Below are 115,343 nucleotides of genomic sequence, written 5' to 3'. Positions count from 1 at the left end.
TTTAGAAGAGAGCCCTTTGTTTTTAATTGTTCGTTTATTGATGTTTTTTGTCTCTAACCGCTTGTTTTTTACCTTCAATCGATTCCACCGTGTCGCGGCGGTCATCGATACGTATATTGGTAGCCACGCGGTTAGCTCCATTTGAAAAAGGAACATGATGAAGTTCTTCAATGATCTGGAATAAATCATGCAGGTCCCCTTCAATAATGGTACTCATTGAGGTTAATTCATATTTCACTTTATCGTCGTATTGGTCTAACACTTCATGGACCCGGGCTACTTCATCGCTCATACTTTCTTGTCCCACCGGAACAATTGTGACATCTGCAATAGCCATGAGTAATCCTCCTAAACATATGATGATGTGTTTTCATTTATGGTGTTCCCGTCCCTTGTCCTCCTGAAACCTCCCCTGCTTCAACAAACCGTTCAATCACCCAGGAAACATTTTCTTCATCCTGCCCTGCAAAGGATGGGGAGAAAAAGCGAGCATCCTCGCTTTCCAGGCCGTCATGCTCCACCCACGTATGCAAATAACTCACACTGGCCGACTCAGCAGATCCTGTAATGGTCATATTTATGTGTCCTTCGTTTCCGTATGTTACGTTTTCTTCAAGTTCATTAGGGAATGAAAAGATAATCCCATTTTCTACTTCTTCTCCTTCGGTTTCATAGATCACGTCTTCCCCATCAAATAATTGTAAGGAAGCCTCTTCAATCTCTTCAGACAAGAGCGGTTGTTCATCCTCATCTATTACAGAAATGCCAATGTAATCCTCGCCTACTAATCCTTCTTCAGGCGTCTCCCTCCACTCCCAGGATACGTCTAGTTGCTGGGTCGAGTTTTCCTCTAACTGAGCTTCTAACTCTACATGTTCATAAAGGTCTTCATTACTTATTACGTCTGACTGCTGCAAATAAAACCATCCACCAAAAAACATAAAAGCCATTAAGAAGATCGGCAAAATAACGACCAGTTTATTTCCATTAAACAACCCTTTCACCTCGCCTATAGTATCACTCACTTCTAACAATTCAAACGCTGGATTATACCGCCGTTTAAATCATCTTAAATTTTTCCCGGTATGTAAAGCAAAGTGAATGAAAAACCTTTTTGAAAACGTTTCAAACGTGGCTGTTCACATCAACCTAGAAAAAACTAAAGGGGACGACTCCAGCCGCTGACTTCTCCACGAAGATCGAGCTTGCGCAAGCTCATCAACCCCTTTATACAGATTATAGTATAAAGATAAACCATTTCTTAAACGATAAACAGTTTTTCAGCAACCCCGAATACAACGACTAAAGACCCCGCAGGACGGGGGTTCCGAGGAGATGCAAGCGTTGTCCGCGAAAAAGAAGACATGGCGAGGTCAAACGAAGTGAAGACCAAGCCGCTGGCGTCCTTGGGCCTATGGTGAAAACGTCCACCTGTAGCTGTAAAGGGTTTGTGGATGTTGGCTAAAATGAAAAACTCTGTTAAAGGGGCTGCTGAGACTTATGGATCCCGGGGCTGACAAGATAATTACCTTATTTTCCTTCAGCACCACACAATAAGCTTACTCAACAACTTCGTTTAACAGAGTTTATAACGTCAACATTAATCCTGATATAACCGATACGCAGCATGGTCCGTAGGCCCGATGCCTGTACCGATATTTAACGAATGGACGATCGCTTTCGTAATATAAGCTTTGGCAGTAGCAACAGCCTCTTCTGTTGTATTACCTTTTGCCAATTCTGCAGCCAGACAAGCTGCAAAAGTACAGCCAGTGCCATGAGTATGTGTAGTCTCTACACGGCCAACACGAAATTCTTTCACTGTTTCCCCATCGCACCACATATCAGTAGACTCTTCCCCTTCTAAGTGTCCACCTTTAAGCACAATATGTTCTGGCCCGAGCTCCCTAAGGGCAAATGCTGCTTCTTTCATATCTTTTTTATCCCGTATTTCTGCTCCTTCTAAAAGCTTTGATGCCTCCGGAACATTCGGTGTCAGCATATACGCGTGAGGCAGGAGCTTTTGCTTTAAAGCTTCCACGGCTTCACTTTGCAATAACTCAGACCCGCCTTTAGCAATCATAACCGGGTCAACCACCACATGTTCAAGCTCATATCGATGAAAGTATGAAGCAATTAATTCAATGAGCTCAGCTGAAAAGAGCATCCCCGTTTTAATTGCCTCAGGGCGTAAATCATCCAACACAGCTTGGAGCTGAGCTTCAACACAATTTGTCGTTTGAGGAAAAACCCCATGCACACCTTGTGTGTTCTGAGCCGTTAAAGCAGTGATTACACTCATGCCAAACACTTCTCGTTCTTGAAACGTTTTTAAATCTGCCTGAATACCAGCGCCACCACCACTGTCCGAACCTGCGATCGTTAATGCTTTTTTTATCGCCACAATTCATGCTCCCTTCGACTATTTTCCACTTCCCTATTTTTAAAAGCTTATATACCTGTCAAATCTATTCCCCGTGGAACGGCCCTATCTTGTAAAGCGTTCAGGTTGAAAAGCGTCCAAGGCTAGCCGATCTTCTTTTTGTTCAATCCGGTCCGCTATAATCTGTGCCGTAATTGGACTGAGTAAAATCCCATTACGATAATGACCAGTGGCAAACAAAATATGAGGATAATCCCTTAGACTGCCTAAGAACGGAAACCCATCTTGTGTTGCTGGTCGCAGGCCGGCCCATTCATGAAAAGGAGTTTCTGCTTCAAGAAATGGGAAAACATTTGGATTCCAATTCGTTAAACGATCAATTCCTTCTTGCGTTACGTCGGTATTAAATCCGGCCAAGTCTTCAGATGCTCCGTTTACAAGCGTTCCATTATCTTTGGGAACGAAGTAACCCTGCGGAGAAAACACGATATGAGATACAGGGTGTGTTGGCGTTTCATAAGCACAAATTTGACCACGTACTGGAAATACCGGCAAGCGAAGACCAAACACCTCTTCCATTTCTTTCGCCCAGGCTCCAGAACAAATAACTAATTGATCTGCTTCCACCTGCTCGCCACTCTCAGTGAGTAAACGGACCGTATTCTGCCACTCGTTTACTGTTACAGAACCTAACTTGTCTTTCAGTACAACCCCTGTATTTTTACAAGCATCTTCTAACGCTGCCACATAATCTGGGGTATAGACATGGCTCTCTTCCGGATAATACATCGCCGCCTGCACGTTTTTAGAAAGCGCTGGCTCAAGTTTGGCCAACTCTTCTCCTTCTACAATACGAGCATCGACGTTAAAGTCTCCTTGCCAGCGTTTCCGGCTTTCCAGCGACAATCGGTCTGCTTCATGATATACAATATGAAGACTTCCACTGTTGCTGTATTCAAATTCAAGCTTCGTATGAGCCCGCACCGTTTCAACCCAACTTGGATAAAAGCGTAAACTTTCCATTGCGAGCACAAAAAAATCATCCGGATCTTCTTCAATTTCTGAAAAAGGGGCTAGCATGCCGGCCGCCGCTCCTGTTGCTGCTCCGCCAAAAGCGCTTTTTTCCAACACTGTTACCTCAAATCCTCTTACCCTGCACTCTAAAGCAGTGGACAGGCCGACGATGCCCCCGCCAATAATTACAATTTGCTTTGTCATTTCCTACTCCTTATGAGATCAGCTATTATTTGGCTTTGAAACGAGCGAATCATATCCGCTTGAAGCTGTGGCATAGCGTTTTTTAGGAATTCGTCCGGCCAAAAACGAGTTGCGCCCTGCTTCCAACGCCTGTTTCATAGCAAGGGCCATCAGCTCAGGATCTTTAGCTTTTGCAATCGGTGTATTCATTAAGACGCCATCTACTCCTAATTCCATTACTTCCGTTACATCTTTTGCAGAGCCAAGACCTGCATCCACAATGATCGGCACAGTTGCTTCTTCGACGATGAGCGAGAGATTATAAGGGTTTAATACTCCAAGTCCAGTTCCGATTGGGGCAGCTCCCGGCATAACCGCATGTGCACCTGCTTCTTCCAGGCGTTTGCACAATATAGGGTCATCGGACGTATATGGGAGTACTGTGAACCCTTCGTTAGCCAGTGTTTCGGTCGCTTTTAACGTTTCAATCGGGTCCGGAAGCAACGTTCTTTCGTTTACACTTACTTCAATTTTAATCCAATCACTTAAACCAGAAGCTTTCGACAAACGAGCAATTCGAATAGCTTCTTCCGCCGAATTAGCACCGGACGTATTGGGGAGGTACTGAAAACTCTTTTGTTTCACATGCTGTAGAATTGCATCTTCATCAGGCGCTTCTAGGTTCACGCGGCGAATAGCAAACGTAAGAACATCTGCTGCACTGGCATCAATGGCCGCTTGTTGGACAAACGGATTTGGGTACCGGCCCGTTCCAAGGAATAAGCGGGAAGTTAATGTTTTATCGCCAATCTTTAGTACATCTTTATTTGTCATCTCATCAACCTCCCCCAACAAAGTGAACGAGTTCAATTTGTGTCCCTTCTGACAGCTTCTGGTCTGCCCACTCGCTTCTGTCAATGATGACACCATCTACTTCAGTAGCCACCATGCGATTTTCAAGGCCATAATGCTTCACTACGTCGTATAACGTGCTAACATTATGAAGTTGTTCTTGTTCTCCGTTAATCCAAAGCTGCATCTAGGCCCCTCCTTTTTCAGTTAACTTTTGCACGAAATGCTGGCAGACACCTTTCACATCGTTGCTGCCTACAATTTCACTAACTACACAAACACGTGTCGCTCCCGCTTCAAGAACCTCGTCGACGTTTTGGAGCTTAATGCCTCCAATGGCCACGAACGGGATGGACACGGAATTAGCGATTTCTTGAATATAACCAGTTGTGACCGGGTCAACAACATCTGATTTTGTGTTTGTCGGAAAAACAGGCCCCGCGCCAATATAATCCGCTCCATGCGCTTCTGCTTCCTTTGCTTCTTCGACTGCATGGGTAGAAATGCCGATTAATTTATTCGGTCCGACAATACGCCGGGCTTCTTGTAGCGGCAGGTCGTCCTGACCTAAATGGATCCCATCCGCATCAACTGCTAAAGCTACATCGATGTGGTCATTCACAATAAATGTGACACCATGCGCTTCTGTCAGCTCGCGCAGCATATATGCTTTTTCAAGTACCTCTTTTTTGGAGCTTGTCTTATCACGAAGTTGGATAATATCAGCTCCTCCTTCACATACCTCTGTCATCACTTCTTTTAAAGATCGGTTAGGATGAAATTCTTCTCCGGTAATAGCATATAAGCTAAACTCTTTCATGTGTACCTGCTCCTTTTTATATTCTTAATGCATTCAGGATCCGCATGTAACCCTACTATATTAAAGGCGCGCCACCTTAGAAGATTTTTAATAAATGGCTTTGTTAAATGTTGCTGTGGATTTTCACTAAAGACGCTCGCTTGCCTCAGGCATTGCTTGTGCTTCCTCGGGAAAACCACCCTGAGGGATCATTGGCTAATGCTCTTCCCGAAAGCGTCTCGCGCTTTGAACTACAAACAACATCATTCTAAACTATCAACATTTGCCTTTAAGAGAGTCAAAAATAAAAACGCCACCTCAGGAGAGATGACGGAGCATACGTAAGCAACTGATCCGACTTCCCTCCGCTGGTTTTAACCAGTTCAGGTTCTTGGGGTAAAAGGACACACACCTTTTTCTCAGCTCGCTCCAAGGCAAGCACCCCCAGTCGTTTCCCTTATCCAGTTAACTCTATTATGACATAATTTTGTCCTGCGAAAAAGGTTTCAGCTTGCTTCTCTATTACAAAAAGGTGTTCATCCATAAGGAACTCTCCTTACTAGCAAATGTTCAGCCACCCTATCATCCACTTATGGTTTGTCATGTAGAGTTCAAATTTAATTTTCTCAGCCGATACTGCAAACTTTGCCTGCTTAATCCCAGGGCTTCGGCCGTTTTGGAAACATTCCCGTTATATTGGTTTAACGCATGTTTTACATAGTTTCTTTCTTGTTCATACAAAACGGTTTTTAATGGCAGAATTTCTTCTTCATAATTTACTGGGCTCACGATTGCTTCTTCATTTTCATTTTCTATCTCTTCTTTTTCAAGTTCAGGAAGAATTCTTATTTTAAAGTGACCAGGTAAATGCTCAACCTTTAAAACCTTTTCTCCAGCATCCATAAAATTCAGTCCGCCTTCAATGATATGTTCAAGCTCACGCACATTACCCGGCCAGTCATAGGCCTTCAAGTATGTTAAAACCCCGGTAGAGACGTCTGTTACGCCCAAACGAAACAACTGATTGTATTTTGTAATAAAAAATGAAATAAGTTCATCAATATCTTCTTTTCGTTCCCGCAATGGAGGAACAAACAAAGAAACAACACTCAAACGGTAAAATAAGTCTTTTCTAAGTCTCCCTTCATTAACAGCTTCTACAGGATCCTGGTTCATGGTAGCAATGATGCGGACATCTACTTCTTTTTCTTTCGTATCTCCGACTCGGCGAACTCTTTTTTCTTGAATCGCCCGCAATAACTTGGCTTGTAAAGGTGTATTTAAAGAGTTAATTTCATCTAGCAGCAGTGTCCCTCCATTAGCCTGTTCAAATAAACCAGCCTGTTCTTTCGCTCCGGTAAACGCTCCGCTTTTGGTTCCAAATAAAAGACTTTCTAGCAATTGATCGGGAATAGCAGCACAATTTTGAGCTACAAACGGCGCAGCTGAACGTTCACTGCCGGTATGAATACTTTGAGCAAATATTTCTTTTCCCGTTCCCGTCTCGCCGACAATTAACACCGACGAACTTGTGCGCGTCGCTCGTTTGGCGTCTTGAATAACTTCCTGAAGCGCTTTAGATTCGCCAATCAAATGATCAAACGTAAATGAGGTACGAGCACGCTTTTGCATATGTTCTTGAATTAAATTCTCTAATTGAGTGACATCCCGGGCCAACTCAATAGCGCCTACTATATTCCCCTGCTCGCTGCGTACAGGAAACGTATCATTAATAGTTGCAATCTTGTCACCATATTGATTCTTATATGTCTGGCGGCGTCCGACCGTCTGCTTCCCTTTGGTCAACGCTTCATATAAGGTACTTTCTTCACTTTCCATGAAAGAGAAAAGCTCATAAATTGGTTTTTCCAACACATCTTCTGGCTTCATCCCTTCAATCTCAGCCATTTTCGTATTGTAATAAATGGTTTGTGCTCGGTCATCAATGATATGAACACCAGTATCGATATGTTGAATAAGGGCATCTGTCATATGTTTTAACAAGTTTTCGTCTTTTGAGGATACCACTTGCAGTCACCTCCTGGCTGCATATCTAGTATACCTTGCTCTCTTCAATTTGAAAAATAAATTTGCATATACGGAGCAAATTTATTTTGCTCCGCTTAACTTTTTTTACAAATAATAAAAGGAGGAAATGGCAATGCTGACTCACGAGGATGATGGATTGGCACATTTTTTGCATAATTACATAGCGGAGCCAATAGTGAAAGGGGTAAAAAGAGATGGTGAATACGAGTACTCATATCACACTTCATGATGAATATGGAGCGAAGAATTATCACCCACTGCCTGTAGTTCTCGCTAAAGGCGAAGGTGCGTGGGTCGAAGACGTCGACGGAAAGCAATATTTAGATATGCTTAGCAGCTATTCTGCTGTGAACCAGGGCCACCGCCACCCTAAGTTAATAGACGCATTGAAACAGCAAGCAGATCGGATCACGTTAACCTCCAGAGCCTTTCATAACGACCAGCTAGGACCATTTTACGAAAAGCTCTCAAATCTTACTGGCAAAGAAAAGATACTTCCTATGAATACAGGAGCCGAGGCCGTTGAAACAGCTGTCAAAGCAGCCAGGCGTTGGGCTTATCGGGAAAAAGGAGTGCAGCAAGAACAAGCTGAAATTATTGTGTGTGAAGATAACTTTCACGGAAGGACGCTGACCGCTGTTTCCATGTCTTCGAATGAGAAATACCAGGACGGGTTTGGCCCGCTCCTGCCTGGTATTGTTGTCATTCCGTACGGAGACATAGACGCTCTAAAACAAGCGATTACCAAAAACACGGCCGCCTTCCTCTTTGAACCTATTCAAGGTGAAGCAGGTATAAACGTTCCTCCAGAAGGCTTTTTGAAAACAGCGAAACAAGTATGTGAAAAGGAGAATGTACTCTATATAGCCGATGAAATTCAGTGCGGGCTCGGCCGGTCAGGCAAACCTTTTGCCTGTGATTGGGAAAACGTCTCTCCAGATATGTATATTTTAGGCAAAGCTTTGGGCGGCGGAGTTTTCCCAATCTCCGCAATTGCAAGTGATGCTAAAATTATGGATGTGTTTGAGCCAGGTTCGCATGGGTCTACCTTTGGTGGGAATCCACTTGCTTGTGCAGTCGCCTCAACAGCCCTGGACGTCCTGGAGAAAGAAGATCTATGGACACGGTCGCAAAAGCTTGGGAATTGGGTACAATCAGAACTACAAACTATAAACAGTTCCATTATCAAAGAAATTCGCGGCAAAGGGCTGTTTATTGGAATTGAACTTACTAAGGCAGCCCGCCCCTACTGTGAACAATTAAAAAACCGTGGGCTTTTGTGTAAAGAAACACACGAAAATGTGCTTCGCCTGGCACCCCCTCTTATTATTTCGGAAAGCGACTTAGAGTGGGCACTGTCCGAAATCAAAGATGTTTTGGCTGATTGAAACATCAAAAGGATGGTCTTGTTTAAGCAAATGAAAAAAGACAGCTGCTAAATTAGGCAGCTGTCTTTTCTATCCTACATAGTCGGACACTACTTATTGATACATAAAATGAGCCCCAGCAATGCCTGGGTTTGTCATTTCTTTTGCATCCAAGATTTCATTTAGTTCCTTTTTGGAAAGAATGCCGCGCTCTAAGCAAATCTCGCGCACTGAGCGTCCCGTCTGCAGAGCCTCTTTCGCAATGCGAGAAGCCGTTTCATAACCAACATGAGGATTAATAGCGGTTATGATGCCGACACTGCCTTCCACTAGTTCGCGACACCTTTCTACATTTGCAGTAAGACCTTCAACCGCATAAGATTTGAAGACCTCTAACCCATTTTGCAGTACAGATAAAGATTGAAGCAGGTTAAAGACAAGCACGGGCTCCATTACATTCAATTCCAGCTGTCCTGCTTCTGATGCCATGGAAATTGTGTGGTCATTACCGATAACCTGAAAAGAAATTTGGTTAATTACTTCACACATTACGGGATTTACTTTCCCTGGCATAATCGAAGACCCTGGCTGTCTAGCCGGCAGATTGATCTCATTGAATCCAGTTCGCGGTCCCGAACTCATTAAGCGCAGGTCATTTGAGATTTTGGAAAGGTTAATCGCAAGCACCTTCAATGAAGCTGATAATTCTGTATATGAATCCGTGTTTTGCGTTGCATCAACAAGATGATTGGAATGATAAAATGGAAAACCTGTTAAATCAGCCAAATGATTGGTCACTGTTTCAATATATTGCGGATGAGCATTTAACCCAGTACCAACGGCTGTTGCTCCCATATTGATTTCATATAAATGTTCCAATGACTGCTCGACCCGTTTTAAATCCCGTGTTAAGACGCGCTTATACGCCCCCATCTCCTGGCCAAGCCGAATGGGGACCGCGTCCTGCAAATGCGTGCGCCCCATTTTTAGTACATCGTCAAACTCTCGCTCTTTTTCTTCAAACGCCTTAACCGTTTCTCCTAATGCTTTTTTTAGACCTTGAGCCAGGTGCAAACAGGCAATATGGATAGCAGTCGGAAATGTATCATTCGTAGATTGCGCCATATTCACATGGCTGTTTGGACTTAACCTCTTGTAATCTCCTTTAGCCCCACCCAACTTTTCAATCGCGCGATTAGCGATGACTTCATTCGCATTCATATTAAAGGAAGTACCTGCTCCGCCTTGAATAGAATCCACGATAAATTCATCGTCAAAATCACCATTTGTCACTTCTTCAGCTGCTTCTATGATCGCTTCGGCCAAATCAGGCTGAAGCCCTCCAACATCGCGGTTGGATAAAGCAGCAGCATGCTTCACATATCCAAACGCTCGAATCAGCTCTTTATGTGGCGGATAGCCGGTTATCGGAAAATTTTCTTGTGCACGAACCGTTTGAATGCCGTAGTAAGCATCCTTTGGTACCTCTTTTTCTCCGATATAGTCACGTTCTGTGCGATAAGCGCTCATTAATGCTTTCCCTTCCTTCTCTCAAACATTCATTATTTTAATTTTTCCCCGAAAAGGGAGCCTATAAGGGCCACCGCCGCTTCAGCCGTTTTATTCTTTTCATCGAGTATAGGATTTACTTCCACAAACTCAGCCGAAGTCAATATGTCCGCTTCTGCAAGCATTTCCATAGCCAAATGACTTTCACGGTAGCTAAGACCTCCTACGACCGGTGTCCCCACCCCTGGGGCATCGATTGGGTCCAATCCATCCAGGTCAAGGCTAAGATGAACCCCGTCACAAGTTGTACTTAATGTATCAATGGCTTCCTGCATAACACTTGCCATCCCGCGCCGGTCAACTTCATGCATTGTAAGTACTTTCATACCTGTTTTTTCAATGTATTCTTTCTCACCCTCGTCCAAGGCGCGGGCGCCAATGATTACCACATGTTCTGGATTGATTTTTGGCTCATCGCCTCCGATCGAAGTGAGCTTAGGGTGGCCATGGCCAAGACCCACCGCGAGCGGCATGCCATGAATATTGCCTGACGGCGATGTTTCTGCTGTATTTAAATCTCCATGTGCATCATACCAAATAACACCCATATTTTTAAATTGCGAAGAGGCCCCAGCAAGCGTACCAATGGATATACTGTGATCGCCTCCTAAGATAAGCGGAAAATGTGAACGAGACAATATGTCTTTCACATATTCGGCAAGCGATTGGCTGATAGCTGCCACCTCAGGCAGATGTTTAAGGTTGCTGGTCGATTCTGTTTTTATCCTATCCTTTTCCACTCTTAACTCGCCCAGGTCTTCCACATTATAGCCTATCGCTTCGAGACGCTCCACTGCGCCTGCATATCTCATTGCACTAGGGCCCATATCCACGCCTCTGCGATTTTGGCCTAGATCCATTGGCACACCAAGTAAAGAAAGATTTTGCTTCATTCGTTTTCCCCTTCCTCTAGCTTGTTATTAGAGCTGTTCGCCTATCTTTTATGCAAGAAAAGTGCCAACTATTTATTCTATTTGATCTGCAGGAAGCCTATCGAGTCGTTTAACTGCTAGCCAAGAACCTCCATTCACCCCGGCCTCATTGCCTAACTCAGCAAATGCAATCTCTGCACTGGCACCGGCCTCTGGAAGTACAAACTGTTCGAACGCCTTCCTAACTGGTTGCAGCAATGTATCACCAGCAGCTGACATCCCGCCGCCAATAATTATCTTTTCTGGATTTAACACGGTCGCCATATTCGCAATGGCATATCCAAGATAATACCCGGCATCATCTATTAACTTCTGAGCAAATTGGTCACCATGGTCTGCTGCATGATATATATCTGCGGCTGATATAGTATCAATTTGATGTAAGGAAGATTCTTTATGCTCATGCAGCTGTTCGGTTGCTACCCCTACTAGACCAGTAGCTGACGCATAAGACTCTAAACAGCCGTATCCACCACATTCACACTTTCTTCCTCCCGGTACCACATTGACATGGCCAAATTCCCCAGCCGTTCCAGCTTTCCCGCTTAAAATATCCCCGTGCACAACTAAGCCGGCTCCTACGCCGGTTCCCAAGGTTATACATACCGCATTCTCTGCACCTTTCCCAGCTCCGCGCCAAACTTCTCCCGCAGTAGCTAAATTAGCATCATTGTTAACAAAAACCGGGCGGTCCAGTGCTTGATTAAACGCTGTGGCAGCCGGGTAATCTCTCCATTTGATGTTTACTGCAAATTTCACCACACCATCGGCAGGTCGAACAAAGCCTGGGACTCCCACTCCGGCCCCGATAAATTTTTCTTTATCCAGTTCTAGTGTGTCTATTTTTTCATATATGGATTCTGCTACTTGCTGAGGGATGTGTACCCCGGTGTCACTCAAGTCTGTCGGTATATTCCAAACCTCGATCCGTTCTCCGAGAATAGTAAATAACCCGAGTTTAACGCTTGTCCCTCCCACATCTATTCCTGCAACGTATGTAGTCACTAAACCCAACTCCCTCTTAAGTATTCGATTAAAACAAAGGCTTTTCTTTACGAGCTTTTTGTATAATAACACGAGCTTTAAGGTAAGTCTCCTGGTCCAAAAGCCCGTAGTTCTTTAATTCTTCTAATTCTAGTTCCATGAGGTCTGAATCAACGTTTTTATCCTTTGTATACACAAATGTTCCATATGTTTTTAATAATTCTCGTACATCTCGCATGGTTTCCATTTACAACACCCGTTTTTATTATATCAATTTTAAGACTATCGTCACAACGAGAATTCCAAACGGAATCAACGGTGCGGTCCGAAAAGAAAATCCACTGACAAGCAGACGGTTCATGCCCAGCATGCCAAGAATAAAAAATAAAGTCATATAACCGCTTACTAATAAATAGCCAAAACCTTCCCCAAAGATATGCAGTGATTTTGCTCCCAAGAAAAAGGAGGCCACAAACAATAATACCCACATTGGCTGCGTTTCTCTTCTAAACAACCCTTGAATTGGCTGATATGTCATCAAACCCAGGACTACCATTAATAAAACAGCTAAACTCCAACCAATTTCGAGAACAATAGGAACATACAGCACTTCCCACGTGTGAACAATCACCCGTCCTACATAAGCACCAACAAGCGTTATAAACCAGATCATGAAAGCCAGCCGGTTAGGAGACCATGTTTTCTGCAAGATGATAAAACATCCCAAAACAAAAGCAAAGCTTGCGGGGTCAAGCATGTTCACACCTCCTTAATCGTTACTATATGCTTGACCAGATAAAAAACATGCTCAAAAGGTATAGTAGAACCGGTTTTTCCACAATTTAAATAGAAACGACAGGTTGATGGAGGTAAAAGCATGAGATGGATATGTTTCACTCTAGCCATTATAGTTTTCATATGTATGGACCAAGAACAAGCGTTCAGCAAAAGTTCAAATGATCCGTTAAGCCTTAAAATAGACACCGAACTTGAATTAGCAAAAGTAGAAAATGAATATGAATATCAGCTTGTCACCCAAGCTTCCACCGAGACAAAAGCAAAGATGTATGAACAATCCAGCCTAACGCTTGTGTTCGAGAATAGTCATTTATCTTTTTTTCTTGAAGCTTGGGAACCGGACACAGATAAGCTTAAAAAATTAAAAACAACAACACATGAAGGAAGCCGACGCTTCGATGCGTGGACAAAACACCAGCTTAAAACAAAGAATTTAGAACGGGCAACCGCAATCTCTTCTGCCCAATTGTATACAACGAATTCCCCTCATACGAACATACATGCTTTTACTCAACCCAAAAATGACCGTGAGCGGAAAGGGCGGTATGTGCTCGACCACGTGTTTCAGCAGCAGCTTCTTCATGAAGCCAAACAGTTGCGGCTTGCCTTTGACATTCCTAAAGACATACCTGCTATTAGTTGGAACCATCTTAACGAATGGATGGAGAGCGGACCAAAACAGTTATCTGACAGAGAAGCTAAGCAAGTAGTTACGACAAGCTGGCACATGTACCGAGACCATATTCTCGAAGGGGTGAAGCGCGAGGATGGAACTCTTACAACGCCAATCGGCAGCTCAATGCCTATTATTGTCTTAGATGAAGAAGACTTGCATTTATTATTAATGCTAGAAGACGGCACCCCATACAAACTTACTCATCCATGGAGTTTTGAAGGTGCTGCTTAAGCCTTTCATACTCTTCTTGTTCTTGAATGGCTATTGCTTCATTAACATAAGTTGAGGCTTCTTCTTTATCACCCAATTCAACATACACCAGTGCTAAATTATAATATGCTTCATGAAAATCAGCTCGTTGTTCCAAGGCGTCAAAGTAACTTTCTCGAGCTTCTTCGAACATGGCGAGCTGAGCTTCTGCGTTTCCCTGGAGAAAATAAGCTTCGGCACTATCTTCCCCTTCCTCTATTGCAGAGGTAATTAATTCGTAAGCCTCTTCGTACTGTCCCTCCTCTAATAGCTCCTGACTGATTTGCAGTTGAATCATCCCAGCCATTTCACCGTCTTCGGTCTGTAGCCCAAATATAAACAAGCCAATAGCCCCCACTCCTGTTAAAAGCAGGATCACCGGCTGACGCCATTTCAATCCATGTTTTGGCAAATGCACGGCCGCTGAAGCAAGAAACCCTCCTACTAAACCGCCAATATGCGCCCCGTTATCTACCATAGGCACCATAAAGCCAAAAGCAAGGTTTATAACCAGGATCACGATTACACTTAGCCCCATTGTACGAAAAAATAGCTTTCGATGAATGCTTCCAAAATATAAAAGCGCTCCAAAACAACCAAATATAGCACCTGAAGCTCCAGCTGAAATTTGATCATTAAACGCAAAGCTTGCTATTGAACCTATAAGGCCAGCTAAAATGTAGATCAAAATAAAACGAGTAGTGCCAAAAATTCGCTCCACAGCTCCACCTAAGTAGAATAAGGCAAGCGAATTCATAAAAAAATGAAGAAACCCGATATGCAAAAACATAGCCGATCCTAACCGCCACCATTCTCCCTCTATAATTGCTGGGTTGTATTTCGCGCCAAATTCAATCAGCGTTAACACACTGGTCGTATCATCAACCGTTTCCATATACATAAAAATTAAGGCAATTATAATTAGGAGCGTTGTCGTAAATAAAGGCTTTCCGAACAAAAAAAACTCTCGGTCTTTTTCAGTTGCCTGTTTGTGTTTATCTTTCACCTCTTGGCGCAGGCGGGCTGTGTCCTCTTCGTGCCATGTAAACCCCTCCGGATAAAACCTCTTTTCGCACTTAGCTGAAGCTACAAAGTCTTTTACTTCATCGAGCGTGTGCCAGCGGTTTGGAATTGCCGGGAGCAGGTAACTTTTAATAGGCGTTTGACCTGCTGTTCTATCTTGCTCCAACAGAGGACCCGCCTCGTCTACAGGCGGGTAGCTCGTGACATAAACATTATACAAATCTGGTTTTCGCAGCGGCATTTGTTTACGGATTTGCCGAAATTTAACCGGCATGCTATCCAAGTCTTTCTGTAGCTCCCTGCTCCAAATGACATCCATTTTCACAATCCGAAAAAGAGCAGGGTCATCTTTATCTTCCCGTTCAAGCCACACCTGCTTATTATCTTTACTAATATTAACAATTCTCATATCACATGTTATAGCAAGATGGTAAACAAGCTGCCAATACATATGGTTTTGGCGCATGATTTCTTCATCCATCTTCTCACCTCGCTTTTGAATCCAGAGTCACAATTAGCTCGATCGCTTCTTTAAACGACGATGCCTGGCCGACCGGTTGGTGTTCAGTAGTGGGCAGTTGAGCACTCGTATTGAGATAAAGGGCGTCCCAGCCTGCTTCTATGGCCCCGACAATATCCAATTCCCAGGCATCTCCCACAAATAATGCTTCATTTGCTTCCACCCTTAAGTGCTCTGCTACTTGTTGAAAAATGGTTCTCTCCGGCTTGGCCGTTCCCATTTCCCCAGAAATAAATAAAGATTTTTGGGAGATATAGGAAGACAGATTGAGCGCTTCAAATTTTTTAAGCTGCGTAGTCGAACGACCATTTGTTATTATTCCTAATTGAAATCCATGCTTTTCCAACTGTTCCAAACCTTCATACAAACCTTCGTAAGGCACACCATAAAAGGGAACGTTTTTTTCATATTCTTCATGAAACCTATCAGCTGAATGAAGGTCGTTCGGTAACTCATATGTTTCCATTGTTTGTTTATATCTCTCTCTTCGGTAAGTTTCCCGGCTCCATTCGCCACTTTCTTTTTTGTCCCATAACTCATCACTGAAATATTTAAACGTGCCTACTACAGAGTCAAGCTTAATATGAGAGACATTCAATCCTTTATTACGCCATTCATGCAGTTTTTTATCAAAAAGCATTCGTACAGTACGAATAAAAGCTGTATCATGTGAATGCAGCGTATTGTCTAAATCGAAGCAAATCGTTTTCCAGCGCATGCATCTACCTCCTGAAGCTAGTATAGCAAGCTTTAAGCAAAGTGGCGATTGCTTCGCATATATGCCATTCTTAAATTCTGATGTACTTTTCCCGCTATAAGGCAATTTTATGTTAAAGATAGTAGCAGTCAACTTTTTTATACATTAAAAGAGCGAACCGAGACTACTCGGTTCGCAACTCAAACCTTTGCTGAATGCGTCGCAAAATCAAAGTGCGCAGCCATGGAATTTGAAGCATCGGTTTTAGCAAGAAACGCATGAAAAACCTATAGAGACTTTTTCGGTCTGTTAGGTACCACACTAATGCGAGCAAGACAATAATTAAGGAAGTACCTGTTGTGTACCATAATTGATTATTCATATCCATCACCATTACGTAGTGTGAGCCAGTCTGTGGCTATTTATGCGCAACGATTGAAAGTGGCACTAAAGCGCCTGAGTTATATTTTTCATTACATTAACGGAATGTTTAAATTTTGTTTCTTCTTGAGAGGATAAAGGAAGTTCAACCACTTCGCGGACACCGTCACCATTAACTATGGCAGGAACACCAATATACACATTGTCTTCACCATATTCCTGCTGTAAAAGTACAGAAACGGTAAGCACTGCATTCTCGTCCTGGAGTATAGCTTGCGTTAAGCGAACGAGCCCCATAGCAATTCCATAATACGTAGCTTGTTTACGTTCAATAATATCGTAAGCTGCTTCACGTGCCTGGACAAATAATTGCTCAAGGTCCTCCCAATTGGCATAATGGTTCTCATCCTTCACATAATCCGAAATAAATCGGCCGCCTATGGCTGCATGACTCCAAACGGGTAGAGCCGTATCTCCGTGTTCTCCCACGATTGAAGCATGAACGTTTCGAGCATCCACTTGAAAGTAGTCACTTAACAAATAGCGCAATCTGGCGGTGTCTAGAATTGTACCAGAGCCAATTACACGTCCGGGTTCCAGACCAGACATGCGCCAAGTAGCAAAAGATAACACATCGACAGGGTTTGTAGCTACAAGAATGATGCCGTCAAACCCAACATTCATTACGTCTTGCACTATAGATTCAAAAATGGCAACATTTTTTTCCACTAAATCTAAACGTGTTTCTCCAGGTCCTTGATTGGCGCCAGCTGTAATGATGACAATATCGGCCTGCTCCGTATCCGCATAAGTCCCGGCCCAAATAGTCATTGGCCTCGTAAAAGGCACGCCATGATTTAAGTCCATCGCTTCTCCCTCAGCTTTTTGCTGATTGAGGTCAATTAACACAAGTTCATCTGCTACTCCCTGATTAAGAGCCGCATAGGCAAAGCTAGAACCTACAAAACCAGCGCCGATTACCGCTACACGGGTTGTCTTTTTCCACGACATAATCCATTCTCCTCTACAGCCAAACTTTGTGAAATCCTTCACTTATATTGTACATTATTTCACAAGTTGTTAGGGACGGAAAAATCATTAGATTTCAACAAAATTGTTAAGAACCAATATAGCGAGCAACCAATGTTTTAGCTCTCGAAATATCGTCTGTACCCTGGACCAGCACACGCCCGTCAGAAAATACGACCAATCGTTCATCCGAACTGATCTCAACGCGAAGCAAAAATGGGGTGACCTCAACGTTAAGTACCGCCTGTAATTGTTCAGCCAGTTGATTTAAATCAAAGGAAGTACGGCTGTGGATTTGGACACTGTCTCTTCCACACATTGAAACCGCTTCGTCTGCTCTTGCCTGCTGCAAATCCGGATACTCCTTTGTTCCACACGTCAGGCAGTCTGGCCGTGGACTCTTAAACGTGATTTCCTGTGTTTGAAAGGACCACACGTCCATTTGTAAAAGTGACCGTCTCATTTTATCTTTACGACCCGTCAACCATTTCAACGCCTCAGCAGTTTCAATTGAAGCAATAATATCAACAATTGGACTAATAACCCCAATCGTGTCACATGTATCACCACTTGAATCATAACCGCTCCCAAGTAAGCAGCGTAAGCATGGCGTCTCACCTGGAATAAAGGAGGCACTCATTCCTCTCGAGCTGACCGCTCCCCCGTACATATACGGCAGGCCATGTTTATAACATGCGTCATTAAGTAAAAAACGCGTTGAAAAATTATCCGTACCATCAACAACCAAATCCATATTCTCCAACAAGTTTTCAATCGAGCCCGCATTTACATCGGTCACAATCCCTTCGATTTCTACCCCGGAATTCATTTCTTCCAAGCGAGATTTAGCAGCAATTGCTTTTGGCATCATATGAGCTGCATCTTCTTCTGTAAAAAGCATTTGTCGTTGTAAATTGCTTGTTTCTACAAAATCACGATCGACAATACGCACATGGCCGACCCCAGCACGAACCAACTGATTTGCCGCAACCGTTCCTAATGCGCCGCAGCCAACAATAAGTACAGCCGAATTTTTTAATTTCTCCTGGCCTTCTTCCCCAATCGGAGCAAACAACATTTGCCGTGAATAGCGTTCCCGGTCCATCTCTGTTTCGCCTCCCTTTATTTTCTTTTAACAATAAGCCTTTGTGAAATGGTGTTGATGTTCGCTTCAGCCTGTTCGCGGGACACGTGTTAATATTGCAACAAGTGATTTGGCCTCCTCTTTCACACAGTGTCCCATTGTTGCTTTTCTAACTCACTCTCAGCAACCCTTTTTTAAAATCAACACTGGCCTTTAATAGCACTTATAATAAAAATAAAATGGCAAAGGCAGCACCACTTAATGTACAGCATGTATTAACTACTTCATTATTTATAAATGACCACCCAGAAGCAACAGCGCCTGCAGTCTGGCAATGCATTTTGTCCTCGCTCACAATTCCGCATACAGAACACTCATATTCCACTTCAAGCAGTGCTCCCATTAACGTGTCGACCCACTGACCTAAAAACCCGCTTAACGTTAATATCACTAAGCTTGTTAATGAAAATGAATTCTCTCCTCCAACAATTAAATAAGCCGTACCCGTTACAAATAGTGCTCCGCCTAAAGCTGCTACAGTCCCTGGCCATGAAATAGCTCCTGACGTTCCTTTAGGCTGCAGCTTAAAGGTGAGAAGATGTCTCGGCTTACCACCAAATATCCGGCCAAACTCCGAAGCCCACGTATCACTTGTTGCCGCTGCTAACGATGCAATAAATGCAGCAAACCAAATAAAATCGGGGAACACGATATAGACTAAAGCCGCACTCGCTGCTACTCCGCCATTTGCAAATACTTGCCTGGCCGTGCGGGTACTATCATCTTTTACTGTTTCCTCTTCCCCCTTTTTCTTCAATTTACTTACCAATGAAGAGGAAACAAAAAAAGCACCTAATATGATAAGGCCTGGCCATGAAAAAGCGAGGGCGATAACTAAGCCAACAATAAATGCTGCTGCTGCACCGGTTGGACTGAGCCACTTTTTATAACTTGCAATTCCGATAATACACACGATAAATAGAAGTAACATTAACATTTTCGGAGTCCATCTTCACAAACAAGATACTGAACCGGTATGTCGTGTTCTTCTACTGGGAATGCAATATTGGTTTGAAAGGGAAAAACAAACGAACAGGTTATACCATTCCAGTTTGCTAAAAACCGATCATAATAACCGCCGCCATACCCAATACGGTAGCCGTCATTCGTAAAAGCAAAACCTGGCACAATTAATAAATCAATGTCATCCGAATTCACTTGTTTTTCGTTTGCTCTTCTTGGTTCTTTTATGCCTGCAAAGCCGGTTTGAATATCAGTTAGATCATCAATAAAATAAAAATGAAGCATATGTCCGCCTTTATCAACAGCCGGCAAGGCTACACGCTTACCTTCTTGTAAAGCAGATAAGATCAGCGGCATCGTTGCAACCTCCTGATTCGTAGCAACTGTAATACCAATAACTTGAGCACGCTCCCAAAGCTCAGAGCTTTTTAAATGCTTATGAAGTGCTGCGCTCGAACGTAAGTATACGGCCTCATCCATATTTTTAAAGCTTTGACTCACGCGTCTTCTAATTTCACTCTTTTCAACCACTGCATTTCCCACCTTTTTGCTTTCAGTGCTGCAATCATTTTACTCACTCTATCATGTTCTGCAATTGATTAAGAAGAAAAGGGCTACACTCTAAAATCTAAGGATAACATGGAAACACCTTCTCCGCACCGTGAAATCCCGCACTGAAGATTTAAACCGTGTACTCAATTCTCACAAGCTCACTGTTTGATTTAGTCCCCTTCCTTTTATCGGCCCAACAACTTTGCCAAAAAAAAGAAGCAGCGGAATAAATCCGTCTGCTTACTTCGTCTCACGATGCACAGTATGGCGATTCAAACGAGGACTGAATTTTTTCATTTCAATACGTTCCGGGTTTGTTCGCTTATTTTTTGTAGAAATGTAATTACGGTCACCAGATTCAGTGCACGCAAGTGTAACTTGTACACGCATAATGGATTCCCTCCAATCATCGTTCTCATTCATACTAACTCATAATAGCAAACCGATGGACTTGAATCAAGAAAGAGTTATAAAATCTTTTAGAAAAACTCGATTCTCTACTATTTTCTTATGTAAGAGCGCGGTATTCATAACTTGTATCCTCTAGAAGGCAAGACAGTTTTGAAGCATGAAGCCCTCAACTAAAAGCTCGCTTAACCACTATACGGAATAATTTGGTTTCGTTCTTTTACATGAACATTGTATAATGAGTTCGTAAGTGAGGAGGGATTGGTAAATTGGAATGGTTGATTTTATCATTTCTAATAATAAGCACATGTTTATTTGCTCTTTCTTTTTTGGTGACCAAAAAAGAAACAAGTGCCAAGGAAGATGTTGAACAACTTTCAATGACTATGATGGCAGAAGTGTATCAACTGAAAAAAAAGCTGAACGTGTTAGAGGAAGAATTGCTGCATGAAACCACTTTACAAGTTGGCTCAACTCAGTTTACAAGTGATCAATTACAAGAAGAAGTGATCAGTTGGTTCCGCGCCGGATATTCAGTGGAAGAAATTGCAACAGAAATGGAGCTTACCCCTGATGAGGTCAGACATTTTCTAGCAAGGTTACCCTAACATAGTACCCCATTACATAAGGATGTGACACTATATGCAAGGCTGGCTGCGCGGTGTGGCTTCAGGTTTATTAGTGGCTGCCATCTTCCTTATTCTATATTCACTTATCTGGATAGAGGATGTAGATGAGACGGTGAGTGACTCAGGCGACCAACCCTCATTATCGTTGAAAGAAATGAGAGATCGGTTGGAAAATGAAGGGTATGCTGTTATAGAGCACGAGGAACTAAACAACTTACAAGAAGCAAAGACCGCCGAGAAAGAAGAAACTTCGGAACAAGAAGAAGCAATCTATAGGTATCATTTAATAGTTGAAAGTGGAATGAGCTCTTCTGACATCACCCAACGTCTCCATCAAGCAGATATTGTTGACGACCAAAACGCTCTGCAATCATTAATTGCTGAGAAAGAGGCTGATGGAGCTATCCAGACAGGCACTTATGAATTTGAGAGTACCATGGAAAAAGATGAAATTGTCGAGCACTTACTTGGCCACGAGTAAGTAAAAAAGAGGAGCTGGCCCCAGTTGGGACAGCTCCTCTTTTTCGCTTGCTAATTTTCGTCTGTGTTAAAGAGTGTTGAGAAAATTATTCTTCAAGCTCTTCAGCCCCGTCTTGATATTCATCTTGTGTCGTACCCTCACTCGCTTCTTCTGGGTCAGGACGCTCTTCCTGCACTTCAAAAAATCCATCGAGAATCCGACGAGCAATTGAATTTGCAATACCTGATCTTCCACCTTGGTCTTGGATACGAGCATTTGGCACTACAACAGCGAAAGCCACCTCTGGGTCTTCATATGGAGCGTAACCTACAAGCGTCTGATTGTTCCCGTTTTGGCCGTTAACCGAAACTTGGGCTGTTCCAGTTTTAGCGGCCAGTGTATATTGCGTACCTTCAAAATCTGCAACTGCTGTACCTTCTGAACCTTCCACCACGTGGCGAAGTCCTTCCTGAACCCGGTTTATATCAGCATCGCTTGCACTAATTCGATTCATCACCTGAGGTGTATTTTGTGTAATCACTGCCCCCAAATCATCATCTCCAATACTTGGCTCACGAATTTGCTTAACTAATTGCGGCTGCATTCGGTAACCGTCGTTAGCAATCGTTGCAATATATTGCGCCAATTGCAGCGGCGTATAGGTATCAAACTGACCAAAGCTCATAAAGAGTAAATTTCCTGGGTCGGCAACCCCACCGTCAATCCCAGTTGTTTCAGATGGCAGATCTATACCTGTATCAATCCCTAATCCAAATTCATGGTAGTAGTTTCGTAATGTTTGGTAAGCACTGGGATAATCTCCCCAGTTTGTGCCTCCTTGGAACCCGGAAAGACGCATCGCGATTTCTGCCATATAAATATTTGATGAAACTTCAAGGGCCTTTATATCATTAATTGGTCCGAAGCTGCGCCAGGAACTAATAGGAGGAGTGCCTGGCAAATCGATCGGCGTATCATTGATAATGGTTCCGTGATCAATTACACCTGATGAAAAGCCTGCTAACATTGTAGCCGCTTTGATGGAAGAACCCATTTCAAATGAACTGGAGACTGTCCCTAAATGCTCATCGTATCCAGCCATGCTTAATATTTCTCCTGTGGATGGGTCCATTAATACGACATATGCTTCTTCTTCAGCCAAGAACGCCCCCGGCGATGCTTCCACTTCTTCACGAATAATACTTTCTACTTCTTGTTGCAAAGCCATATCGATACTTAATACCAAATCATTTCCTCTGCTTCCAGGCGTTTCATTCACGGTAGGCCCCGTGTCTCCAAGCACTGTCTCTCGCAGGCCTTTTTCTCCCCTTAATACATTTTCATATTGGCTTTCAAGGAAAGTAGTCCCAATGATATCTGAACGTTCATAGCCTCTCGCCATGTATTCATTAATACTTTCACGTGGAATTGATCCTGTGCCGCCAAAAAAGGTCGGAAATGTATCACCATAAGGGTACGACCGTTCTGCATCACGTAACAGATCTACATTAGGGAGGTTTTCAAGATCTTCACTAATAGCATGAGCCTCCTCTGTCTCAACACTCGTGACCCGGTGTGGGGCATGGTTATATCCTCCCAGCGTTTGCCGCCATAGAGCCACAGTTTCCATTTCTTCATCATCAATATCAGCTAAATGTTCTTCGGTAACACGGTCAAGCTGCCGTTCATAAATGAGATCGTCCTCTTCCTCCAACTCTTCGATATCTTCTTGGTCTATGAGAGAAGCCGCTTCATCTTCACGAGTTTGCAGCCAGTAATCTTTCAATTCTCTTTCAGTAATGTTATCTATATCATCTTCAGTGACTTCTATATACTTTGTTAACTGTTCACTTACTTTTAAACGCTCTTTCTCGTTATTCGGTGTATTTGTATACGTTAAAGAAAGAACAAGATCATTATTAACAACTACATTGCCATGCCGGTCATACATTAGTCCACGAGGGGCGTCAATTTGGGCTGAAGCCTGTTGTGTAGCTTGCAGTTCTTCTTGATACTCCTCTCCTTCAACAATTTGAATATATCCGAGTCTAAGTATCAATGTTAAAAAAAGTAAAAATACTACGAAAAATAATACATTCAGTCGCATAGCAGGCAGTGCTTTTTTTGTTTGTTTCCCCATAATGCTTTCCTCATCCCCATTATTTCCTATATCCATTTCTTGAGCAACGTTATTTTAGCACAACTTTTACCAACTTTAAATATGCCAGTTGACCTGTTCTTCCATCCTTATTTCATTTTGTCATCACGCAACTATTTAAGCTTTCAAACCTGCGAGCGTGACTAGTTTGTCTATAAGCATAAAAAAGAGCTGACGCCAAAAGCATCAGCTCTACAAAATGGTGTTTACCCATTCAAGTTTATTTTGCTTCGTTAAAACGACGGTTCACTTCTTCCCAGTTTACTACGTTCCAGAATGCGTCTACATATTCTGGACGACGGTTTTGGTATTTAAGGTAATACGCGTGCTCCCACACATCAACACCAAGAATTGGCGTTTTCCCTTCAGAAAGTGGAGAGTCTTGATTGAGGGTGTCCTGAATCTCAAGGTTGCCGTTATTTACAACGAGCCAAGCCCAGCCTGAACCAAAACGGGCAAGAGCAGTGTTTTTAAATTCTTCCTGAAACTTTTCAAAGCTTCCAAATTTACTATTAATTGCATCGGCTACCTCACCAGTTGGCTCACCGCCGCCTTCTGGGCTTAAAATAGTCCAGAACAACTTGTGGTTAGCATGACCGCCACCGTTGTTGCGCACAGCTGTACGGATATTTTCAGGAACTTTATCCAAATCACTGATCAACTCTTCAACAGATTTTGAAGCTAGCTCATCGTGGCCTTCAAGCGCTGCATTCAGCTTAGTCACGTAAGTATTATGGTGCTTCCCATGATGAATATTCATCGTTTCTTCATCAATGTGTGGTTCTAATGCGTTTGCTGCGTAAGGAAGTTCTGGTAGTTCATAATTAGCCATAAAAAACGCCTCCTTGTTTAATGTAAAATAGTGTCTTGTTGTGCATTCATGGAGTGCTACGAACAATGAAACGGACTTTTATACTCATAACCATTTCATTGAATAACTTACCAAAGTTATGAATACTTTTCAACAATAATGAATCAGCCATTGTTACGCTACCATTATGTCTTTTCCCTCTCCTCATTTTTTCAAACCTGTAAATAAAAATAACTCTTTTTTCACGTTGGCTCTGTTAAACGTTGTGGTTGCTGTTCGCTACAGGCGTCTCGTCCCTTCCGCCTCACTGCTCACTACTTTAAAAATCAACCCTGGCCGTTAACAGAGCCTTCACATCAACAAACACTAAACACAGGTTCCAACTTATTCTTCTATATTTTGAATAGCAATTCCTTCTGCTTTATCAGGTTCATAAGCGATTAAAACAACGCCAATCTCATGTTCTAGCTCTTTAATCTGCTCATATTGCTCTTCTGTTAGTTCGGCCACACTGTAAATCACGCTTCAACCTCCTTTCTTCTCCCTATACTTTTCCCACCCAGAGACTTATCATCCATCGATCTGAAGAGCAGCCAATCGATCCACCTGCCAAACAAAAAGCCCCCTCTAGCTACCTAGAGAGGACTAAAACGAGTTATGTATGTTACCTATTACAAAAGTGATATATAAAATCTTTGCTAGTATATGTCAATGGCGGAGGAAGAGGGATTCGAACCCTCGCGAGCCGCGAAGCTCCTAACGGTTTTCGAGACCGTCCCCTTCAGCCGGACTTGGGTATTCCTCCAGCTCATTCAGGTGTATAAATGGTGGACCCTGCAGGACTCGAACCTGCGACCAGACGGTTATGAGCCGTCTGCTCTGACCAACTGAGCTAAGGGTCCAATGTATGGGGCGGTTGATGGGGCTCGAACCCACGAATGCCGGAGCCACAATCCGGTGCGTTAACCACTTCGCCACAACCGCCAGATGAAATGGTAGCGGCGGAGAGAATCGAACTCCCGACCTTACGGGTATGAACCGTACGCTCTAGCCAGCTGAGCTACGCCGCCATTTTCAAGTCAATCGCCTGTGTTTTAAGCAACGAAAATTATAATAGCACCAGTTGCTTATTCTGTCAATCACTTGACCAAAATTAATTTCAAAAAATATGATTCAAACTCTTCCTATGGTTTCAGGGCTGAATTAAAGCACAATAAAAAAGTAAATCAAACCACCTAATAAAGCCATTCCTTTTACGACTACACCAGCTAAAAACCCAAGTAATGAAGCAGAACCAATCGATAATAAATGACGAAACGTTCTAGCACCGCCAATAATCTCTCCTAGTATAGCTCCAATCACTACCCCAATTACAATGCCGAAGACGGGAAGAACAAAAGGACCTATGATTAAGCCAAGTAAGCTTCCCCACACTGCCCATTTTGAACCGCCACTTCTTTCAATGCCAAGCATACTTGTTAAATAATCAACAATAAGAAGCAATAAAAGAATAACGAATTGAATCAGCCAAAATCCTATACCTACTTCGCCCCAGCCCAAATACGTCACCCCAAATATGAGCGCGCCGACGTAGAAGAGAACACTAGGGAATAAAGGGTAGATTAATCCTACCCAAGCTAAACCGTAACATATCAAAGCTAATATAAGTAGTAGCATAGCTCCCCCACCAATTACAAATTCTAAAAATACGGCTATGAGCCATAAAGCCATCGGCCGTTGTTTTTAAAAACGACCGACGGCTCTGCTTTTCCCTTACTCTGTTTCTTGTAAAACTGCTTCTGCAATATTTACGGCGTGGTCACCTACACGTTCCAAGTTACTTACAATATCTACAAATATAATTCCTGCCGAACCGGAACAACGGCTTTCATTAATACGAAGAATATGCTTTTTACGAAGCTTTCTTTCCAAGCGGTCAATTTCTTCTTCTTGACGCACCACTTCTTTAGCTGCTTCGATGTCACTGTTTTCAAAGGAGCTGACTGCATCTTTCATCGTTTGCAAGGTTAATTCAAACATTTCTTCCAAATCAGCCACAGCTTCTTCAGAAAGTGTAACTTTATTAGTCAGCTGGTAATCGACAAGTTCGATTACGTTTTCCATATGATCCCCGATCCGTTCAACATCACGCACCGTATTCATGAGCATCGAATGAAGCTGTGAATTTTCATCAGAAAGTGAGCGCTCAGAGATCATCATCAAGTATTCGGTAATCTTTCGGTCTAAGTTATTAATGGCTTCTTCAAACTGTATCGTTAATTCTGCATGTCGTTTTTGGTTTGTTTTTAAATATTGCTGAGCTTCGATTAAGCCTTTTTCTGCGAACTCCGTCATCCGGAGTGTTTCTGAGCGTGCCTGCCCAAGCGCAATCGCCGGCGAGCGTTGAATAAACGAAGGATCAAGATGTCTAGGTTTATACTCAATCTCCACTTCTTTACCTGGTATAAGCGTCGTAACGACAATCGCAAGCAAAGCTACAAATGGCAATTGAATAATTGTATTGGACACGTTAAATATCCCATGGGCAAACGCAATAGTCATCTCTGGGTTCAAGTTCAAAGTCTCCTGAAAATAAGCCATCAGGTTCGTATAAGGCACAAGGACTATTAAAATAATCGTGGCACCGACCAGGTTAAAAATAACATGGCTTAATGCTGCTCGTTTAGCTGCAATTGAAGCACCGATAGAGGCGAGCACTGCGGTAATAGTTGTACCGATATTATCACCAAATAAAACCGGCAAAGCTGCTGCTAAATCCATCGCACCTTGCCCGTATAATTGCTGTAACAACCCAATAGCTGCCGTCGAACTTTGCACACTGACAGTAAATACGGCTCCGATTATAACGCCGAGAATTGGATTTTCGCTCATACTAACTGTTAAATCTTCAAAGGCCTGCACTTCTCGTAAAGGGCTTACCCCTTCACCCATCAAAGTTAAGCCATAAAATAAAGCACCGAAGCCAAACAGTACTTGTCCATAGTTATTTGTTTTCTTATGTCTAAAGAAAAAAATCAAGGTTGTTCCAAGGAAAATAATAGGAAGGGCATACTCTGCTATATCAATCCCGATAATAAATGCTGTGACAGTAGTTCCAACATTTGCCCCCATAATAACACCGATGGCCTGTGCTAATGACATAAATCCGGCATTAACTAAGCCGATGGTCAACACGGTTGTTCCGGTACTTGTCTGTAAAAGCACCGTTACAAAAATACCAGCTAGAACCCCCATTACTGGGTTGCTAGTAAACTTGTCCAAAATCTCCCGCAGGCGGTCGCCAGCAACTTTTTGTAAACCATCACCCATAAATTTAATCCCAAATAAAAAGATGCCCAGGCCCCCGAGAAATGTAAATAGAATCTCCTGTGTCTCCATGGATGCTCCTCCCCCAAGATGTACAGTATCTTTATAAACCTATTTCAGCTTACGCGCACAATATTGAGCCACCTTTAATGAATTGTAAAGATTTTATTAAGATTTTTTATAAACCCTCGATAAAATATGCTGAGGCTCTAATTGCTCCCTTCTCCTACTATGTGAAGATTTTATGACTATAAGGCGAGAATTTAGTATGACGATATAAGGACAGCTTGTAGTTAGAAGGTTCTTCCCCTTACAATAAAAACATGTTTTTTATCAAGTTTTGGTTTCAGTATCAGGGATAATAAAGGATGTGCGTTTATTGAGCGTATTTAAACAGTTTGTAAAAAGCATGTACAACCCGGCATTTATTTCTCAATTAAGGTTTCAAGGGATTGGTAAAACTATACGCTACGTTTTCGTTCTTATGTTAATAACTAGTATTCCAGCAGGTTGGATGTTAGCATCTTCTACGTTGTCTACTTTAAGCCAAGCTGAGGAAGTGGTGAATCACGACCTGCCTGCTTTTACTATTGAAAACGGCGAACTCCATTCCGATCAGGAAGTACCAATTGAACTAGAAACATCAGAAGGCACTTTTTATTTTGACCCGTCAGGAGAAATTGATCGTGAAACGTTAATCGATAAAGGTTCCGCCCTGGCCTCACTGGAAAACGAAGCTCTGCTAGTAGAAGGCAGTGAAGTGCAAAGCTATACATATGACCAGTTCGGTGAAGTAACACTCTCCGATGATGATTTGACTATGTTTGTAGAAACGTTTAATGACCTGCTGCCGATCTTCTTGCCATTAGTATTGATCTTAATGTATGTATTTACTACGGCGATGAAGTTTATAGGTATAACGGCCCTGTCCCTATTCGGTTTAATCCTGAAAAAAAGAATACAGATCAAGTTAACGTATAAACATATCTGGGTCATGAGCGCTTATGCTGTTACATTGCCAACCACCTTCATAGCACTCTTAGATGCTATCTTTCCAGCAGTGCCATTTGGGTTTACTATTTATTGGTCTGTGGCTATAGTTATGCTGGCCCTCGTATTTAAAAAACTGCCACGCCCGAAATCCTCAAAATCTGCATAAACAGTTGCCGTTGCATCTTGCCTATTATAATTAAGAGGCTGCCACAAAATGAGTCTTTGTGGCAGCCTCTTTTACTATTCATTAGATTCTGTTTCTCCCGCTTTTTGGCGCACTACAATTCGCGTCCCGTCTACATTATCCACCGTAACTTTTGTACCGCTTTTCAACCACTGACCACCGCTGGTTGCACTGTATGCTTCTCCTTCGATTTCAATAGTGCCGGTAGGACGAAAATCGGTAATCGCCTTTCCTTCTTTGCCTACTAATTCATGATACTTTTCATTGATCGAGTTGTAGCCTTCTTCACCACTTAAACGATCACGCAACGTGATTTTCGTCCAAAGCTCACGACGCGGAAACACTTTTAAAAACAAAGCGGCCGAAAAACCACCAAGAATGATGCCCATAGTGACAAGCAGACCATAAACCATATCTGGTGTGGGAACAGCAACACCAATAATCATCAAAACGATACCAAAAATAGCTACTGTTCCATCACTTATTACTTTTCCATCAAATATAATTAAAGCAAGTCCGGCCACATATAAAATAATGACCCATAACCCTGATACTCCATCAATGTGATGTCCAAAATAAAACGCCATCAAGAGAATTCCAATTGCTCCAAATATCCCTTTGGATTTCACAAGCAGTTCGCCAATCAAAAAAGTTGTCGCCAAAAATATAACCAGAAAGCCGAAGCTACTTATATCAAGCCAAGCCATCACCTTTCTCTCCTTTCATTACGTCTTCCTTATCCCCCATCTTACCACGAGAACCCCACTTGGTCACGAAGGAGAAGATGGTGACTAGTTAGTGTACGCCCTGGGCGTTGAACAGGTTTCACTAGTTGGAGTAGTCACAAGAAACTTGATAAAAAAAAACATTTATCTTTAAAAAAGAGCTGCCCCCAAGATGGGCAACTCTTTTTTACTGTTTCTTGAACGATAGCCTGATTCCGCCAAAGCCTTTGTGCATTTGTTAGGAAAAACATTCATAACGCGGCTGATGTGTTAGCTGTTATGATTGTTCCGTGGTGAACCAGCCCTGTACCGTGTCAATTAATTCATTTAAGAAATCCATAAGATTTGAAAAGAAGTTCTCAGCTTCACCAGAATCAACCCAATCATCAAAATTATCGCGTAATTGGTTTAGTTGGTTTTGGACTTGGTTCCAGTCAATGTCTAAGTCTTTCATCCGGTCAAACAAAGAAACGAGCTGCTCCCGGTTTTCTTCACTTAGCTCAATACCCAGCTCTGCAGCTATTTGATCAATCAGGTCGCGAAGGTCTTCTTCTGTTTCAATGGACTCATCATCCAGGTGTTCTTTGATACGGGTGATCAGTTCAGTAGCATCCTCTTCTCCCACTTCATCCGCAAGCTCTGCGGTCCGTACCATCTCTTCGTTGGCCACCTGTTTTTGTTCTTCCGTAATTTCCATATCCGCTTCTGCTTCATACGCTTTCAACAAACCTGTAAGAGCCCCTGTCCCCGAGACTTCGAATGGCGCGGTTACATATACTTCAGCATCTTGAACTCCGGCGGTTATTAACGCATTGGCATACATGCCTTCAGAGACCCAATTGATATTGTGTGTCTCTACGTTTATGCCTTCACCTTCTTCTTCAATTGTGATTCTTGAAGAAGAAATAGCATTTGAACCGATCTGCTCCGCACTGACATAAGCACCTAGCGCTTCATGCTCCTCTTCATTGCTCACTTCCACAATGTGAGATTCTTCATCTCCACCCATTTCATTAAGTAAATTAGAACGCTGAGTAGAGTCAAGATCCTCCCCTAATGTATAGATAACATCTCCTGGCTCAGCAACACCTTGAGCAGGCTGAGTTAGTCCCAGTGAAAATACCATGGCAAAAGACAAGGTAACAAACCAACTTTTTCGTAATTTCATATCGATTCTCCTTTGTTAACCACTTTCTCTTTTATTATGTATCATATTTAACCATTTATTAGAAGAGAAATAAATGAAACGTTCTATGAATTATTGTAAAAAATTACGGATAAAATGCATAACTCTTGCTTTTCATGCATACACATGGCTGAGAGGAGGGGTTGTCCTTGAAAAAATGGTGGTTTCTTTTATTTTGCATAACAATCGTCGCTGCTGTCGCGTATGACATAACCTTGGGGACACTTCCCACTCATTCGGAAGAACCAGTAGAGCATGAAGAAGAAGAGCTGGATGACCCAAGCGAACCCGAGGTACATAGAGACAGTGAAGAAGAACAGACACCGCCCTATAAAGAGGTGCTCGTTGAACCCGGCGATACAGTGCTTACGGTCGTAGAATCCATACACGACCAACCAGTAGACAAATCGATTGAAGATGTAAAAGAAGACTTTATGTCCTTAAACGAAGGGACATCCGTACATGAAGTTATAAGTGGTCGTACGTATCTCTTTCCACACTATCAAAGTTCGGATGAAGGAACAAACTAACCCAAAGCGCTTGCTTATTGATGTCGAACGTTGCTACAATGTACTAGACTAAGTGTTTTAACAATGCAGAAATTGTGGAGAGCTCTCCACATCAAGAGAATAAAGGGGCGGATGAACAGATGACTGAATTGACTCACCGGACCAACACTCGACCGGTACGAGTCGGTAATCTCGTTATCGGGGGAAATGACGAGGTTGTCGTTCAGAGTATGACGACCACAAAAACGCATGACATAGAAGAAACGGTTAAAGAAATCCACCGGCTAGAAGAAGCTGGCTGTCAAATCGTGCGGGTTGCATGCCCAGAAATGAAAGACGCCGAAGCCATTCCTCATATTAAAAGCCAAATTAACATCCCTCTCGTAGTGGATATTCATTTTGATTACAAAATGGCATTGAAAGCCATTGAAGGCGGCGCAGATAAGATTCGGATCAACCCAGGGAACATTGGAAAACGCTGGAAAGTAGAAGCAGTAGTAGAAGCTGCCAAAGAAAAAAATATCCCGATTCGCATAGGTGTAAATGCTGGCTCATTAGAAAAACGTATTTTAGATAAATATGGGTATCCAACAGCTGATGGCATGGTTGAAAGTGCGTTACATCATATTAGCATTCTTGAGGAGCTGGACTTTCATGACATTATCGTCTCCATGAAAGCTTCGGACGTTCACTTAGCCATTGAAGCATATGAAAAAGCCGCCCAGGCCTTTGATTACCCTCTTCATTTAGGAATTACTGAATCAGGAACAAAATTTGCCGGCACCGTTAAAAGTTCTGCTGGTTTAGGTACGATTCTCCATAAGGGAATTGGAAATACGTTACGTATTTCGTTAAGTACCGATCCTGTAGAAGAAGTTAAAGTAGGACGTGAACTGCTTAAATCCTTTGGCCTTGCTTCTAATGCAGCCACGCTAATAGCGTGCCCAACCTGCGGGCGAATTGAAATCGACCTTATTAGTATCGCCAATGATGTCGAAGAATATATTGCTAACATAAAAGCACCAATCAAAGTGGCAGTTCTGGGATGTGCAGTAAATGGACCGGGAGAAGCAAGAGAAGCTGATATTGGAATTGCCGGAGCCCGAGGCGAAGGTCTCTTATTCAGGCATGGTGAAATTATAAGAAAAGTCCCTGAAGAGACGATGGTCGAAGAATTGAAAAAAGAAGTCGACAAAATAGCCGAAGAGCATTATAAAAAACAAGCTGAAGAAGAATCTGCTTCCACTCCAACTTCCTAAGCAAACGTATAAAAACCCCCTTGTATTGAACACAAGGGGGTTTCCTCATGTGGTTAGAGGAATCTTGTTACATGAACGGACCGAAAAACAAGGCAACAATGATAGAGAAGGCACCGATACCCATCGCCCAATAACCAGAAGTTGAAGCTCCTTGAGCTCTTGCAAAGAAACCACCTAAAATGGCTAGACCACCTAATACGACCGGCAAGAAGAATAAAGAACAAATCGCGAGAACTATAGAGGTAATCCCGATTCCTTTCCCTAAGCTGTCGTTATTAACGTTGCTTTCCATAGTTGTTCGCTGTTCAGTTTCTTCTCGTTCCGGTTCACTAATGTTTTCTCTGCTCCCAACCCCTGGCGAAGCTACTTCTGCAGCCGTTTCCTGCGTATAATCCGGCCATTTTTCTTCTATCGGCTCACGTTCGTTAAATTCTTCCTCGAACTTCTCTTCATCTCTCATCAAAATTCCACCTCCTGCCCTCCAATAGTGAAGAGCATTTTTATCTTGTGCAGTGCAGCGATACCTTAGCCGTGTAATGATTGGCAATTCGTTTAAGGCAAAGAGGATTTATGCTATGATAATTATGGTGAGGAGGATGATTATGACAAAAGAGCAAAAGCAGCTTCATTTTGGTTTTGATATAGATGGGACAGTAACAGACCCTGCCACATTTGTCCCATATTTAAATCATCATTTTCAAACGAATATCACTCTTGAGGATATTACCACGTATGATTTAACCAAAGTACTAGGCATATCAGAGGCCATGTTTTGGGAATGGATGGTGGCTCATGAAGACACTATTTATAAAGAAGCAGCGATGGCTCAAGGTGCTTATGAGGCGATAAAAGCATGGAGTCACCAACACCGGATGACCTATATAAGCGCCCGCGGCAACCATTTGCAGCCAACAACCACCAAATGGTTTGACCATAACGCCATCCCTTATGAACACATTGAACTGATTGGACAACACGATAAATTAACTACGATTGATAACCACTGCCTTGATATTTATTTTGAAGACAAATATGATAATGCCATTAATATATCAAACCACTGTCAAATTCCAGTGATATTATTGGATACACCTTATAACCGAGGCGATCTTCCAGAAAAGGTTATCAGGGTGAATAACTGGAATGAAGCTAAAGAATGGGTCGATGAGTGGGTCGAAAGCCATCCGGTCTATACAACCGAGAAAGCTTAGGAAGTCATGGTGATTTCCTAAGTTTTTTTATGCTTATGTAGTAGCTCTATTCTCTTTCAACCCCGTTTTTTGAAGCTGTCGAAAACAAACGAGAAAAACTCTTAAGGCTCCGACATCATTCGAACCGCTCTGAAGGAAATGCTCCGTATAATAAAACGCATAGTAAATAACAGTTGTCCAAATAAGAAAATAAAAAAGGGGCGGATCCACCGTGCAAAAGTCAGAAGAGCAAGTGCTCCGGCACATCCAAATGTTTGAAATGATGATATACTGCCTGCCAGATAATCCTCGCTATCAGGAGCAATACTATACTTATTTTCAAGAATTGCTCAGGTTAGAGGACCCATCCTATATTCCTCTTCAAGAAATCACGTCTTTGCTCCGTGCTACAAAACCATATGTTTATGAAGAATTAATTTCAGACTGGAAAAAAGATCCTACACTGACGTTTTTGTTAAAAAGCTTTATTCCTCAGGAGGAAGCAGAAGAACGGTTAAAGCAAATAAAAGCGGATATCCTCACAACTATGACAGGATAACGATTTTGTCACCTTCCTAGTGTATGCAAGCCATTAAAAATCATACCTAAACGCAAAAAAAGCTAAAATAAGCGGGGGCAATGACGTTTATGCCACCCTCGCTTATTTTAGCTTTCTGACGTTAATTAACAGGTGTTGTTTTACATTCTTGGCAATACCCATAAATTTCAAATTTATGATCGGTAATCTCAAACTCCTCTTTTACCGGGTCAAGGGTATCCATCGGACAAGCATGGACATGCTTTGTCCGCCCACATGACATACAAATCATATGGTGATGGTGGTGAGGGGTTGCACAGCTAAGCCGAAAGCGCTTCTCCCCTTCAAGTTCAGTCATCTCGAGAATATCAATGTCGCTAAATATAGATAAATTACGATACACTGTGTCAAAACTCAATCCGGAATAACGACTCTGCATATAATCGAGCACTTCTTTGGCGGAAATATACCGTGAATCACGCGCAAATAATTCCAAGATTTCTTGGCGCTTCGTTGTGTGTTTATAGCCTTTCTCTTTCATCCGCTCAAGAGCTTCCTCTACATTCATATACTGTCACCTCATTATGCTGCCGTAGTCCACTGCCAAAGACGCTTGCCTAAAGACACTACAAACAATATGGTTATGGCTGTCATGACGATCGTGCCGCCTGTTGCTATATTTAAATGGTAAGAGAAATAAACGCCAAGCAATACGGCAAGCTCACCAAAAATTATCGAATAAATGATAATTGACCGGAAACTGGCTCCAATTCGAATAGCTGCTGCCACTGGCAGTGTTATTAACGCACCAACAAGCAAAATCCCTACTACTTGCATCGACAGGGCAATAACTAAGGCGACTAGCACGGAAAAAAGAAAATTAATACTCCGAACAGATATTCCGGTCACTTTGGCAAATTCCTGGTCAAAGGAAACAGCAAGCAGCTCTTTATACATTAGTATGACAATGGTCAAAACCACACCGCTAGTAATTAAGATAAAATACAAATCCGACAGGGTCACCGAAACAATACTCCCAAACAAATACGAAAACCATTCGTTATAACCACTTTCAGCCATACTAATAAACACTGCACTTAAACCGATGCCGGCTGAAAGGATAATTGGGATGGCCAGCTCTTGAAAGTGATGATACTCTTGCCGTAATTTCTCAATTAACAATGATCCGACTAACGCAAACAGCGCACCAAAATATAAGGGGTTCAAACCTTCCACCCACATTAGTGTTTGTGATAAAAGCACAGCTGCAGAAATGCCGGTTAAGGTTACGTGTGATAACGATTCAGATATAACGGAAACACGGCGCACCACAAGAAATGAACCAATTAAAGGAGCAATAATGCCAATTAAAACACCAGCTACAACTCCTCTTTCAATGAACGTTAATGCTTCTAAAAACTCCATTACAGGCGCTCTCCATTCATTACATAACCTATTTTACTAGAAATGTACCAATTAATAAAAGCTTTTCCATTAAGCCGGCCGCCGAATAGAACGCAAGCTTACGACCGTTCCGTCCCTTAACTTCCTAACAGATATAGATAAAATTAAAATACCCACTGCGAGCATAACTATGGTTCCCCCAGGAGCCAAATCCAGATGATAAGCTGAAATTAAGCCAAAAACAACCGCGCCTTCTCCAATTAAAATGGCGAAAATAAACATTTGCTTAAAGCTTTTCGCCCATTGCATAGCTGCTGCCACAGGTAACGACATTAAGGCAGAGACGAGCAGAATACCGACTATTCGCATCGACGCTGCAATCACAAGAGCTACCATTACAATAAACATAAGGTGAAGCCACCGTCTGGGCAGTCCAGCTACAGCTGCTTGTTCTTCATCAAATGACAAAAAGAACAATTCTTTATAAAAAATAATAATAAAGGTAGTAACAATAACAGTAATCCCAAGGATCGTCCAAAGATCAACACGAGTTACAGCAATAACACTGCCAAACAAATAATTAAATAAATCGGTATTAAAGCCATCTGCTAGAGAAATAAACACCACACCCAGGCCAATACCGCCTGACAGTATAATGGGAATAGCCAATTCTTTATAATACGTATATACATGACGTAATTGCTCGATTAAAAGGGCGCCTCCCACTGAAAAAGCAATCCCCATATATAGAGGGTTTACCAGCACAAACGCCGTTACATACTTACTCATAAGCAAGCTGAATGCAATACCAGTTAAGGTTACATGCGATAACGCATCAGCGATCAGCGACATTCGTTTCACCACAAGAAAGACCCCTAACAACGGGGCGAGAAATCCAATCATGATGCCTGTAAAAAAAGCATTTTGTAAAAACTCAAATCGAAAAAATACCTCTATCATGAACCATGGCCTCCGTGCTCGTGCGTCAGTAAATGAACATCATGGCCATAGAAAGCGGACAAATCTTGATTCGCTTCAAATTCTTTCGAAGAACCGTGGAAGTGAAGAAATTTATTCAAACAAGCGACATCTGTTACATGTCTTGTCATAGCTCCCACATCATGAGTCACTAGCAGAAGCGTCAGCCCATGTTCTTTGTTTAGCCCCTCAAGCATCGTGTAAAAGTTCTGCACAGACTTTGCGTCAACCCCCACGGTAGGTTCATCTAAAATTAAAAGTTCTGGGTCACTAACAAGGGCTCGTGCAATAAATACGCGTTGCTGTTGTCCACCCGAGAGCTCGCCAATATTACGCTTTTCATACGGTGTCATCCCCACCCATTCGATGGCTTCTCTCACCTTTTGTTTATCCTTTCGGTTTAAAAAGCGGAACAAGCCCTTTTTTCCGAAGAGGCCCATGGATACTACCTCAAAAACGGTAGCTGGAAAACCAGCATTAAAGCTATTCGCTTTTTGGGAAACGTAGCCAATCCGGTCCCATCCTTTATACTTCTCAACTTTTTCTCCGAATAGGCGGATTTCCCCTTTTTGCGGCTGCTGTAAGCCAAGCAGGCTTTTAAGTAACGTCGATTTACCTGAACCATTCGGGCCCACTAAGCCTAAAAAAGCACCAGGAGCGAGACGCATGGAGACATCCTCTAACACATATTGGTTTCCGTATCGGAAAGAAAGGTTTTTTATATCTACTACGGGAATCTTATTATCCGTAAACATGGTATCCTCCACTTATAAGAATCATTACGATTTAGCCTTTATTTATTATAACGGACCTCCCCTTCCGTGTAAATGTATTAATCCTTGTAGTGATTAAGCATCTTTAAGTATGATAAAAGTAGCGTTATTTTTCCGACAAAACCTAGTTCTTTTTAGCAGCTATTTTTAAAGCGTGGCAGTTGACTAAAATGGAAAGCATTACAGTAAAAGGTAGAGGAATTAAAATAAGGTAAAAAAACGAGGTGTTCGTACAATGAATCGCCATAGCAAAGAAAAAGTTGCTGTCATTGACATGGGATCCAACTCCATTCGACTTGTCATTCATCAAGTTGATGAAAAACGGGGGTACAGGCAAATACATAACGTTAAAGATGTCGCCAGATTAAGCAATTTTATTGACCAAGACCGCAAATTAACTGAAGAAGGGTTCCGCGCTCTTGAACAAACAATTGTCCGTTTTAATGAAATTATTGAAGACCATCAAGTAACCAACATTCGCGGCATAGCCACTGCAGCTGTGCGCCATGCCTCCAATCAGCAGCAAATATTATCATTTATTAAAGAAAAAAGCGGCATGGACTTTGAAGTTCTCTCTGGACATCAAGAAGCCTACTATGGCTATGTAGCTGTCATCAACTCCACCCCGCTTACAGATGGTATCACTGTTGATATTGGCGGCGGCAGCACAGAGGTTACATTGTTTAAAAACCGCAAACTCCTTCACACCTATAGTTTTGACTTTGGAGCCCTTACGCTAGAACGGTTATTCTTTCAAGGGGCTGAACCAAACGATAAACGCCTAGCCGAGCTTAGTTCGTTTGTACAGAACCAGTTTGCTAAACTCCCTTGGTTAAAAAACGCCCAAGTTCCTATAGCCGGCATTGGCGGCAGTGCACGAAACATGGCTTTAATTCATCAACGCCAGCAAGGATACCCTTTATCTAATTTGCATCAATACCCAATGGAAGCAGAAAGTGTCAATCAAACCTTAAAGTACCTGGCTGCTCTCCCTTATGTTAAACGTTTAGAAGTTGATGGGCTTTCAAAAGACAGAGCAGATATTATCGTTCCTGCAGTCGCTCTGTTGAATGAACTCGTTCAATATACAGCCGCTCCCCAATTTGTATTAAGCAATAAAGGATTAAGAGACGGTCTGCTCTTTGACACACTGTTAAAACCTTTAGAGATGGATTGTTTTCCGAGTGTTTCCGAAGAAAGTTTTTATCAACTTGAACGAGAGTATGATTTACCAGCTGGCCTGACAAATAGTGTATTGATTACCAGTTTGATGTTATATGATGAACTTGCAGAGCATGCAGGTAATAACCCTTTGCCAGCAAACAACCGAGAAATACTGCGAATGAGTGCAAAGGTAGTTTATCTTGGTGAATATATTGATGAATCCTCTAGCAGCGACCATACCTTTTACTTATTACTTCATCGCTCAATTGACGGAGTCTCCCACCGCGAGCGGGCAGCTATGGCCTTGATCGCTTCATTTAAGTCCCGGAAACTCTTTAAAAAGCGCGCTCAAGAATTTAATGGCTTCTTTACATCACAAGAATTAAACCAATACGAACAACTTGGGGCTATTTTAAAATTAAGTTATAGCCTTCATTTAACACGAAGAAGTATCATTTCGAATGTAAATATTATAAATAAACAAGGGGCACTGCATTTTCAAATTGAATACGACCCTGACCGTGACCCCCACTTTGAAATTCAAGCGTGTGACAAACACAAGAAACATCTAGAAAAAGCCCTGGGCACGGCTTGTATGTTTGAATTTATTAAAGGTTAGACGCATCAATCAGCCAATCCATAACATAAAATGGATGATAAAGTTGGTTATGTACGGTAAAGCTGGATTCAGAGCAGGTAGAGGGGGCGCAACATTTGAAAAAAGATGAGATTAAGAAACTTCCAGATCTGCATCACCCTAAATATTATAACAACCGCGAGCTTAGTTGGTTATTTTTCAATGAACGAGTTCTTGAAGAAGCATTAGATGAATCAAACCCACTCTTAGAACGGATTAAATTTTTAGCGATTTTTAGTTCCAACCTCGATGAATTCTTTATGGTTCGTGTAGCAGGTTTAAAAGACCAGGTAGAAGCTGGATTCAACAAACCAGAAAACAAATCTGGGTTAACCCCAAAGCAGCAATTGCGAGCTATTAGCGAAATCAACCGCAAATTGGTTAAACGCCAGGATACTGTTTATACGGAAACGATGCTGCCACTTCTTAAGCAAGAATATATTACGTTTAATTCAATTGAAGAGCTGACCTCCGAAGAACAGGCCATCGTAAAAAAACATTTCAGGCAATATATTTTTCCCGTCTTAACCCCGATGGCCGTTGATGCATACCGTCCATTTCCAATGCTGTTAAGTAAAAGCATTAATCTTGCTGTTATGTTACAGGACCTTACCACCAAAGGAGAACCTACTCTCGCTATTGTTCAAGTACCAAGTGTTCTTTCCCGCTTCATTGAGATCAAAGAGGACGACCCAATACAAAGAACCTATGTATTGCTCGAAGATGTCATTTCGCATTGCATCGATTTATTGTTTCCAGGTTATAAAGTGCTTTCAGTTTCTCCTTTTCGTATTACAAGAAATGCAGATCTTTCTCTTCATGAAGAAGGAGCCCGTGACTTGTTGCGTGAAATTGAAAAAGAACTCAAGAAAAGAAAATGGGGAGCAGCTGTAAGACTAGAAATTCAGCAAGGTCTCATGGACCATCGGGTGGAACGATTTTTAATGAAAGAGCTCGAAATTCATGAAAACGATATTTACACACTAAAAGGTCCGTTGGATTTAACATTTTTGTTTGAATTCTATAAAGAACTTGGTCCAGAATATGAACACCTTACCAACCAAGCACTTATTCCTCAGCCGCCTGCTGACCTTCTCTGGGTGGACGACATTTTTGATGCGATTGACCACCAGGATATTCTTTTGCATCATCCTTATGAGTCATTTCAACCAGTAGTGGATTTCATTCAGCAAGCCGCAGAAGATCCCAAAGTGTTAGCAATCAAACAAACATTGTACCGAGTTGGCGGTGATTCCCCTATCATAGCCGCTCTGTTAAAAGCAGCAGAGAACGGCAAACAGGTTACAGTTTTGGTCGAATTAAAAGCACGCTTTGATGAAGAAAATAACATTCAATGGGCAAGGATGCTTGAAAAATCTGGGGTTCATGTTATTTATGGCTTCACCGGCTTAAAAACCCACAGTAAAATTACACTCGTTGTTCGACTAGAAGGTGAACGCATTCAACGCTACGTTCACCTTGGCACCGGAAATTATAATGAAACCACAGCTAAACAATACACAGACATCGGACTATTAACCTCTAGAAGCAGCTTCGGCGAAGATGCTACTCATTTTTTCAATTACTTGAGCGGCTACAGTGAAAAACCTCAATGGAATGAAATAGCGGCTACTCCCTTTGAGACACGCGACTATTTCCTGCAATTAATTGATGAAGAAATCACTTCTCATCACCAACATGGAAATGGATACATTCAAGCAAAAATGAACTCATTAACAGATAAGCCAATTATTCTCAAATTATATGAAGCTAGTCGGGCAGGAGTGAAAATTGATCTATTAATCAGGGGAATCTGTTGCTTACGGCCCGGTATACCAGAGATTAGTGAAAACATTCGGGTCCGCAGTATTATTGACCGCTTTTTGGAACATAGTAGGATCTTTTATTTTTATCAAGGAGGAATGGAGCGATACTTCCTCTCCTCTGCCGACTGGATGACCAGAAACATGGAAAAAAGAGTCGAAATCCTCTTTCCCGTGTATGATGCTAGAGCAAAGAAAAAATTACAAGACGTCTTTACCTTTGCCTTTTCAGATAATGTAAAAGCGAGAGAACAATTGCCGGATGGAACTTATGCTTACGTTCAGCCCCAACTTGGCGAACCACTCATTCGTAGCCAACTTGAATTGTACAATCAAGCCACCCCATTTGAAGACGAAGTCGACGACTAAAAAGGACTCCGAAAAAATCGGAGTCCTTCTTTTAGTTATTCGATAATAACTCTTGTTGTTCTTTTGCATTCTCTTGTATATCTTCGGCATACCAGCTTCTAGCGGTGCCATTTTCCTGCACGTATTGTTCCATCCCGCCAACTCCCCGATGATATGCAGTTAATGCTTCGTCCCAATTGCCGAATTCTTCATAAAGGTAATCGAGATAAGTGACAGTTAACTTCATTGAATAATATGGATCAAATAAAAAGTCGTCTTCATAAGGAAGTCCAGCTTTATCTGCAATCCAAGGCCCGGTATTTTTCATAAACTGTCCTAATCCATATGCATGTCCATGGACAGTTTCAGGTCCAACAAGGTCCGGGTCAAACTTATCACCTGTTTCTATGCGAAGCAGTTCGAAAGCCAGGTAAGGATCGATTCCTTCTTCATATGAATGATAAGATAAATAAAGACCCCACTCTTCGGAAAACGCTCCTTCTGACGCCTCATACAGATGCTCCGCTGTTTGCGCAGCCTCCTTAAGCTGGTGATAATCGATATCTTCATCAGCCAAACCGGACGTTAGATGGTCAGCTCCATCTTCTGCTAATTCTTCGACAGCAGCCAATTCTTCTTGCTGTTCTTCAAACGTATTTAACCGTTCTTCAATTTGGACGCTGTCAAATGCTGTTAATAAAAACACTAATGATAAAATGACGATAGCCAAACTTTTCAAGGTGCTCACCTCCATTAATTTCTGTTAGCATGTGAACTAAAAACAAACTTGTCCACCCTGGCTAGTTAGTAAAAAATCTCTATAGAAAAGACCGATTGACGCTGGTTCCCGCGCTTAGAAATCATGAAAAAAGACGCCCGACAATCGACGCCCTTCCATCATATCTTCTATTTATACCAAACAGGATCTCTTGAGTCAAACAAAACCTATTACGCTGTACAAAGTATCACTGCCTAAATCCGTACATATATGGTGAAAATACCCAGATTACAAACTGTACCAATCCATAGTAACGGTACTCACAAGGGAAGGATGGAGGAAGCAATGGTTACGGATTCCTTTCACTACACGAAAAAAAGCTCCGGTATACTTGTGCGCGGAGCCTTGCCACCCTGTTGAAGCAGGGGCTTGACTTGTTCTAGGGATAGTAAAAACCTCCCTCTTGGTAGTAACTGGAACCAACTCTGGCTGTGAGTTCTACCAAAAAGAGATGAGGTCAACCATCTGTTGAATGTCACTGCTAACCTAAATGGCCCTGTTCGGAATTTGCACCGGCTGGTACTCGCTGGGCACCAGTATTTATAGGTACAACACTGTGTTATTATTGTCGCTAACCACTTCTGTTTTAGCGGCGCTGTACTTGTACTCACTTTACTCTTCCAGCAATGGAATATTCATTTCAATAATTGTCCCATGGCCGAGCTGGCTTTGAATTTTAAATGAACCTCCATGGTCTTCAATAATCTTTTTAGACAATGGGATTCCTACCCCTGTACCTTCCTTTTTAGTTGTTACAAACGGGCGGCCCATTTTCTGCAATGTCTCTTCTGACATTCCTGTACCATTATCTTTTACGCGAATGTGGTAATAAGCGGATTCCACCCATGTTTCGAGCGTAAAACTCTTTACGTTTCGAGCTGATTCTTGTAATGCCTCAGACGAATTTCGCAATAGGTTTAACACTACCTGTTTTATCATTGTGCTATTCATTTTTGACTGTTCGTCGCCCCGGTGTAATTCAGAGGTATACGTAATATCCTGCAGCATACACTCGGATCGAATTATATCATCTAATTCATCGAACACCACTGTTGGCTTCTGAATTTCGTGCTTCCACCTTCGTTTAGCCATGGATAAGAAATTTTCAATAATATTGTTCATACGGTTCACTTCAGAAAGAATCGTTTTTTCATATTTTTCAAATGAATCTGTGAGTTTAGAAAGTTGGAGAAACCCTTTAATAACCGATAATGGATTTCTAAGTTCATGAGCTACACCTGCTGCTAGATGTGAGACAGATTCCATTTGCTGCTGATATGTGAGCAGCTGTTCATATTTGAATTGGGAAGAGACATCCAGCACCATTGCAACCGCTTTCTTCTCAGTGGGTAAGTATATCGAAACAATTTCCAATTGTTGCCATTCACCATCATCATACATATTGTACGCCGTCTTTTGTTTTGATAAAGAAGCCACGATAGTCTCAAATACAATTTCTCCTGCCCCACTTGCTGCTGAAAGATCATGCAAGGAAGAATAAGCTTCGACTTTATCGTCTGCACCAACAATCTCTTCCATTGTCTCATTCATCATTTCAACATTTAACTGGTTGTCCACCAACAAGGCCGGGTATTTCAATTTTTTTAATATTGTAAATATTCCAGCAATCTGTGTTGAGGCTTCTTCGGGTATTTTCCCAACCAAAACTACGTGTCCCCGGTCCTCCATACCTTCATAACTAAACGTCTTTTTTCCTTTCTCCGTGAAGTGAGTTAGCCTGATTCTACGCGCACCCTGGCTTTTGTGTAAATTTGCAAAAAAATCTTGTGCTTTCTCTCTATCTTCTGGTTGAAGTATATCAAACCAATTATCCACATCATTAAAAAAACGCTTAGCCACTTTATTCATGGTTACGATTGAACCTTCGTGACTTACCACCAATTGAACCTCCCGACTAAGAGCCGCAAAGGATGAGGCGTACTCCGTCAAGTTTGGTTTTATCGTGGAATAAGCCATAGACACGACACCCTCCTTAAATACTTCCCTACACCCTATTTATGAATAATTTTCCATCATCTTTATGTTAAGTATACTAAATATGTAATATAAGTACCACTATAAATCCCAATATTTTTTATAAACTTTTACATTCACATTGATATTCCCTCTATGACAGAGGTTTTAAATTACAATTTTTTGCTTGGCTATTTCGCTTAGGAAAACTCACTTCATATTGCCATTTGTGAAAGCTCCCCTAAAAATATCTACGCATAAAAAAATAAATTATGCAAGAAAACTTTCCAGGGGAGCACTTCTTTAAAGTAAATTCTTCTTTAATATGTCTTATTGTGCTATTAATTGGTCTTTCATTTTAGGGTCATGTTCCTTTTCAGTCAACATGCTGATTTCATGTTTGTATGGAGGCTTTTTATTTTTCTTGTCCGTGCCTACATATGGCGTTTCAAGGATTTTTGGCAAGTGGGTAAATTTCTCATGATGCACGATATTAGCAAGAGCTTCGAAACCAATATGGCCAAATCCGATATTCTCATGACGGTCTTTTTGAGCTCCACACTCATTTTTACTGTCGTTTATGTGAAGGACTTTCAATCGATCCAGTCCAATGATTTGGTCAAAGCTTTTAATAACTCCTTCAAAGTCATTTACTATGTCATAGCCCGCATCATGAACGTGACACGTATCAAAACAAACCGAAAGTTTTTCATTCAAAGTTACCCCATCAATGATGGCCGCGATCTCTTCAAAGGTGCGTCCAATTTCCGAGCCCTTTCCAGCCATAGTTTCAAGGGCAATGTCTACGTTCTGATTTTTATGAAGGACTTCGTTTATCCCTTCAATAATTTTCTTTATACCTTCTTCTGAGCCAGCTCCGACGTGAGCTCCGGGATGCAGGACAATTTGCTTGGCACCAAGCGCTTCAGTTCGTTCAATTTCGGAACGAAGAAAATCAACCCCAAGCTGGAATGTCTCCGGCTTTTGAGTATTGGCGATATTAATAATATATGGGGCGTGCACAACCAATTCTTCTACTCCATTTTTTTCCATGTGTGTTTTTCCGGCTTCGATATTTAAATCTTCAATTGCCTTACGCCTCGTGTTTTGCGGAGCTCCTGTATAGATCATCATAGCTGTGGCGCCGTAAGAAGCGGCCTCTTCGCTAGAGCCTTGCAGCATCTTTTTTCCGCTCATCGATACGTGTGATCCTAATAACATTTTACCTCTCACCTTTCACATCTAAGCAATCAATTATTTGCCTCTTTGTTTTTTATTTTTAGCATGCTTCTTCTTATATCCTGGCTTTACTTGTTTTGGTTTTTTGGTCGGACGTTTTGGTGCTCCTCTTCCGTCAGCACTTGGTTTTTGTCGTTTCTTTTCTCCTGGCTTAAATCCCGTACCCAACGAAGAGAGGGGACGCCACTCGTTCTTTTTTAGATCGGTATATCGAAACGTAATTCCTTCTTTCATCAACTTTTCAATAGCCGGTTCATCCTGCTTGTCTACAATTGTAAATACTTCACCAGTAGCTCCCGCACGTCCTGTTCTGCCGGACCGATGAACATAGTAGGTTAATTCTTTAGGAAGACCGGTATTAATGACATGGCTCACCCCTTCAATATCCATGCCTCTTGCTGCTAAATCTGTTGCAACCACATATTGAACGCTTGCCTCATTCAAGCGACGCATTACCTGCTTACGCTGCCGGGGCTTAAGACCGCCATGTAAGACGTCTACATTTAAACCAGCGCTGTGAAGCAGTTCAAATAATTCATCCGCTTCTTGCTTGGTATTAGCAAATACTAACGCAAGATAAGGGCGTAGACTTTTGGCAATTTCGGTTGTGAACTCTAAGCGTTCTCTACTTTTTAATGGTAGTAAGAAATGATCAATTTCAAGCGGAGAAGCATGCTCGGGTTCAACTTGAACGTGCCGGGGTTGATTCATATATTTTTTCAGGAAAGGTTGCAGCATTTCTGGGACTGTCGCCGAGAAAACAAGCATTTGCAAATCATCCGGCATCCGGCCAGCCACTTGGTCAATCAGTTCAATAAAGCCCATGTCAAGCATTTGATCAGCTTCATCTACTACTAACACCGGCGTCTCATGAACATCTAGGACCTGTTCCTTTATGACCATATCATTAAGCCGGCCAGGAGTCGCAATTACAATGTGAGGAGGGTTTTTTAACTGTTCCACTCCTCTTCCGCGGTCAGTTCCTCCAATTACACGTTTTGCTTTGATATTATCATTAGGAGCAAACTGTAAGAGCTTTTCAAGTTCTGTGAACAATTGATTAGCAAGTTCTCTCGTTGGAGCTGTAATCACAGCTTGGACTTGTTTTTTCTCTGGATTAATTTGGTTTACGATCGGCAACAGAAATGAAAGGGTTTTTCCTGTTCCAGTCTGGGATTGGCCGATAACATCTTTTCCTCTTTGAATGGGAAGAATTAATCTTTCTTGTATGGAGGTCGGCTTTTGAATACCTTCACTTTCTAATGCTTGTATGAGGCCTTCATTTAACTCAAATTGCTGAAATGCTTTCATATATTCCACTCCTGAACTGTTAAGAGACATAAGCTCTTAACTAGGTCTATTCATTATGCTTAAACATTTTATCATAAATACTTTCTCCAAGCAGTGATAAGCTTTAACTTACATACTTGCACATGTCTTTCGTTTCTAAAAGTCTCGTAGTATAATGGGCTTGAGCCAGATAGCAATTTACGCTTTAAGGAGGCTACTATGGACGTTGTAAAAATTTCACCACGCGGTTATTGCTACGGCGTGGTTGATGCGATGGTACTCGCACGCCAGGCTGCCAGCAATCTTGACCTGCCTCGCCCGATCTACATTTTAGGTATGATTGTTCATAATAAACACGTTACAGATGCGTTTGAAGATGAAGGCATCATTTCTCTTGATGGGGAGAACCGGCTTGAGATTTTACGAGAAGTTGAAAAAGGTACTGTAATTTTTACCGCTCACGGAGTTTCTCCCGAAGTGCGGGAATTAGCCAAAGAAAAAGGGCTGACTACCGTAGATGCTACGTGCCCTGACGTGACCCGTACACATGATTTGATTCGCGAAAAGCGTGATGAAGGGTATGCCATTGTTTATGTCGGAAAACGAGGCCACCCTGAACCTGAAGGAGCAATGGGTGTAGCTCCAGACGCTGTTCATCTTGTTGAAACACTGGATGATGTTGAAGAATTAGATCTGTCAGCTGAGAAGATTATTATTACGAACCAAACGACGATGAGTCAATGGGACGTTTCAGATATTATGAATCGTACGATGGAGAAGTATCCACAAGCAGAAATTCATAATGAAATCTGCATGGCCACGCAGGTGCGCCAAGAAGCTGTCGCAGAACAAGCAAAGGATACTGACGTTGTCATTGTAGTAGGAGACCCGATCAGCAACAACTCCAATCGATTAGCTCAAGTATCTCAATCAATTGCTGGCACACCGGCTTACCGTATCGGTGACATTACTGAGCTCGATCTTTCATGGCTTGAAGGTGTTAACACAGTAGGGGTAACTTCTGGTGCTTCTACCCCAACACCGATTGCAAAAGAAGTAATCCGCTTTCTTGAACAATACGACCCCAAGAACCCTGAAACCTGGGAACTAGAGAAAAAGGTAAAAGGTTCTAAAATCCTACCTAAAGTAAAATCAAAATAAACTTGTCAGAAAAGAACTCTGGAGCCATTATGTGGTCCAGAGTTCTTTTTATATCGGTCTGACAATTTGTTGGCTAGCTGCCTTCTTCATTATACTGATGCAGAACGGGCATACCTGCTATCTACATCGCTTTGCAGTTAAATAATAATGTCATTTATATAATCTTGAAAGGGTCGGTAGAGCGTTCAGAGATAAAAACTTCCGTATCATAGTTTAGCTCACTCAAGCTCGTTTGCAGCTGCTTTTTTACCCCTTCTTTCATGACATGTTCGATGTAATGACCGGCATCAATTATATACAATCCAGCCATGAGCGCATCCTGAGCTGTGTGAAACTTTATATCACCGCTTATTAACACGTCAGCTCCACTTTTAAGCGCATCTTCCCAATATTTATTGCCATCTCCACCCAAAACAGCAATCCGTTGAACCGTCCCGTGTTCTGGTCCAATCATACGGAGTTGAGATACACCGAGCGGCTCTTTAATACGTGCAGCAAAATCGGCCAACGTTTCTTGAGTGCTTAAGTTTCCTACCCGGCCTAATCCAAATGTTTCCCCTTTTATATCCAATGGATAAACATCGTATGCTGGTTCTTCGTATGGATGAGCATCCGCTAATGCGCGGAGAACTTCTTTTTCCAAATGAGCTGGAACAATTGTTTCCATCCGTTTTTCCGAAACAAATTCCATTTCTCCTTGTTTTCCGATGTAGGGGTTCGTTTCATCTCCTGGAATAAATGTACCGGTCCCATCTGTTGAAAACGTACAATGGCTGTAATCACCAATGTGCCCTGCTCCAGCATCTCCTAGAGCTTGACGTACTTCTTCTACGTGGTCCTGCGGCACAAAAGCCACTACTTTCTTTAAGTCTTCCTCATAGGTGGGGATAAGCACCTCAGTGTTTTCAAGACCAATTGCTGCTGATAATAAGTCATTGACTCCACCATGTGTAATATCTAAATTCGTATGAGCCGCGTAAACACTGATCTCATGTTTGATGCATTTTTCTATGACAGGCCCTTGTCCTTTTTCCACATCGATGCTTGAAACCGGGCTGAAAATCAATGGATGGTGGGCTATAATCAAATCGACACCTTTTTCAATGGCTTCATCTACCACTGTTTCTAATACATCAAGAGTGATCATTACTTTTTGGACAGGACGATTTAAAGAACCAATCATTAAGCCGCCAGGATCTCCTTCTAGTGCTAAGTGCCGTGGTGAGAAACGCTCAAATTGATCAATAATCATTTGACCGGACGCAATTTTGCTCATTAAAGTACCTCCTTCACGATTTTCATTTTTTCTAGCAGTCGTGCCCGTTTTTCTTGTAACTGCGTTGTTTTCTCTGCAGCATGCTCCATTTCGCCCAGCACGCGTTGCCAATTTTTATATTCCCTTTCCCATTTAGCTTTAAAAGCAGCATTTTTTTCTTTCATTAAGTATGGGCCAAGTAATAAAGCTGCCTCTTTATTAATGGACTGATAAGGGCGGTCGGGCTGACCAGGTGATGCCACCAGAATTTCATAAAAATAAGGTGCGTCTTGTATGATTTCTTCCGTTTGCAATTCCCACCCATTCTCTATCAACCAGCTCCGTACTGAGTCAGCACTCACATTAGGCTGTAAGACAAGCCTCTTCACATCTTGCAGTGAAGAGTTTCCCTCACTTAGGATCGTGCGAATTAACTCTCCACCCATTCCAGCGATAATAACAGCATCCACCTCTTCCGTTGAACTCAGCACTTCCAAGCCATTTCCTTTTCGTACTGAAATCTGCTGTTCCCCTTCAAAGCGTTGTACATTCTGAATAGCCGATGCGTAGGGCCCTTGTTTATACTCACCAGCAATAGCTCGAGAAATAATTTCACTTCTCCACAACGCCAGGGGCAGGTGGGCATGATCACTTCCTATGTCAGCTATGAAGGCTCCTGAAGGAATATGTTTCGCAATAGCTTGTAGCCTAGGGGACAGGTTCTCTACGTACATGAATACCTCCTTTCGAATATGGTTTTTACCCTTATAGGCATTAATCCGTCTATTTTATAAAAAACCATACTCAGTTTTTGGCATAACCTATTAACATACTGGTTATTAGCGATTGGCATAAGAAAAAGGAGGGAAATCCCCTCCTTTTTCCCTCTTATTATACGTTTCTACTATTCATAATTCTCTACGTATTCTGCTACAGCTTCAGCTTCTTCGCCATCTACCAGGCCATCAGGCATTGAACCTGGACCTTCTTCAATGGCTTCAATAGTTCCGTCATGGTCATAGCCTTCAATTCCTGGGCCGCTAGCACCTTCTAAGTTATCTCCATGACAACTTAAACAGTTTTCTTCATAGACTTGTTCGCCAAGTTCAATTGGGTCATCAATCTCTTCTGTATCTTCGCCATTTTCTTCACCATTCTCTTCTTCATCTGGGTCTACTTGTTGGTTTAAACCAACAAAAGATAGAGATAGCATGAGAACTAAACCGATTACGGCAATTAAGAAAAATGGGATAAGTGGCTTTGCTTGCATGGTCTTCCCTCCTTTATGCTCCCGTGTATTAAGTAAGTAATCGGATGGATTGATTCCGTCTTCATTTTACTTTAAATTCAAAGCGCAGAAAAGCATTAACTATAGTTTTTACGCTTTTTGTCACGATTAGTCGTCTGATTATAAAAGAACTACAAAACCAATAAGTAATAATACTCCCAATATGCCGGCAATCAGGAAGTAGTTTAACCTCCAATACCACCCTGCCGCAAGCCAAGACATACAATTCAGCGCTACGATTATAAGTACTGGTGCGTGTGTATGAGGGAAGAATTCAGAAGCGAGGTGGCTCGATATCAAAAATACTAGTAGAGCAAACGTAAATATAAAAAAATGGCTAAGTAAAAAATATCGCTCTTTCAGGAACAGCGCAAGTAGTAGAACAGCACTAGCAAAAATTATTGACAAAAGAATTTGCACTAACATGGAAAATTCAGTAAAATAGATGATACCAACCGTTACGACTACCGCACTTATTACAAAAAAGATTGAACAGGTAAGCCAAAGCAGATGAAACCAACTATAAACTTTCTTATCTCTTGCTTCATCGCTAGAATCAATAGCAGAGGTTTCTTCTCCTTCAGAGTAGAGCATCAATAAAAAATCACAGTATTCTGAAGGCAATAGATGATTTTGTTTCCAGTATTTGATTTCATCGATCACGATTTGTTTACGTTCATCCATTACATTTTAAGCCTCCTCACCTGAAACAATCAGCCGCGGCTGACCAACTACTTCCTATGTTTAGCTGACTTGTTTACAGTATAGCTGCTTGTACAATCTTATTTATAGCAAGGGTAGATATTTAATAGCTATACTTTGAGTCCCTTGCCATCTGATATGGTTATCACTTTTTAAGATAAACATGAAATGAAAAAGGCCCCTCCATGTTAAAGGAGGGACCTGTACGATGGAGTTATTCCATAAAATCTTTTAAACGTTTGCTGCGGCTTGGATGACGTAACTTGCGTAAAGCTTTAGCTTCAATTTGACGAATCCGTTCGCGAGTGACTCCAAAGACTTTACCTACCTCTTCCAGCGTTCTAGTCCTGCCATCATCTAGACCAAAGCGAAGTCGCAGAACATTTTCTTCACGGTCAGTGAGGGTATCTAGTACATCTTCTAGTTGTTCTTTTAATAACTCATACGCAGCTGCATCAGATGGAGCAAGTGCTTCTTGGTCTTCAATAAAGTCACCTAAATGAGAATCGTCTTCTTCACCTATCGGCGTTTCCAAGGAAACAGGTTCCTGGGCAATTTTGAGGATTTCCCGTACCTTATCAGGAGTTAAGTCCATCTCTTCAGAAACTTCCTCCGGTGTTGGTTCACGACCTAAGTCTTGAAGAAGCTGGCGCTGAACACGGATTAACTTATTAATCGTTTCGACCATATGCACAGGAATTCGAATGGTACGCGCCTGATCGGCAATTGCACGGGTAATAGCCTGGCGTATCCACCAGGTGGCATACGTACTGAATTTATAACCTTTGTTATAGTCGAATTTCTCAACTGCTTTAATAAGGCCCATGTTCCCTTCCTGAATTAAATCCAAAAACAACATGCCGCGTCCAACATAACGCTTTGCAATACTTACTACAAGACGAAGGTTTGCTTCTGCCAGCCTGCGTTTGGCCTCTTCGTCTCCTTCTTCGATTCGCTGGGCAAGCTCAATCTCCTCTTTCGCCGAAAGGAGGTGAACCCGGCCAATCTCTTTTAAATACATACGAACGGGATCATTGATTTTAATTCCGGGCGGCACGCTTAAATCATTCAAGTCGAGCTCGTCCTCTTCTTTCGCAACCTGTTCCATGCTTGGAACTTCTTCGCCTTCGTTTAATATATCCACGCCTTGCTCACCAAGAAACTCAAAAAATTCATCCATTTGTTCTGAGTCTTGATCGTACGGAGCTAGTTTCTCTGTGATTTCAGCGTAGGTGAGCACACCCCGCTTTTTACCCATTTCCACAAGCTGCTCTTTCACTTGATCAATTGACATTTCGCCTTCCGCCAAAGGGCGCATTGGTTTCTCTGCCAAAGGATCCCCTCCTTCCATTCTTCACACGACTTACTTCTCTATATCACTACAAGCTAAATAAAGAGGCTCTCTATTCATACACTAATCCTCAGCGTGTCACTTTACAGCATTTATCATTCAATACGTGAGTTCTTTGCGCAAACTTATTACTTCATTTGCTATATATAACGCTGTGGTTACATCATTTTTTCGTTCCGCTTCGCGCATTTCTTTTTCTTTTTGTTCTATTTCTACCCATTTTGGGTAATTCTTAATCTTCTTCATATAGTCCATAAGTTCGTCATCGGTTATATGATCTGGGATTTCAATCATGGCTAGTTCAGTTGCCAACCTGGTTAATTCCTCATCATTAATTGAGTGGATAAAGTGAGCAGGGTCCGGCTCTAATCCCCGGCCATAATAGCCATATAGATATACAGCCAGCGCTGCGTATTCTTCCACATTAAACTCAGCCCCGACTTCCTTTTCAACAGTTTTTGTTATCGAATAGGAATTCATCATATGCGCCAATAAATATCGTTCTGCGTTTTCAAAGGCTGACCGAAGCTTTGTTTCTTTAAAAGAAAAAGAACGCTTCTCAGCTGATTCATATGCAACATTTTCATTTTGTTGCCTTTTCTTTTTACGATACAAGCGGGATTGTTCATGTTTAAGTGCTTCAAGCGAGAGAGAAAATTCCTCAGCAAGCTGCCGCATATAATGTTCCCGTTCCACAGCTCCTTGAATGTTGGTCAGCTCTCCGAGGACTTCTTCGATATAAGCTAAGCGTTCCCCTTCATTTTTTAAATTTTTATTCCGTCTCAGCACGTTCATTTTAAACGTCATTACCGGAACAGCTGCTTCAATAATTTCTTGCTTGAATCGTTCCGGTCCAGCTTTTTGAATGAAATCATCAGGGTCTTCGCCATCTTCTAGCAAAGCAACTCGAACTTTACAGCCTTCTGCTTCGAGAAGAGTTGCTGCCTTGATTGCAGCTGTTATCCCAGCCTCATCTCCGTCGTAACACACTGTCACTTCTTCACTGTTCCGCCGTATAGTTCTTGCCTGCTGTTCTGTTAAAGAAGTTCCTAAAGTCGCAATCCCCGTGTTAATACCCGCACTAGAAGCTGCTATCACATCCATGTACCCTTCAAATAAAACGGCCAGGTTGTGCTTTCGGATAAAGGGACGAGCAGCTGCGAGGCCATACAAGGTTTCATTTTTTTTAAAAATCGCTGACTCAGAACTGTTTAAATACTTGGGCCCATCATTCGTTAAGGTCCTTCCGCCAAAAGCAATAACTTTCCCTTTTCCATTTTGTATAGGAAATATAATTCTCCCTATAAACCGGTCAAAGTACTCGCCGGAAGACTCGGATTGCATCACAAGCCCAGCTTCTTTCATCTCAGCTAATTTATACTCTCTTTTTTCCAGAAGGGCAGTTAAAGCTTGATGCTGGGCAGGAGCATATCCAATTTGAAAATGCTTCATCATATCCTCGGACACACCTCGACTTAATAAGTAGTCATAGGCTTCTTGTCCTTGGTTGGTGTTCATCAAAATATGATGATAAAACCTTGCCGCAAGTTCATGTCCATCAAGCATTGCTTGATGACCAGAATCATTTCCTTCTTTAGCAGCAGCTATCGTTTCAGGCAGTGATACACCGGTCTTCTCCGCTAACAGCTGAATGGCCTCGATAAATGAAATTCCTTCACTTTCCATTATAAAGTTAATAACATTCCCACCAGCTCCACAGCCAAAACAATGATAAAGCTGGCGGTCCGATGAAACAGAAAAAGAAGGCGTATTTTCCCCGTGAAAAGGGCAGAGTCCTGTATAATTCCGACCTTGTTTGGTTAACTGCACATACTCATTGACCACTTCGACAATATCAGCACTTGTCCGTATTTCTTCGATTGTTTCTTCTGGTATACGCTGTGCCAAGGGTCATCACCCTCTTCCCCCGTGTTCGCTAAAGCATAGCAACTAATATATAAAGACGGATAAAGATCATAGTGGTTGTATTCACCAACCATTGGCTGCTCCCTTGAACAAAAGGGGCTAAACTGAACGTTCTACAAAAACAGACAATCTCCTTTTTTATTTTCAAATTCTCAAAATATAAAAGTTTTCACGTAATAAATATCTTGCTTGCTAAAATCTCAGCACAATACTCTATTATATAAGATGAAAAGGAGTTTGACTATAAAAATCTATTAAAAATTAATTCTGCTTACTCTTTACTATCATATTCGAAATTAAATTCGCTGTCTCCTCGACTGCTTTATGAGAAACATCTACCACTGTGCAGCCAATCCGTTCCATCACTTTCTCCGAATAATCCAGTTCAGTTTTGATCCGTTCCATGCTCGCATAGTTTGCTTCTTGTTTTAACCCTAACGAACGAAGGCGTTCGGTCCGGATATCATTTAACTTTTCAGGGCTGATCCGCAAGCCAATACATTTTTCCGGTGCAATCTTAAACAATTCCTCAGGCGGGTCCAGTTCTGGCACAAGTGGTACATTGGCTACTTTTAGCCGTTTATGAGCCAGGTACTGAGAAAGAGGAGTTTTTGAAGTTCTAGAAACACCGATTAGTACAATATCAGCACGCAAAATACCGCGGGGGTCCCTGCCGTCATCATACTTCACCGCAAATTCAATGGCTTCCACTTTCCTAAAGTAATCTTCATCTAATTTATACACTAATCCTGGTTCATTTTGAGAATCCACACCAGTAAGTTTAACCATTGGCTCTAGAACTGGGCCCAAAATATCAACCACTTCAATTCCTTCAGCACCAGCTCGATTCATTAGATACTCACGGCGTTCAGGAATAACAAGTGTGAAAGCAATCATAGCCTTTGTTTCTTTAGCCAGCTTCACTACTTCTTCTAGCGTCGCTTCATCCTCTACATATGGAATCCTTCTAATATCCATTTTCCCGTTTCCAAACTGGCTGGCAGCTGCTTTTACCACTAGTTCAGCGGTTTCTCCAACCGAATCTGAAACGACATAAACGATTACTTGTTCACCTAATTCATCCATTCACTTCTCACCCCCGTTAATATTGATCAGTCTGGCCCCATTCATCATTAGCGATATCTACCAACAATTTGGTAACATTCGTTTTTGTTACTCGGCCAATAACTTCATATCCTTTGTCCTCACGTTCACGGACAACGGGTAGAGCATCTATCTGCTTTTCAATCAACTTATTCGCAATTTCTAACATCAGATCGTCTTTTTTGCATACTGTTAAATTTGGAGAGCGTGTCATGATAATTGAAACAGGAACACTTTCTAAATCCTGTTTTCCGATGCTTGCCCGCAGCAAATCTTTCCGGGACAAAACACCTACAAGAAGTGATTCCTTATCAACTACAAATAATGTGCCCACATCTTCTAAAAACATCGTACAAATCGCATCATAAACTGAGGCAGATTCGTTGACGACAACAGGTATCGATTGATATTCGTTGACATGAATCTGCTTGACACGTTCAGTTAATAATTCCGATCCCTTTTTGCCGGTAAAATAATAACCTACCCTAGGTCTGGCATCTAAAAATCCTGCCATTGTTAAAATAGCTAAATCCGGACGCAGGGTGGCCCGGGTAAGAGATAACTTCTCAGCAATGTGTTCTCCGGTAATAGGTCCTTCAGCTTTAACAATTTCTAATATATATTCTTGCCGGTCTGTCAGTTCGATGAGTCTCACCGCCTTGCTAACACACCTAATGTGTTATGCTATTTCCAATATATTATATACGAATGAACCCTAAAGGGAAACAAGAAAAGCGGAGGGCGTTTGAGCAGCGGCGCTGCACGCCTCTTAACCGCCGAGGCGGCTGGCGCCGCCGCAGCGCGGTACAGAAGCGATTGCAAGCCGCTAACGCCCGTAGCTGGACAACGAAAAGCGGAGGCGCCTTGACCACATGCACTAAGTTTTCTACACCTGCGCAGCACAGCCGAAGTGCGTTTGCAAACTACTCACTTCTGCAGTTGGCAAAAATGCGAAGCGTTATACTCTATTGGCACATGCTTATAACTACTACAACCAATGTCCATTAATCAATACTCTGTTGTTGCTATTTTTCCCCGCTAAATCTTTAGACCACCTAATGGTTTTCTTATTTGTAGATCGGCTCTGGCCTAAACTATTGGCGATAGCCTCAAGCTATACCACATGAGTGGGAGAGCAGACACATCTAAGCTCTCCACACTTTGCTTCAGGATTCAAATTACGACGCCTTCAACATCACCAGTTTACAAAAGGCGACACATTAAGTTGAAGTCAACACTAGCTTTCTAAAGTCAGCGAAAGACTGAATTAAAACGGATAAATGAGCCATGAGAGCAAGGCGGTTGTTTTTCAATGCTTCATTGTCACTCATTACCATAATTTCTTCAAAGTAGTTATCAATAACTGGTACCAACTGTTCAAGTGTTAAGTAAGCACTAGCAATGTCTGATCGTTTCATAGCTGCTGGGAGTTCAGCTTGCACTTGCAAGTAACTTTCATACAATACTATTTCTTCGTTCTGTTCAAAAAGATCTCTAGAAATCACAGCTTCTTCAAGCGCAGTGTTTTTCGCGATATTTGTAACGCGGCTTAACGCTTCAACCGTCCGCTTAAACGCTGGATCATTTGCTTTTTCATTTAAAAATTGAGCGGCAGCCTGAAGAACATCGACTCTTTTTATTTTTTTGGCAAGAATCGAATCGATTACATCATAACGAATGCCCGTATCTAACAATTGATTTTTGATGCGCATCCGGAAAAATTCCTCGATTTCCTCCTGCAAGTTGGCAGCGTCTGCAATTTCAATTCCATTAGTTTTCGCTATTTGGATCGCTTCGCTTACCAAATCACCTAAATCAGCTGGCACTTCATGAAACAGTAGCGTTTGCACTATCCCAGCTGCTTGGCGCCTGAGCGCATACGGATCTTGAGAACCGGTCGGTTTTAAGCCGATGGAGAAACTCGTTACAATCGTATCCATTTTGTCAGCTACACTTACAATCGCTCCCGCTCTCGACTGAGCTGGTGTATCTCCGGCAGAACGAGGCATGTAATGTTCATTAATAGCTATGGCTACTTCTTCTGCTTCCCCTGCTTTTAAAGCATAGACTTCGCCCATTCTACCCTGCAGTTCGGAAAACTCGTCCACCATATAGGTAACAAGGTCAAATTTAGCAATCGCAGCTGTGCGTTGGGCAACTTCTTGTTCTTTTTCATCTGCCTGAAAGGCATCAGCATAACTTTTTGCTAACGTTTGGATGCGCCGTACTTTGTCCCCTACTGAGCCCAACTCTTCATGGTAGACAATGTGATCAAGCTTGTTCGTGGTCTCATCAATGTTTAGCTTCAAGTCCTCTTGATAGAAAAACATGGCATCTTGCAGCCTTGCTGTAAGTACTTTTTCATTGCCTTTTTGGACATTTTCCAAATGTTCATGGTCTCCGTTTCGTACGGTAACAAAATAAGGAAGAAGGGTGCCATTCTTGTCTTCTACTGGAAAATAGCGTTGATGTTCCTTCATCGAAGTAATCAAGACGTCTTTTGGTAGTTCCAAAAACGATTCCTCATATTGTCCAAACAAAGCGGTGGGGTATTCAACCAGGTTGTTCACTTCTTCTAATAACTCATCATCCATTGGAACCTGCCAGCCTTGTTCCTCTTCAATCATATTAATTTGCTGAACAATCGCTTTTTTACGTTCTTCAGGATGAGCCAGCACATGCTCTTGCAACAGGGTTTCCCGGTATGCTTCCACATCCGTAATTTCAACAGCTGTGCCGAGAAAACGATGACCGTACGATTGACGGCTTGTCTTTACATCCGTGATTTCAAATGGAATTACGCTGTCAGCAAAGATAGCTGCAATCCAGTGAATCGGCCGCACAAATCGGAGCGAGTAATGGCCCCAGCGCATATTTTTAGGAAAGGTCATGCTTGTAATCACGTCTTGCATCTGTTGAAGAAGTACGGCCGTATCTTTTCCTTTCTTTTCGACACGGACAAAAACGTACTCCCCATTTTCTGTTTCTTTAATCTCTAGGTCATCAAGGGAAGCGCCTTTACCTTTCGAAAAACCGATGGCTGCTTTTGACCATTCACCGTCCTCATCAAGTGCAATTTCTTTCGAAGGTCCTCTTGCTTCTTCAACCACATCAGCTTGTTTCGTATCCAACCCTTTAACAATTACCGCTAAACGGCGCGGAGTTGAATAGGCTTCAATCGATTCATACCCAAGTTGCTCTTGTTGTAAAAACTCTTCTACTCGTTCTTGTAACTGCTGCATTGCGCCAGTTACAAACCGAGCAGGCATTTCTTCTAAACCAATTTCAAGTAAAAACGGTGCTTTACTCATCACAAGCTGCCTCCTTGTCTTTCAACATCGGGAAATCCAATCGCTTTCGTTCTTCATAATAAGCTTTGGCACACGCTCTTGCTAAATTACGAACACGCGTAATATAACCTGTGCGCTCAGTAACAGAAATTGCTCCACCAGCATCGAGCAAGTTAAAGATATGCGAACACTTCAAAACATAATCATAGGCTGGAAATACGAGGTTTTCTTCCAAGGCCCGTTTTGCTTCTTTTTCGGAAGCTTCAAAGGAATGGAAGAGCATATCATGGTCTGCAAGTTCGAACGTATACTTAGAATGTTCATATTCCGGTTGATAGAACACGTCACCGTACGTGAATCCATCTACCCACTCGAGGTCAAAGACATTCTCAGTGTCTTGAATATAAGAAGCAAGACGTTCTATCCCGTATGTGATTTCTGCTGAGACTGGCTCTGCTTCCAATCCGCCAACCTGTTGAAAATAAGTAAACTGAGTGATTTCCATTCCATCAAGCCAGACTTCCCAGCCAAGTCCCCATGCGCTTAAAGCAGGGTGCTCCCAATTATCTTCCACAAAGCGAATATCGTGTTCTTTTGGGTTAATGCCAAGCTCTTCAAGGCTTTGTAAGTATAGCTCCTGAATGTTTTTCGGAGAAGGTTTCATAATAACTTGAAACTGGTGATGTTGATAAAGACGATTTGGATTATCGCCGTATCTGCCGTCAGCAGGACGGCGGGACGGTTCAACATATGCTACATTCCACGGCTCCGGACCAATACTTTTTAAAAAAGTCATCGGATTTAAGGTTCCCGCTCCTTTTTCTACATCATAGGCCTGCATGATCAAGCAGTTTTGCTTAGCCCAAAAGTTTTGTAACGTTAAAATCATATCTTGTACGTTCATATCTTCGCTCCTCCTGTTTTCTTTGCCATTTACTTGCTTAAAAAGGCTGTTTTCTATAGGCTTTGGAAAGTGTTATTGCAGATTTTCTCTTCAGACTGCTCGTTTGCCAGAGGTTGAGCAAGACCCTGCTGGTGCTTGGAGCTGTAGGGGGCACTTGTCCTACTTTCCCGCAGGCCTCCCACATCTTCTGCTGCACTCAACTTCTAAAATCAACAGTATCCTTTAACAGAGCCTTTGTTTTTTGAATGAGGGTGGCTCCTTGACATTCGTTCCCTTGCAGGCAGGCGCTTTCCTAGGTTTTGTGTAAACTGCAACGAATATGAAAACAGCCAAAATAAAAACCGCCCCTACGTCTCATGATAAGACGTAGGGACGGATGATCCGCGGTTCCACCCTACTTGTTCAGCCTACTATAATCAATAGACTAAACCTCTTTTTTCATCGTGTGCTCAAGAACGCCTTCCTTATTGTCAAACACACGGCTTCCACCATCCCGTGCTCGCTAACGATTGAGAGAATAAGTACTACTTTCTTTCATTGCACGTATTTGTTAATCAGTTAACAGCCAAAAATTGTAAGTCGGTCCGTGCAGCTCATCACTTTAATATGTAGCAGCACAATTTCAACGTATGTAGAATCATACGAAAAGAAAAGCTATCTGTCAAGAATCTCTATTAATCGAAGTTCAGCCGCTCCATTTGCTCCAAGAAACGTTTTGATTTTAAAAACACGCCGGAATACGTATCATAATAACTTTCTAGCACCCACTTTAGTTCTTGCTTTGTTTCTTGTTTTAATTCAATAGAACCTAAACGCCGAAGGTCTACGTAATACAGTGTTCTAAGGAGCTGTACCGTTTTCTTCGAGATGCGGAGACGGTACGGATCCTTATGAAAACATTGGTCGCATAAAAATCCTGCACCCGAGACGGAAAAATGAAATGTTCCTTCCGTCCGGCCGCAGGAAGTACAAGCATCTAGCTCAGGGCGTATCCCGGCTACGTCAGTCATTTTTAAATCAAACATGCGCACCAATACTTCAGGGTCCTTTCCTTCTTCCATTCGAAGTAACATTTCATGCAAAAGGCGAAATAAGGCAGGGTTAGAACTATTCTCATCAATTAATTTTTCCATTAATTCCATCATGTAGGTCGCATATGCTGTCTTTAAAATATCACTGCGGATTGATCGAAAAGATTGTTCAACCTCAGCTTGAATGAGGGTTTTGATCCCTTTGCCACCGCTGCCTTTATAAAGATAAGTGCCATGAATGAACAGTTGAGCAGAAGATGCTAACTGGCTTTTTGGTTTTTTTGCCCCTCTAGCCATAAACGCCATTCTTCCTGCTTCTTTTGTCAGTAGATGCACAATAATATGTGACTCTCCATAATCAACTGTTCGTAGGACAATACCTTCTACCTTATTCATCATAAGCCTACACGTCCATCTTTATTAATGATCCATTTCTTCTAGTTCTAACTCCTTAAACGGTTCATCCATTTCTTTATCTTCGCGTTCCATTTCTTTATGCAATAAATACGCATCAATATTCCCTGTTTCTGTGAATACTTTCCAAGAGAATTCTAACATAAGCTGAACACTCCTTATGAATGTGATTCTAGGTTTTAGATTTCTCATTTGATGATGGTTTGATGTGATGGAATATTTGACAGTTGTTTTTAACTTATTTAACTCTTCCCACCCTCATCCGTTGTCAAACATCTTCTTTGTAACCCACGGAGGCTCAACAAAGCAACTAATTATTCTTCTCGGTATCCGTATTCATTTAAATGTCGCTGGCTGTTCCGCCAGTTTTCTGTAACGCGTACAAATAACTCAATATACACTTTTGTGCCAAATAATGCTTCAATATCTTCTCTGGCATGCTTGCCGATCTCTTTTAGCATGCTGCCTTGCTTACCGATAATTATTCCTTTTTGAGACTTTCTTTCTACATGGATGGTCGCTCCTATATATACAGCGCCTTCCTCTCGCTTCGTTAATTCATCGATATAAACAGCAACAGAGTGTGGAATTTCTTCTCTTGTAAAATGAAGCACCTTTTCTCGAATAAACTCAGCCACAATAAACCGCTCAGGCTGGTCGGTTATGTGGTCGTCCGGGTAAAATTGTGGACCTTCTTCCATGTAAGACTGAATTTGTGTCATTAGTGTATCCACATTATTTCCGTTAAGGGCAGAGACTGGAACGACTTCAGTAAAATTAAACCGTTTGCGATAATCATCAATTTTCAGCAGCAAATCGTCGGGATGGACGAGGTCAATTTTATTAATAACTAAGAACACAGGGGTTTTGCTTTTTTCAAGCAAAGACAAAATATATTCTTCTCCCGGCCCAAACTTTTCTGTGGCATCTGCCAGAAATAATACGACATCCACTTCACTGAAGGTTTGGACGGCAGTTTGCACCATAAAATCTCCAAGTTTATGTTTTGGTTTATGGATCCCTGGCGTGTCCAGAAATATAATCTGAGCTTCCTCACTTGTATAAACACCTTGTATTCTGTTTCTCGTGGTCTGTGCTTTATCACTCATGATTGCCAATTTATACCCTAATACTTCGTTTAACAACGTTGACTTACCTACATTTGGTCTTCCAACCAAGGCAGCAAATCCTGAAACAAACGAGCGATCACTCATGAAAATCCCCCGCTTCAAAAGCCCCCGGCAACAGTTCACCTACAGTAGTAGTTAACGTAGCTCCATGAAGGTTACTTAAAATGACAGGTGCATCACTGTTCAAGAATTCAGTTAGTACTTGGCGGCAAGCACCACACGGAGATACAGGTTCTTCAGTATCGGCTACTACCGCGATGCTTTCAAAGGCCGAAGCACCTTCAGATACTGCTTTAAAAATAGCAGTGCGTTCTGCGCAGTTTGATAACCCGTATGAAGCGTTTTCTACGTTACTTCCAGTATAAACCGTACCCTCTTTAGTAAGGAGAGCCGCTCCTACTTGAAATTTGGAATACGGGACATAGGCAAAGCTTCTTGCTTGCTTGGCTTGTTCGATTATTTGTTCATTCGTCAATATTCTCAGCTCCTCTATTGTTACCTGCTCGAGAACCATTGCAGGATGGGTTCGTAAAAAATGATATAGCCTACAATCAGCGCCGTGATACTATAAATAAGCACAGCCGCTGCGGCAATATCTTTGGCAAGCTTAGCGATCGGGTGATATTCACTAGTCACCAGGTCCACCGTTCGTTCAATGGCTGTATTCATCGTCTCAAGAGCAATCATTCCGCCAATTAATAGAATCAGAACGGGGTAATGGGCTTCGTTCACGTCAAGAAAAAAAGCAGCTAAAATTACAATACAAGAGAGTAGCAAATGTATTTGCATATTTTGCTCTTTTTTAACCACGTGAGTAAAACCTCGGCCAGCGAATACAAAGGAGGCCAGCAGGCGCCTCCACCCCCTTCTTCCTTTATCGTCCAAGGTTATACGCTTCTAAAATATCTTTCTGGCGGGCAAACATCTCCTTTTCCTCTGCTTCGGTTTCATGGTCATACCCTAACAGATGCAAAAAACCGTGAACGGCTAGAAAACCGAGTTCTCGTTCAAAGGAGTGCCCGTATTCTTCGGCCTGCTGTTTTGCTCTAGGGACAGAAATCACAATGTCACCCAATAAATCTGGTATATCCTGATCTACATTTAATGCTTCCTCTTCACCTTCATTTAAAGCAAAAGAAAGTACATCTGTAGGTGCGTCTTTCTCGCGGTACGTCCAGTTCAATTCCTGAATGCTTTCATCTGAAACAAACGTAACAGAAAGCTCTGAGCCCGATGGAACCTTTTCATAAGCACAGCAATGTTTTAATAAGTCTGCCACCAAGGTTGTAATTTGTTCTTCCAATGTGTTTGTTTCATCATGTAAATCGATCGTATACATGGTCATTTCTCTCCTTTTGCTTCATCTGGATATTCTATACGTGAGTGAAATGTTCCTAAAAGCGTTTCATATATTGTTGTAGCGACAATATTTAACTCGCTCATCGTAAGGTCACATTCATTAAATTGACCATCTTCCAACCTGGCTGAAATGATGTTTTTAATTAGTTTTTGTACTTCCTCTGCGCTAGGCTGCTTTAATGAACGCACCGCAGCTTCCACGCCATCTGCAACCCCGACGATTGCGGCTTCTTTGGATTTTGCTTTTGGCCCAGGATAACGGAAAGCTTCCTCACTAGCCTCTCCATTTTTTTCATGTTGTTTATGGTAAAAATATTTTACAAGTGTAGTACCATGGTGCTGTTCAGCTATATCAATAATTTCTTTTGGCATTTTTGCTTTTCGTAACATATCAGCCCCATCATAAGGGTGCGCAATAATAAGAGTCCGGCTTAACGTCGGAGATATATAGTCATGAGGGTTCCGACCTCCCATTTGGTTCTCAATGAAAAAACGAGGCCGTTTGGTTTTGCCAATATCATGATAATAGGCACCGACTCTTGTTACCAGTCCATTAGCTCCGATGGCTTCAGCTGCTGCTTCTGCCAAATTGGCCACCATTACACTATGATGATAGGTTCCTGGTGCTTCCAATAAAATTTTGCGTAACTCGGGCTGGTTTGGGTTGGAAAGCTCGAGCAGACGATTGGTTGAAAGAATGCCAAAACCCGTTTCAAAAAAAGGCATTAACCCGAGCGTCAAGACAGCTGCTAAAAAACCAGATAAAAAGGCAAAGCCAAGCTCTGGTCCATATGCTATCCAAGACTGCTGTCCGCCTTTTATCATTTCCAGAGCAAGCAAACTGACAATATTAACAAGAGAGACAAAAAGCCCTGCTTTCAGCACCTTCATCACACGGGGCGTTTTGCCAAGAAAGAAAATGCCAGCAAAACAGCTGAACAATACATACACCCCTACAGTGAAATGAAATGTCCCCACAGCTTCTCCGTTAAAAATGATAGTGGCACACAAGGCTAAAAATATACTAGAAAACAAAGCTATTCGATAAGACAATAGATGCGTCATTAACATCGAACCTAGAGCAGCTGGCACCACCCAGTGCGTGGAAGCTGCCTCCAACCCTTCAAACCGGCTTGTCAATTTCATAAGCATAAGCGTTACAGTAAAAATAAGTATAAACATCAATAAGTGACTATTAGTTGAGCGGAGCGTCGTGTTGGCTTGAGTAATATAAAAACTATACATTCCCAATACTAAAAAAACAAACAACGCTAGACCAATATAAGGAAAAAATGGAAATGAATCTTCCGTTAGTCCAGTGAGACTTAGTTCTTCATAGATTTCATGGTCAACTAGTTCCCCTTCGCGCACAATCAACTCGCCTTCTCGTATCAAAACCGGCTCTACTTGCTCTTGTGCAGTGCTGCGCGCTTCTTCAGTTGCTTCATCATCATATATATAATTGGCAATCACTGCAAATTGTGCCAGCTCAACAACGACATCGTAAAGGTCAGAGCTCACTGTCGTTAACGCAATTTTATTTTCCACATTATCTCTTGCTTCTTGAACTTCATCGACTGGAATTTGTTGTTCCATGATTTCATACACTGCATTTTTTGCAGCTTCACGGCCCATTTGGAAAGAGCGCTCATTTACCTCTAACAATACGTCGACCATCTCTTCATCCAATACAGGCCGCGTCTGACTAGACAATGCTTCATTAAGCTCGTCTACCGTGTCAGTTGCAGAAGCGGGCTCTACTTCCTCTTCTTGTTCTCGTTTTTGTTCAATTAATCCGAAGATGTCACTTAACCGTTCTACCTGTGTTCTAGCATAGTGAGATTGATGAACATATACTGGTTCTACATTGTTTAACGCTTCTTCTCTCCGCTGTTCCGTAGCGCTTTCATTTTCTACTGTAAGTGGAGCTCGAATATCTTCTGGAGCCTCTTCAGATAACGTAATCTGTAATTGCTCAGGTTTCACATGACCGACAAGAGCAGCATACAAAATGAGACCAAACAAAACGAATAAGGCGACGCGAACAAGACGGTGGCTTCCCCACCGTCTTGTCTGTTTTTGATTGTTAGAAGATGACTTGGTCGTCATCTGCTTCACCTCTTCATTTTTAATTAACGCAAGTGAAAGCGCCACGCCCATCGTGATTTTTAATTTCTAACGCTGTCACTCCTGTTCATGCAGCACCTCATTTACTTACGTTTGGTCTTCTGCTTTTTCATAAGCTGCTAAAATGCTTTGTACAATCGTATGACGTACCACATCTGTTCCTTGCAGATAGATAAAACCAATCTCATCAACATGTTTTAATACATCTAGCGCAACACGGAGCCCAGAGCGCTGCCCCCGCGGCAAGTCAACTTGAGTAAGGTCTCCATTAATAATCATTTTTGAACCGAAGCCCAAACGGGTCAAAAACATTTTGATCTGTTCACCGGTGGTGTTTTGAGCTTCATCTAAAATCACAAATGCATCGTCTAATGTGCGGCCGCGCATATAGGCTAGGGGAGCAACTTCTATGGTCCCTCTTTCCATTAACCTTGCTGTATGGTCTGCGCCAAATATGTCATGGAGTGCATCATACAACGGCCGCAAATAAGGGTCGACCTTTTCTTTTAGGTCACCAGGCAGAAATCCAAGATTCTCGCCTGCTTCGACGGCCGGACGCGTTAATACAATCCGCTGAACAGAACCTTCTTTTAAAGCAGCAACTGCCATGACAACTGCCAAGTACGTCTTTCCTGTTCCAGCCGGACCAATCCCAAAGACCATATCCTTACTTCGAATCGCGTCGACGTACTCCTTCTGTCCAAGGGTCTTCACTAAGATGGGTTTTCCCTTTGCATTCATGGCAATCTGTTCTTGATATAATTCATAAAGTTGGTCCAGTTTATCTTCTATCTTTAACTGAACAGCGTACAATACATCCCGCTCTGATATATGAACACCATTGCGGAGAAGGTGTTTCAACGCATCTAAAACATCAGTAACTACTTTTTCCTGCTGTTCTTCCCCGGTCACTACAAGCGCTTCTCCGCGCGTAATGATGGAAACGCTCAGTTTTTCTTCCAGTCTTTTTAAATGGACGTCACCAGGTCCAAACAACGCTCTCATTTCATTCGCATCTCTTATATCAAGCTCTATTACATTACGATGTAGATCAGTCAATCGTCTCATTCTCCTTGTGTAATCGGTACTTGCCGGGAGATATCTTCATGCACCCGGTAGTGAACTGATACGTTTACTTTACCATTGTCTACCTCCGTGTGCAAAATATTTTCCCCCTTGATTTCTCCCTCTTCTGGCAGTTGTTTACGTAACATATACCGACCTAGTTCTTGGACAGTCCTTATAACTGCTTCCTTATCTTCTAGAATATCCTCAACTTGAGTATCATAAAACGTCTCTTTTTGAATTTGGAACGGCAAATCATATCCAAACAAACTCCAGTTCGTCTCTTCCACACCTTTTAAAGCCTGGGACACTTCAGTTTCGTTAAAGAAACCCCATACCGGCAGGGAATGGTCCCAGCCGACAAGATGGTATTCTGAATGTGCTTCCCCGGTCAAAGTACGCACATTTCGTTCCAAAGGTAAACTGACATCCATTTTATACCATACTTCTCCAATTACTTCTCCTTCTGCGCTTGCTAGCACTGGTTCGGTATCTTCTTCATCTTGTGTTTTATCAAATACTAAATTGCCTGAAATTAAAAGGTCTCCTCGGTTGACAAATTGCTGGGGTTCTACAACAGGAACACCATGCTCCGCATAAATATTGTGAATCACAGCAGTCTTGGTGGAGACGATATTTTGAACGTCCGCTTCTTCTCTTGGGTCGGGCAAAGTCTCTTCAACGATTTGAAAATGATAGCTCGTCCCCCGGCTGTCGATCCCTACCCAAACCACTCCCTCTACTTCCTGGAGCAAATTTCGTTGAATGTCTTCGTTAGATGGCAGTCTAAATTGCCAGGCTCCTGGTTCAATCCCCTGGGAAGTTGCCCACTGTTGAACCTCATGCTGAATATCTTTATCCCCTCCGCTAACATCAACAGACCAAACAAATTGTGAGCTTGTATAAATCAGAGCTATAAAAAAGAAAAAGCCTGCCACAAAGCTTTTTCGCTTCATTAATCCCATTAACCAAAAGAAAAGTCCTACCCTTTTCCCAAAACGCATGCTGCATTGGTGAGGCTTAATAAGATGACGGAGCTTTTTAATGTCTTTCGGATAGACCCAGCAACGCCACTCGTAATCTTTCAAACGTTCAACATCAAATAATACGATACCTTCCCGCAAACAAGTATTTAACAATCCATCAATAGATTCACCTTGAATATAAATTTCTACTTTTCCGCTATTGTGTAATGGATTCAAACCCAACGCCCTTTCTCCTCCTCTATTCTTTTCACTGCCTGAATACGGCCTGTTATTTTTAATTCACCTTTTCGTACTGATTTCAATTCAAGATGTACTCCTTCTACTCGTATTTCACCTTCATCAAGTAAAAGAACGATGGATTCTGACGTAAATGTTTGAATTCCTAGGTAATTTTCTATAAACAGCTCACCGTTATCGATCCACGTCACGCGTGTTACGTCAAGCAACGTATCTTGAGGGATATCGAGCCGTTTAACGATTGCTTTTTTCCATCTAGAAGAAAAATTCATGAGCCGGCTCCCCTTTCTCTTTAAAACGTATGCATTTTAAAAATAAGCTAGCACTCCACCTTTACGATTCTTTGCTTTTAAAGAAAAAAGTAGCTCTCCTAAAAGATTAGGGAGCCCTCCCCATAGATGAAAAAAAGAAGCTGAGATTCATCTCAGCTTCTTCGGCGCGGATTATATAACTTCCCAGTATGGTATGGCTTTTTGGCCCGCGGCTCACCAAAAACTTCCGACCAGATAAAGCCTTTCATAGCTTCGTCTTTGGAGAGTTTCTCTAGTTCCAGGTCGACTTGAGCAGAAGACGCAATCCGGCTTTTAGCTTCCTTAAGAAGACCTGAATCATCAATGGCTTCACCTAGCCCGCCTTCATTCGCCAGCTTTTCTTTTGCTTCTTGCTTTTTACGCTTTAACTGTTCCATTTGTTCATTATATTCTTGGTGAGCTTTTGAGGTCTGCTCAGCTTCTGCAGCTTCATGAGAAGAGGATTGATCCCCAGCTTCTCTTGGGCTTGAATTGATGGGAGACCCTCGCTCAGGAGCGCGTGAAGTGGGATGATCGTCTGATTCTTTACCTTGAACTTCTCGCATAAGCTCCCGCCAATCGACAGGCTCTCTTCGATTACCATCTTGGCTCTGCGGCTGATTTGACGTTCTTCTTTGTTGTTCTCCAGACTGCCTCTCTTGATTGCCTGATTGGCGGTTAAAAACACTAAACAGCCCACCAAGTAAAAGTATAATCCAGAAGATATTCGCAAACAAAAACTGCAATAATTCTTCCACCTACGAACCACCTTTCCTAAACGGTCAACGCGTGGGTCCGTGTTTTAATAATTATGATTTTCCTTTAGTCGTTGGGTTCGTCTCATCTCCATCATCACCGGTTGCTTTGCCGATTGACTCACGCATATCGGTATCAGCCATGACGTTTTGCATGTTCATATAATCCATCACGCCAAGGTTTCCGGATTTAAGGGCCTCAGCCATAGCCATTGGTACTTCAGCTTCAGCTTCAACCACTTTCGCGCGCATTTCTTCTACGCGAGCTTTCATTTCTTGTTCTTGGGCAACGGCCATAGCGCGGCGCTCTTCGGCTTTAGCTTGTGCAATCATCTTATCCGCGTCAGCTTGGTCAGTCTGTAGTTCTGCACCAATGTTCTTGCCAATGTCAATATCTGCAATATCAATTGATAGAATTTCAAAAGCTGTGCCGGAATCAAGACCTTTAGCAAGAACAGTTTGCGAGATCATATCCGGGTTCTCCAATACATCTTTATGCCGCTCAGAGGAACCAATAGTCGATACAATACCTTCCCCTACACGAGCAATGACTGTATCTTCACCGGCACCACCAACAAGCCTATCGATATTGGCTCGAACTGTAATTCGTGCTTTTGCCTTCACTTCAATCCCATCCATCGCTACACCAGCAATAAACGGAGTTTCAATAACTTTAGGATTTACACTCATCTGTACCGCTTCTAACACGTCACGGCCAGCCAAATCAATCGCCGCACATCGTTCAAAAGAAAGATCGATATTTGCACGCTGCGCTGCAATCAAGGCGTTTACAACGCGGTCTACATTACCACCTGCCAAGTAATGCCCTTCCAACTTGTTCAACGCAAGTTTCAGGCCAGCTTTTTCAGCTTTAATCAACGGATTTACAACGCGGGCTGGAATGACTCGGCGCAACCTCATCCCGACAAGTGAAAATATACTAAGCTTAACCCCCGCAGCTAATGCGGAAATCCAGAGCATAACTGGTACAAATGTAAATAGTACAGCTAGCAAAATTACGACAATGGCTACTACAATAAGTACTGTAATTTCTACTGGTAAACCATCCATTCTTAAAATCCTCCTCTATTCATGATTCAATTCTTGTTCCGCGGCAACCTCTCGCACGATAATTCTAGACCCAACAGCTGAGACTACCTTTGCTTTCCTGCCTTGTTCAATATATCCTCCTTCACTCACGACGTCAAGACGCTCGTCATTAAGAATCATTGACCCAGCCGGTCTGAGCGGGGTAATAGTCTCTCCGATCTGCCCTACAATTTCTGCGCGAGATTCGTTAGATATATATCCTTCATCTGTTGTGGTCGCATCATGGAGCACCATTCGTTTCATCGGGCCTCTCTGACCAAAATATTTAAATAAAATTACAGCTACCACCCCGGAAACAATGGCAGCAATTAATATGGCCAGCAGCATATAAACAGTCGAGAATGATGCCAGCAGCATACTTGTTATCACCGCGCCAACACCCAATATTCCAAATATCCCAAACCCCGGGAAAAAGACTTCGACAAGGAGTAAGATAACACCAGCAATGAATAAAATAATCGTTTCCATGCCTGCAAACCCTGCGATAAGATGCCCAAAGAAAAATAACAATAATGAACTTAATCCTAAAAGACCGGGTATGCCAAATCCAGGGGAAAATAGCTCTAAAACCAAGCCAATACTTCCAAGCGATAACAGAATTGGGATTACAACAGGACTTGTAACGAAGCGGGCAATTTGTTCAGCAAAACTTACTTCACTTTCGACGATTTCCGCCTCTTCCATCTCTAAAAATTGCAGAAGCTGTTCCCGGTCATTAGCCACCTCTTCCGCATACCCCACCTCTAAAGCCTGAGATGAAGTAAGTGTAAGCAGATCGCCTTCTCCAACATTCAATTCTTCGATCACTAGATCAGGGTTAGCCATTGCTTCAGCGTATTGAGGATCACGGTCATTATTCTCTGCTGCGCCAACCATATTAGATACCCAGGCTGATTGTGCTTTCGTTTCAGCAGCATTTCCAGTCCCATCAACCACCTGAGCCGATCCCATTGTAGTGCCCGGTGCCATCACGATTTGGTTGGCATTTAAAGCGATATAAGCCCCAGCTGACATGGCTTCTCCCGTAACAAAAGCAGTAGTAGGGACTTCCGCATTCCGCACGATTTGTGCAATATTACCTGCAGCATCAACCGCTCCCCCTGGTGTGTCAATTTCAAGTACGACATGGTCCGCACCTTCTTCGACAGCTGTATCAATCGAACGATCTAAAAAAGACTCTAATCCTCGTTCTACAGTTTGTTCTACAGGTACAAAGTGAACAGAGTTTTCGTGAATTTCCTCAGTTTCCTGCGCATGGAGGCCCAACGAGTAAGAACTGGCTGCTATCATTATAACCATCAGATACATTAAAATTCTAAACAGTTTCATCACATTCACCCCCCTGCCATCTCTTTAAGCCAGCCCGTCCCTATTACTCCATTGCCCTAGGCTGCCTCCCGCAAATACGGCGAGCATCCAGCTTTATTTTGTTACGGGATAAAACCCGATAATGTTTCATTTTTTTAATTGTATCATAAGTTAATTTTTATTGTCTGTTTGAGATGCTTGCGGCTTGTAACCTTCTACTAGTTGATGCATTTTATTCTAACTTCCCCAGAACTGTCGTTAAAAAAATCAATAAAAACATTAAAAACCTCTTCCTACCAATGTAAGAAGAGGTTTAGCGCTTAGACGCCCGGTTCGCTGATAGAGACATTTTCGCCTGTGTTACATGTCTTCCTAATGTTTTATACCTATTGGAAAAACATATTTATATTCATGGAGGGATTCATGTCTACATTCATCAACGATGTATGAGCCATAAATCTTATAAGCCTCCATCTTCTAGACTAAGCAATTGCCTCAACAGATGAAGGTCAGATTTAATGACCCCATTCCTATAAACGTTCGTAGTTACTTAATACTTACGTTTACGTGCTGCTTCGGACTTTTTCTTGCGCTTAATGCTGGGCTTTTCATAATGCTTACGCTTTTTAACTTCTGCCATTTTTCCTTCTTTGGAAAGGTCTTTTTTGAAACGGCGAAGAGCCGCATCAATTGACTCATTTTTTTTAATTCGTGTTTCAGCCATTCTGAATCCCTCCCTCCAGTACAACCGATCACTCATGGTGTAACAAGAGTCTCATTGAACTCCATGGTTACAAATTATAAAGCACGATCAAAAAAAATACAAGTATTCATTCATATATTATACGTTTTCAACAATACTTACACTGGCGCTTGCCCCGATCCGATCCGCGCCCGCCTGAAGCATAGCTAAAGCTGTTTGTGTATCTCGTATGCCACCGCTTGCTTTTACTTCTGCCTTGTCCCCTACCACTTCGCGCATTAATTTAACGTCTTCAAGTGTAGCGCCTCCACCAGCAAATCCAGTCGAGGTTTTCACAAATTCTGCTCCAGCTTCAACAGAAAGTTTGCAGGCCTTTTCTTTTTCTTCATCAGATAAGAGCGCTGTTTCAATGATTACTTTAGTGATAGCCGCGCCTTCCTTGGATGCTTCCACCACAGCCTGGATATCTTTTTTCACCAGCTCATCGTCGCCGGATTTTAGCGCCCCGATATTGATTACCATATCAATTTCAGTAGCACCAGCTGCTACCATTTGTTTCGTTTCGTATTGTTTTACTTCCGTGGTGGTTGCCCCAAGTGGAAAACCAATTACCGTACAAACCTCTACAGCGGTGCCCTTTAATTCCTCTGCCGCTAAAGCTACATAAGAAGGGTTCACGCAAACTGCAGCAAAGCTGTTTTCTTTTGCTTCATTTATAAGCCTTTGTACTTGTTCTTTAGTTGCTTCTGGTTTTAACAGCGTATGATCAATCGTTTGTGAAATTTCTGCAGACATAAAAAACACCTTTCCTATAAATTATTCTGAATAGGGTTTATTAACTTGAAAGAGCCACACTATCAACTACTCGGACGAAAGTGCCTTCATTAACTGGGTAACCTGATTTAGTCACTTTAACTTGTACTCGTTCTCCAATTAATGACCGCGGCCCTTCAAACCTGATTTTCATGTAATTGCTCGTATATCCAGTAAGGAAGCCATCGTCATTTTTTTCGGCATCTCCTTCTTCAGGAATGACTTCTAATACTTCTCCTTCATGACGAGCTGCATACTCTTTTGCCAGCTGGTTTGATAACTCAATTAGCTGATGGACACGGGTATTCTTAATGTCCGGGTCAACTTGCTCCTCCATACGTGCAGCTGGTGTACCTGTTCGCTTGGAATAAGGAAAAACATGGAGCTCAGAATAACCAAGCTCGGAGATGAATTGATAGGTTTCTTGAAATTCTTCCTCGGTCTCCCCCGGGAAACCGACGATCACATCTGTTGTTACGGCTAAATCTGGAAGTGCCTTTTTTAAATGCTGGACACGTTCTTTGTAATAGGCCGTGGTATATTTGCGGCGCATCCGTTTAAGCACCGTATCCGACCCTGCCTGAAGCGGAATGTGCAAATGGTTCACAATTTTATCAGAGCGATCAATCACTCCAATCACTTCATCTGTTATTTGGCTCGCTTCTATAGAAGAAATTCTAAGTCGCTTCAGCCCTTCAATTTTCTCTAAGTCACTCAGGAGGTTGGCAAAATTGTATGATTTGAAATCTTCACCATAGCCGCCAGTATGAATGCCTGTTAGCACAATTTCCTGGTACCCTGCCTCTACTAACTGTTCAGCTTGGGCAAGCACTTCATCCGGCTGTCTGGAACGAAGCAAACCTCTAGCCCAAGGTATAATACAGAAGGTACAAAAATTATTACAACCCTCTTGAATCTTTAAGGAAGCCCGAGTTCTATTGGAGAAATCTGGCACATCCAATTCTTCATATACTCGATTTTTCATAATATTTGTAACAGCATTGATTGGCTTTCGTTCCTGTTTAAACTGTTCAATGTAAGGAATCATTTTTGCCCGATCCTGTGTACCAACTACAATGTCTACTCCTGGGATCTCCATAACCTCTGCCGGTGAAGTTTGTGCATAACAGCCAGTTACGCAAATCACGGCATCCGGGTTTTTTCGGATCGCTCTTCGTATCACTTGACGGCTTTTTTTGTCCCCTGTATTTGTGACCGTACACGTGTTTATGACGTAAACATCGGCATGACTTGAAAAGTCTGTTTTTTCATAGCCTTCCTGTTGAAACAAATGCCAAATTGCTTCGGTTTCGTAATGATTAACTTTGCAACCGAGTGTGTGAAATGCAACAGTTGCCATTTTTTTCACCTCATACATTCAAAATAATAACTAAGCACCGAAAGGACATATTGGGGTGCTGTTTCAGTTCGTAATATGCGCGGTCCTAAACTGATTGGATGAAACCCTGCTGACATCGCCTGGTCAGCTTCTGCTTGGGAGACCCCACCCTCAGGTCCAACCATGATCAGTAGAGACTGATTCATTTTCAACTGAGACAGTCTCTCAGACAGGTTAATATGCTCATCTGCTCTTGCTGTTTCTTCATAAATCAACCACGCGTCATCATAAGATTCAGCTAAATAAAGAACTTCCTGAAACGTTTTTGCTTCTGTCACAGTTGGAATCAATGTACGCTCTGATTGTTCAGCTGCTTCTTTAACAATTTTTTGATAGCGAGCAAGTTTTTTATTAGCCTTTTTATCTTCCCATTTTACTACAGAACGCGCTGCTTTATAAGGGGAAAATGAAGAGGCGCCCAATTCTGTTCCCTTTTGCAGCACTTGTTCAAATTTGTCCCCTTTTGAAAGTCCCGAAACAACTGTAACATAAAGAGGCAGCTCGGTTGATTTCGCTAAAGGTCTAGCCAAGGTAGCAAGTACTTCTCCTTCAGTAATAGCATGAATGGTATATTCACCAGCAAAGCCTTGATTGTCCAAACAAATAATCCGGTCTTCTTCTTTCATTCGCATGACTTTCGAGATGTGCTTTACATCCTCGCCTGTAATCACTACCTCTTCACCGTTAAACTGCTTCGGTGCGACAAAATAACGCTGCATGCACGACCCACTCCCTGCCAACCTATATAATCAAACTGCTTTTGCAATAAACGTAACCCAGTCTTCCATTTCCAATACTTCTACTATTTCAAAGCCTCCAGCTGTTAAAGCTTCTCGCACTTCTTCTTTTTTACGGCGGATGATGCCTGAGGTAATAAAGGAGCCTCCTGTTTTCAAATTGGCCCTTGCATCGTTAACCAACCGCAAAATAACTTCAGCCAAGATATTTGCTACAACTACGTCTGCTTGTGCCTTCATATCCGCCAGTAAGTTTTTATGCTCAACCAATACAGTACTACTTACGCCATTTAGCTCTATATTTTCTTTCGCCGTGCGCACCGCCACTTCATCAACGTCAAAAGCACGCACATTCTTAGCGCCGTATAGAGCAGCCGCTATGCTTAAAATACCAGAACCTGTACCTACATCAATTACTTCATCTTGTTTCTGCACGGTTTCTTCTAAAGCAGTCAATGAGAGAAGGGTTGACGGATGAGTACCTGTTCCAAAAGCCATGCCAGGATCTAGCTCGATTACCTTCTCTTCGCTTGAAAACGGTGTATAGTTTTCCCAGGAAGGAGCGATGGTTAGTTCGCTTGTTACCTTGACTGGTTTGTAGTATTTTTTCCAGGCGTGAGCCCAATCTTCCTCCTCTACCTCAGATAGCGTCACGACGTTTGCTCCAATATCTAATCCGTAATGACTTAGTTCATTGATAGAATGCTGAACACCCTCGACTGTTTCTTGGAGGTGACTAGATTCCGGAAAATAGGATTTCACTACAACCCCTTCCTCAGGATAATCTTCAGGCGAAAGCTCTACCCATTCTCCTTCTGGGGAATCGAAACCTCTGGTTAAGTCTGTGGCATCCTCAATCACAACACCGCTTGCACCTGCTTCGTGTAAAATATTCGATATTGCTTCCACTGCCTCATTTTTTGTATGTACTCTGAATTCAGTCCACTTCACGTAAACTCCACCCCGTATCAAAGGGACATTCCATAAGTCAGTTCTTAACGAAAAGCAGCTGGAATATGCTCACTTTGTCCGCAGCAATCTCACATATTCCGGTTTCGGGCTACCTTTGACACCTGAACTAATCTTTTAAGCCCCTGAATTTTATAGAAACAATCAGCTGCTTGCTTATGCCCCTATATTTACATTAAATGCGTTACTAAGCAACTTGGAACGTGTTATCTAGCCAATACCCTTCCTTTTACAGCAAGCTTATAACATTACTCTTTGACGTAACAATGGCTTTCACCCTAAATCGAGTGAAAGCCTCTTGCTAGTTGCGACCCTTATTCGCCTCGAAAGGCACGTTTCACCTTAGCGAAAAAGTTTTCGTTTTGTTCGTCTACTTGCTCTTCTCCACCGATTTCCGCAAATTCACGCAGCAGTTCTTTTTGTCGGTCGGTAAGGTTGTTTGGTGTGATGACCCGAATTTTCACCATCTGGTCTCCGGTGCCTCGTCCATGAACATTCGGAACACCTTTATCTTTCAAGCGGAAACTTCTCCCTGTTTGCGTTCCGGCAGGGATTTTCAGTTTCACTTTGCTGTCAAGAGTTGGTACTTCAATCTCATCCCCAAGTGCAGCTTGAGCAAATGTGATCGGCATATCACAGAAGATATCATCGCCGTCCCGATCAAAAAATTCATGAGTTTGTACGTTAAATACAATATACAAATCTCCTGAAGGGCCACCATTTTTCCCTGGTTCTCCTTGCCCAGCCATGCGCATTTGCTGACCGTGATCAATACCGGCAGGCACTTTTACATTCAGCTTTTGACGGCGGCGAGTTTTGCCTGATCCATGACATGTAGAACATTTTTGTTTAATCGTCTGACCTTTTCCTTGACACTGGTCACACACACGGCGGTTGACAACACGGCCAAATGGCGTATTTTGCTCAATATTTAACTGACCGGCGCCTCCACATTTTGAACACGTTTCTGGGCTCGTTCCAGGCTTTGCTCCGCTGCCATTACATGTTTCACAATCATCTTCCCGCGGAATCTCTATTTCTGTTTCTGTACCGAAAACAGCTTCTTTAAATTCCACAGTCATTGTATATTGCAGGTCTGCTCCTTGTCGCGGGGCATTTGGGTCGCGGCGGCCGCCCCCGCCACCGCCAAAGAACATATCAAAGATATCGCCAAAGCCGCCAAAGTCACCGGCGCCTCCACCGCCCATACCTTGATTGGGGTCGCTGTGGCCAAACCGGTCATAATGCGCTCGTTTCTGCGAATCACTTAACGTGTCATACGCTGATTTAACTTCTTTAAATTTATCTTCCGCACCTTCTTCTTGGTTCACATCTGGATGATACTTCCGTGCTAGCTTTTTATAAGCTTTCTTTATTTCATCTTGGCTGGCATCCTGACTGACGCCAAGCACCTCATAAAAGTCCCGCTTACTCATAGCGTCCACTCACTCCCGTTTTTCGTGCATAATCATAATGCTACCATCCGCTCTCATAGCTGGCAACGCCTCATCACGCTGCTAAGCCGCAGAAATTAGTTCAAGTGAAACAAGCAAAAGTCAAAGCCAAGAATTCCTGACTTTGACTTTTCGCCTGCTGCTTACTTTTGCTCGTTATTATCGTCGTCTTTCACTTCTTCGTAATCAGCATCAACTACATCTTCTGCCTGGTCTTGCGCCTGGTCTGCTCCTTCAGCTCCTTGTGCTTGTTCTGCTTGCTGAGCTGCTTGTTCATAAAGCTTGGTAGATAAGTTTTGTACAATTTCTTGAAGTTCATCTTTAGCTGTGCGGATCGCTTCAAGATCGTCTCCTTCAAGAGCAGATTTCACTTTATCTTTTGCTTCTTCTGCTTTAGCCTTTTCAGCTTCATCTACTGCCTCGCCTAGATCTGAGACCGTTTTTTCAGTAGTGAAGACAAGGTGGTCAGCTTCATTTCGAAGTTCAGCTTCTTCTTTCTTGCGCTTATCTTCTTCAGCATTTTCTTCTGCCTGTTGGACCATTTCTTCAATCTCATCATCAGAGAGACCGGAAGAAGAAGTGATAGTGATGGACTGCTCTTTGTTCGTACCAAGGTCTTTAGCGCGAACATTCACGATACCATTTGCATCAATATCAAATGCTACCTCGATTTGTGGTACACCGCGCGGCGCTGGCGGAATATCAGTAAGCTGGAAGCGGCCTAGTGTTTTGTTGTCCGCTGCCATTTCCCGTTCTCCTTGCAACACATGAATATCAACCGATGGCTGGTTATCAGAAGCTGTAGAGAACACCTGCGATTCGCTTGTTGGAATTGTTGTATTCCGTTCAATTAGCTTTGTTGTTACACCACCCATTGTTTCGATACCAAGTGAAAGTGGAGTTACGTCAAGAAGAACTACGTCTTTAACGTCACCTGCAAGAACACCTGCTTGAACAGCAGCACCTAGGGCTACCACTTCGTCAGGATTAACACCTTTATGAGGGTCTTTGCCAGTAAGGCCTTTAATTGCTTCTTGCACAGCTGGAATACGAGTGGAACCACCTACAAGAATGACTTTATCAACTTCACCTGCGCTTAGGTCTGCATCTTGAAGGGCACGGCGAGCTGGTCCCATCGTTTTTTCTACAAGATGAGCAGACAATTCATCAAACTTCGCACGGGTTAACGTCATTTCCAAATGCTTTGGACCACTGGAGTCTGCAGTGATAAATGGTAGAGAAATTTGCGTTTGTGTCACACCAGAAAGGTCTTTTTTCGCTTTTTCTGCTGCATCTTTAAGACGCTGCATCGCCATTTTATCTTGAGAGAGGTCAATTCCTTGTTCTTTTTTAAACTCAGCTGCTAAATGATCAATAATAACGTTGTCAAAGTCGTCTCCGCCAAGTTCGTTATCGCCTGATGTGGCTTTTACTTCAAAAAAGCCATCTCCAAGTTCAAGTACTGAAACGTCAAACGTTCCACCACCAAGGTCATAAACGAGGATGGTTTGATCATTTTCTTCTTCAAGCCCGTAAGCAAGGGAAGCTGCCGTTGGCTCGTTAACAATACGTTCTACTTCAAGCCCCGCAATGCGACCTGCGTCTTTTGTTGCCTGACGCTGAGAGTCGTTAAAGTAAGCTGGAACCGTGATAACAGCTTTTGAAACTTCCTCTCCTAAGTAGCTTTCTGCATCAGCTTTTAGCTTTTGGAGGATGATCGCAGAAATTTCCTGCGGGGTGAACTCTTTGTCTTCTGCTGTTACTTTGTAATCCTGTCCCATGTAGCGTTTAATGGACTGAATCGTATTCGGGTTAGTAATAGCCTGACGCTTTGCTACCTCGCCTACTTGACGCTCTCCATCTTTAAAAGCTACCACTGAAGGTGAGGTGCGGTTGCCTTCCGGGTTAGGAATAACTGTCGCTTCTCCACCTTCCATTACTGCAACGCAGGAGTTTGTTGTCCCTAAGTCAATTCCGATTACTTTACTCATTTATTCATTCCTCCTAATTTTAATAAGTTATGTAGACAGGTGACGCTAGGCGTTCACCTTCACCATTGCCGGTCGAATGACACGGTCTTTTAGTTTGTAACCTTTTTGCATCACTTCAATGACTTGATTGGACTCATAATTGTCATCTTCAGCTTGCATAACGGCTTGATGTTGATGTGGATCAAATTCTGCACCTTCTGCTTCCACTTCTTCGATGCCTTCTTCAGCAAGAGCTTGATGGAGCTGCTTATACACCATCTCCATACCTTCCACAAATGACGCTGAAGCCTCATCTTCAGGTGCAGATTGGAGGGCTCGTTCAAAGTTATCTAATACAGGGAGTAAAGATTCGCCAAGTTTTTGGGAGCGGTATTTTGATAAAGTTTCTTTTTCTGCTTGCTGCCGGCGGCGAAAATTCTCATAGTCAGCCTGAACGCGAGCTGCTTTGCTTTTCCACTCTTCTACTTCTTCTTCAAGCTTAACTGTAGGATCTTCGTCCTCTGTGGTGACATCTTCAGCGTCTTCCTCCGCATCTAAAATCTCGCCAGAGACTTCATTATCGTTGGCACCATCTGCCTCATGCGTTTCAATTTCTTCCTCATTTTCAACAGCAGCGGTTTTCTGGTTCTCTTCGCGCTTAGCTTCTGCCACGCTGTTCACCTCCGTATGTTCTCACGAAAAAAGCACATGCTTTTATTCATTTCATCATATTTCTTGCCAGTTTTCACAGAAAAACTCAAGGCAGACCTTGGGAGGATCTAGCCTTGTTAGCTATGAACCATTTTCCTTTTCGAAAAGGAACGAGCTTACTTTACAACAATCAATTGATAATCATACCACTATCATTTCTTATAATAAAGGTCTGTTAATGCATTTGTTAAATCTTTCGACATGTGTTCAAGTAAACCGATAACACGGGGGTATTCCATTCGCGTAGGACCTAGAATACCAACGGTGCCGACTGGCTTTCCAGCAATTGAGTACGTAGCCGTAATTAAACTTAAATCTTCAAAAGCTGCCACATCATTTTCATTCCCAATTCGAACCGTTACTCCATTTTCTCCGGTTGAGAGCATGCGGTGAACCTTATCGTCTTCTTCAAGTAACTCCAAAAGCAAGCGAACTTTTTCTACATCTTTAAATTCAGGCTGAGAAAGCAAATTGGTCTTGCCCCCATAATATACCTTCTCTGGTCGTTCGCTCCGAACCGCCTGCTCAAAACTATCTAAAAAGCTGCGGTAATTATTCACATGCTTTTCGAGCACATTAAATACCTCTGTATAAAGTCTTGTATGAAGTTTATACAAGGGTACGCCTTGCAGTCTTTCATTTAAAATGTTTACAATCTTTTCCAATTCACTCATGTCCATCTCGCTAGGTAATGTCAGCGGTCGGTTCTCAACTTGACCTGTATCTGTAACCATAATAGCTACCGCTGATTCTTTGTTTAATGGGACAATTTGCATGTGCTTAAGTTTAGCTTCAAAGGCTTCAGGACCGAGAGCTACTGAAATGTAACTTGTTAATTCAGACAGTACATGAGCTGATTTTTTTATTACTTCCTCAGTTTCTGATACCTTTTGGGCAAATAACGTCCGCAAATCAACAAGGTCCGAGCGAGATAAATGATGCGGAGATAACAAATGGTCCACGTAATAACGATAGCCTTTTTGAGAAGGTATGCGACCAGAAGAACTATGCGGCTTTTCTAAAAAACCAAGCTCTTCCAAGTCTGCCATCTCATTACGGATCGTCGCAGGGCTGTAGTTAACATCCGAACGTTTTGAGATGCTTCTAGAACCAACAGCTTCTGCTGTTTGAGTGTAGTCATCAATTATGGCACGCAAAATGAAAAGCTGACGTTCCGACAACATCAGATATCACCTCTGTTAGCACTTGATTCTTTCGAGTGCTAAATCTAATGATACACTACCAAACGCTAATTTTTTTGTCAACGATGCCGCAAACACTTTTAGAGCTTACCCTATTTAACCAAGGAGAAAACGTTCAAAGACTTCATTGCCTAATAATTTTCCTTTCTTGGTCAAACGTACATGAGTAGGGGTTTCTTCAAGTAATTCTTGAGAAGTAAGCTCCTCCTTTGCTGCTGAAAACACATCGTCAACCGTTTGGCCAAATGTTTGATAAAACATGTCTTTGTTTACACCCTCTATCATTCTAAGTCCCATAAACATTTGCTCTTCCATTTGTTCTATTTCTGTTAACAGATGATGCTCTCGAACAGGATAATCTCCAGCCTCGGCTTGGTTAATATAGTGAGAAACGGGACCGGTATTTTCATAACGTTCACGATTCAGGTAACCATGGGCTCCTGCCCCAACACCGATATATTCCTGATTCAGCCAATATGTTCTATTATGAGCACTTTCAAAGCCAGGTCTAGCAAAGTTGCTGATCTCATACATGTTAAGGCCGTTTGCATGCGTCTCGTTCTCTAACACTTCATACATTTTTGCTTCTTCTTCTTGCGTAAGAAGTGGCAGCCTGCCATTGCGCCACCAATTATAAAACATCGTTTTTTCTTCGACCTTTAATGAATATGCAGATATATGAGGCACCGCCAACTCAGTTGCTTTTTTTAATGTTTCTTGCCAATTAGCCAACGATTGCTTCGGCAAGCCGAACATTAAATCAATAGAAATATTATCAAAACCATAACTTCTTGCCAATTGGATCGTCTCTTCTACCTGTGAAGGGGAATGCGTACGTCCAATTGTTTTTAATAATTCTGGCTCAAACGTTTGAACGCCAATGCTTAATCGATTAACCCCTTTTGTGCTCATTATTTTTAAAAGCTCAGGGTCCACTTCATCTGGATTCACTTCAACCGTATACTCCATCTCATCTGCAAAAGCCGAAGCGTGTTCTTCAATTAATGACAGCAAGCGCTGCATTTGACCAGCAGAGAGAGCTGTCGGTGTGCCGCCACCAATATAAATGGTTCTAAGAGGGGCTGTTTGATCTTTCATACGAAGAGCCAGCTCGCGGCCGACTGCTTCTATATAAGCATCAACAGGCTGCCCGCTAAGATACACTTTATTAAAGTCACAGTAATAACAGATGTGTGTACAAAAAGGCACATGAACGTAGAGGGACGTTGCCATTAAATCACGTCCTTTAACAATGGTAAGATTTACTTAATCACGCAGCGTCTGCTTGTTGAAGTGAAAGAAGCCATGTACAAGCAAAAAGGCTAAACTCCCCTTTTTCCCTCTCCAAAAACAGAGCGGGGTTAGCCAAAAGAGAGTTGAGCCCTTGATTGTAACCTATTCTGACTACATCAATCTTCATTGTCCATTCTTAGAACAGACATAAAGGCTTCCTGAGGCACTTCTACCTTTCCGACATTTTTCATGCGACGTTTCCCTTCTTTTTGTTTTTCAAGAAGTTTGCGTTTTCGCGTAATGTCGCCGCCATAACATTTGGATAATACATTCTTTCTTAATGCTTTAATCGTAGAACGCGCGATCACTTTATTTCCGATCGTTGCCTGGACAGGGACCTCAAATTGTTGACGTGGAATCAAGTCTTTTAGTTTATCAACGATAATTTTTCCGCGCTCGTATGCCATGTCACGATGCACGATAATGGACAACGCATCTACTTGTTCGCCGTTTAACAAAATGTCCATTTTCACCAGATTCGATTCGCGGTAGCCGATGAGTTCATAATCAAACGAAGCATAGCCTTTTGTATTTGATTTTAACTGGTCGAAAAAGTCATAAACAATCTCAGTCAGCGGGAGGTCATAAATGAGGTTCACCCGATTTTCATCGAGGTAGACCATATCCTTAAACTCTCCACGTTTTTTCTGGCAGATCTCCATAACCGGTCCAACAAAATCATTAGGTACCATAATGCTTGCTTTTACAAAAGGCTCTTCTACTGCAAGAACACTTTGCTGGTCAGGCATATTGGTCGGGTTATCAATTTCTATTACTTCCCCGTCAAGCTGATAAACGTTATAAATTACACTTGGCGCTGTCGTAATTAAATCAATCCCGTATTCCCGTTCGATTCTCTCCTGCAGAATTTCCATATGAAGCAACCCTAAAAAACCACAACGGAAACCAAAACCAAGCGCCTGTGAGACTTCTGCTTCGTATTGAAGCGAGCTGTCGTTTAATTCCAGCCGTTCAAGCGCATCACGCAGCCCTGAATAGTCATTGGCATCTACCGGATAAAGTCCGCAAAAGACCATCGGTTTCATGCGTTTATAGCCCGGAAGCGGTTCATCTGCTGGTGCGTGGGCGTGAGTAATCGTATCTCCGACTCTAGAGTCTCCTACATTTTTAATAGAAGCAGTTACATAGCCGACGTCTCCCACGCTTAATTCATCAACAGCTAGTGGATTGGGCTTAAATACGCCCACTTCATTCACTTCAAATTCTTTGCCTGTCTGCATCATTTGAATCTTTTCGCCCGGCTTTAGTGTTCCTTCAACCACGCGAATGTAAGCAATTACTCCGCGATAAGAGTCATACAACGAATCAAAAATTAAGGCTTTCAGCGGTTCATCTGACTTCCCAGCCGGCGTAGGCACTTTTTCTACAATTTGCTCAAGAATCTCTTCGGTCCCTTCTCCGGTTTTTCCCGAAGCTAAGACCGTTTCAGACGTATCAATGCCAATGACATCTTCAATTTCTTTTTTAATACGTTCCGGTTCTGCACTTGGCAAATCGATTTTGTTAATTACAGGTATGATTTCTAAGTCATTATCCAGTGCTAAATAAACATTTGCCAATGTCTGAGCTTCAATCCCTTGCGAAGCGTCAACAATTAATAAAGCTCCCTCACATGCTGCTAGACTTCTAGACACTTCATACGAAAAGTCGACGTGTCCGGGGGTATCGATTAAATGAAAAATATACTCATCCCCGTCTTTTGCTTCGTATTTCAACTGCGCAGAATTCAATTTAATCGTGATGCCACGTTCTCGTTCAAGGTCCATCGCATCAAGCGTTTGCTCTTGCAGCTCTCGCTCACTTACCGTCTTTGTGTGTTCAAGAATACGGTCAGCCAACGTCGATTTCCCGTGGTCAATATGTGCAATTATAGAGAAATTGCGGATTCTTTTTTGACGCTCATTCTTATCCTCTTTCGGCATAATCTTGGATCACTCCCGGCTTAATTTGAACCCGTTACCAGGATCTTGTTCGTCTGTAACGTCTGTTCGCTCAATTCTAGACACTGAGTACAATTATAGCAATACTCAAGCCCTTCATCAATCGCCGGTCCTGGTAACTTTGCGCCGGTGTTATTCTCTGCTTACTGAGCCAATCAATTTACCTATCTCAGAAAACACGTTGGTTCTTTCATTTACCGCCGCATCCTCGCTTTTATTAAACAGGTCTTTCATGCGTTCGTTATCTTCGCTCTCCTCGGTTTCCACTTCCTCTTCCACAGGAGGGGCGGGACTGTCCATGACATTAAGCTGTTCAATTTTTTCATAGGTGTAATAATGACCAAATAACATCCCCACTAGTAAACAAAGAGCCCCAAACACTAGTAATTTCACTTGTTTTTTCAAGGCATGCTCGCCTCCGTTTCCTCGTACTTCGCAATAACATCAGCCATTACTTCTGCCGAACGATAAGCTTCTTGCAAATCATTTTCGACGCCGCCAAATTCAATTAAAACAGATTGGGGAGAAAGATCTTGATTGTAACGGCCATTTGACCCTTGTCCTCCTTTGACAATTACCCCTCTGCTTAATCCTGGATGAGTTTCTTCGATCATATCATGCATCATTTTAGCCATTTCTAAGTTTTGTTCATATGCTTCATGATTTTCGCCAATGACAAATACAATGCGGGCAAATGTTTCATTGTTTATGGTGACAGTCGTAATATCACGAGGCTGTGAATCCCGGTGAATATCAAAGAAAAAATCAAGAGATTGATGGGTCTCCTTTGCTTCCTCAACTAACTCCCGTGACATTTCATACGATTGGGGATAATCCCAGCCGCGCTCATTTAATTTATGTTCAATATCATCAGTGTTTACTTCTGTAGGAATGCCTCTTGCCTCTAATTCATCGCCAAGTCTTTCACCTACAAGGGTAATATTTCGTTCTGAGTGAAAGGCAACTTCCGCATCTTCTTCCAGCTCAGGAAAAAAGGATTCCCGGCTATGGGAGTGAATAATATGGGCTCGTACATCTTCAGTGATTCCTTCTTCTTCAACGTCTGTTTCCTCTTCTTCTGCAGCCAGCTTGTCCGCTTCATCATCAGGTTCTTCGTCTTCTGGCTCAACCGGAGCAGCAGCTTCACGTTCATCCATAAGAATGTCGAGCGGCGGGGCCGATTCCATCGACATATTGCTCATATCTGTTCCTTCCCCCGCTACCGCTACACGCCCCTCAAATTTAGAAAAACCCGGCAGTTCCTGAGCTAAAAGCGTTCGGGGAGCACTCATGCTGACACTTGTTAAGCCTTCGAAAAAAGCTAGAGACAAAGCAGGTGCTTCAGCCTCGTCTGCTACACTTTCATAATGCTTATTTTCCATTTGGTATGCATGTAAAAGCATGGTAACATCCAGCTGGTTTGTCCAATCATGCAATGCTGTGGATGAAAAATGCCTATTTTGTTCAAATGAGGTAAGCGCTGCAATAGACAAGAAAATCAGGCAGCTCGCTATAAACAAAAACCCTAGCACGTTTCTTAAGCGCAGATGCTTCACATAAACGGGCTTGGAGGAACGCTTGTCCTGCTTCATTCTATATCCCCCCTCCCTTCACCCTATGCACGTTTTACAAAGGTTAGACTAAAAAAGTGAACGTATGTACGAAGCAGAGTCTCACAAAAAAGAAGCCTACACATTATCTCGTATAGGCTCCTGCGGATTCAGGTGTAACAGCTTCATGTAAGGCAGCATTTAACCCTTGTGCTAAAACATGGGCCATATCGCTCATAAACGTATCTACTTCTTTCGGAGTGACCATTAGGTTGTGGCCCAATGGACCAAGCACTTCGCGAATAAGCTGTCGTTTTTCTTCTTCATCTAATCCTCCAACTAGCCCCAGCACGGCTTGCCGGTTTTCAGCTTGAGGAATATGCTCTTCGCTTAATTCTGGTTTTTCTCCAAAGGTTAACCCTGCCGGTGCCAAATTCCGGCCTGGAGCGTCACCTTCACTCATTTCTTTGCCGATATGCTTGATTAAGAAGTCAATCGTGTCGCTTGTAATCGACACCGCATCTACTACGGTTGGTATACCAATTGCGATCACTGGAACTCCGAGAGTTTCCTCATTCACTTGTTTTCTCTCATTCTGTACCCCGGCTCCTGGATGTATACCTGCATCAGAGACCTGAATTGTAGCATTTACACGTTCAAGGGACCGAGAAGCTAAGGCATCAATGGCTATCACGAAATCTGGACGGGCCCTCTCTACCAAGGCTTCAATGATGTCGGATGTTTCCATCCCCGTAACCCCCATCACACCTGGAGCCATTGCACTTACAGGTCGATACCCTTCTTCTACATGTTCTGGCGCTTCTTTAAACAAGTGGCGGGTTACCATAATCTCTTCCACGGTTTTGGGACCTAACGCATCTGGTGTAACGTCCCTGTTACCAAGACCGATTATCAAACAAGAATGATCTGGTTGAATCCCCTTTTTCTCAAAATAATCTGCAATTGTACCGGAGAATGTTCGAATAAGCTTGCGTTGCAGCTCAGTGTTTTTATCTCTTATCCCCTGCGCTTCAAACGTTACATAATGACCTGCTTTTTTACCCATTCGTTCTTCTGCTTCAGGGTCGATCGTGACATGGACAAGATCTATCCCATCAACATCCTCATGTTCAACTGCCACGCCCTGATTTTTTGGTTGATCCTCCGTATTTTCGGGGTCCGCTTCTACCATATCTTTTGCTTCAACAGCTAAATCAGTACGAATGGTTTCCTTTTCTTCAGAACGTTCCACGCCTCACCCTCCTCTATGACTATTACATAAGATTAAGTTAACCGAAAATCTAGGATTTATTCTTATATTGCACATCTCGCTTACATTTGGTAAAATCGCTCATGTTGCAATATGAAAGGCTTTGAAGGAGGTGACTCTCATGGCAAATATTAAATCTGCAAGAAAACGCGTAATTGTAAACGAACAACAGCGCGTTAAGAACCAGGCATTCAAATCTTCGATGCGCACAGTTATTAAAGAGTACGAGAAAAAACTCAACAATAACGATATCGAAGCAGCCAAAAACCTATTACCCCTTGCTGTCCAAAAGCTAGATAAAGCAGTAAGCAAAAAAATGATCCATAAAAACAACGCAGCTCGTACAAAATCTCGTCTTCAACAGCGTCTAGATGCAGCTACTCAGTAAGATATAATCTTTTGCTTCGCGCGCGACGTAAAAGCTCTCCGGCTTAACTGCCGGAGAGTTTTTTTATAAGAAAAGCGGAGCGGGCTGGGGCAGCGGCGCAGAGCCCTTCTCTTCCACCGAGGAGGCTGTCGCCGCCGCAGTGTGGGAGAAAGGGATCTCAAGCCGCTAGCCCGCGAAGCTGGACATCGAAAAGCGGAGACGCCTTGCTTAGATGCGACACGTTTTTCTAGAACTGCGCATTGCAGCTTGCTGTACAGAGTCAGGACTAGAAAACACCTCGAGCATCAAGGGGCGGCACGCCGCCAAGCCCCCACCGGCTTTTTAAACAAGCTGATATTATGAGGCCTGTGGTTTTAACTTTAAGATGAACAACTCCAGGGCCAATTTCTTATCAACTTTCCCTGTTTTCACCGTCTCATCGACTTCCGCCAGTTCGACTAACAATTGTTCCAATGTTTGTTTTGAATAAGAAGAGGCACGCGTAGCAGCTACTTTTACTGCATAGGGATGAACCCGCAGCACGCTCGCCATTTTTTGCTGCGAATAACCACGAGTCGAAAGTTCTTTCACGTGCAGCATCATTCGAAATTGGCGTGCAAAAAGAGCTACAAGACGAATGGGTTCTTCATTTTGTTTTAATAGATCATAGAAGGTTTGCATTGCTTGGCCAATCTGTCCTTTTGCGGCCTGGTCAATTAGTGTAAACACATTTTCCTCTAGACTTCTGGGAGTTAACATTTGCACGTCATTTATTGCAATACGCTCGGTGCAATATAAACTTAATTTTTCGATTTCTCTTACCAACGTTAAGAGGTCTGCTCCAGTAAGTTGAATGAGCATTTCCATAGCTTCTTTATCAATTGAACGCTCATGAGAAGTAACTATATTCTCTAGCCATTTTTTCATTGCACCTTCTGAAAGTGGAACTGCCTCCACCGCAGCTCCATTTGCTTTAAGACGTTTTACAACTTTTTTACGGTTATCAATTTTTTCATAAGGAGCAGCAACAACAAAAACAGTATCAGGAGAAGGATTTTCTACATAACTCTCAAACCGTTTTAGGTCATGCTCAACTTTTTCTTTCGTTTTTTGCCCGGTTAGAAAAAAGGCATGTTTCAGAACAACGACTCGCTTTTCCCCAAAAAAAGGCAGGGTTTCAGCTTCTTCAATCGCCAGTTCAACGGGGGTTTCCCGCATATCATATATAGATAAATTAAAATCTCGTTCTTCTTCAGACAAGGATTGCTTAAGTAAATCATGAACAAGGTCATCAATAATGTAAGTTTCCGTGCCATGAAAAAAATAAAGAGAGTGTGTCTTTCCTTGCTGTATGTCTTGTTTCACCTCGAGGTATGACAATTCCAATCTCTCCTTTCTCCACCGTTTCTTCACTGTTTCGCATGTACAGTTTAGCTGATTTCCTACCTGAAGAAAAGAAGAGAGTGTAGCCAATTTAAGAACTCGCTTGCGCTCGAACAAAAGCTACCTATTGGATCATGTCCTCAACATTTCCATTGCAAAAACGCCTTTACAACAAATGAAGAAAGCAGCCGGCGAGGGCCGCTTTCCATCTATATTTAACGCCGGCAAAAGGCCTAGGAACCCTATTTGCCCGCGACCATAATGTAATTACGCTTTATGATATCCTATTCAACCAAAAAATATCGGTGACAACTCCTGACATGGTGCAAGCAACCAAGCTTTCCTTTGATCTCCTCGTATAAGAATTAATTGGCTTATTGGGTCTCGAGATGGGTCAAATTCGTCGTCTCCTCCTGTCCACTAGCTGCATATAAGCTCAATGTGGCAATTTCGAATGAAATTGTTCACATTCTCTTAACTGAACAATGGCAAAATTGATGAACGTTATGGATTTTTTTAAGAGCTTGACTTATACTAGGACATGAGCGAGGAGGGATTTTACATGAATAACGAATTCGAAAAAGACGTCCAAAGTAAACGCAATGACCTGAATGATTCGATCGTGGCTTTTGTGGTCTCCTTTGGCTTCTTCGCTACCATTTTTGTTATCGCAACAGCTGTTGATGTTGTCGGTAACTTGTAAAAGGTTGCCCATTTGCGGGCAATCTTTTTTTATGCCAAAAACTTCCTTGTATACGTTCAGAGAAGGTCCTTGTTTTAGTTTGGAGAAATTGATGTTTCAATTGTTTGTGTTCCATTCTTATCATATGTGAAGCGAACTGCTCCGTGTTGGTCTGTGCGCAGTATCTTTATATTTCGCTTTACTTTTTCTTCGAGCACTTCTGTATGCGGATGGGAAAATCGATTGTTGCGCCCCGCCGAGATTAGAGAAAGCCTCGGATTTAATTGTTCTAAAAAATAGGGATTGGAAGAGGTCCGGCTTCCATGATGTCCTGCTTTTAATACGTCAGCTTTTAAGCCAGGATATTCTCGTACTAACCGCTGTTCTCCTTCCGCTTCCAAATCGCCGGTAAATAACCAGCTCGTTTCTGCAAACATTGTAAAGAGCACAATTGAACGTTCGTTCAGAGAGGATTCATCTCCAACTGGCGACAGCACATAAAATACCTGTTCTGCTGCTGTCCAGTGGTCACCTTCTTTGACGGGTTCTACTGCGACCCTTTCGTTGTATAGCGTTTCAAACAATAACTCTTCTCCTGCTTCTTCAATTGGCACATTGCCATACAGCACCTTCCCAACTTCAACCTCTTCTAACAATGAAAAGATGCCTCCATAATGATCCCAATGACCGTGAGTGATAATTACTTTATCAAGTGAACGTATACCTTGAGCTTTTAAATAAGGAGCGACCACATCCCGCCCCGGGTCAAAGGGACGCTCCCGCTCTTCCCATTCTTCTTGTTCGAATGGAAGGGACCCTCCTGTATCAATTAAATAAACGGCCTGTCGATAGGGAAGTTCAATAAGAAAACTGTCTCCCTGGCCGACATCCAACATGGTTACACGTGCACTGCTGTCAAAATAAGGGGCTACATATTGAATGCCGAGAGTTACAGCTACCCCAATTAACGAAAGAAAAAATGCTTTTCTACCCTTTTCAAAACAAACCAAGGACAAAAGCACCGATATACTTATCAGCAAAAGCACGATATTTGACGGCCTGCCAAGCGTAACGATGCCAATGTTTGTCTCGTGCACAGTTAAAAGAGCAGTATGAATGTAGTGGAGAGAAGCATTCAGAGGTTTCATTAACGATAAGAAATCCAGCGAGAGATGAGATAAGAAGAAGAAACCAAATGAAGCAGGGAGAATAACGACTGAAATGAGAGGGACGAAAATGAGGTTTAACAAGAGGCTAAGCAATGAAAATTGATAAAAGTGGTAAATTAAAAACGGAGTGGCTGCTAGTTGAGCAATGAATGAAACCAGGATGAGACGTTGAAAATAACCCCCCGTTTTCCTAAACACAACAGGGCTTGTAATTATAAGAGCAATCGTAATGGTAAATGATAATTGAAAACCAATATGATATAACATGTACGGGTCAATGAACAACATGACTATGCCAACTATACTTACACCATCAAGAGGATGTAATTTCATTTTAAAACGTAAGCAAAGAAATACAGCCATGGCCATAAAGCTGGCTCGAATTACCGATGGGGCACCTCCTGCAACTACTATATAAGCTGGCAATAGTGCGATCAATACTTCCATGACTCGTTCTTTTGTCAACCCTAATCGCAGCAATAATTGATACTTAAATGCAACAATAAGGCCGACATGCAGGCCAGACACGGCCAAGACATGAATAATGCCAGTTTCTTGATAAGCATCTACTATTTCTGGAGCTAGGTCTTGGCGGTCCCCAAATAATAAAGCTGCTGCCATTCCTGCTGACTCGTCAGGAAAATGTTCTCTAATCATTTGTACGCCCGCTTGTCTGAAGCGGAGTAAGTGGTCTGTAACTCCTAGCTCCTCAGTGACACAACTAAAATGTTCATTAACTTCGCCGTAAAACTGATAAAAAATGCCTTGCCTTTCTAAAAATTGCTGATAATCAAACCCCTTAAAATTAACTGCCGGCGACGGCTTTTCAAATTCACCTTCTATACTACACATCATCCCGGCTTGGCTCGCTTGAAGTTCTTCTAACTCTTCTATATTGCTTGCAACTAGTTGAACACGTACTTCCTCGCTCGTTTCTATGTCTCGCAAAGTAAAAGAGATCTGATTCCCATTTTCTTCAGGGCTGCTTGTGATAACGCCAGTTACGTCAGAGTTTTCAGGATTCAGCATGGAGGCTTGATAGGGAGGAAATATTTCCATTCGAAGAATAAAGAAAGAAACTACCAGAAGGAGAAAAAACCAAATTAAAGGAGGCGGTTTTAATTGGAAGAGCCCTAAAACAGAGAAGGTGAAAAAGGTTAAAAAGCCAACCCCAACGCCTTCTGTGGTGTAAAATATAAGGAGGACTACGCTAGCCAATGCTAGTACAATGCCATAGCCTTTCAAAACAGGTATAATCCCTCCCATTATAAGAAAAGAGAGTGGACCTAGCTGCCATTTAGCGGCCAAGCTCTATATCTTCTTCTCTCATCTATTTCCTATATATTTATTTGCCTTGACTATTCATAAGCTTTTTATATTAGTCAAGTTGGCTTAAATTCACATAGGCAATCTTCAGAAGCAATAAGGGGCAAAACAGCCCCTTTATCTTCAATCCGTATAGTTACACCTATGGTTAGCAGCCATTCGAACCAACATAACCAGTTCAGCTCTTCATTTGCTTGAGCAGCTTAACGCCGACTTTTATACAATGCTTGTTCAATATCCCAAATAATATCTTCCACATTCTCTATCCCTATGGATAATCGGACAAGGTCAGGGGAAACTCCCGCTTTCTTCTGCTCTTCTTCAGTTAATTGCTGGTGAGTTGTACTAGCAGGATGAATCACTAATGATTTGGCATCTCCTACATTAGCAACATGAGAGTGCAGCTTAAGGTTTTCAATAAACGTACGCCCTTCTTCTACACCACCGTGAATACCAAACGTTAAAATAGCTCCTTCACCGTTCGAAAGATACTTTTTTGCTTCGGCTCGAGTAGGATGGCTGTCTAATCCAGGATAACTTACCCAATCCACAAGTTCATGCCCTTCTAGGTAGCGGGCGACTTTGTTTGCATTTTCAGAATGTCTTTCCATACGCAAATGCAATGTCTCCAGCCCTTGCAGTAACTGAAAAGCGTTCATCGGAGCAAGTGCCGGTCCAAGGTCGCGCAAAAGCTGCACACGCGCTTTGATTATGTAAGCTATCTCACCTACAGCTTCAGTGTATTGTATGCCATGATAACTAGGGTCTGGTTCGGTTAATTCGGGGAATTTCCCATTGTCCCAGTTAAATTGCCCGCTATCGACAATTACCCCTCCCAGCGTAGTACCATGACCGCCGATAAACTTAGTAGCAGAATGGACAATAATATCTGCTCCATGATCAATCGGACGGCACAGTGCCGGCGTTACGAGCGTAGCATCTACCATCAGCGGAACACCATGTTTGTGGGCGGTTTCAGCGACCCTTTCTATATCTAATACATCTCCGTTCGGGTTGCCTATCATTTCAGCAAATACGACTTTTGTTTTTTCATTAATCTTGTTTTCAACTGCATGAACGTCTTTGCCATCGACGATATGAACAGTAATCCCTAACTTAGGAAGGGTATGAACAAACATGTTGTATGTTCCGCCGTATAGACCGCTTGATGCAACAATCTCATCACCATGTTGGCAAATGTTTAATATAGCAATTTGAATAGCTGAACTGCCACTTGCGGTCGCAAGGGCGGCCACGCCATTATCAAGTGCTGCTACTCTTTTCTCGAAGATGTCTTGAGTCGGGTTCATAATTCTGCTGTAAATATTCCCAAATTCATGTAGAGAAAATAAGTTGGCTGCATGATCTGTGTTATCAAACCCATAGGAAGTCGTTTGGTAAATTGGCACTGCCCGTGAGTTCGTAGCAGGATCTACTTCCTCTTGTCCAGCGTGTACAGCCATTGTTTCAAGCTTCCATGTATGGTCTGCCATATACATTCACCCTTTCATGATTAAGTGTGCAAACATGCCACTCATTTCTAAGGCGTACTTAACTCTTTTACAGTATAATGAGCAGATTTCAGATTTGTCAAACTTTTTAACGTATTTCAATTAATTCACTGATTTGTTCCAATGAGGCTGGCCCAATCCCGTTTACTTCTTCTAATTCTTCCACCTTTTCAAACGGACCATGTTCTTCGCGGAACTCTAGGATCGCTTGTGCTTTTTGCGGGCCGATCCCCGGGAGAGTTTCCAACTCTGTTTGCTCTGCGGAGTTGATTCTAAGTTTGTCTCCAGCTCCTCCACCATCGCCAGCAGGTGGTTCATCCCACCCGGTGGCTTCATCGTAATCACTTTCATGTGGTACATATACTACCATTTCATCTACAAGCCGTTCTGCCTGGTTAACCGCTCTTGCTTCCGCACTTTCGTTTAATCCACCAGCTTTTTCAATTGCATCAATAACACGAGCTGAGGAAGTCAGTTCATAAACGCCTGGTTTATTTACTTCTCCTTTTATGTCTACTGTAACTTTCTCTTCTACCTCGTCTTTCTGCCCCTCTAACTTCATTTCATCCTTTTCATCTTCTCTCACTTCTGTGTTCCAATCATCTACCGTAGCCATATCTTCCACTGGTTCTTCACTGTTCGTAAAAGAGATAAAGAGTACTACAGCTATCAACAAGCCAAGTCCCATTAATATCCATTCTTTTTTAAAAGGAATATACATAACTTCCCCCTTTTTCAAAAAGTTCTGCGCATATTAACGTATCGTGGTCATAGAGTAACAAAAGGTAAAGTTCTGTTTAAAAATTCTAAATTCCAACTACGTGTAAGACCTTTTCACTTGAATAACTATATTTCTATAAAGAAACGAAAGGATGGAACGTTATGAAGGTGGGCATCATTGGTACAGGGAGTATGGGAGGGATGCTAGCGAAGTCTCTTGTCGCTTACAATGTGGTAAAGTCCCACAATTTACGGCTTTGTAACCGGACAAAAGACAAAGCTGCTAAGCTGGCGCAAGAAATTAGCGGTGCTACCGTAGATACACGGGCTAGTGCTACGGTAAGTCAGTCTGACCTTGTTTTTTTATGTGTGCGTCCAGCTCAGTTTGAGTCAATCGTAAAGGAAATAGCCCCGGTTGCCTCCTCCGATCAAATCTTTATCTCAATTACCAGTCCAGTTCCTCTGCACCAATTAGAGAGCAGACTGCCGGGAAGAGTGGTACGCGCAATCCCAAGCATCACGAACGCAAGTGGATCTGGGGGTATGCTATTAACCTTCGGAAAAGACTTTAGTGCTGTGGAAAAAGAATGGTTTACGGCCTGGTTCCAACAAATCAGCCGACCAACAGAAATAACGGATGATATCACACGCATCGCCTCTGATTTTGTAAGCTGCGGACCAGCATTTTTAGCTTATTTTCTCAAAGAATGGACCGAAGCTGCAGTCAAGGAAACATCGATTTCTTATACGGAGGCTGAAAGGTTAATTACCACCATGATGATTGGACTTGGCAAACTGCTTGAAAAGGAAATTTATGACTTACAAACACTGCAGGATAAAGTTTGTGTACCCGGAGGAGTTACAGGGGAAGGAATAGAAGCTTTGCAACCTTACGTAGAAGGAATGTTTGATGAATTAATTCAAACAACACAAGCAAAGTATCAAGAAGACGTTCGCAATGTCAATGAATCATTTAACGGAGCCTAATAAAGGCTCCGTTTCAGTGTACACCACTTGTTAACAGAGTGGCAAGTTATTTACGTGCACTAAAAAGTATACGCTCACTCTTTTTTTGGGGAGGAGAGTCTTCAAAGTCAGCTTCCACTTCTACCTTCTTAAAGTTCGCTTCTATTAACCATTCTTCATATTTATCGACCGCAAAAGTGCGTTGCTTATGCACTTCCTCTTCTCGCCTGTAAACACCGTCTTCCATTTGCTCAAAAAATGTCAATTCATGTTCGACGCTCCATTTTTCTTGTCCTTCATACACATTCCACATGAGAGCAAGGTCATAAGCAGGATCAGCAAAGCTATGGCCGGGAAGGAGTTCTTCCATTTTATAAGTCGAATGAACATCAAATAATAACATACCGTTTTCGTTTAAGGAGTCATACAGACGTTGAAATGTTTGTCTTACGTCTTCTGGCGTCGATAAATAATTAAGCGAATCACAATACAGAGTAATTACATCAAATGTACCTAGGCCAGATAGGTCACGCATGTCTTGTTGAAAAAGCTTCACGTTTATCCTTTCTGATTCTGCCTTTTCCTTGCACACTGCAAGCATGTCTTCTGAAAGATCTACCCCGGCTGCGTTAAAACCTTGCTTATTAAATTCAATTAAAAATTCCCCCGTCCCGCAACCAACATCTAAAACAGAAGGATTTTCAAAATCTTCCTTAAGCTTGGTCTTCGTCCAGTTTACCCAACTGTCATAAGAAACTTCTGCCATTAACTCATCGTAAATATAAGCAAATGTTGCATACAAAACATAAATCCCCTCTCTTTATCGGTTTTCTCTTTACATGTCACATACTAGTCCTTCTCTAAATGAAAGTTCTGGTAAAGGCCTATGTTGATGGAAGTAGAAGGTGCTAACATACTGGCAAATGTAACGAGATCTTGGTCCTTCCTTCAACAAAGCCTTATAAATACAAATCGCCTTAACTAGCTTACTACAATTATAAAAGAAAGAACTAGCATAAGAAGTAGATGGATTGGGTCCGGGTCCTTATCACATCACCTGTTCTTTTTCTCAAGTTACATCGAAACTGTTTCTTCTTGCACTGGCTCTTTCGCTATTCGTTTCCGGTAAATGACTGCATTTATCTCCGCCCCAACTACAAGAATGATCCCAGTCAGGAAAAACCAGAGCATTAGAACAATAATGCCTCCTAAACTGCCATACGTTTCAGAGTAATTACCAAAATTGCTGACATACAGAGAAAATCCATACGAAGCGACCAGCCAGGAAATTGTAGCAAATAACGCTCCAGGAAGAGCTGTTCTGAACGGGAGTTTTATGTTAGGAGCAAAATGATAAAGAGCTGTTAATATAGCAGCAATGATTAAGATGCTGACCGTCCAACGCAGTACCCTAAATAATAGTTCTGTTTGGGCAGGCAATGAAACAAGTGAGTTGATAAAATGAATGATGATATCACCAAAAATAGGAAGAATGAAAGCTATAATAATAGCTGAAATCATCCCTAACGTTAAACCAATGGAAACAAGTCTCGCTTTTATAAAAGGACGGCTTTCTTCCACGTTATACGCTTCATTTTGTGCTTTAATAAATGCATTCATACCATTCGAAGCTGACCATATGGTGCCAATGATACCTGCCGTCAACAAACCGCCCCGCTCGGTTGTAATCACATTTATTATCTGCTCTTCAAACACTGCTGCTGTCTCAGCAGGTAATATACTTACCATCACTGCCATCGCCCAATCAGGATCAATGTTTAAGTAAGGCAGGATGCTAAGAATTAATATCAGCATTGGCACAATCGATAGTAAATAATAATACGCCTGGGCAGCAGCCAGCAAGGGGACGTTATCATTAGAGAATTCCTTTCCTAACGCTTTGCCATAAGCAATCATTTTACTCATAGTTTCTCCTCCTCCATTCCTGCTTGTCACTATATCCCCGCATACTTAAGTGATTAATCCTTGCTTTCTTCTAGGGCAATTGCACAACCACCCGTATAAACAATAAAAGAGAGCCTTTTAAGGCTCTCTACACGTCTTTTTATTTTGTGTTTCTCTCGCTGCTTGGACCAATCGAAGTATTTAGGCCCACCCTGGTGACTATTCCCGGAACGTAGCACAGAAATCGTTTAGTAAGCAGTATTTCACGGGGAAGTAAGCATCTTATCCAATTGGATTGTTGACGCATCTCCCCAGAGCTTCTCAAGGTTATAATACGATCGTTCATCACGATGGAAAATGTGAATAACAACATCATTGAGGTCTAATAACACCCACCGAGCGTCGTCAAACCCTTCCATTCGTTTTACCTCTAATTCATTCTCCAGGGCAACCTCTTTTACGCCACGGGCGATGGCCTGAACTTGTTTTTCTGAGTTCGCATGGCAAATGATAAAATAATCAGCAATTAACGAAATCCCGCGCATATCCAATGCTGTAATATTCTCTGCTTTTTTGTCGTCAGCTGCCTGTACAGCCATGCTCAAAATATCCTTTGTCTGCATTCAATCACCTAGCCTTTCAAATTATTTATGCTTTGTCATGATAAGATCGTTATACGCTTCAAGCGTTTTAGGAAATACCGGTTGGCTTTTCTTTAACAAAAAAGAAATGGTGTTGGAAAGAGCTAAAATGACGGCTCTATCTATATCCTTTTCTGCTTCTTCCCGAACAGCATTAACACCAGGAAAGTTACGATTTGGCTCAATATAATCGGCTAGAAAAACCACTTTCTCCAAACCATCCATACCCTTTTTCCCTGTCGTGTGCCACATAATAGCTCGTAAGATGTCAGCATCAGAAATACCTAACTCATCTCTTACCAGGCATGCTCCGGCGGGGGCATGCAATAGTTCTTCTCCATAAGAAATAAAGTCAGGATCTAATCCTTCCCCGAGTATAATCGTTTTCATTTCTTCTTTTGGCCTGAATTTCGCATAATCATGCAAAATAGCTGCCCATTCTGCTTTTTCACTATCAACACCGATTTGTTTAGCTAAGGAAATTGCTGTCTCCTTTACTCCTAATGTATGGGTATAACGATGTGCTGTCAACTTTTCTTTAACTTGAGCTAAAGCTTCATCCTTATTCATATAGCTGATTCTCCTCTATATACGTTCTCACTGAGTCCGGGGTCAAATAACGAATACTTATTTGCTGTTTCACCCGCCGGCGCAACTCAGAAGAAGAGATCTCTAGTCCAGGCACCTTCACTCGAATGATTCCATCTTCAAAAGGAGGATTCGAAGGATAAGACGGCCGTTCGGTCACTACAAAAGTTACTAGCTGACGCAATGCGCTAATATCTTTCCATGTTCCTAAATCATCTGCCATATCTCCGCCGATAATAAAATAAAACTCAGCGTCCGGGCTTTCTCGTTTAAAAGTTTGGACCGTATCAATCGTATAAGAAGGACCTTGGCGTTCAACCTCAATAGTTGATACATGGAACTGAGGATGGTCTTCGGTTGCCAGCCTGATCATGTTGAGACGTTTAGTTGATGGTGTCATACCTTCTCGCTCTTTATGCGGCGGCGTATGGGTCGGTATAAACCAAATTTCATCTAATTCACATTGTTCTAATGCTGCTTCTGCTATGACTAGATGAGCGCTATGAGGAGGGTCGAAAGTGCCGCCTAACAGACCGATTTTTTTCATCTGAGTTCTCCTCTACATCGACGGAAGATTAAGTTTTTGATTGTCTGTCGACGTGCGGTATAAAATGATCGTTTGACCAATAATCTGCACGATTTCAGCATGAGTGGCAGCAGCAATCTCATCAGCAGCATGTTCTTTATCTTCCATTGTGTTTTGCAGCAGGCTGATTTTTATAAGTTCACGTGCTTCTAGAGCTTCATCAATTTGTTTAATTAAATTTGGGTTTACCCCTGCTTTGCCAATTTGAAAAATTGGTTTTAGCTGATTGGCCTCCGCCCGCAAATACTTTCGATCTTTTCCTGTTAACATGAGTATCTACCCTCCTAATTGTGCGAGAACGTCTCGTTTCATCTCCTGAACGTCTGGGAGCACATTGACCCAACGTTCAAATGAACGAGCTCCTTGGCCGACAAACATCCCGAGTCCATTATGAATAGCGACCCCTCTTTTCTCACATTCCCGCAACCATTTTGTTTTAAGCGGATTATAAATTAAATCACTAACCATTGCACCTTCTCTAATGTTCTCTATAGGAAAAGGCATATCATCAATGCGAGGGCTCATTCCTATCGAGGTGGTATTAATCAGTAAATCAAACCGGCTTGCAGCCTCTGCTTCTGTTTCCTCACGTTTCATTGGTTTAACTTCAGTATTGCTTGTACAAATATGACTAATTGCTTCTGCTTTTTCATATGTACGATTGGTAACTACTATTTCTTTTACACCAAAGCGGCTTAAGACTGTAGTTACGGCCCGGGCTGCCCCGCCAGCGCCAATGATAAGTACACGCATTTCTTTTAATGCAGGCCCTGTCTCATCAAGTAAAGAATCTAAATAGCCTTGCCCATCCGTATTCGACCCAAAAAGCCTTCCATTTTCATTAACTACCGTATTCACTGCTCCGATCTTCTCTGCTTCCTCGTCAATTTCATCAAGATGCTCCATAATCGAAACTTTATGTGGGACGGTAACATTCCAGCCCGCTACGCCTAATACTTTTAAAGACTCCACTGCTTCTCCCAACTTATCTGGCTCTACATCAAACGCATGATAACGATGAGGAAGGTTCAAGCGGTTGAATGCTCTGTTGTGCATGAGCGGAGACATGGAATGTTCTACTGGGGACCCGAGCAGAGCAAATAGTTTTGCAGTCATAAGCTTTCCTCCCTTTTAAATAATTGCTTCCCTTAAACTAACCTTTACTCCCTCAGGGGCAAACACGCATACGTGAGCCCCGCTTTCACGAACAGTAACCCAACCAAGACCAGGTATTACAATATCTGTCTTTTCCTCTTCAATAAAAAATTCATGTCTAACAAATGGAGGCAAGGCTTCGATTGTGTCTTTGTAAGGTGGTGATAACATTTCGCCTTTATGTTTTTCATAAAGCGCGTCAGCCTGCTCTGATTTGGTTCGGTGAATATAGAGAGAGTTCGACAAATAGCAAATGAAAGAATTACGCTCTCCCTCTAAAAAATCGAGCCTGGCTAAACCAGCAAAGAAAAGAGTCTGCTCAGAGTGAAGTTGATACACGGCAGGCTTTATTTCTTTAGTAGGGGTAATATCTTTAAGTTCATTTTTATCCAACACATGAGTAATTTGTTCTTCATTAATAATACCTGGCGTATCATATAACTTTGAGCCATCATCGAGTGGCAAGTCAAGCATATCAAGGGTAGTACCTGGAAAATGAGATGTGGTCAATAACTGTTCTTCATCCCCGCCAAATAACTGAATCAACGTATTGATAAAAGTCGACTTTCCAACATTGGTAGCACCGACAATGTAAACGTCTCTCCCTTTCCGGGCTTTATCCATTGCATGTGCCACTTTTTCTACATCATGCCCTTTGGAAGCGCTCATAAGTCGAACATCTTTAGGGATCACACCTCTTTTTTTCGCTTCCTCTCTCATCCAGAGCATGACTTTATTTTGATTTACCGATTCAGGCAGCAAATCACTTTTATTTCCGACTAGCATCACATCTTTTCTTCCTACATAAGAAGCTAAATCATCTAACCAAGACCCAGTAAAATCAAAAATGTCTACGATTTTAACGACTAGCGCATCTTCTTTACTGATCCGATTTAAGATAGCAATAAAGTCTTCGCTTGTTAAAGGAAGGTCAGGAACTTCATTATAATGCTTCAAACGAAAACATCGCTGGCAGATTACTACTTCTCGTTCTAATGCTTGGGAGGGGACGTATCCCAACTCATTTTTATTCTCGGTTTGTATAGATATCCCACAGCCTGAACAAATAACTTCTTCACTCATTTTCCTTGTGCTCCTTTCGTTCAATCACATACCCTTTTTTCTCCATGCGCTTCAATACTCGTCGCTCAATTTTTCTGTTTAATTTCGTAAAAACCCCATCTGTTGAGGCTACAGGAACAACTAAAATGGTGTAAAAGCCGCCTCTGTTTCCACCCAGCACGTCAGTTAAAAGCTGGTCACCTACTACTACAGCTTCTTCTTCCTTTACTTCCATCAATTGACACGCTTTTTTAAACGCACGGCGTGAAGGTTTTTTAGCAGAATGAATAAAAGTTAAACCTGCCGTTTCAGAAAAAGTCCGAACCCGCGTTTCATGGTTATTAGACACTACTGTTATTTTAAACCCTTCTTGATACAGCGTTTGCAACCACTCCATCACCTCAGGTGTAGCTTCTGGACGGTCCCATTCAACCAATGTATTATCAAGATCTGTAATGATCGCTTTATATCCGTTATCTTTCAATTCCTGCAGATCTATATCATAGATCGAAGTAACATGTTCGTTAGGCATAAAATATGTAATCATAGTGACCGCTCCCTTAAGTGGTTGAAACGCCGTTTAATAATCTTATACTAACCTCGAAGTATAACTTTTTCTACTGATTTTTTCAAACAAGACAACCACTGAGAAAAAAAGGTAAAAAAATTTTTCGACACCTCTTTTCACGACTTTTCTGTGTGGATAAGTAACTAACATTATCCACCCATAAACTATCCGCAATCTAGTAGTTCTGCACACTGCGTCCACAAGTTATCCACCATCCGTTGTGGATATTCGAACGATTGTTCTAGAATAAAAGACATGATACGATTTATGTGTTCAGTTTAGATTTCCTCCTAAAAGGTAAATGGAAATAAGAGTTGTAAAATTTTAAGGGGGTGAACAGCCTTAAGGCTGCAGCATGAAACAGTTAACAGATGACTTACTTATTGAAGCATATGAAGAAGCCATAAACTTACGATTAAATAAAGAGTTCATAAAGTTACTTGAACTAGAAATGGAAAAAAGAAGCTTATCAGTCCCCATGATGGCCTCTTCCTTTTAAATTTAAATGAAGTTTTTCATTTAAAAAAGCCGGGTCCTTCTATTAAAGAAGCCACGGCTTTTTTGTTTATCCAATAATCTATACGCACATAATAATACAAGCTACGTTATCAACTGCCCACCTCTTGCTATTACAAAGGAGCATATCTAAGGAGATATTATGCGTACATACTCTCGTTCATCAAGCATCGGCCGATAGATGGTTGGCGTCATCTCAATAAATAAGGCCTCTTCCTCCTCAAGATTTTGAGCTGGCTCTATTGCTCGAAAATAAAATAGTTCAGCCGCCCAACTTGTTAAAAACAGGGTGAGAAATAAAGATATGCTCATAATTCCTTTTCTTTTCATATCGCATCACCTTGTTCTAGCTTGAGAAAAAAGTTCAATTTCTATTCACTTTTTTAAAATTTTTTCATTCGAGTTTCTTCATATTTATAATCAGTTGAGCAAACCCTTATAATTAAAGGGCTACAGGATGCATTGGATGCTAATTTCAGTTATAATTTATTCTAGTTGTTTTTTGGCTGGCTATGGGTGAAACTAATCATTAAAGAAAAGTAAAACCGTGCCCACACAAGTATCATCTGTCGCAGAAGCTTTAAGGAGCTTCTCTACTTGTGTTCACCAAAATATACAGCCTATGCAAGATAAAAGGAGGTAATTCGGTTCATGACTTGGTTGCACTGGGCGATTGTTTCGCCTTTTCTGCTCGCAATATTAATACCTTTTTTCTACAGGTATTTACGAAATGTACATACAGGCTGGTTTGTACTCGTACTGCCAACTGTACTCTTCGTTTTCTTTTTGACATACTTACCCATCACATCAGATGGCAATACAGTAGAGGAATCCGTTCCCTGGGTGCCTTCGCTGGGCATTTATTTTAATGCTTATGTAGATGGACTTAGCTTGTTATTTGCTTTATTAATATCAGGGATCGGTGCGCTTGTTGTTCTTTATTCGATTTTCTACTTGTCGAAAAAAACCGAAGCATTAAACAACTTTTATGTGTACTTATTGATGTTTATGGGTGCCATGCTGGGGGTTGTGCTCTCGGACAACCTTATTGTCCTCTACGTGTTTTGGGAACTGACAAGTTTGGCTTCAAGCTTATTGATCAGTTATTGGTTCCACCGGGATAAATCCACTTACGGAGCTCAGAAATCAATGTTGATCACCGTATTTGGTGGTTTCTCCATGCTTGGTGGTTTCTCCATGCTGTATGTAATTACTGGCACCTTCAGCATTCAGGGGATTATTGAACAAGCAGACGCGGTTCTGCAAAGTCCGCTTTTCTTGCCAACAATGCTCTTGGTTCTACTTGGGGCCTTTACTAAATCAGCACAATTTCCATTTCACATCTGGCTTCCGGACGCGATGGAAGCTCCTACACCTGTTAGTGCTTACTTGCACTCCGCAACAATGGTTAAAGCAGGCATTTATTTAGTGGCACGGTTAACGCCAGTTTTCGGTGGGACTCCGGAATGGTTCTGGCTCTTGTCTGGCTTTGGTATTGTTACGTTAATGTGGGGCTCCATATCTGCAGTCCGGCAAAAAGATTTAAAATCTATTTTGGCCTTTTCTACTGTCAGCCAGCTGGGCTTAATTATGTGCTTGCTCGGGCTCGGCTCTGCAGCACTTTACTTTGGGCCTGGAAATGAGGCTCAACTTTACAGCGCAGCCACATTAGCTGCTGTTTTCCACTTGATTAACCATGCTACCTTTAAAGGCAGCTTGTTTATGACAGCAGGGATTGTCGACCATGAAACGGGGACACGGGATATTCGCAAATTGGGCGGATTGATGACACTCATGCCAATCACCTTTACAATATCGCTCGTGGGCACCGCGGCAATGGCTGGCCTGCCCCCGTTCAACGGATTTTTAAGTAAAGAAATGTTCTTCACTGGAACATTGCAAGCTTATGACTTAACCATTTTTAACATGGAAAACGTGGGGTTGATTTTTCCGGTGTTTGCATGGATTGCCAGTATATTTACCTTTTTATACTGTCTGATTCTGTTCTTTAGAACCTTTACTGGAAAATTTGAACCTAAAAACTACGATAAACACGTTCATGAAGCGCCAATGGGAATGCTTATCAGCCCGATCGTTCTTGGTTCACTGGTCATTATATTTGGCCTTTTCCCGAACGTCCTGGCTTATACTTTAATTGAACCAGCCATGGTGTCAATTTTGCCTAATGCGCTTGCTACCGGTGAATCATTTGTTGTCGACATTTATCACTGGCACGGTTTTAACACGGAAATCTTCATGACAGTGGGAGTCATAGCCTTTGGTTCTTACCTGTTTGTTAACATGGATAAATGGAACAATTCCCGTTTTTATTTGGGAGAACGAGATCCATTTAATAAATCTTATGACGGCATGCTTGCAAACTTAATTTCTGGTTCTCAAGCCGTCACTCGTATTCAGATGACTGGCCTCTTGCGTGATTATTTTGCATACATGCTTGTATTTATGATTTTACTACTGCTTTATTCCATGTTTAGATTTGACGCCTTTGCGATTAATCTAACAGATGCTACTCCAATAGCTGGCTACATTTGGGTGCTTACGGTCATCTTTATTGCAGCGACGCTTATGATTCCATTTATCAATCATCGAATTACCGCTGTGATTGCTATTGGTATTATCGGGTTCTTGCTTGCCCTCTTCTTTGTAATCTTCCGGGCGCCCGATTTAGCACTCACTCAGCTTCTAGTTGAAACGGTAATGGTTATCTTGTTATTGCTGGCTTTCTATCATCTGCCAGAGTTAAGGAAAGAAACCTTCAAACCGGTATTTAAGTTTACGAACTTTATCATTTCAGCCGGTATTGGGATTACGGTTACACTCATTGCATTGAGTGCTCAAGACTTGCGCTTTAACAATGGTTTTGAGGCGATTTCTGAATACTTTATTGAGAATTCTTATGACCTAGCCGGCGGTAAAAACATGGTTAACATTATCCTTGTAGATTTTCGTGCCTTAGATACTATTTTGGAAGTGCTCGTCCTTGCCATTGCAGCCTTAGGGGTTGTAGCAATGATTAAAATGAAATTTAAAGGAGGAGAAGACGTTTAATGTTCTACAGTGAATATATGTCACCGGCGTATAACCTTCTCCTCTTTTTGGACCGCCCCTTTACCCTCCCCCTGCAGGAGCGCGTGAATAAGATTGGAGGGCTTACGACATGGAAATTTTAATGTCCGTTACAGTCGGCGTACTGTTTATGGTCGGTGTCTACATGATTTTGACAAAAAGTATACTGCGCGTTGTCATGGGGCTGATGTTGATGTCTCATGGCGCGCACCTCCTTCTTCTAGTGATGTCAGGCTTAAAAGAAGGCGGCCCCCCACTACTCGGGGAAGACTTGACTTATTATAGTGACCCGTTGCCACAAGCTTTAATATTAACGGCGATCGTTATCAGTTTTGGTGTCACGTCGTTTATACTCGTACTTGCTTATCGCACGTACAAAGTTCATAAAACTGATGATTTAGATAAATTGAGGGGTACTGCTGATGAATAGTCTCGTTATAATGCCAGTTCTGCTCCCGTTTCTAATCGGGACCATTCTCATATTCTTTGCAAAAAAACATCAAATCCAGCGTGTGATTAGTGGGATTACGATGAGCGCCCTCCTAATCATTTCTGTTGTCCTTGCGGTTGTCGTTTACCAAGAAGGGATACAGGTAAGTGAACTTGGGAGCTGGGAAGCACCATTTGGGATTATTTTTGTTGCTGATATGTTTGCAACAATGATGGTGGTTCTTTCCGGGATCGTTGGATTTTCCTGTCTGTTCTTTGCGTATAAGACAATTACGCCAGTTCGCGAAAAGTATTACTTTTACCCATTTTACTTTTTCTTGTTAACCGGAGTTAACGGTGCGTTTCTAACGGGAGATTTGTTTAACCTATTCGTCTTTTTTGAAGTAATGCTGCTTGCCTCATATATTTTAATTGTACACGGCAATTCAGCTTATCAGCTCCGTGAATCTTTTAAATATGTGGCGATAAACATTTTTGCTTCCATCTTCTTCATTGTAGGTGTGGCCTATATTTATGCAGCTACAGGTACGCTTAACTTTGCCCACCTGGCTGAAAGAATTGCGGAGATGGAACAAACTGGTGTCTTAAATGTTATTGCGATATTGTTATTACTTGTCTTTGCAATGAAAGGTGCATTGTTCCCACTGTATTTCTGGCTTCCACGGTCTTACTACGGACCACCTGCTGCCATTGCTGCTTTATTCGGCGGCTTGCTGACGAAAGTTGGAATCTATGCGATCATTCGTACCTTTACGCTTATTTTTAACCATGACCCTACCTTTACTCATAACATCATTTTAGCGCTTGCCGGCTTTACGATGTTATTTGGGGTTCTTGGCGCTGTCTCACAATTTGACTTCAAGCGGATTCTTTCCTATCACATTATTAGCCAGGTTGGCTACATGGTAATGGGACTTGGGCTCTTTACTCCGCTCGCCATAGCTGGTGCCATTTACTATATTGCCCACCATATCATCGTTAAAGCTGCCTTGTTCTTATTTGCAGGGGCAGCGCAAAAAGTAACTGGAGAAACAGATTTGAAAAAAATGGGTGGTCTTTTAAAAACACATCCATGGATGGCTTGGCTATTCTTTATCTCAGCCATTTCACTTGCAGGCATACCGCCGCTCAGCGGTTTCTTTAGTAAGTTTCCATTAATTTTATCTGGTTTCGAAGAAGGGCGTTATGTCATTGTAACAGTGGCCTTGATAGTCGGTCTGCTCACACTCTTTTCAATGATGAAAATCTTTATGTACGCCTTTTGGGGGGAGCAAAAGCATACAGAAGAACAAGCAAAAATACCAGTCCGTTCCGTTCTTCTGCCAATTGCACCACTGGTAGCTCTTACTATTATCCTCGGGTTTGGTGCAGAACCAATCTTCTCCTACTCAATGGAGATTGCTGAAGAATTGCTTGAACCGTCCGTTTACATTCAATCTGTGCTTAAGGAGTAGATCGTATGGCTTTTCAAATTTTATTAAACATTCTTATAGCCATCATCTGGGTCGCCCTGCAGAATTCGTATACGTTTTTGGATTTTCTCATCGGATTTATTGTTGGTGCACTTGTGCTGCTTGTTTTACAAAATGTGCTTCGGTTTGACTTTTATATGCGCCGAGTCTATGCAGGCATTAAGCTTATTCTCCTTTTTATTAAGGAATTAATCTTGTCAAACATTGATATGATTAAGATTGTCCTTAGCCCGAAATTAAACAATCAACCTGGAATTGTAGCCGTCCCCACTCAGCTAGAAACTGAATGGGAAGTAACTCTTCTTGCGAGCATTGTTTCCCTAACTCCGGGCACCCTGTCTATGGACTTCTCTGAGGACGGTCAAACCATTTACATTCATAACATTCATGTGCCAGACCGAGAAGAGATGATTCGTGAGATCCAAGAGAAGTTTGAACGGGCTATTATGGAGGTGACACGTTAGATGTTTGACACGTTGTTATTAGTCGTTCTCATCCTGATGTCACTTTCCTTGTTAGCTTGTTTAATTCGAGCGATTGTAGGACCGGATATGTCGGATCGAGTCGTCGCACTTGATACGTTTGGCTTGAATTTAATTGGCTTTATCGGTGTGATAATGATGGTACAGGGCACTGCCGCTTATTCGGAAGTAATTCTTGTAATCGGGATTTTAGCCTTTATCGGCTCGATCGCTCTGGCTAAATTTTTAGAAAGAGGTGTCGTGATTGACCGAGATTCTAATTAGTATTTTCGTTTTAATCGGTGCATTTTTTAGTTTGCTCGGCTCAGTCGGCATTCTCAGACTCCCTGATGTGTACGGCCGCATTCACGCTGCAACGAAGAGTGCGACACTTGGTGTGATCTCCACGATGATTGGAACCTTTCTTTACTTTCTCTTGTTTGATGGAGTATTTGTAGGTAAGCTCTTGTTGGTCATTCTATTTGTCTTTTTAACTGCCCCCGTGGCTGCACAGATCATTTCTCGTTCAGCCCACCGGATTGGCGTTCCACTCTGGACAGAAAGCCGGACCGATGAACTCAAAGCTACGTATCCAGAAAATTATCAAGAGCTTCATCGCCCGACGGAGTCCCCAACGGAGGAAGAATCACGAGGACAAACGTAAAACGAAGCGGAAAGTGACTCATAAGACTTATAAAACCCCGATCCGTTCTTTACGGCTCGGGGTTTTAATCTCTTATTTATGCATCATGTTCCTGTTCATAACCTGCGGCTTCGGCCAACAGATCTATTAAGTGAATAGCTCGTATAGAATCTGTCAGCTCTTTTCTTTCGATTCCTACTTTCATTTGTAACAGACAGCCTGGGTTTGAAGTAACAATTGTCGTGGCCTTGGTCCCTTTAGCATGGTCCATCTTATGATCAATGATTTGCATTGACATTTCAGGTTGGAGGAGGTTATAGATGCCAGCTGATCCACAACAACGGTCGGATTCTTTCATTTCTACATAAGTTACGCCTTTGATTTGGTTCATCAACTTTCTTGGCGCGGAGGCTGTTCGCATTACATTTCGTAAATGGCACGAGTCCTGGTATGTAATACGCTGGGCCGGCAATGAGAGTTGCAAATTTTCAGTTCCTAGTGAGTATAACAATTCGGACACATCGGTGATTTTACTTACAAAGGGTCGAGCCCGCTCCTGCCATTTTGGTTCATCTGAAAGCAAGTGATCATACTCGGTTAAAATAGCCCCGCACCCACCTGCATTGGAAATAATAGCTTCAATCTCAGCCTCTTCAAAGGCCTGTATATTAGCCTTGGCCAACTCTTTAGCTTTCTCTTTTTCCCCGCTGTGAGCATGGAGTGCACCACAACAATTTTGCGTCTCAGGGATCAAAATTTCGCAACCTGCTTTTTTAAGCAAGAAAAGCGTCTTTTCATTCGTCTCTTTAAACATCGTTTCCATTAAACAGCCGGAGAAAAAAGCAACTTTCTTTTTGGCTTTCCCATCCGGGGTAATGTGATGCGGACGAGCTTTTAATCGAGATGGCGAAGGAACTTGAGGAATGACTTTTTCCATGGTACTCATTTTACCTGGCAGCACCCTCAATACATTAGACTTTTGGATAATTTTTTGGATGCCACTCTTTTGGTAAAACCAAAGCAACCCTGTCATTTTACGAATACGACCTTGATAAGGAAAAAACTGTTTAAAGGCCACATGACGAAGTGTCGGGTTCAGCAAGCCCTTCTTCTATTGTAGCAGCAATTTGAATCTCATTTGCTTGCTTAAACTCGCAAACCTGGGCAAGGCGTTCCATATCTCTTTTAACTACTTCTTCCGGTCCGTCTTGTTCTATTAACAAAACAGCTCCTGCTTCAACCGGAAGCCCGATTTGAGCATACTCTTCTACCACTTCTAGCGTCCCTTTATCAATAAATTCAAGCGTGGCTGGAATAATTTGTTCACTAATAATAGCTGATACCGTTTCAGCAGCTTCTTCTACTTCTTCAAATATAGCCAACATCTTGTTTCGTTTCTGGCTTCGGCACCAGCTTAAGAGTGGCTTCAGTTATAATTCCAAGTGTTCCCTCAGCCCCTACCATGAGGCGGGTAAAATCATACCCTGCTACATCTTTTGTGCTTCCCGCCAGTTCGTATCACTTCACCATTTGGTAAAACGGTTTCAAGTCCGAGAACATAATCCCTGGTCACTCCATATTTTAAGCCTCTTAATCCACCAGTACCTTCGTTAATGTTCCCTCCAATAGTAGAGATTTTCATCGAACTAGGATCCGGAGGGTAAAATAGGCCTTTTTCTTCTACCTTATTAATAAGATCAAGCGTGACCGCTCCGGGCTGTACTGTAACTGTTAAGTTGTCTTCTTCGATTTCTAAAATTTGATCCATTCGGGTAAATAACAGCACTATACCACCTGCCGTTGGCGTCGTTCCTGCACATAAATTGGTGCCCGAACCCCGCGGTGCAATAGGCAGCTTTTCTTCATTTGCCACCTTAACAATCTCTTGAATTTCTATGGTACAACCAGGCTTTACCACTGCATCCGGCATCGCTTGAAAGTTTGGGGTCGCGTCATATGAATATACAAGCAGCTGGTCTTTTCTATCAAGCAGATGGTTTTCCCCAACTATTTTGGTTAGCTTTTCCTTTACACTCTCCTTAAGCAATGAACACCACACCCTTACTAGTCTTTTTTTTAGTATAAGGGGGCGACGATGTAAAATCTATATTCAAATACACAAATATATCCCTTAATAATCACCTTTAAACTGTGTAACTACCTAATCGCCTTTAAACAGGAGGGCCAGGTATAATGTGACAAGGTCTCTAGTATGTTGAGGAACAAGAGATGTTTCTCACTAATGCGCCTCAATCGATCATGAATTGTGTTTGGATGTAGATCTAATTGAGCTGATGTCTCTACAACTTTTCGGTCAGAGTCAAAATAAACCCTAAGTGTTTTAAGTAATTCAGGCTCCCCCTCAATCGGTGCTAATACATCCTTAACCAATTTATGTTTTGTGTTTTCGGTAACATCCGTTAAAATCCGTTCAAGAGCCATTTCCTTGTACCATTGTAATGGTACTGCTTGGATTGTTGCTTCCAATGCAGTATTAGCTTCTGCCCAAGCCTCATTTAAACTAACACTATCGTGCGCTTTCTCACCAACCCCTGCCCACACAAACTTGCCACTGCTTTCAGCTAATTGTCTGCGTAAACGATCACTCGAATGCATAGCACGCTCTTCTTTTTTAATTAGTAATAATAGTGTCGCTTCACCCCAGCGAATAAAGAGTTCTACGTTAACTTGTTCAGTTAATTCATGGTGCGTTTTCAATACGTATCGTTGCCATTCTCTTGATAAAGGAGCAGCAAACCGGTAAAGAACAAGATATTTCTCTCCATATACATTTATATTTAATAAACGTGCACGTTCATTGAAGTTTGATGTATCAACAGTTTGGTAGACCCATTCATATGTAAACATTTCAAGGCTTCGTTCTTCCGCTTCAAAACGAGCTACAGCTTCAGCCTCTTGCAACATCCACTCAATCATTTTTTGTACAAGCTGTGCGTAAGGTGCAATAGTATGAGGTTCCCCTGTCCTAACACTCCAATGGTTTCATCATGAAGATGAAGCGGAACATTCACTCCTGCTTTTACCCCTTTTAGCTGTTTTGCCTCTTGAGTGGTTAGCATTTTTGTCTCATCTGCAACCAATACTAATAAACTACCTTCATGAAAGGTATGAATTCTGCTTTCATCACTACTTGCAATAACCCGGCCAGATGTATTTATAACAATCACATCTTCATTTAAGACATGGTGTACTTCTTCTACCATTTGCGCAGCAATCGATTAAAGAAATGACATTTATAGCTTCCTCTCATTTTTTACTGAAAGCTGCAACCGCCTCTCCCATTTTCACATGTTCCCCTGCTTGAGATGAGGTATCTTTTAACATATCTGCTTCTGTCAAGAGTATAACTGTAGAACCAAAGGAAAAAAAACCTACCTCTTCACCTTTTTTCCAGCTTGTCCGTAGATGAGTGGGGTGTACAGCATTCACATTTAAAGCTCCTACCTTAGCAAGTACAGCATTTTGCCCAGCCCGTTCTAAGTAGGTGAGCAAGCGGTAATTGGTGGAAAGAGGGCGTTTGCCAAGCTTAAGTCCGAGTTCATTTACAGGGGCTGATCCTTTACCTAAAGCCCAGCGGGAAAGAACATGACAATCAAAAGGAGCATGAATTCGATGGTAATCCCCTGGAGCTAAATAAAAAATCATATACCGCCCGCCCTTAAATTGTTCTGCGAGCTTTTTTGATCCTAATAATTCATCTAAGGGATATGCTTGCCCTTTGATATGAAAGGAAGCGTCTGGAGTAATAGTTCCTGTCCCTCCAAGCAAACCATCCACCGGACTTATAACCGCCCCGGGGGCAGTAGGCAGAGGCCTTACATCTTCTTTTAATTTTCTACAAAAATAAGATTGTAAAGATTGATATTGAGAAAGCGGTTTTTCCGCTTCTTCTGTATTGATATTGTACGTAGCAGCAAACGATCGAATCAATGGCCTGCTTAACCGAGAGCACGTAAAACGTCGGATGCAGGATGCAACCAAACGAGAAGAAGATAAATCAACAAAGGATTGGTAGATTTTGTGCCTTAGCATTTTTTTGGCCTCCGTTAGTATCATTATGGGAATTCTTTAGTTATAGCGGTAGATGACGCTCCCTGTCTATGATACATTATAAAATGAAACATCTAAACAATGACGTTTGCTTGAAATACAATCCGGGTATGAACTAGTATTATTCTTTGCGCTTTTTTATCATTCGAAGCAGGGCTATTCCCACTTCGAATAAAACCTTTGAGGTGATTATATTGTATTGGCTTTATTCTTTCGATGAAACGGTGAAAAAAATAAAAAGTCAGGCAGCTAATGCATTGACTATTTTAAATTTAGGATTAGGTGCCCTCGCCATATTTTACACGTTCCATCATCAAATAGGGCTCGCTATTTTGCTAATTACATTAGCTGCAGTTTTTGATCGTTTGGACGGCATTGTTGCTCGTAAACTTGATATTGTTTCTGATTTTGGCAAACAGTTAGATTCACTTTGTGACTTGATATCCTTTGGCATGGCTCCAGCAATACTCGTATATATGACAGCCTTATATGAATTTGGGATCTCCGGTGTATTTTTCGGCGTACTCTTTATTGCTTGTGGCGCGATTCGTCTGGCTAAGTTTAATTTAATGGAAGAAAACGGATATTTCATTGGGCTTCCCATTACAGCAGCAGGCTCCATTCTTACTGTCTCTGCTTTGCTTGAAGGAATAATTGCTGATGTATGGTTTATGATTCTTCTCTTTATTCTTGCCTTTTTAATGATCGGTCCGTTCCGATTGAAAAAAATGTAATCCCAGATTTAACTGTATAAAAGCCCATTATCCCAGCTAATATGGTATGAGAACTGGTTTTGCCCGTTTTAGAAACAAATTTGGATATTTTTATATCCATATGGCTAACTTTTGTTAAGATCACTCCTTTTTCTAAGGAAAAATACTCGAAATTCCGCCACAAGACTTGACACGACAGGGGTTTCATGAGTAAATTTGGTATGTGCAGGCATAATATTTAAGGAATGAAAGGGAGTTTTTTCATGAACAAGACAGATCTTATCAACGCTGTAGCTGAACATGCTGATCTTTCTAAAAAAGATGCTTCTAAAGCCGTTGACGCAGTATTTGACAGCATTACAAATACCCTTAAAGATGGGGACAAGGTTCAGCTAGTAGGCTTCGGCAGCTTTGAAGTACGTGAACGTTCATCCCGTAAAGGGCGTAACCCACAAACTGGCGCCGAAATTGAAATCCCTTCAACAAAGAACCCTGCTTTCCGTCCAGGTAAGCAACTAAAAGATTCAGTAAACAGCTAATACACTTGTGCAAGGAACTCCCGTTTCACCAGGAACGGGGGTTCTTATTAAAGAACCATTTTTTTGCCGCCGAGATATTACCTTTTTTCTTCAAGGCGTTTTACTTTTTGCCGTTTCGTTCTTTCAACGATTTTTCTGCCCGATACATGGCTTGAAATAACTTTAAGAGCGCTCGCTTTTCAATTCGTGAAACATAGCTCCGGGAAATACCCAGTGACTGTGCAATGTCACGTTGCGTCCTTTCTTTTTCAGTCCCTACTCCGAACCGGGTCATAATCACTTCTTTTTCTCGTTCATCCAGCACATGCAAATGCTCATAAATTTGCTTTTTTTCCATTTTAAGCTGAATTTCTTCAAGCACATCAGGAGCATCATCTTGAAGAATATCCACCAACGCTAGTTCATTTCCTTCCTTATCCGCACCAATTGGGTCATGCAGCGAAATGTCTTTCTTTACTTTTTTTAAGGCTCTTAAATGCATGAGAATTTCATTTTCTACACAACGTGCTGCATATGTGGCAAGCTTTGTACCTTTATTTGGCGAATAACTTTCAATTCCCTTGATTAAACCAATCGTACCGATTGAAATGAGATCCTCGGTTTCTTCTTTTGTATTTTCAAATTTCTTAACGATATGGGCCACTAGTCGCAAGTTATGCTCGATCAGACGGTTTCTTGCTTCCTGGTCGCCTTCCTGCATAGCCTCTAAACATCTCGCTTCTTCCTCTTTAGACAAAGGTTGTGGAAAGGCATGATTTTTCATGTACGCGACAAAGACCATCACTTCACGGAACACAAATCCCAGCAAGGTCATAACACTCGACATTCCCATCCCTCCTTTTTGCCTCTCCTTTACGCTATGCAGGCTATTGCCTACCCGTGCGTGTACACTTAAGAAAATAAGTATAAGCTTTTTTAGAGCATAACTCGTTCTGCGTTAAGTTCTAAGCGTATAAGAAAGGATGGGATGCAATGAACCCGTTTTCGA

Annotated in this window: 114 protein-coding genes, 4 tRNA genes, 3 pseudogenes and 1 riboswitch; of the genes and pseudogenes, 24 read left to right on the top strand and 97 right to left on the bottom strand. The window is 42.1% G+C overall.

The window, feature by feature from the left end; genetic code table 11:
• Nucleotides 1–34: 34 nt before the first annotated feature.
• From D469_RS0112775 to D469_RS0112735, 8 genes are all read right to left on the bottom strand, one after another.
• A complete protein-coding gene (locus D469_RS0112775) occupies nt 35–337 on the bottom strand; it encodes an MTH1187 family thiamine-binding protein (RefSeq protein ID WP_018923785.1) in 303 nt (100 codons plus the stop codon).
• 37 nt (nt 338–374) lie between these two features.
• Nucleotides 375–1,025: a hypothetical protein gene (locus tag D469_RS20305; protein WP_156816990.1), complete on the bottom strand. Its 651-nt coding sequence runs from the start codon at nt 1,023–1,025 to the stop codon at nt 375–377.
• A gap of 575 nt (nt 1,026–1,600) precedes the next feature.
• Nucleotides 1,601–2,404 (bottom strand): bifunctional hydroxymethylpyrimidine kinase/phosphomethylpyrimidine kinase, encoded by an 804-nt coding sequence (gene thiD, locus D469_RS0112765; RefSeq protein ID WP_018923783.1) that lies wholly within the window; start codon nt 2,402–2,404, stop codon nt 1,601–1,603.
• Nucleotides 2,405–2,488: 84 nt separating this feature from the next.
• Entirely contained in the window at nt 2,489–3,601 is a 1,113-nt protein-coding gene (gene thiO, locus D469_RS0112760; protein WP_018923782.1) for a glycine oxidase ThiO, read from the bottom strand.
• Nucleotides 3,602–3,619: 18 nt separating this feature from the next.
• Nucleotides 3,620–4,414: a thiazole synthase gene (locus D469_RS0112755; protein ID WP_018923781.1), complete on the bottom strand. Its 795-nt coding sequence runs from the start codon at nt 4,412–4,414 to the stop codon at nt 3,620–3,622.
• 4 nt (nt 4,415–4,418) lie between these two features.
• Complete coding sequence (thiS, locus tag D469_RS0112750; protein WP_018923780.1) at nt 4,419–4,619, bottom strand: sulfur carrier protein ThiS; 201 nt, start codon at nt 4,617–4,619, stop codon at nt 4,419–4,421.
• On the bottom strand, nt 4,620–5,252 hold the full coding sequence (gene thiE / locus D469_RS0112745) for a thiamine phosphate synthase (RefSeq protein WP_018923779.1): 633 nt from the start codon (nt 5,250–5,252) through the stop codon (nt 4,620–4,622).
• 322 nt (nt 5,253–5,574) lie between these two features.
• Nucleotides 5,575–5,687: riboswitch (TPP riboswitch) on the bottom strand.
• Nucleotides 5,688–5,831: 144 nt separating this feature from the next.
• Nucleotides 5,832–7,259 carry a sigma 54-interacting transcriptional regulator gene (locus D469_RS0112735; protein WP_018923778.1) on the bottom strand — a complete coding sequence of 476 codons (1,428 nt, stop codon included), beginning with the start codon at nt 7,257–7,259 and terminating at the stop codon, nt 5,832–5,834.
• Between the two features lie 215 nt (nt 7,260–7,474).
• On the opposite strand from D469_RS0112735, the gene D469_RS0112730 reads away from it, so the two are divergent.
• Nucleotides 7,475–8,668, top strand: a complete 1,194-nt coding sequence (locus D469_RS0112730; RefSeq protein WP_018923777.1) for an ornithine--oxo-acid transaminase — start codon at nt 7,475–7,477, stop codon at nt 8,666–8,668.
• 93 nt (nt 8,669–8,761) lie between these two features.
• Here D469_RS0112730 and aspA read toward each other — a convergent pair whose 3' ends face one another.
• From aspA to D469_RS0112705, 5 genes are all read right to left on the bottom strand, one after another.
• On the bottom strand, nt 8,762–10,177 hold the full coding sequence (aspA, locus tag D469_RS0112725; RefSeq protein ID WP_018923776.1) for an aspartate ammonia-lyase: 1,416 nt from the start codon (nt 10,175–10,177) through the stop codon (nt 8,762–8,764).
• Nucleotides 10,178–10,209: 32 nt separating this feature from the next.
• Nucleotides 10,210–11,109, bottom strand: coding sequence for an arginase (rocF, locus tag D469_RS0112720; protein WP_018923775.1), 900 nt, complete (start codon nt 11,107–11,109; stop codon nt 10,210–10,212).
• Nucleotides 11,110–11,181: 72 nt separating this feature from the next.
• On the bottom strand, nt 11,182–12,153 hold the full coding sequence (locus D469_RS0112715; RefSeq protein WP_018923774.1) for an ROK family glucokinase: 972 nt from the start codon (nt 12,151–12,153) through the stop codon (nt 11,182–11,184).
• Nucleotides 12,154–12,181: 28 nt separating this feature from the next.
• Nucleotides 12,182–12,379, bottom strand: coding sequence for a YqgQ family protein (locus D469_RS0112710; RefSeq protein WP_018923773.1), 198 nt, complete (start codon nt 12,377–12,379; stop codon nt 12,182–12,184).
• Between the two features lie 18 nt (nt 12,380–12,397).
• Complete coding sequence (locus D469_RS0112705) at nt 12,398–12,889, bottom strand: hypothetical protein (RefSeq protein ID WP_018923772.1); 492 nt, start codon at nt 12,887–12,889, stop codon at nt 12,398–12,400.
• Between the two features lie 120 nt (nt 12,890–13,009).
• On the opposite strand from D469_RS0112705, the gene D469_RS0112700 reads away from it, so the two are divergent.
• Complete coding sequence (locus D469_RS0112700; RefSeq protein ID WP_018923771.1) at nt 13,010–13,837, top strand: hypothetical protein; 828 nt, start codon at nt 13,010–13,012, stop codon at nt 13,835–13,837.
• Here the strand turns inward: D469_RS0112700 and D469_RS0112695 are convergent.
• From D469_RS0112695 to rpmG, 7 genes are all read right to left on the bottom strand, one after another.
• Entirely contained in the window at nt 13,803–15,359 is a 1,557-nt protein-coding gene (locus tag D469_RS0112695) for a rhomboid family intramembrane serine protease (RefSeq protein ID WP_018923770.1), read from the bottom strand. The genes D469_RS0112700 and D469_RS0112695 overlap by 35 nt on opposite strands.
• Before the next feature lie 4 nt (nt 15,360–15,363).
• On the bottom strand, nt 15,364–16,116 hold the full coding sequence (locus D469_RS21230; protein WP_018923769.1) for an HAD family hydrolase: 753 nt from the start codon (nt 16,114–16,116) through the stop codon (nt 15,364–15,366).
• 426 nt (nt 16,117–16,542) lie between these two features.
• On the bottom strand, nt 16,543–17,487 hold the full coding sequence (locus tag D469_RS0112685; protein ID WP_018923768.1) for an L-lactate dehydrogenase: 945 nt from the start codon (nt 17,485–17,487) through the stop codon (nt 16,543–16,545).
• A 106-nt stretch (nt 17,488–17,593) separates the two neighbouring features.
• Entirely contained in the window at nt 17,594–18,610 is a 1,017-nt protein-coding gene (locus D469_RS0112680) for a ThiF family adenylyltransferase (protein WP_018923767.1), read from the bottom strand.
• Nucleotides 18,611–18,812: 202 nt separating this feature from the next.
• The gene (locus tag D469_RS0112675) at nt 18,813–19,586 is read right to left on the bottom strand and encodes a DUF92 domain-containing protein (protein WP_018923766.1); all 774 of its coding nucleotides are present in this window, start codon (nt 19,584–19,586) and stop codon (nt 18,813–18,815) included.
• On the bottom strand, nt 19,580–20,143 hold the full coding sequence (locus D469_RS20295) for a 5-formyltetrahydrofolate cyclo-ligase (RefSeq protein ID WP_018923765.1): 564 nt from the start codon (nt 20,141–20,143) through the stop codon (nt 19,580–19,582). Before D469_RS20295 ends, D469_RS0112675 begins: the two co-directional genes overlap by 7 nt.
• A gap of 261 nt (nt 20,144–20,404) precedes the next feature.
• Nucleotides 20,405–20,554 carry a 50S ribosomal protein L33 gene (gene rpmG / locus D469_RS0112665; RefSeq protein ID WP_018923764.1) on the bottom strand — a complete coding sequence of 50 codons (150 nt, stop codon included), beginning with the start codon at nt 20,552–20,554 and terminating at the stop codon, nt 20,405–20,407.
• A gap of 287 nt (nt 20,555–20,841) precedes the next feature.
• On the opposite strand from rpmG, the gene D469_RS0112660 reads away from it, so the two are divergent.
• Together D469_RS0112660 and D469_RS0112655 are read left to right on the top strand one after the other, a co-directional pair.
• The gene (locus tag D469_RS0112660) at nt 20,842–21,180 is read left to right on the top strand and encodes a DUF433 domain-containing protein (protein WP_018923763.1); all 339 of its coding nucleotides are present in this window, start codon (nt 20,842–20,844) and stop codon (nt 21,178–21,180) included.
• 34 nt (nt 21,181–21,214) lie between these two features.
• Nucleotides 21,215–21,682, top strand: a complete 468-nt coding sequence (locus D469_RS0112655; protein ID WP_018923762.1) for an endolytic transglycosylase MltG — start codon at nt 21,215–21,217, stop codon at nt 21,680–21,682.
• A gap of 85 nt (nt 21,683–21,767) precedes the next feature.
• On the opposite strand, the gene D469_RS0112650 is transcribed toward D469_RS0112655, so the two are convergent.
• The 9 genes from D469_RS0112650 to D469_RS0112605 form a co-directional block, all read right to left on the bottom strand.
• The gene (locus tag D469_RS0112650; RefSeq protein ID WP_018923761.1) at nt 21,768–23,801 is read right to left on the bottom strand and encodes a peptidoglycan D,D-transpeptidase FtsI family protein; all 2,034 of its coding nucleotides are present in this window, start codon (nt 23,799–23,801) and stop codon (nt 21,768–21,770) included.
• A 238-nt stretch (nt 23,802–24,039) separates the two neighbouring features.
• Nucleotides 24,040–24,651 (bottom strand): superoxide dismutase, encoded by a 612-nt coding sequence (locus tag D469_RS0112645; protein ID WP_018923760.1) that lies wholly within the window; start codon nt 24,649–24,651, stop codon nt 24,040–24,042.
• Nucleotides 24,652–25,014: 363 nt separating this feature from the next.
• Complete coding sequence (locus tag D469_RS22100; RefSeq protein ID WP_018923759.1) at nt 25,015–25,152, bottom strand: hypothetical protein; 138 nt, start codon at nt 25,150–25,152, stop codon at nt 25,015–25,017.
• A 190-nt stretch (nt 25,153–25,342) separates the two neighbouring features.
• Nucleotides 25,343–25,435: transfer RNA gene (locus tag D469_RS0112630), tRNA-Ser, on the bottom strand.
• A 20-nt stretch (nt 25,436–25,455) separates the two neighbouring features.
• Nucleotides 25,456–25,532, bottom strand: a tRNA-Ile gene (locus D469_RS0112625).
• 6 nt (nt 25,533–25,538) lie between these two features.
• Nucleotides 25,539–25,614 (bottom strand) — tRNA-His (locus tag D469_RS0112620).
• Between the two features lie 9 nt (nt 25,615–25,623).
• Nucleotides 25,624–25,700 (bottom strand) — tRNA-Met (locus D469_RS0112615).
• Nucleotides 25,701–25,833: 133 nt separating this feature from the next.
• Nucleotides 25,834–26,307: a DUF456 domain-containing protein gene (locus D469_RS0112610; protein ID WP_026286230.1), complete on the bottom strand. Its 474-nt coding sequence runs from the start codon at nt 26,305–26,307 to the stop codon at nt 25,834–25,836.
• 96 nt (nt 26,308–26,403) lie between these two features.
• Nucleotides 26,404–28,029: a Na/Pi cotransporter family protein gene (locus tag D469_RS0112605; RefSeq protein WP_018923756.1), complete on the bottom strand. Its 1,626-nt coding sequence runs from the start codon at nt 28,027–28,029 to the stop codon at nt 26,404–26,406.
• A gap of 307 nt (nt 28,030–28,336) precedes the next feature.
• On the opposite strand from D469_RS0112605, the gene D469_RS0112600 reads away from it, so the two are divergent.
• Nucleotides 28,337–29,116 (top strand): DUF1189 domain-containing protein, encoded by a 780-nt coding sequence (locus D469_RS0112600; protein ID WP_018923755.1) that lies wholly within the window; start codon nt 28,337–28,339, stop codon nt 29,114–29,116.
• 74 nt (nt 29,117–29,190) lie between these two features.
• On the opposite strand, the gene D469_RS0112595 is transcribed toward D469_RS0112600, so the two are convergent.
• The gene (locus D469_RS0112595; protein ID WP_018923754.1) at nt 29,191–29,841 is read right to left on the bottom strand and encodes an NfeD family protein; all 651 of its coding nucleotides are present in this window, start codon (nt 29,839–29,841) and stop codon (nt 29,191–29,193) included.
• A 295-nt stretch (nt 29,842–30,136) separates the two neighbouring features.
• Nucleotides 30,137–31,027 (bottom strand): DUF1002 domain-containing protein, encoded by an 891-nt coding sequence (locus D469_RS0112590; RefSeq protein WP_018923753.1) that lies wholly within the window; start codon nt 31,025–31,027, stop codon nt 30,137–30,139.
• Nucleotides 31,028–31,194: 167 nt separating this feature from the next.
• On the opposite strand from D469_RS0112590, the gene D469_RS0112585 reads away from it, so the two are divergent.
• Together D469_RS0112585 and ispG are read left to right on the top strand one after the other, a co-directional pair.
• Nucleotides 31,195–31,575: a hypothetical protein gene (locus D469_RS0112585; RefSeq protein ID WP_018923752.1), complete on the top strand. Its 381-nt coding sequence runs from the start codon at nt 31,195–31,197 to the stop codon at nt 31,573–31,575.
• A 119-nt stretch (nt 31,576–31,694) separates the two neighbouring features.
• The gene (gene ispG, locus D469_RS0112580; protein ID WP_018923751.1) at nt 31,695–32,813 is read left to right on the top strand and encodes a flavodoxin-dependent (E)-4-hydroxy-3-methylbut-2-enyl-diphosphate synthase; all 1,119 of its coding nucleotides are present in this window, start codon (nt 31,695–31,697) and stop codon (nt 32,811–32,813) included.
• A 67-nt stretch (nt 32,814–32,880) separates the two neighbouring features.
• On the opposite strand, the gene D469_RS0112575 is transcribed toward ispG, so the two are convergent.
• Nucleotides 32,881–33,276, bottom strand: a complete 396-nt coding sequence (locus D469_RS0112575; protein WP_156816989.1) for a hypothetical protein — start codon at nt 33,274–33,276, stop codon at nt 32,881–32,883.
• 139 nt (nt 33,277–33,415) lie between these two features.
• Here D469_RS0112575 and D469_RS0112570 point away from each other — a divergent pair, with 139 nt between their 5' ends.
• Together D469_RS0112570 and D469_RS0112565 are read left to right on the top strand one after the other, a co-directional pair.
• The gene (locus D469_RS0112570; RefSeq protein WP_018923749.1) at nt 33,416–34,024 is read left to right on the top strand and encodes a hypothetical protein; all 609 of its coding nucleotides are present in this window, start codon (nt 33,416–33,418) and stop codon (nt 34,022–34,024) included.
• Nucleotides 34,025–34,235: 211 nt separating this feature from the next.
• Nucleotides 34,236–34,562: a hypothetical protein gene (locus D469_RS0112565; RefSeq protein WP_018923748.1), complete on the top strand. Its 327-nt coding sequence runs from the start codon at nt 34,236–34,238 to the stop codon at nt 34,560–34,562.
• 121 nt (nt 34,563–34,683) lie between these two features.
• Here D469_RS0112565 and D469_RS0112560 read toward each other — a convergent pair whose 3' ends face one another.
• The 4 genes from D469_RS0112560 to D469_RS0112545 all read right to left on the bottom strand — a co-directional run bounded on the left by D469_RS0112560 (nt 34,684) and on the right by D469_RS0112545 (nt 37,678).
• Entirely contained in the window at nt 34,684–35,109 is a 426-nt protein-coding gene (locus D469_RS0112560; protein WP_018923747.1) for a Fur family transcriptional regulator, read from the bottom strand.
• A gap of 14 nt (nt 35,110–35,123) precedes the next feature.
• Entirely contained in the window at nt 35,124–35,966 is an 843-nt protein-coding gene (locus D469_RS0112555) for a metal ABC transporter permease (protein WP_018923746.1), read from the bottom strand.
• 69 nt (nt 35,967–36,035) lie between these two features.
• Nucleotides 36,036–36,905 (bottom strand): metal ABC transporter permease, encoded by an 870-nt coding sequence (locus D469_RS0112550; protein ID WP_018923745.1) that lies wholly within the window; start codon nt 36,903–36,905, stop codon nt 36,036–36,038.
• On the bottom strand, nt 36,902–37,678 hold the full coding sequence (locus D469_RS0112545) for a metal ABC transporter ATP-binding protein (RefSeq protein ID WP_018923744.1): 777 nt from the start codon (nt 37,676–37,678) through the stop codon (nt 36,902–36,904). Before D469_RS0112545 ends, D469_RS0112550 begins: the two co-directional genes overlap by 4 nt.
• A 253-nt stretch (nt 37,679–37,931) precedes the next feature.
• Between D469_RS0112545 and D469_RS0112540 the strand changes: the two genes are divergently transcribed.
• Both D469_RS0112540 and D469_RS0112535 read left to right on the top strand, forming a co-directional pair.
• The gene (locus tag D469_RS0112540; RefSeq protein ID WP_018923743.1) at nt 37,932–39,479 is read left to right on the top strand and encodes a Ppx/GppA family phosphatase; all 1,548 of its coding nucleotides are present in this window, start codon (nt 37,932–37,934) and stop codon (nt 39,477–39,479) included.
• Between the two features lie 95 nt (nt 39,480–39,574).
• Complete coding sequence (locus D469_RS0112535; RefSeq protein ID WP_018923742.1) at nt 39,575–41,689, top strand: RNA degradosome polyphosphate kinase; 2,115 nt, start codon at nt 39,575–39,577, stop codon at nt 41,687–41,689.
• A gap of 31 nt (nt 41,690–41,720) precedes the next feature.
• Here the strand turns inward: D469_RS0112535 and D469_RS0112530 are convergent, their stop codons facing one another.
• The 4 genes from D469_RS0112530 to D469_RS0112515 form a co-directional block, all read right to left on the bottom strand.
• Nucleotides 41,721–42,407, bottom strand: a complete 687-nt coding sequence (locus D469_RS0112530; protein ID WP_018923741.1) for a lytic transglycosylase domain-containing protein — start codon at nt 42,405–42,407, stop codon at nt 41,721–41,723.
• A 651-nt stretch (nt 42,408–43,058) separates the two neighbouring features.
• Nucleotides 43,059–44,423 carry a two-component system sensor histidine kinase NtrB gene (locus tag D469_RS0112525; RefSeq protein ID WP_018923740.1) on the bottom strand — a complete coding sequence of 455 codons (1,365 nt, stop codon included), beginning with the start codon at nt 44,421–44,423 and terminating at the stop codon, nt 43,059–43,061.
• Between the two features lie 327 nt (nt 44,424–44,750).
• Nucleotides 44,751–45,641, bottom strand: a complete 891-nt coding sequence (locus tag D469_RS0112520; protein ID WP_018923739.1) for a deoxyribonuclease IV — start codon at nt 45,639–45,641, stop codon at nt 44,751–44,753.
• Between the two features lie 33 nt (nt 45,642–45,674).
• Nucleotides 45,675–46,970 carry a DEAD/DEAH box helicase gene (locus tag D469_RS0112515; RefSeq protein WP_018923738.1) on the bottom strand — a complete coding sequence of 432 codons (1,296 nt, stop codon included), beginning with the start codon at nt 46,968–46,970 and terminating at the stop codon, nt 45,675–45,677.
• A 198-nt stretch (nt 46,971–47,168) separates the two neighbouring features.
• Here D469_RS0112515 and D469_RS0112510 point away from each other — a divergent pair, with 198 nt between their 5' ends.
• The gene (locus tag D469_RS0112510; RefSeq protein WP_018923737.1) at nt 47,169–48,110 is read left to right on the top strand and encodes a 4-hydroxy-3-methylbut-2-enyl diphosphate reductase; all 942 of its coding nucleotides are present in this window, start codon (nt 47,169–47,171) and stop codon (nt 48,108–48,110) included.
• Nucleotides 48,111–48,264: 154 nt separating this feature from the next.
• On the opposite strand, the gene D469_RS0112505 is transcribed toward D469_RS0112510, so the two are convergent.
• From D469_RS0112505 to gpr, 37 genes are all read right to left on the bottom strand, one after another.
• The gene (locus D469_RS0112505; RefSeq protein ID WP_018923736.1) at nt 48,265–49,386 is read right to left on the bottom strand and encodes a Nif3-like dinuclear metal center hexameric protein; all 1,122 of its coding nucleotides are present in this window, start codon (nt 49,384–49,386) and stop codon (nt 48,265–48,267) included.
• Entirely contained in the window at nt 49,386–50,099 is a 714-nt protein-coding gene (locus tag D469_RS0112500) for a tRNA (adenine(22)-N(1))-methyltransferase (RefSeq protein ID WP_018923735.1), read from the bottom strand. The genes D469_RS0112505 and D469_RS0112500 overlap by 1 nt, the downstream gene beginning before the upstream one ends.
• Nucleotides 50,100–50,269: 170 nt before the next feature.
• Nucleotides 50,270–50,635, bottom strand: coding sequence for a c-type cytochrome (locus tag D469_RS0112495; protein ID WP_018923734.1), 366 nt, complete (start codon nt 50,633–50,635; stop codon nt 50,270–50,272).
• A 138-nt stretch (nt 50,636–50,773) separates the two neighbouring features.
• Nucleotides 50,774–51,337, bottom strand: coding sequence for a hypothetical protein (locus tag D469_RS0112490; RefSeq protein ID WP_018923733.1), 564 nt, complete (start codon nt 51,335–51,337; stop codon nt 50,774–50,776).
• Between the two features lie 232 nt (nt 51,338–51,569).
• Nucleotides 51,570–52,673, bottom strand: a complete 1,104-nt coding sequence (rpoD, locus tag D469_RS0112485; RefSeq protein ID WP_205621073.1) for an RNA polymerase sigma factor RpoD — start codon at nt 52,671–52,673, stop codon at nt 51,570–51,572.
• A gap of 132 nt (nt 52,674–52,805) precedes the next feature.
• Nucleotides 52,806–54,614 carry a DNA primase gene (gene dnaG, locus D469_RS0112480; protein WP_018923731.1) on the bottom strand — a complete coding sequence of 603 codons (1,809 nt, stop codon included), beginning with the start codon at nt 54,612–54,614 and terminating at the stop codon, nt 52,806–52,808.
• A 279-nt stretch (nt 54,615–54,893) separates the two neighbouring features.
• Nucleotides 54,894–55,718 carry a pyruvate, water dikinase regulatory protein gene (locus D469_RS0112475; protein ID WP_018923730.1) on the bottom strand — a complete coding sequence of 275 codons (825 nt, stop codon included), beginning with the start codon at nt 55,716–55,718 and terminating at the stop codon, nt 54,894–54,896.
• A 16-nt stretch (nt 55,719–55,734) separates the two neighbouring features.
• On the bottom strand, nt 55,735–56,391 hold the full coding sequence (ccpN, locus tag D469_RS0112470; protein WP_018923729.1) for a transcriptional regulator CcpN: 657 nt from the start codon (nt 56,389–56,391) through the stop codon (nt 55,735–55,737).
• Between the two features lie 565 nt (nt 56,392–56,956).
• The gene (gene glyS / locus D469_RS0112465) at nt 56,957–59,047 is read right to left on the bottom strand and encodes a glycine--tRNA ligase subunit beta (protein ID WP_018923728.1); all 2,091 of its coding nucleotides are present in this window, start codon (nt 59,045–59,047) and stop codon (nt 56,957–56,959) included.
• Nucleotides 59,040–59,930, bottom strand: a complete 891-nt coding sequence (gene glyQ, locus D469_RS0112460) for a glycine--tRNA ligase subunit alpha (RefSeq protein ID WP_018923727.1) — start codon at nt 59,928–59,930, stop codon at nt 59,040–59,042. Before glyQ ends, glyS begins: the two co-directional genes overlap by 8 nt.
• A 674-nt stretch (nt 59,931–60,604) precedes the next feature.
• The gene (gene recO, locus D469_RS0112455; RefSeq protein WP_018923726.1) at nt 60,605–61,360 is read right to left on the bottom strand and encodes a DNA repair protein RecO; all 756 of its coding nucleotides are present in this window, start codon (nt 61,358–61,360) and stop codon (nt 60,605–60,607) included.
• Between the two features lie 21 nt (nt 61,361–61,381).
• Entirely contained in the window at nt 61,382–61,519 is a 138-nt protein-coding gene (locus D469_RS21695) for a YqzL family protein (protein ID WP_018923725.1), read from the bottom strand.
• A 170-nt stretch (nt 61,520–61,689) separates the two neighbouring features.
• Nucleotides 61,690–62,589: a GTPase Era gene (gene era, locus D469_RS0112445; RefSeq protein WP_018923724.1), complete on the bottom strand. Its 900-nt coding sequence runs from the start codon at nt 62,587–62,589 to the stop codon at nt 61,690–61,692.
• Nucleotides 62,582–62,980, bottom strand: a complete 399-nt coding sequence (locus D469_RS0112440) for a cytidine deaminase (RefSeq protein WP_018923723.1) — start codon at nt 62,978–62,980, stop codon at nt 62,582–62,584. Before D469_RS0112440 ends, era begins: the two co-directional genes overlap by 8 nt.
• Nucleotides 62,981–63,000: 20 nt before the next feature.
• Nucleotides 63,001–63,390: a diacylglycerol kinase gene (locus tag D469_RS0112435; protein WP_018923722.1), complete on the bottom strand. Its 390-nt coding sequence runs from the start codon at nt 63,388–63,390 to the stop codon at nt 63,001–63,003.
• The gene (ybeY, locus tag D469_RS0112430) at nt 63,380–63,844 is read right to left on the bottom strand and encodes an rRNA maturation RNase YbeY (protein WP_018923721.1); all 465 of its coding nucleotides are present in this window, start codon (nt 63,842–63,844) and stop codon (nt 63,380–63,382) included. Before ybeY ends, D469_RS0112435 begins: the two co-directional genes overlap by 11 nt.
• 2 nt (nt 63,845–63,846) lie before the next feature.
• Nucleotides 63,847–65,973: an HD family phosphohydrolase gene (locus D469_RS0112425; RefSeq protein ID WP_026286224.1), complete on the bottom strand. Its 2,127-nt coding sequence runs from the start codon at nt 65,971–65,973 to the stop codon at nt 63,847–63,849.
• 105 nt (nt 65,974–66,078) lie between these two features.
• The gene (locus D469_RS0112420) at nt 66,079–67,059 is read right to left on the bottom strand and encodes a PhoH family protein (protein ID WP_040606839.1); all 981 of its coding nucleotides are present in this window, start codon (nt 67,057–67,059) and stop codon (nt 66,079–66,081) included.
• Entirely contained in the window at nt 67,056–68,264 is a 1,209-nt protein-coding gene (gene yqfD, locus D469_RS0112415) for a sporulation protein YqfD (RefSeq protein ID WP_018923718.1), read from the bottom strand. Before yqfD ends, D469_RS0112420 begins: the two co-directional genes overlap by 4 nt.
• On the bottom strand, nt 68,255–68,551 hold the full coding sequence (locus D469_RS0112410) for a YabP/YqfC family sporulation protein (protein ID WP_018923717.1): 297 nt from the start codon (nt 68,549–68,551) through the stop codon (nt 68,255–68,257). The genes yqfD and D469_RS0112410 overlap by 10 nt, the downstream gene beginning before the upstream one ends.
• A gap of 152 nt (nt 68,552–68,703) precedes the next feature.
• Complete coding sequence (locus tag D469_RS0112405) at nt 68,704–69,327, bottom strand: hypothetical protein (protein ID WP_018923716.1); 624 nt, start codon at nt 69,325–69,327, stop codon at nt 68,704–68,706.
• 51 nt (nt 69,328–69,378) lie between these two features.
• Complete coding sequence (floA, locus tag D469_RS0112400) at nt 69,379–70,395, bottom strand: flotillin-like protein FloA (RefSeq protein WP_018923715.1); 1,017 nt, start codon at nt 70,393–70,395, stop codon at nt 69,379–69,381.
• Between the two features lie 15 nt (nt 70,396–70,410).
• Nucleotides 70,411–71,763, bottom strand: coding sequence for an NfeD family protein (locus D469_RS0112395; protein WP_018923714.1), 1,353 nt, complete (start codon nt 71,761–71,763; stop codon nt 70,411–70,413).
• A gap of 529 nt (nt 71,764–72,292) precedes the next feature.
• The gene (gene rpsU / locus D469_RS0112390; protein WP_018923713.1) at nt 72,293–72,466 is read right to left on the bottom strand and encodes a 30S ribosomal protein S21; all 174 of its coding nucleotides are present in this window, start codon (nt 72,464–72,466) and stop codon (nt 72,293–72,295) included.
• Nucleotides 72,467–72,583: 117 nt separating this feature from the next.
• A complete protein-coding gene (deoC, locus tag D469_RS0112385) occupies nt 72,584–73,240 on the bottom strand; it encodes a deoxyribose-phosphate aldolase (RefSeq protein ID WP_018923712.1) in 657 nt (218 codons plus the stop codon).
• 40 nt (nt 73,241–73,280) lie between these two features.
• The gene (mtaB, locus tag D469_RS0112380) at nt 73,281–74,618 is read right to left on the bottom strand and encodes a tRNA (N(6)-L-threonylcarbamoyladenosine(37)-C(2))-methylthiotransferase MtaB (protein WP_018923711.1); all 1,338 of its coding nucleotides are present in this window, start codon (nt 74,616–74,618) and stop codon (nt 73,281–73,283) included.
• A 5-nt stretch (nt 74,619–74,623) separates the two neighbouring features.
• Nucleotides 74,624–75,376 (bottom strand): 16S rRNA (uracil(1498)-N(3))-methyltransferase, encoded by a 753-nt coding sequence (locus D469_RS0112375; protein WP_018923710.1) that lies wholly within the window; start codon nt 75,374–75,376, stop codon nt 74,624–74,626.
• Nucleotides 75,377–75,406: 30 nt separating this feature from the next.
• Nucleotides 75,407–76,345, bottom strand: coding sequence for a 50S ribosomal protein L11 methyltransferase (gene prmA / locus D469_RS0112370; protein ID WP_018923709.1), 939 nt, complete (start codon nt 76,343–76,345; stop codon nt 75,407–75,409).
• Between the two features lie 332 nt (nt 76,346–76,677).
• Nucleotides 76,678–77,799 (bottom strand): molecular chaperone DnaJ, encoded by a 1,122-nt coding sequence (gene dnaJ / locus D469_RS0112365; RefSeq protein WP_018923708.1) that lies wholly within the window; start codon nt 77,797–77,799, stop codon nt 76,678–76,680.
• A 161-nt stretch (nt 77,800–77,960) separates the two neighbouring features.
• Nucleotides 77,961–79,808: a molecular chaperone DnaK gene (gene dnaK / locus D469_RS0112360; protein ID WP_018923707.1), complete on the bottom strand. Its 1,848-nt coding sequence runs from the start codon at nt 79,806–79,808 to the stop codon at nt 77,961–77,963.
• A 45-nt stretch (nt 79,809–79,853) separates the two neighbouring features.
• The gene (grpE, locus tag D469_RS0112355; protein ID WP_018923706.1) at nt 79,854–80,459 is read right to left on the bottom strand and encodes a nucleotide exchange factor GrpE; all 606 of its coding nucleotides are present in this window, start codon (nt 80,457–80,459) and stop codon (nt 79,854–79,856) included.
• Nucleotides 80,460–80,650: 191 nt separating this feature from the next.
• On the bottom strand, nt 80,651–81,682 hold the full coding sequence (gene hrcA / locus D469_RS0112350; RefSeq protein WP_018923705.1) for a heat-inducible transcriptional repressor HrcA: 1,032 nt from the start codon (nt 81,680–81,682) through the stop codon (nt 80,651–80,653).
• Nucleotides 81,683–81,796: 114 nt separating this feature from the next.
• Nucleotides 81,797–82,933 (bottom strand): radical SAM family heme chaperone HemW, encoded by a 1,137-nt coding sequence (gene hemW / locus D469_RS0112345; protein WP_018923704.1) that lies wholly within the window; start codon nt 82,931–82,933, stop codon nt 81,797–81,799.
• Between the two features lie 176 nt (nt 82,934–83,109).
• On the bottom strand, nt 83,110–84,936 hold the full coding sequence (lepA, locus tag D469_RS0112335) for a translation elongation factor 4 (RefSeq protein ID WP_018923702.1): 1,827 nt from the start codon (nt 84,934–84,936) through the stop codon (nt 83,110–83,112).
• 150 nt (nt 84,937–85,086) lie between these two features.
• Nucleotides 85,087–85,359 (bottom strand): hypothetical protein, encoded by a 273-nt coding sequence (locus tag D469_RS0112330; protein WP_018923701.1) that lies wholly within the window; start codon nt 85,357–85,359, stop codon nt 85,087–85,089.
• Nucleotides 85,356–86,546, bottom strand: a complete 1,191-nt coding sequence (spoIIP, locus tag D469_RS0112325; protein ID WP_018923700.1) for a stage II sporulation protein P — start codon at nt 86,544–86,546, stop codon at nt 85,356–85,358. Before spoIIP ends, D469_RS0112330 begins: the two co-directional genes overlap by 4 nt.
• 103 nt (nt 86,547–86,649) lie before the next feature.
• Entirely contained in the window at nt 86,650–87,756 is a 1,107-nt protein-coding gene (gpr, locus tag D469_RS0112320) for a GPR endopeptidase (RefSeq protein ID WP_018923699.1), read from the bottom strand.
• A gap of 139 nt (nt 87,757–87,895) precedes the next feature.
• On the opposite strand from gpr, the gene rpsT reads away from it, so the two are divergent.
• A complete protein-coding gene (rpsT, locus tag D469_RS0112315) occupies nt 87,896–88,162 on the top strand; it encodes a 30S ribosomal protein S20 (protein ID WP_018923698.1) in 267 nt (88 codons plus the stop codon).
• Between the two features lie 336 nt (nt 88,163–88,498).
• Here the strand turns inward: rpsT and holA are convergent, their stop codons facing one another.
• On the bottom strand, nt 88,499–89,521 hold the full coding sequence (holA, locus tag D469_RS0112305) for a DNA polymerase III subunit delta (protein WP_018923696.1): 1,023 nt from the start codon (nt 89,519–89,521) through the stop codon (nt 88,499–88,501).
• A gap of 565 nt (nt 89,522–90,086) precedes the next feature.
• Here holA and D469_RS21690 point away from each other — a divergent pair.
• The gene (locus D469_RS21690) at nt 90,087–90,227 is read left to right on the top strand and encodes a YqzM family protein (RefSeq protein ID WP_018923695.1); all 141 of its coding nucleotides are present in this window, start codon (nt 90,087–90,089) and stop codon (nt 90,225–90,227) included.
• A gap of 74 nt (nt 90,228–90,301) precedes the next feature.
• Here the strand turns inward: D469_RS21690 and D469_RS20290 are convergent, their stop codons facing one another.
• From D469_RS20290 to D469_RS0112285, 3 genes are all read right to left on the bottom strand, one after another.
• Nucleotides 90,302–92,683, bottom strand: a complete 2,382-nt coding sequence (locus D469_RS20290; RefSeq protein WP_083910807.1) for a DNA internalization-related competence protein ComEC/Rec2 — start codon at nt 92,681–92,683, stop codon at nt 90,302–90,304.
• Nucleotides 92,684–92,904: 221 nt separating this feature from the next.
• Nucleotides 92,905–94,194 carry a homocysteine synthase gene (locus tag D469_RS0112290; protein ID WP_018923693.1) on the bottom strand — a complete coding sequence of 430 codons (1,290 nt, stop codon included), beginning with the start codon at nt 94,192–94,194 and terminating at the stop codon, nt 92,905–92,907.
• A 106-nt stretch (nt 94,195–94,300) separates the two neighbouring features.
• Nucleotides 94,301–94,933 (bottom strand): ComEA family DNA-binding protein, encoded by a 633-nt coding sequence (locus tag D469_RS0112285; RefSeq protein WP_018923692.1) that lies wholly within the window; start codon nt 94,931–94,933, stop codon nt 94,301–94,303.
• 158 nt (nt 94,934–95,091) lie between these two features.
• Here D469_RS0112285 and comER point away from each other — a divergent pair.
• Nucleotides 95,092–95,919: pseudogene (gene comER / locus D469_RS0112280) on the top strand (late competence protein ComER); the annotation flags it as partial.
• 46 nt (nt 95,920–95,965) lie between these two features.
• Here comER and D469_RS0112275 read toward each other — a convergent pair.
• From D469_RS0112275 to D469_RS0112235, 9 genes are all read right to left on the bottom strand, one after another.
• Nucleotides 95,966–96,700: a class I SAM-dependent DNA methyltransferase gene (locus D469_RS0112275; RefSeq protein WP_018923690.1), complete on the bottom strand. Its 735-nt coding sequence runs from the start codon at nt 96,698–96,700 to the stop codon at nt 95,966–95,968.
• 272 nt (nt 96,701–96,972) lie between these two features.
• On the bottom strand, nt 96,973–97,824 hold the full coding sequence (locus D469_RS0112270; RefSeq protein WP_018923689.1) for a YihY/virulence factor BrkB family protein: 852 nt from the start codon (nt 97,822–97,824) through the stop codon (nt 96,973–96,975).
• 242 nt (nt 97,825–98,066) lie between these two features.
• Complete coding sequence (rsfS, locus tag D469_RS0112265; protein ID WP_018923688.1) at nt 98,067–98,426, bottom strand: ribosome silencing factor; 360 nt, start codon at nt 98,424–98,426, stop codon at nt 98,067–98,069.
• Nucleotides 98,427–98,447: 21 nt separating this feature from the next.
• On the bottom strand, nt 98,448–99,014 hold the full coding sequence (gene yqeK, locus D469_RS0112260; RefSeq protein WP_018923687.1) for a bis(5'-nucleosyl)-tetraphosphatase (symmetrical) YqeK: 567 nt from the start codon (nt 99,012–99,014) through the stop codon (nt 98,448–98,450).
• Nucleotides 99,007–99,579 carry a nicotinate-nucleotide adenylyltransferase gene (locus D469_RS0112255; RefSeq protein ID WP_018923686.1) on the bottom strand — a complete coding sequence of 191 codons (573 nt, stop codon included), beginning with the start codon at nt 99,577–99,579 and terminating at the stop codon, nt 99,007–99,009. The genes yqeK and D469_RS0112255 overlap by 8 nt, the downstream gene beginning before the upstream one ends.
• Before the next feature lie 12 nt (nt 99,580–99,591).
• A complete protein-coding gene (gene yhbY, locus D469_RS0112250) occupies nt 99,592–99,888 on the bottom strand; it encodes a ribosome assembly RNA-binding protein YhbY (protein WP_018923685.1) in 297 nt (98 codons plus the stop codon).
• 6 nt (nt 99,889–99,894) lie between these two features.
• On the bottom strand, nt 99,895–100,734 hold the full coding sequence (gene aroE / locus D469_RS0112245) for a shikimate dehydrogenase (RefSeq protein ID WP_018923684.1): 840 nt from the start codon (nt 100,732–100,734) through the stop codon (nt 99,895–99,897).
• A gap of 15 nt (nt 100,735–100,749) precedes the next feature.
• The gene (yqeH, locus tag D469_RS0112240) at nt 100,750–101,856 is read right to left on the bottom strand and encodes a ribosome biogenesis GTPase YqeH (protein ID WP_018923683.1); all 1,107 of its coding nucleotides are present in this window, start codon (nt 101,854–101,856) and stop codon (nt 100,750–100,752) included.
• Entirely contained in the window at nt 101,849–102,382 is a 534-nt protein-coding gene (locus tag D469_RS0112235; protein ID WP_018923682.1) for a YqeG family HAD IIIA-type phosphatase, read from the bottom strand. Before D469_RS0112235 ends, yqeH begins: the two co-directional genes overlap by 8 nt.
• 376 nt (nt 102,383–102,758) lie before the next feature.
• Between D469_RS0112235 and sda the strand changes: the two genes are divergently transcribed.
• A complete protein-coding gene (sda, locus tag D469_RS21685) occupies nt 102,759–102,902 on the top strand; it encodes a sporulation histidine kinase inhibitor Sda (RefSeq protein ID WP_018923681.1) in 144 nt (47 codons plus the stop codon).
• Between the two features lie 146 nt (nt 102,903–103,048).
• Here sda and D469_RS0112225 read toward each other — a convergent pair whose 3' ends face one another.
• Complete coding sequence (locus D469_RS0112225) at nt 103,049–103,249, bottom strand: hypothetical protein (protein ID WP_018923680.1); 201 nt, start codon at nt 103,247–103,249, stop codon at nt 103,049–103,051.
• 321 nt (nt 103,250–103,570) lie between these two features.
• Between D469_RS0112225 and D469_RS0112220 the strand changes: the two genes are divergently transcribed.
• The 6 genes from D469_RS0112220 (at nt 103,571) to mnhG (ending at nt 109,053) form a co-directional block, all read left to right on the top strand.
• Nucleotides 103,571–105,988, top strand: a complete 2,418-nt coding sequence (locus D469_RS0112220) for a Na+/H+ antiporter subunit A (RefSeq protein WP_018923679.1) — start codon at nt 103,571–103,573, stop codon at nt 105,986–105,988.
• Nucleotides 105,989–106,097: 109 nt separating this feature from the next.
• Nucleotides 106,098–106,436 (top strand): Na(+)/H(+) antiporter subunit C, encoded by a 339-nt coding sequence (locus D469_RS0112210; RefSeq protein ID WP_018923677.1) that lies wholly within the window; start codon nt 106,098–106,100, stop codon nt 106,434–106,436.
• A complete protein-coding gene (locus D469_RS0112205; protein WP_018923676.1) occupies nt 106,429–107,910 on the top strand; it encodes a Na+/H+ antiporter subunit D in 1,482 nt (493 codons plus the stop codon). Before D469_RS0112210 ends, D469_RS0112205 begins: the two co-directional genes overlap by 8 nt.
• Before the next feature lie 5 nt (nt 107,911–107,915).
• On the top strand, nt 107,916–108,392 hold the full coding sequence (locus D469_RS0112200; protein ID WP_018923675.1) for a Na+/H+ antiporter subunit E: 477 nt from the start codon (nt 107,916–107,918) through the stop codon (nt 108,390–108,392).
• A complete protein-coding gene (locus tag D469_RS0112195) occupies nt 108,393–108,674 on the top strand; it encodes a Na(+)/H(+) antiporter subunit F1 (RefSeq protein ID WP_018923674.1) in 282 nt (93 codons plus the stop codon). It abuts the gene before it with no gap.
• Entirely contained in the window at nt 108,655–109,053 is a 399-nt protein-coding gene (gene mnhG, locus D469_RS0112190; RefSeq protein ID WP_018923673.1) for a monovalent cation/H(+) antiporter subunit G, read from the top strand. Before D469_RS0112195 ends, mnhG begins: the two co-directional genes overlap by 20 nt.
• Before the next feature lie 76 nt (nt 109,054–109,129).
• On the opposite strand, the gene D469_RS0112185 is transcribed toward mnhG, so the two are convergent.
• From D469_RS0112185 to D469_RS0112165, 5 genes and pseudogenes are all read right to left on the bottom strand, one after another.
• Nucleotides 109,130–109,978 (bottom strand): (Fe-S)-binding protein, encoded by an 849-nt coding sequence (locus D469_RS0112185; RefSeq protein WP_240473342.1) that lies wholly within the window; start codon nt 109,976–109,978, stop codon nt 109,130–109,132.
• Between the two features lie 151 nt (nt 109,979–110,129).
• Nucleotides 110,130–111,079 (bottom strand): annotated as a pseudogene (locus tag D469_RS21680) (FAD-binding oxidoreductase); the annotation flags it as partial.
• A gap of 110 nt (nt 111,080–111,189) precedes the next feature.
• On the bottom strand, nt 111,190–111,474 hold the full coding sequence (locus D469_RS22595; protein WP_240473341.1) for a helix-turn-helix domain-containing protein: 285 nt from the start codon (nt 111,472–111,474) through the stop codon (nt 111,190–111,192).
• A gap of 48 nt (nt 111,475–111,522) precedes the next feature.
• Nucleotides 111,523–112,256, bottom strand: a pseudogene (locus D469_RS22590) (sugar diacid recognition domain-containing protein); the annotation flags it as partial.
• Nucleotides 112,257–112,299: 43 nt separating this feature from the next.
• A complete protein-coding gene (locus D469_RS0112165; RefSeq protein WP_018923669.1) occupies nt 112,300–113,085 on the bottom strand; it encodes a phosphatidylserine decarboxylase in 786 nt (261 codons plus the stop codon).
• A 212-nt stretch (nt 113,086–113,297) separates the two neighbouring features.
• Here D469_RS0112165 and pssA point away from each other — a divergent pair, with 212 nt between their 5' ends.
• Complete coding sequence (gene pssA, locus D469_RS0112160) at nt 113,298–113,837, top strand: CDP-diacylglycerol--serine O-phosphatidyltransferase (protein WP_018923668.1); 540 nt, start codon at nt 113,298–113,300, stop codon at nt 113,835–113,837.
• A 242-nt stretch (nt 113,838–114,079) separates the two neighbouring features.
• Complete coding sequence (locus tag D469_RS0112155) at nt 114,080–114,355, top strand: HU family DNA-binding protein (protein WP_018923667.1); 276 nt, start codon at nt 114,080–114,082, stop codon at nt 114,353–114,355.
• Nucleotides 114,356–114,455: 100 nt separating this feature from the next.
• On the opposite strand, the gene sigK is transcribed toward D469_RS0112155, so the two are convergent.
• Nucleotides 114,456–115,181: an RNA polymerase sporulation sigma factor SigK gene (gene sigK / locus D469_RS0112150; RefSeq protein ID WP_018923666.1), complete on the bottom strand. Its 726-nt coding sequence runs from the start codon at nt 115,179–115,181 to the stop codon at nt 114,456–114,458.
• Nucleotides 115,182–115,343: the final 162 nt, after the last annotated feature.

Origin of the sequence: Salsuginibacillus kocurii DSM 18087 (assembly GCF_000377705.1) — a bacterium.
In the GTDB taxonomy this organism is placed as follows: Bacteria; Bacillota; Bacilli; order Bacillales; family Marinococcaceae; genus Salsuginibacillus; species Salsuginibacillus kocurii.
Note: the sequence above shows the minus strand (reverse complement) of the source record. Positions and strands in the feature narration are given on the sequence as shown.

Excerpts from the sequence above, each read along its gene's own strand:
- D469_RS0112235 (WP_018923682.1), bottom strand. The coding sequence starts at position 102,382 with ATGATTACATATTTTATGCCTAACGAACATGTTACTTCGATCTATGAT.
- D469_RS0112205 (WP_018923676.1), top strand. The coding sequence starts at position 106,429 with ATGAATAGTCTCGTTATAATGCCAGTTCTGCTCCCGTTTCTAATCGGG.
- rsfS (WP_018923688.1), bottom strand. The coding sequence starts at position 98,426 with ATGCAGACAAAGGATATTTTGAGCATGGCTGTACAGGCAGCTGACGAC.
- D469_RS0112545 (WP_018923744.1), bottom strand. The coding sequence starts at position 37,678 with ATGTTTACGGATAATAAGATTCCCGTAGTAGATATAAAAAACCTTTCT.
- recO (WP_018923726.1), bottom strand. The coding sequence starts at position 61,360 with ATGATGAATAAGGTAGAAGGTATTGTCCTACGAACAGTTGATTATGGA.
- hemW (WP_018923704.1), bottom strand. The coding sequence starts at position 82,933 with ATGGCAACGTCCCTCTACGTTCATGTGCCTTTTTGTACACACATCTGT.
- D469_RS0112270 (WP_018923689.1), bottom strand. The coding sequence starts at position 97,824 with ATGAGTAAAATGATTGCTTATGGCAAAGCGTTAGGAAAGGAATTCTCT.
- D469_RS0112570 (WP_018923749.1), top strand. The coding sequence starts at position 33,416 with ATGACAAAAGAGCAAAAGCAGCTTCATTTTGGTTTTGATATAGATGGG.
- hrcA (WP_018923705.1), bottom strand. The coding sequence starts at position 81,682 with ATGTTGTCGGAACGTCAGCTTTTCATTTTGCGTGCCATAATTGATGAC.
- glyS (WP_018923728.1), bottom strand. The coding sequence starts at position 59,047 with ATGAGTAAAGCACCGTTTTTACTTGAAATTGGTTTAGAAGAAATGCCT.
- deoC (WP_018923712.1), bottom strand. The coding sequence starts at position 73,240 with ATGTCTGCAGAAATTTCACAAACGATTGATCATACGCTGTTAAAACCA.
- D469_RS0112420 (WP_040606839.1), bottom strand. The coding sequence starts at position 67,059 with ATGAGACGATTGACTGATCTACATCGTAATGTAATAGAGCTTGATATA.
- D469_RS0112655 (WP_018923762.1), top strand. The coding sequence starts at position 21,215 with ATGCAAGGCTGGCTGCGCGGTGTGGCTTCAGGTTTATTAGTGGCTGCC.
- thiS (WP_018923780.1), bottom strand. The coding sequence starts at position 4,619 with ATGCAGCTTTGGATTAACGGAGAACAAGAACAACTTCATAATGTTAGC.
- D469_RS0112560 (WP_018923747.1), bottom strand. The coding sequence starts at position 35,109 with ATGAATGTAGAGGAAGCTCTTGAGCGGATGAAAGAGAAAGGCTATAAA.
- D469_RS0112605 (WP_018923756.1), bottom strand. The coding sequence starts at position 28,029 with ATGGAGACACAGGAGATTCTATTTACATTTCTCGGGGGCCTGGGCATC.
- D469_RS0112195 (WP_018923674.1), top strand. The coding sequence starts at position 108,393 with ATGTTTGACACGTTGTTATTAGTCGTTCTCATCCTGATGTCACTTTCC.
- D469_RS0112210 (WP_018923677.1), top strand. The coding sequence starts at position 106,098 with ATGGAAATTTTAATGTCCGTTACAGTCGGCGTACTGTTTATGGTCGGT.
- rpmG (WP_018923764.1), bottom strand. The coding sequence starts at position 20,554 with ATGCGTGTACAAGTTACACTTGCGTGCACTGAATCTGGTGACCGTAAT.
- D469_RS22595 (WP_240473341.1), bottom strand. The coding sequence starts at position 111,474 with ATGGCTCTTGAACGGATTTTAACGGATGTTACCGAAAACACAAAACAT.
- D469_RS0112510 (WP_018923737.1), top strand. The coding sequence starts at position 47,169 with ATGGACGTTGTAAAAATTTCACCACGCGGTTATTGCTACGGCGTGGTT.
- D469_RS0112650 (WP_018923761.1), bottom strand. The coding sequence starts at position 23,801 with ATGGGGAAACAAACAAAAAAAGCACTGCCTGCTATGCGACTGAATGTA.
- D469_RS0112490 (WP_018923733.1), bottom strand. The coding sequence starts at position 51,337 with ATGGATGAACGTAAACAAATCGTGATCGATGAAATCAAATACTGGAAA.
- spoIIP (WP_018923700.1), bottom strand. The coding sequence starts at position 86,546 with ATGAAGCAGGACAAGCGTTCCTCCAAGCCCGTTTATGTGAAGCATCTG.
- D469_RS0112540 (WP_018923743.1), top strand. The coding sequence starts at position 37,932 with ATGAATCGCCATAGCAAAGAAAAAGTTGCTGTCATTGACATGGGATCC.
- yhbY (WP_018923685.1), bottom strand. The coding sequence starts at position 99,888 with ATGTTAACAGGAAAAGATCGAAAGTATTTGCGGGCGGAGGCCAATCAG.
- D469_RS0112395 (WP_018923714.1), bottom strand. The coding sequence starts at position 71,763 with ATGAAACTGTTTAGAATTTTAATGTATCTGATGGTTATAATGATAGCA.
- D469_RS0112590 (WP_018923753.1), bottom strand. The coding sequence starts at position 31,027 with ATGAAATTACGAAAAAGTTGGTTTGTTACCTTGTCTTTTGCCATGGTA.
- thiE (WP_018923779.1), bottom strand. The coding sequence starts at position 5,252 with ATGAAAGAGTTTAGCTTATATGCTATTACCGGAGAAGAATTTCATCCT.
- D469_RS0112255 (WP_018923686.1), bottom strand. The coding sequence starts at position 99,579 with ATGAAAAAAATCGGTCTGTTAGGCGGCACTTTCGACCCTCCTCATAGC.
- era (WP_018923724.1), bottom strand. The coding sequence starts at position 62,589 with ATGAGTGATCGCTCGTTTGTTTCAGGATTTGCTGCCTTGGTTGGAAGA.
- D469_RS0112500 (WP_018923735.1), bottom strand. The coding sequence starts at position 50,099 with ATGTACGTAGAGAACCTGTCCCCTAGGCTACAAGCTATTGCGAAACAT.
- D469_RS21690 (WP_018923695.1), top strand. The coding sequence starts at position 90,087 with ATGAATAACGAATTCGAAAAAGACGTCCAAAGTAAACGCAATGACCTG.
- aspA (WP_018923776.1), bottom strand. The coding sequence starts at position 10,177 with ATGAGCGCTTATCGCACAGAACGTGACTATATCGGAGAAAAAGAGGTA.
- aroE (WP_018923684.1), bottom strand. The coding sequence starts at position 100,734 with ATGACTGCAAAACTATTTGCTCTGCTCGGGTCCCCAGTAGAACATTCC.
- D469_RS0112755 (WP_018923781.1), bottom strand. The coding sequence starts at position 4,414 with ATGACAAATAAAGATGTACTAAAGATTGGCGATAAAACATTAACTTCC.
- D469_RS21695 (WP_018923725.1), bottom strand. The coding sequence starts at position 61,519 with ATGTTAGAATTCTCTTGGAAAGTATTCACAGAAACAGGGAATATTGAT.
- D469_RS0112555 (WP_018923746.1), bottom strand. The coding sequence starts at position 35,966 with ATGGAGTTTTTAGAAGCATTAACGTTCATTGAAAGAGGAGTTGTAGCT.
- D469_RS0112610 (WP_026286230.1), bottom strand. The coding sequence starts at position 26,307 with ATGCTACTACTTATATTAGCTTTGATATGTTACGGTTTAGCTTGGGTA.
- ybeY (WP_018923721.1), bottom strand. The coding sequence starts at position 63,844 with ATGTATACGATCGATTTACATGATGAAACAAACACATTGGAAGAACAA.
- D469_RS0112525 (WP_018923740.1), bottom strand. The coding sequence starts at position 44,423 with ATGGCTTATTCCACGATAAAACCAAACTTGACGGAGTACGCCTCATCC.
- D469_RS0112165 (WP_018923669.1), bottom strand. The coding sequence starts at position 113,085 with ATGCTAAGGCACAAAATCTACCAATCCTTTGTTGATTTATCTTCTTCT.
- D469_RS0112185 (WP_240473342.1), bottom strand. The coding sequence starts at position 109,978 with ATGAGTACCATGGAAAAAGTCATTCCTCAAGTTCCTTCGCCATCTCGA.
- D469_RS0112220 (WP_018923679.1), top strand. The coding sequence starts at position 103,571 with ATGACTTGGTTGCACTGGGCGATTGTTTCGCCTTTTCTGCTCGCAATA.
- D469_RS0112200 (WP_018923675.1), top strand. The coding sequence starts at position 107,916 with ATGGCTTTTCAAATTTTATTAAACATTCTTATAGCCATCATCTGGGTC.
- D469_RS0112675 (WP_018923766.1), bottom strand. The coding sequence starts at position 19,586 with ATGTTAATGTTACTTCTATTTATCGTGTGTATTATCGGAATTGCAAGT.
- D469_RS0112700 (WP_018923771.1), top strand. The coding sequence starts at position 13,010 with ATGAGATGGATATGTTTCACTCTAGCCATTATAGTTTTCATATGTATG.
- D469_RS0112495 (WP_018923734.1), bottom strand. The coding sequence starts at position 50,635 with ATGCAAGCAAAGCCACTTATCCCATTTTTCTTAATTGCCGTAATCGGT.
- sigK (WP_018923666.1), bottom strand. The coding sequence starts at position 115,181 with ATGTCGAGTGTTATGACCTTGCTGGGATTTGTGTTCCGTGAAGTGATG.
- D469_RS0112680 (WP_018923767.1), bottom strand. The coding sequence starts at position 18,610 with ATGGACCGGGAACGCTATTCACGGCAAATGTTGTTTGCTCCGATTGGG.
- D469_RS0112515 (WP_018923738.1), bottom strand. The coding sequence starts at position 46,970 with ATGAAAGCATTTCAGCAATTTGAGTTAAATGAAGGCCTCATACAAGCA.
- ispG (WP_018923751.1), top strand. The coding sequence starts at position 31,695 with ATGACTGAATTGACTCACCGGACCAACACTCGACCGGTACGAGTCGGT.
- rpsU (WP_018923713.1), bottom strand. The coding sequence starts at position 72,466 with ATGGCTGAAACACGAATTAAAAAAAATGAGTCAATTGATGCGGCTCTT.
- D469_RS0112710 (WP_018923773.1), bottom strand. The coding sequence starts at position 12,379 with ATGGAAACCATGCGAGATGTACGAGAATTATTAAAAACATATGGAACA.
- glyQ (WP_018923727.1), bottom strand. The coding sequence starts at position 59,930 with ATGAACGTACAAGATATGATTTTAACGTTACAAAACTTTTGGGCTAAG.
- floA (WP_018923715.1), bottom strand. The coding sequence starts at position 70,395 with ATGGATGGTTTACCAGTAGAAATTACAGTACTTATTGTAGTAGCCATT.
- D469_RS0112705 (WP_018923772.1), bottom strand. The coding sequence starts at position 12,889 with ATGCTTGACCCCGCAAGCTTTGCTTTTGTTTTGGGATGTTTTATCATC.
- dnaJ (WP_018923708.1), bottom strand. The coding sequence starts at position 77,799 with ATGAGTAAGCGGGACTTTTATGAGGTGCTTGGCGTCAGTCAGGATGCC.
- D469_RS0112290 (WP_018923693.1), bottom strand. The coding sequence starts at position 94,194 with ATGGCAGACCATACATGGAAGCTTGAAACAATGGCTGTACACGCTGGA.
- D469_RS0112225 (WP_018923680.1), bottom strand. The coding sequence starts at position 103,249 with ATGAAAAGAAAAGGAATTATGAGCATATCTTTATTTCTCACCCTGTTT.
- D469_RS0112775 (WP_018923785.1), bottom strand. The coding sequence starts at position 337 with ATGGCTATTGCAGATGTCACAATTGTTCCGGTGGGACAAGAAAGTATG.
- yqeK (WP_018923687.1), bottom strand. The coding sequence starts at position 99,014 with ATGAATAAGGATGAAGCTTTAGCTCAAGTTAAAGAAAAGTTGACAGCA.
- lepA (WP_018923702.1), bottom strand. The coding sequence starts at position 84,936 with ATGCCGAAAGAGGATAAGAATGAGCGTCAAAAAAGAATCCGCAATTTC.
- thiO (WP_018923782.1), bottom strand. The coding sequence starts at position 3,601 with ATGACAAAGCAAATTGTAATTATTGGCGGGGGCATCGTCGGCCTGTCC.
- sda (WP_018923681.1), top strand. The coding sequence starts at position 102,759 with ATGAAACAGTTAACAGATGACTTACTTATTGAAGCATATGAAGAAGCC.
- D469_RS0112425 (WP_026286224.1), bottom strand. The coding sequence starts at position 65,973 with ATGACGACCAAGTCATCTTCTAACAATCAAAAACAGACAAGACGGTGG.
- D469_RS0112595 (WP_018923754.1), bottom strand. The coding sequence starts at position 29,841 with ATGGCTTGGCTTGATATAAGTAGCTTCGGCTTTCTGGTTATATTTTTG.
- D469_RS0112475 (WP_018923730.1), bottom strand. The coding sequence starts at position 55,718 with ATGGATGAATTAGGTGAACAAGTAATCGTTTATGTCGTTTCAGATTCG.
- rocF (WP_018923775.1), bottom strand. The coding sequence starts at position 11,109 with ATGAAGCAAAATCTTTCTTTACTTGGTGTGCCAATGGATCTAGGCCAA.
- D469_RS0112520 (WP_018923739.1), bottom strand. The coding sequence starts at position 45,641 with ATGTTATTAGGATCACACGTATCGATGAGCGGAAAAAAGATGCTGCAA.
- rpoD (WP_205621073.1), bottom strand. The coding sequence starts at position 52,673 with ATGCGCCCTTTGGCGGAAGGCGAAATGTCAATTGATCAAGTGAAAGAG.
- D469_RS0112410 (WP_018923717.1), bottom strand. The coding sequence starts at position 68,551 with ATGAATTTTTCTTCTAGATGGAAAAAAGCAATCGTTAAACGGCTCGAT.
- D469_RS0112375 (WP_018923710.1), bottom strand. The coding sequence starts at position 75,376 with ATGCAGCGTTATTTTGTCGCACCGAAGCAGTTTAACGGTGAAGAGGTA.
- D469_RS0112550 (WP_018923745.1), bottom strand. The coding sequence starts at position 36,905 with ATGATAGAGGTATTTTTTCGATTTGAGTTTTTACAAAATGCTTTTTTT.
- mtaB (WP_018923711.1), bottom strand. The coding sequence starts at position 74,618 with ATGGCAACTGTTGCATTTCACACACTCGGTTGCAAAGTTAATCATTAC.
- D469_RS0112730 (WP_018923777.1), top strand. The coding sequence starts at position 7,475 with ATGGTGAATACGAGTACTCATATCACACTTCATGATGAATATGGAGCG.
- D469_RS0112695 (WP_018923770.1), bottom strand. The coding sequence starts at position 15,359 with ATGGATGAAGAAATCATGCGCCAAAACCATATGTATTGGCAGCTTGTT.
- D469_RS0112685 (WP_018923768.1), bottom strand. The coding sequence starts at position 17,487 with ATGTCGTGGAAAAAGACAACCCGTGTAGCGGTAATCGGCGCTGGTTTT.
- rpsT (WP_018923698.1), top strand. The coding sequence starts at position 87,896 with ATGGCAAATATTAAATCTGCAAGAAAACGCGTAATTGTAAACGAACAA.
- D469_RS0112285 (WP_018923692.1), bottom strand. The coding sequence starts at position 94,933 with ATGTATATTCCTTTTAAAAAAGAATGGATATTAATGGGACTTGGCTTG.
- D469_RS0112505 (WP_018923736.1), bottom strand. The coding sequence starts at position 49,386 with ATGAGCAAAATTGCGTCCGGTCAAATGATTATTGATCAATTTGAGCGT.
- yqeH (WP_018923683.1), bottom strand. The coding sequence starts at position 101,856 with ATGAGTGAAGAAGTTATTTGTTCAGGCTGTGGGATATCTATACAAACC.
- dnaK (WP_018923707.1), bottom strand. The coding sequence starts at position 79,808 with ATGAGTAAAGTAATCGGAATTGACTTAGGGACAACAAACTCCTGCGTT.
- D469_RS21230 (WP_018923769.1), bottom strand. The coding sequence starts at position 16,116 with ATGCGCTGGAAAACGATTTGCTTCGATTTAGACAATACGCTGCATTCA.
- D469_RS0112645 (WP_018923760.1), bottom strand. The coding sequence starts at position 24,651 with ATGGCTAATTATGAACTACCAGAACTTCCTTACGCAGCAAACGCATTA.
- D469_RS0112155 (WP_018923667.1), top strand. The coding sequence starts at position 114,080 with ATGAACAAGACAGATCTTATCAACGCTGTAGCTGAACATGCTGATCTT.